Here is a 115343-nt window from a genome sequence, read left to right on the forward strand (position 1 = left end):
TCTGGCTCACCGAGGGCCATCCTAGACGGGCTCAGGTCAGTGAGGAAGGGAGGCAGACTTCTCCTTTTCGGAGTTCCCTTCAAAGGGACGGTACTAGACTATGATGTGAGCGACCTTATGAACAACGAGATATCAGTGATTTCGTCAAACGCCGCGGTTGAGGAGGACACCAGGGAAGCGCTTTCCATGCTTGAGAGGAAAGAGGTAAACGTCGAAAAGCTGGTAACCCACAGGTTTCCCCTAGATCAGTTCGAGGACGCCGTAAGGATATCCAAGGAAGGAAAGACCATAAAGGCAGTAATCTACGCTTAGCATAAAGATCAGGAAAAGAAAGAGGGTGACCCTGAATAGAGTTAAGGCTCTCTTCAAGTCTTCTGGGTTAGGGAGGTCCTTAGCAGGATTTTCAGAGTAAATTCCTCTCTTCTCCAATTTAACGTCAAGCAGCCCCGCAGCACAGGGGATGGGATACCTCGCGTTCAGGCTCTCGATTTTGGAAGAAGAGACCATCCTCATGCATCTGTAGACATTCATCCTCAAAAGAAGTCCTGCTATCATCATGAAGATCGCTGTAATCCTAGCTGGCACGTAGTTCATGAGAGTATCAACTTTGGCGGAGAACCATCCTTCCCTCTCAAGTTCAGGAGTCCTGTAACCCACCATGCTATCCATCGTGTTTGAAAGCCTCTGCAGGAGAGCTCCCGGTATTCCCAGGACAAGGAACCAGAAAAGGGGAGAGACTATTCCGTCTACTGTGCTCTCAAAGAGTGACTCTATAGCCGCTGATATGACGTGGCCCTCATCCTCTTCGGCGAGGTTTCTCCTTACAAGCTGCTGTGCGTTCTCTTTACCTTTCTCACCTACACTCCCCTTCACTAGCCTGTAGAGCATTGTGATCGAGAACGACACTTTCAGTGAGAAGACTGCGAGCACGACTTTCATTAACCAGGGAATATCAAGAGAGTATAGAATTGAAAGGATCAGGAGGATAGGAACTACAGAAACCATCCACAGGAACACACCGTACGCTCTACCTCTGAAAGGTCTAGTGAGCCTTTCAGCTATCCTTCCCGTCCACACAACCGGGTGGACAAGGTAAGGAGGCTCCCCTACAAGGTCGAGAGCAAGAGCGAGAACAGCGACGTAGAACACTTCAGGTCACCTAGGAGGAAGATCGGAAAGGACAGAGTTATCACCGCACCAACAACATCTCCTGAAGAACCGCCTAAGTTTCTTTCTATGCCAAGGGAGACCGCTATCATGAAAATTAGAATTAGAAGAGTATAAAATGAGAGGAAAGGGATCATTGTCAGGATCAGCAGGGGGTAATACCTTCTTAGATATTTTGAGAAGGTTAAGCCCAGGAAGCTTCCCTCTAGAGGGGTAGAGAGTACTAAAGACAGCATCCCAACTCCCCTGCTCAAGACTTCTGCAGACACTAACGGAACCAGGGAGGAGAGGGGTGATCTTAAGTTCGAAACTGCAGTCAAGAATAAAGAAATGTAGACCAAGGTAGCTCCTATTCCCCCTGCACCGACTTGGACGTCCTTGAGAGCCCTCATTTTCTTCTCCTTTCCTATCGCCATCAACGCGTCTCCAGTGTCCAGGAGACCGTCAAGGTGATGGAAACCTCTGAAGAGCTCCACGAAAGCCAAGAGAAGGAAACTCGAAGCTTCACCTAGGAGCGATCGCGTCAAAAGGAGGAAACCGAAGTCTGTTAGCCCTGCAGTTAAGCCCACCAGTAAAGGTGCGATGAAGCTCACTGATGCAACTTCTTCCAGCTGTACGTTTACTCTAACCGGAATTATCGAGAAGAAGGCGTACTGTGCTATTACCGCTTTTATTTTCTGCATCAGGTAATAACAAGTGACTCTTCTAATAGCTTCTACGATGAGCGACTCCGGGAAATCAATGGTAGTGGCCGGGCTATCAAGGGCATTCAAGGCACGCCCAGTGAAGGTTCAAAACATGTCTCTGAACAGCTTCTCCACATACGACGGTGGAGAGATCTCGTTCATTCAAGCCTATCAGGCTATGGGGGCAGGGTTTACCCCGAGCAGAGAGAATAACCCGATATTGTTGAAACCTACAGGGAAAGGTGTGGAAGTCATCTTCATGGGTGAACCCCTTGGAGTGATGAAAGCCGACGAGTATTACTCGTCAATTGAAGATTATTGGCAAAAAATTAAGCAGGGAATAAAAAAAGACGACATAGTTGAGGGAGCTGGAGGGATGGGGGAACCCAACTTTCTAGACCGTGACATAACAGTACACAGGGTGGCCTCGGAACTGAAGGCTAACATAATCTTAGTCCTTGACATAGATAGAGGAGGAGCCTTCGCTTCAGCTTACGGCACTTACCTCATGTCTCCTCCGTCGGTGAGGGAAAGAATGAGGGGGTTCATTATAAACAAGTTCAGGGGAGACGAGAAACTCCTGGATCCTGCGACCTCATGGCTCGAGGAACGCACAAGCATGAAATACCTTGGTGTTATAGACTACGACGATGAATTCTCTATGATGCCTGAAGATTCAATGAACGTTTTCCCTTTCGGCGACGGAGAGCTTGACGTTGGAGTTATCGCATATCCTTACATGAGTAATTTCAATGAAGTCTTTGCACTGGCAAAGTCAAATTCCTCAGTAAGGTTCGTAAGGAAGAGAAGGGAAGTCGAGAAGAGCGACTTGTTAATCCTTCCAGGAACTAGGAACACAGTAGAGTCCCTGAAGTGGCTGAAGGAGAGAGGTCTAGACGATGTGATGAAGAGGAAACCTCTCATAGGGGTCTGCGGAGGATTTCAAATGATGGGACACAAGCTTCTGGACAAGGCTGGGTTAGAAAGCGGTAATCCGGGTGAATATCTAGGTCTGGGGATCTTCGATTTCGATGTAGTTTACGGGGAAAGGAAGGTGGTATCTCAGTCCTTGGCCATGGGAGGTGAACTTTCTGGGTATGAGATAAGGAGGGGAGAAGTAGTTTATGTTAACTCCAAGACCAGACCTCTTTACGTGATAGAGAGGAGGAACAACTTAACCGTTAGTGTGGAGGACGGAGCTTTCGAAGGAGATAAGTTAGGGCTCAGCATCCACGGTTTCATGTTCTCACCCCAGGGAAAGAGAATACTGCGTCAGTTCGGGATTGAGTCTACCTCTGGTAGTCTGGAACAAGAGGTGAAAGAGCAAGTATCCTCAATTGAAAAGAAAATTAGAGAGAAAATCGACTTGGATCAAATAGAGGAGATTTATAAATCCTGATACTTAACTCACTCGATGAGCTTTAACCCTTCATCTTTCCTCGATGAGATTTCTCCTCAACTAAGGGAGAAGGTAGGCAACTCCAAGGTCCTGGTAGCGGTGAGCGGGGGAGTTGATAGTACTACTGCGGCAGCTTTAGCGTACAAGATACTCGGAGAAAATGTAATTCCAGTGATGATAGACACTGGATTCCTGAGGGAGAACGAAGCCGTCTCAGTGAAGGAGATGACCAAAGAAGTGATACCTAACCTCGTCATAGAGGACCAGTCAGAATTCTTCCTCTCCTCTCTGGAAGGTTTGAAGGATGCAGAGGAGAAGAGGAAGAAGTTCAGGGATCTCTTTTACGAGACAATTTCTTCTTTAGCTAGAAAATATGGAACCAACATGATGATCCAAGGTACGATCGCCGCTGACTGGGTTGAGACTCAGGGAGGGATCAAGACCCAACATAACGTGCTAGTGCAGTTGGGGATAAACACAGAGTCGACTTGGGGCTTCACAGTAGTAGAACCATTGGCAGACTTGTACAAGAACGAGGTCAGGGAGCTAGCCAGGTATTTAGGTCTACCTCCAGAAATATCGGAAAGACAACCTTTTCCGGGACCGGGGCTTCTGATAAGAGTGGTAGGAGAGGTCAAGATAGAGAAACTGATGGTTGAGAGAAGGGCTAACACTGTGGTGGAGAAAGCACTGTCAAGGAAAGGTCTCTCTCAATATTTCGCGGTGGTTTTCGACTCGGATTCGGAAGAGGACAAGCAGAAATCTGCAGAAGTAGGAACCAGAGTCAGGGTATATAAGGCAAGAGCTACCGGTGTAAAAGGGGACGTAAGGTCTTACGGTCACATAGCCTCTGTGGAGGGAGATCTGAATTACGACGCCCTCAGACAGGACGTGTCAAAGCTTTCGAAATATGATGTAACTCACGTAATGTATTTAGTGAAACAGAGAGATCAAGGGAAGTACTCAGTTGGGATACGTGCAGTTCACACTGAGGACTTTATGACGGCTGATGTGCCTGAGTTGGGGCTCAGTGAACTGTTCTCTATAGCAGAAGAGATAATGAAAGATCCATTAGTGAAGGAAGTGCTTTTCGATGTTACATCGAAGCCGCCTGCAACGATAGAACTGGAGTGAAGCCTTTCATTTTCTAGGAAGAGATAAATTGGGGACTAGTATTAAAAAAGTAAAATAGAGAGAAGTTGTTTTGAGCTCTAGTTCTTTATTCTTATTATTGTTCGAACATGTTATCTAGTGCTTTCGCTATATCTCTAATAGAGATAATACCTTTCAACGCTCCGTTCTGGTCTACAACAGGAAGATGTCTGATATTATAGGATCTCATGAGGCTTAGGGCTCCAGTTACTGGCGCGTCTTCTCTAACGGTAATTAGGGATGATGTCATTGCCTCTTCAATGGGTGAGTCAATTGGTTTGCCCTTGCCTAAAGACCTCACTATGTCCCTTTCTGTCGTTATCCCTATGGGTTTCCCTGATTCGTCAACAATTATCACAGAACCTACGTTCTTCTCTGTCATTATTCTGGCTACCTCCTTTATAGTAGTTTTTTTCTCAGTTGATACTACACCTTCTTTCATGTACTCTTTTACTAACTCTTCTTCCATATTAGAAAATTAATTGGAAAAAACTTTAAGCTCTCCTATCAATAGTTTACATATGAATCTAACGGTAGTAAGGCTCAAGTTAAGTATGTTGATGGCTAGCATAGGGATAATTCTTCTTGGCTTAGCAGTAGGGTTAGTAGTAGCGAAGCTCGCGTTCGGAGCTTCGATAGGTACATCTCTAATAATAGGAATTCTGAGTTTCATAGTAGTACTCAACGTGATACAGTGGCTTTTCGGTCCTTATCTCATTCAGGCTGCCTATCACGTCCATGAGGTGAGTCCTAACGATCCTCAATATTCATGGCTTTATGGTTTAGTAGCCGAGGCAGCATCTTATAATAAAATAAGCATGCCTAAAGTTTTCATAGCCGACGTTCCTTTCCCCAACGCGTTCGCTTACGGTAGCCCTATAGCGGGAAAGAGGATAGCTTTCACCATGCCTATTTTAAGGCTACTGAATAGAGAAGAGCTCTTAGCTGTAGCAGGACACGAACTGGGTCACCTGAAGCACCGCGACGTGGAAGTCATGTTAGCTGTAGGTCTCATACCAGCCCTCATATTCTATTTAGGATACTGGCTTTTCTGGGGAGGAATGTTCGGTGAAGGAAACGGTAGGAATAACAACGGTGGACTAATTTTACTGCTGGGGCTTGCCATGGTCGTTGTGAGCTACCTCTTCCAGTTCTTAGTCCTATTCATAAATAGAATGCGTGAAGCTTACGCAGATGTGAACTCTGCCTCCACGGTTCCCGGAGGCGCTGAAAACCTTCAAACTGCACTAGCTAAATTGACTCTTTCCACTGATCCGAAAGCTATGGAGAAGTACAAGAAGAAACAAGGCGCAACTGGACAGATAAGCAGTATGTTGTTCTTCAATTCCCCTACAGACGAAGAAGTTCCCACTTACGACGCTAGAGAGCTGGTAGAGATATGGAAGCACACCAAAGTATCTCCTTTCGCAGATTTCTTCATGGATCATCCACATCCGGCTAAGAGAATCCAGCTACTGGAGAAGATGAAATACTCTAGCAACTGATTTTTTTCCTTCAATTAGATAAAGATATTTTACTTTTTGATGTAGGTATAAATATTATTTACTTTAATCTCTTAATTTCGTAAAATATTATGTAAATACTGGGATTACTGTGTTCTTATATCGTGAGTCCAAATGACTAATAACAAGTAAAGACTACGCTCTCAATTTCTATATATTTCCATATAGTAGTATATTGTTTAATTAGCTTATATTTAAATATAGTAATATCACGAGTAGCTTATGATAGACCGAGGATTCGGATTGGTCATTTTACTTGCCATGCTAATTACTATAGTCCCATTTCACGCATCATCAGCAGGAAGTAATTGGTACGTTAGCGTGAATCCCTCTCAGGTGAAGCTGATCGTGGGGCCTGATAACTCCTCTTACATAGAGACATTATTAACTCAAGCCAAGCATGCTGTTTACGTTGAAGCTTACGAGATTACTTGTACTGAGGTTACTAATGATCTTGCTAACCTGGCTAAACATGGAGTTCAGGTCTACCTAGTTCTATCAGGTCATGTCTACGGAGGGATTCCGTCCGACGAGAACGAATGTGTCTCCCGTCTAAACTCCTCTGGAGTTCACGTGAGATTCCAGTACAACTTCACATATGTCCATTCAAAGGTTTTCGTGATTGACAACTCCACGGTGATACTGGGATCCATGAACCCAACTTATTACGGGTTCAACATAGATAAAAGCATAGACTTAGTGGTTCAGAACTCTACCATAGCTAGGGTTTACGCTACGATAATATTGAACGATTATAGGAACATTCCAACTAACTCCGTGAACTATCCTGGTGTCGTAGTATCTCCAATAAACAGTGATAACTACATTTCGACTCTGCTGTCGCAACCCGGGACGCTTTATATAGCGATGGAAGAGCTCTACCCCAGCTCTGACCTGTTTTCCGAGATTTCATCTCACAACACCATCGTGGGAGTAGTGGCCACGTACTCGGAGGACAGCGAGGCAGCATCTCAGTTTGGATTCTCCCAAGTTAAAGACATGGTGGCAAAGGTGATAGTCGTAGGCGATTACGTCTATGTAGGTTCGGTTAATCTAGATTCCACGTCTTTGTCTCAAAATAGGGAGTTAGGAATTATAATAAAAGACCCTCAGTTAGCTTCCCAGCTAGAATCAGTCATAACTAGCTGGGGAGGGCATCCCTATCATCCTTCCTTTTTTGACAAATACAAGGAGTACATCGCAATAAGTGTAGTCGTAATTCTTATAATTTTAGCATTTGCAATCAAGAAATACAGAAAATGATGAGGGCAGGAAGACAGGATAACATAATATATTTTTAGATCTCTTTTTTAAAGAATTCTACAGCAAGGCGTATATGGATACATATATCGATAGCAGGATGTATCTATAGCAGGATGAAAAGCCTCGTCCCAGCTAGAGTCTTAGGACTCCTCCGGTGATTGTAATCATGTGTATATCTATCAAAAATAAAGTAAAATATTAAGAGTTTACCCACATACCCTATTTAACGTGGTACTGATAAATTAGATTCGTTATATATTTCTTTAAAAGAACTGAATTATCAATTGTACGTGAACGGCCTTCTTTGAGTTTTGTTATCTTGTACCAGAATTTAGCGAATTACTTGAGAGGATTTTTAAAGTACCACATAAACCTAATTTTGAATGCCAACTGTCAGGTTACCTTTGGAGTGGTATGAAATCATCGAACATGTTTCTAAAAATAGGAAAGAGAAGTTCGCCGAAACTCTAAACTTCATCGTTAAATCGGAAGAATGCATCGGTTTAGATTACGTTGAACCTACTTCCTTCAAAAAGATAGAGGTCTCAACTCAGATGGACTCTACACTTTTCATGAGAAAAATCGAACATTTCCTCTTTTGCAGGTGAATTTATGGAGAAATCTGATGTAGGGCTAGTGAGGGTAGGGATCTATAATCTGCTAATAAAGCTCGTCATAGCTCCGCTCTCGTTCGCCTTCTCTTTGCTCGTTGTGAAATACCTCTCTAATCCTCCCTATGGTTTAGAAGTATTCGGAACATGGCAATACATTTTCACGTTGATAATAGGGTATTTCACGATCCCTGCGGACATGTTTTCACTCCTCACGTCTAGATATTCCTCAGAAGGAAGACCCGTAGGGGGTCTCCTCATCCTCAACGGCGTATCCGGTCTCATCTCTTCCATGATTTTCCTGCTACTCATACCTTATTTTGTCTATGCGTCTAAATATAATTATCCGGAATATTTTTATATTTCAATCTCTTTAATTCTAATTTACTATATATACAGGATATCTAACGCGATGGTGCTGGGTAGGTCTCCCAGGAGAGTAGGGGAGATCACTGCGGTTTTTCAGGTAGTGAGACTATCTTCAGCAATTGTGCTAATGTTCGTCTTCAATTTGTCCATAACAGCTGCCATTCTGGCATACGATCTAGGTTATATGGCCCAAATACTTCTGAACGTGTTCTCGGTTAGGTCTAATCTAAAGGTAGATTTGAAAATAGCGACTGCAGCTGTGAGGAAGTCCCTTCCAATAGCGGTTTATTACCTTCAAAACATGATTGAGGCAAGCCTGGTTTGGATAGTTGTAGCGATAACCGGAAATACGGTGACAGTGTCATACTTTGAATCCGCTTTCGTTCTAGCTAACGTGATTACATGGTCTCAAGCAACTCAAACTGGGCTCATCAAGAAACTGTCAGAGACTAAGGATCCTAAAGTTTTAGAGACCTCATTGAGACTTTTCTCCATTGCCTCTGGGCTCTTCTTGATCCTGATATTCGCTGAAGGAAAGGACGTCCTTTTTAAACTTAGGCCTGATTACGTTAACTCCGTATTTGCACTTTACGTGATCGCGTTCTCAAATCTTCTGAGAGGAGTATACTCAATATTCTACCAAAGTATACTGATGAAGGACGAAACCTTAGCTTATGGAAGCGAAGGAGAGCTGAAGGGGAAAGTAGCGAAGCTCACAAGGTATAACTTGTTCCTTTCCTTCATTGGGGTGGTCATCTCGGTGTTTCTCATGGAGGTAACTAAAAATGACCCACCTTACATCGTTGCTATAGCTATGTCAGTAGGATTATTAGTGAACTCGCTTTCAATGCTCTTCACTTCATATTCCTCCTCCAGATCTTTGTACAACTTCAAGCTATCACTTGACATGCTAATACCTATAGTGATATCTTTCGTGGGAATACCGTTGAGCTTCTTCATGTTCACCAAGTCTTACGTAGACATGTTCTTGTATGCGATAGTTGTCATTGCAATCTTCACGGCATTGAACATGGCGAACCCATACTTCAGGCTACTTCTGCGGAATGCAAGAGGATTTATAAGATCGCTGAAGTAATGAAACGCATGTCAGGTCTTGAAATCAGGCTGAAAAGACTATTTCAAAATGAGAGGGCATTCGTAGTAGCATTAGATCACGGATTGGTCATGGGTCCTATGAAAGGTTTAGAGTCTCCAGCCGAGGTAGTTCCTAAGCTAAGGAGCGCTGACGCCCTTCAGATGAGCCCTCCTATGGTTAAAATAGTAAAGGAGAACTTCTTCTCTCGCTCTTCTCCTATGTTGATAGCTAGGTTGGACACAGCAAATGTATGGAGGGATAAGTATCTAGAGCACAAGGAGGGATATTACTCGCAACTCTTTACAGTTAAGGATGCTATCAAGGCCGGAGCCGACGCTGTGGTAACTTACCTGGTCGTAGGGTACGACTCTGACCAAGTTGAAGGTTACAACCTAGAGTCCTTAGCTTCGATCAGGGTCGACGCTGAAGATTTCGGGATTCCCTTTATAGTTGAACCTCTTTATGTCGTTAGAGGAAACCCCGATTCAGTTAAGGAAGTTGAAATGGTGAAGTACGTCACCAGACTAGCCTCAGAGCTGGGGGCAGACATACTGAAAGTTGATTACACAGGGAAGAACTTCTCTGAAGTGGTGAAAGTAGCGTTCTCGCCTATCCTCATCAGGGGAGGACCTAAGACGTCTAACGACTCTGAGTTCTTATCGATGTTGAAGGAAGCCTTAAGTGCGGGAGCTAAGGGTATCACTGTAGGAAGGAATTTGTGGCAATCTAAAGACCCCGAGGCCATGGCCAAGTCTATAGCAAGGCTAGTTCATGAGAATGCAGACATTGGACAAATTTTAAAAGAATTGGAGCTATCTTAATACAATGCGTTTTGGGAAAGTCTGCCCTATAAAATTGTTTTCTTATAGCCTACTTGCAATTATAGTTGCGGTATATACTTATTTCACTGTGATGACTTATGCCTTTGTAAATGCCTACATAGGGGACGAAGTTTGGTACCCTACTGCTGCATATAACATTCTCAAGATCATATTCCACGTCACTCCTCCTATGTATTTCCCTTATTCCAATGAGCAGGGAATACAAACATACGTGAACACTTGCCATCCTCCTCTTGCGAAGTACTTCATGGCAACTACTATCATGATGTTCGGATACCAACCTTTCGCTTGGAGGATATGGAGTTGGGTTCTAGGAGACTTAACCTTAGTAGTAGCTTTCTTTCTCGGGAAATATCTACTGGGAAATCAGGGAACAAAGGCGTACCTGGGGGGTATAGTCTCTACGCTTTTAGTTGCGCTAGACCCTAATTTCTGGTTGCTCCATGGGGTAGCTATGCTGGAAGTTTATGTATCGTTCTTTGGGATTCTGTCGCTTTATTTTCTACTGAAAAAGAGGTTGTTGTTGGCTGCGATTTCCCTTGGCCTGGCGATGGCATCGAAAGAGCCGGCTTACCTCTTGGTTATTCCTTTCTTGTATTATGTAGGAGAAATAAAGCGTAGTCCTGTGGATAGGTCAATTTACGGGTTGGGCGTTCCCATCCTCACCTTTGCAACTGCCTCAATACCGATTATTGCGTATTATGGTGGCATAATTAAATGGCTTAAGGGTACATTTCTGGATAGGGCATCATGGGATATCACCAATGGACATATCAGTCTAGCCGACGTCTCTCAGATATCTACCCCCTGGGGATGGTTTCTGAATATACATCCCTTCTGGATGGGGTTTCACTTCTACGCTACAACTAACCCATTCATAATGATATTATGGCCTATTCTAACGGTTTTAGTTATACTCGCTAAGGAGAAGAACCTGATCTTCACTAGCATGTGGGCATGGACGGAGTGGCTTGGTTTCCTCATGGTATATTTCCTGGGAAACCATACCTTGTTCAGCTTTTACGTAACAGACTTCTCCCCTGTCATGGACGTTTTCGTTGCCGTTTCGGTGATCTATTTAGTGGATAGGTTCGTTATCCGTCAGGACAAGACAAAGGTGGAGGAGAACCTTGTATCCGGAGGTGGAACGGAAACGAGTAAAAAGAAGGTAGAGAAACTTTAATACAAGACAAGATAACAGATTCTTCCGTATGTCAAATAAAGAGAGCAGAGAACATCAGCAACAATCCTCTAAGGAGTTGAAAAGGGAAATTGGGTTCAAGGATCTGGTATTCCTTTCCCTTGGAGGTCAGTCGCCTTTCTTAAGCATAATACTATATGGGGCAGAGGCAGTGACACTAGCAGGACTTTTCGGTCCAATAGCTATCATTCTAGGTACAATTTTGGTACTCGCTAACGGTATGGCGGTATATGAGCTTTCAAAGAGGTTCACTAAGGCTGGAGGGTACTATACATATGCATTCTATTCTCTAACTAGAAGGTTAGGTTTTGAAACAGGATGGGTCTATTTGCTATACTCTGTAGGATATGGAGCGGCATACATTCTAGGAGCTGGCTACGTGTTTTCCACAATTCTCGGCATTTCGCCCTGGATAGTTATATTGGCAGTTTTAGGAGTTGGTTCTCTCCTTGTGGTAAGCGGAATAAGGCCTTCTTCTAAGTATGCTATGTTCGCTAGTATAGTGGAGATTTCCCTTATGACAGTCCTAGCTATATTGTTCCTGAAGTCTACCGGTTTCAGGTTCTATAACCCATTTTCTAAGATCCCCTCAGCTGGAGATATAGCTTTAGCAATACTCTTCGGTTCATCAATTCCAACAGGTTACGGTTCAATTACACCAAACTCGGGAGAAGTGAAGGACCCAAAGAAGACAGTGAGTAGGGCAATAGTGACCGTAATTCTTCTAGGCGGACTTCTGGCAGCTTTTGACGTCTATACCATTGCAGACCATATATTTTTCTTTGGCTTAAATCCTAGCAATGTAAATATAGTTGATTTAATTAGAGATAGATTCGGGATTATTACTTTTATTTTTGTACTCTTTGGCGCAATAAATGATTCAGTGTTGGCAACTCTATCTTTCATGATAGCCACGTCCAGAACTATTTTTGCAATGGCATCTACGGGCCTTCTACCCGACAAATTGGGAAAACTACAAGGTTCAAAGCCAACTAATGCAGTCCTCTTGACTATTCTTTTGTATGCTGGAGTTACTCTAATCTCTCTTCTCTCCCTTGTAACTGCGTTCGAAGCGTTCGTAGTAGTGAGCTCTGTAGCTCTACTAGCTAACTTATTTATCCATTTGGCTGCAGACTCGTCACTGTTCAAGATCTCCCTCAAGAGAGCTAATAAGAGGAGGGTAGAAATCTCGTTAGCCATAGGAGGAGCCCTATTCACAATATACGACCTTGTCTTTTCAATAATATATACTTCTTACTCGATAGTATATGTATTCTTTGCATGGATAATAATAGGTTTCCTAATAGCAGAAGTAGAGGATATGGCTAGTCAGGATGTTAATGAAATTGAAGAGAAACATCATAGATGAAAATGTTTCTCACTAGTTCTAACAACAGAGATTCAAGTTACGTTTATGTTAATAAAATTCAATATAGTATAACTATTTTTCTGTATATAAATATAAGTTAAACCCAACATCTTTTATTGGCTGTAAGAAACCTATATTTGTGGAGAGAATAGAAAAGGCCGTAATAACATCTGCTGGAAAAGGAACAAGGATGAAGTATATAACTTCGGTTCTTCCAAAGTGTCTATTACCCTTGCTAGTTAAGGACGGAATTGACGGTAAGAAGGTCGCCAAGCCAGTTATAGATCTAATCATGAAGAGTGTGGAGGAAGTCGGGGTTAGTAAGTTCTGCGTAGTTGTAGGGAAAATGCAAGGAAGGATATTGATGGAATACCTTTTCGATAGAGGTCCGACTTTCGTCTTCCAGAACGAGGCTAAAGGCTTTGGAGACGCAGTGCTGAAGGCTGAAGACTTTGCGGACCAGTCTCCTTTCTTCGTCCACGCCGATGACGGAGTTTTGACATCCGGTTACGATGTCTTATCAAGAGCATTCCTTGAAAAAAACGCAGACGCAGCACTCTTTGTGAGACAAGTGAAGAACCCGTACAGGTACGGGATAATTCAGTTCGAAGAATCGGAAGTAGAAGACTTCATGGGTCACAAACTTTATCACGTGAATGGAGTGGAAGAAAAGCCTAAGGAGCCTAAGTCTAACTTAGCTATTGCAGCAGTTTACATCTTTAGGCCATCAATCTTCTCCGCTCTGAAGGAAGTCAAGGTAAACCAGGATCAAGAACTCGAGCTTACCTTCGGAATAAAGAACATGGTAGAGAAAGGGAAGAAGGTGATCGCTTTGTCTCTAGATAAAGAGAAATGGCTAAACGTTGGTGATCCTGATAGCTACTTTGACTCGTTTACATATGCTTACAAGGAACTTTAAAATATCTTGGTTGTATAATTATATCATATGATCCTCGTAGGTGTAGATGGAGGAGGGACGACTACCGAGGCTATAGCTTACGATACTGAAAGCAATGAGACTGTGTCAGCGGAAGCTGGACCAGGGAACTTTCACAACGTAGGTGTAGCAGAGGCTGTAGCTAACGTTATGACAGCAGTGAAGAAAGCTTCCAGAGGGAGAGTTCCAGACGTGGTTTACATAGGACTGGCAGGAATGGACTCTAGGTATGACTACGACGTCATGAGGGTCGAGTTGAGGAATGCGGGGAAAAGGACTATAATAGACCACGACGGGTTCGTGGCTCTGTACGGTGAAACGAAGGGGAAGCCAGGGATCATAGTGATAGCTGGAACTGGTAGTGTAATAGTAGGTTTCGACGGGCAGAACAAGCTAAGATATGGGGGTCTAGGGTGGCTACTCTCCGACGAAGGCTCAGCATATCAAATAGGTAGAGATTTGCTGAGGACAGTAGTGAAAATGATAGACGGCAGATTACCAAAGACTGCTCTACTTGAAATGACGTTGAAGCAGATCAACGCGAATGACGTCGATGACATAGTTAAATGGAGTTATCATGAAGGTCATAGAGTTAAGGAGATAGCATCACTTGCGGTTGTGGTCCACAATGCTGCTAGGGACGGAGACGAAATAGCCAACACAATACTCAAGAGAAACGCTGAAGAACTCGCAATCAGCTCATCACAGATGAGCAAGCGACTGGGTGTCAATCTGGTCTATCTAAAGGGAGGGATGTTTGAGTCCTGCATCTATTTTAATTATTTTAGAAGTTTCTTGGAGAACTGTAATGTAAGAGCCGTGAAATCTAAGGTAAACGCAGCCTTCGGAGCCTTACTCCTCGCAGCAAAGGAAGTCTCGCTCAAGATAGACATAGACGATGTAAACGATTAGACGGGTAAAGCTATACCTTCTCCGCGTGGGTCTGCGACTCCTATCCTTTTCCCGTCTTTTTTGCTGACTTTCATGGCTTGAACTATCCCGACTTCAGGGGACATGTAGTCGGTCTGTGTTGCAGGAATTCCAAGCCTCTTCTCTGCTATCACTTTGCTTCCTAGATACATAAACCTGGGCGCAGAGACAGCCTCGTCTATCTCCATGTTATAATCTACGTAGTATTCCAGTACTTGAGAGTGTATTTGAGGTCTGAGGTCTCCTCCAGCACAACCTATTAATAGCCTTTCGTTCTCGTTCTCAGCCATAAGTATAGACAGTGTGTGTAGAGGTCTCTTTCTAGGTTGAGGAGCATTGATACCCTCTGTGAATCCAGCTCCCCTATTGTTGAACGTGATGTCGTCTACTACTATACCTGACCCGAAAGGATAGAACAAACTCTGTACTAACCCGACGTCGTTCTCACCATCTGAAGCAACTAGAAATGTAGTGTCGCCTACGTCTCTGACTTTCACGTCTATACCGTATTCAATGAGCTTCCTTGTCAGGTAGTTGTTATCTAAAACTCCATCAGGTAAGGTAAAGAAACGCGGATCAGCGACCAACTTATTTCTATCGTCGTAAGCTAATGCACTCAGCCTGAGGTGTTCGTTTACCCTTCTCACATCGTTGAAGGGCATTGAGTTGATCCCTGCTAGCTCTATCATCTTGAGTAGCTCCAGTGTTGTCAGCCCTTGTGAGTTAGGCGGTATTTCGTATAGGTCATATCCCTTGTAAGGCATCTTTAGTGGTTGGACTACCTCTCCGTGGAATGAAGAGAAGTCCGAGGAGTCCACTGGGACACCCTTTTTAGCGAGCCCATTCGTGATTTCATCTGTTATTCTCCCCTCGTAGAACGACCTAGGTTCCTTGGACACTTCCTTGAGGACTTTGGCCATCCTCCTCAGCTTCAGCTCGTCACCGAACCTTTTCCCGCTATAAATTGAATCCCATTCCTGGCTCATCCTAGATGAAGAGACTATTGCGTGATGTAAGCTCCTGCTTATGAAGAAACCGTTTTCTGCCAATTTTATCGCAGGTTTAAGCAACTCATCCAAAGGCTCCGAAGCGAAATTAGAGAAAGTGAAATCCCATAAGTCAACTAGACCAGGGACCAACACTGAAAAGGGAGACTTATCGCTTGGAACTTTCTCAACTGTGAGTCCTCTCGGTGCTATACTAGAAGCGTTATAAACTATCACACCTTCAGCAGTTTTAGCCATCAAGAACCCATCTCCTCCAAGCCCACTCGTATGTGGCATTACGACAGATAGGACTGCGCTCGCGGCCAACACTGCGTCGAAAGCATTACCACCGTTTTCCAAGACCTTTGATCCTACATGAGAGGCTATGTAATTCTGTGTCGCAATCACTTTTCTACCTACAGCGGAAGGCATACCAATCTTTTTATGCCATGGCAATAAAAAGAGTGTGTGATATAACGATCAAGGTGAAACGAGCATATATTATGTGTCGCTTACCGCGTCTAACTGGATGTCGAGCACGAGAATGGCTATTGACATGAAATACTGTCTTACCAGTATCTGAAATTTCTAATGTAGACAAGGAGAGCCTGATATATAAAGACTATAATTAGGGTTATTTTTATTTAGAAATAAAGAAAGGATAGGTAAAATCTTCGAAATGTGTGATAGAAATGGATATCCCGGAGGACATAAAGAGTAACCTTAAAGAGAGCAGCTGTTTGGCTTTCCGCGATGGAATTGTTTTGTGTAAATCAAACGATTTTCCCTTGAAAAGCGACGCAAGTTCAGTGACGGAGATAGACAGATCGGCACAGGACATTTTAATAAGGCACGTAATTTATGATCATCCAGAATCTCCTCTCACGGTGGAATACACCGCGGATAGGAAATTCATTGAGAAGATCGTAAACAACAAACATGTTAACGTTGTATTTCTGGACGATTCAATGAAGGAGAAATCCCTTGTTAAAGTGCAACTAAGTAAAGAAGAAATAGCGATCATGAAGAAGGAAGCTTCATTAGCGTAAGACTATGTCCTGTAAAAATTTCGGCTAAGAGTGTAGGACTCCACTGATCAAGACCATATGTAGATGATTAAGTTTTAAGCCCTGACCATAAAAGAAGCCTATGGATAAGGATGAGTTTCTGCGCATTCTCTCCTCTTCTATCAAAGACGGAATAGAACGTAATTACAGGAACTTGGTTTTCATTCAGAGGAACGACTCATTTGATGTAGTAAAAGAAATAATAAAACTATATCTGGAAATAAATGAGAATCCCTCTATAATATACGGCTTTCATCCTTGGATAAAGGAAGCTAAGGAAAGGATGAGGAAATTGAGGGAAGATCTAGAGGAGTACCGCTTCGAGGATGCGGATTATTCCAACGCGGAGTGGTTCATGGGCAACTCCTACGATGTAGTGATCATGGACTTAATGGACAATTTTCAGCCCAATAACATAGGTAGAATGGTGGAACTTTGCAGGGGAGGAGGTCTTGTAATACTCTACACTGACGACTTGAAAGGAAATAAGCTGTTCAGGAACACGATTCTCAGAAACGGGAAAGTGTCGTCTCTTTACGAGGATCGTTTCCTGAGGAAGCTGAGGGAACATGAAGGCATATTTCTAGTAGATGGTGATAGTTACTTAGCTCTTCCGTTCAAGGGGAGACTGGACGAAGACCCAGAAAGGAAGGTTGAGGCTAAGAACGCAGCACAGGACATCCACGAGTTATGTAAAACCATTGATCAGGGACTCGCTCTGGAGGGCCTTTACTTCATAATGAGCTCGGGGAAGAGGTCTGTGTCGATAACTGCCCCTCGCGGTAGGGGAAAGAGCGCTGTAGTAGGTCTCTTTCTAGCTTCCTTGGCTTCAGAAGAGAGGAAGAGGAGCTTAAAGGTATTCGTTACCTCTCCAACAATTTACGGGTCGTCCCAAATATTCGAGTTCATGGTGAGAGGGCTTGAGAACCTGGGGATTGAGTACTCACTGAAGAAGAACTCTAACATGATTTCTTCTATCAACACGGAATACATCAAGGTATCCTACATACCCCCCGACGCTGCATATTCTGAGGACGGAGATATCTTGATAGTTGATGAGGCAGCTTCGCTAGGGATTGCCTACATAGACATGATAACGAGGACGTGGAAGAAGACAATTATGATCACTACAGTTCATGGATATGAAGGCTCCAGCAAGGCGTTCTCTAAATATTTAAAGAGGATGGCTGAGAACAGGAACTTGAAACTAAAGAACATAGTCATGGAGCATCCGCTTAGATACGCAAAGGGAGACCCAATAGAGAAATGGTTATACGATTCCCTCCTTCTTGATGCAGAACCGGAAGTCTCTGAGGAAGAGTTTGATTTCCTCTATTACGATGAAATACCTAAGGAAGTCCTATTTGCAGACGACGCAAGGCTAAGGCAGGCCTATGGTATCATGGTTACTGCCCATTATAGGAATAACCCTGACGACCTCATGATAATGGCGGACGGCGTGCATCACAGCTTGAGAGGCCTATCTTCGTCCCGCAACTACGTTTCAGTAGTTCAATTATCAGAAGAAGGTGGACTTGATGAAGAGAAGTTGGATCTAGCCATTAATGGCGGTACTTTCGACGGAGACTTAATACCTGATAGAGTAATAAAACACGTGAGGATAAAGGATTTCGGCAGGCTAAGGGGATGGAGAGTAGTCAGGATAGCTACTGTGCAGGAACTACAGAACAAGGGTCTAGGAAGTGAGATCCTAAGAATGATCGTGAATGAAGCCAAGGACAAAGGACTCGATTGGGTAGGGTCATCCTTCATGGGCGATCCAAAGGTACTGAAATTCTGGATCAAGAACGGTTTCATCCCTGTCCATGTATCTCCGAAGAGGAACGAGAAACTGGGTGACTTCCCTGTAGTAGTGATAAAGCCTATCTCTGAGGAGGCATACAAGCTAGTTGGAATTGCTTCTTACGTCCTGAAGGAGAAGCTCCTGAATACTCTTCACGACGTGTACTTTAACATGAGTCCAGAGATAGCTAGAATCCTGATAACGGGAACGAGAGCGCATCGAGATGTTAACGTAGATCCCATCTATCTGGACAAGGTTTTGGCCTTCATAAAAGGTACAAGTCCGTATGAGTCCTCAGCCGATGGAATTCATATGTTAGTTATGAAATATTTCTGGGACTCCAAGAGACAGTGGTCCGTAATGCCAGACGAGGAAGAGTTTCTAATCGGTAAGGTGATACAAGGTAAACCTTGGGGTAACGTCTCAGCAGTCCTTTCATCAAATAGGTCTCAGGTTACAGAGGGAATATATACTGCGATAGCTGAGATACTCAATAGATATTACCACCTATCGATAGACTCCCCCCTAGGTGTGATGATTTCACAACACGGCGATATTTATGAGCGGATGCACCTCGACTGACGATGGTAAAAAGGATGCTTTAATTTACGTTGGAGGTAGCTTCTCTCTAGAGAAGGAGACCCAAGCTGTTCAGTATTATAGCGACTACTGTGAGAAGAGAGAAGAACTGATGGGTAGCTATTGATGCTCCTGGCTTTGTAGGGCTCCTGTTTATCGACTTGAAGACCCATAACCCAACTATTATTACTCCAAGTGTAGTACCCAAGGTAAACCAGTAGTGAAGTAACACTACTGCTATTACAAATATTACCGCAAGTATTCCGTGTATTCCCCACGCTATCTGCAATCTCTTCAATGTCTTAGAGTCGTCAGGTCTCTTGGCAGGACTGAACTCAGCCTTGGGAGCTACTCTCTTGTGAACCCTCAACACGTCCCCTATCTTTTCCCTCATTCTCCTAGTTCCGGTCACAACTCCTCCCATGAATATTACGAAGTAAAGGAAGTGAGGTGGAACTATAGCCTCTATTAGAAAACTCGTCACGTTTACATTGAAGTATCCTTCTCCGTGTAAGAAAAGCAAGAAGTAAGTTACGAACGTTGTATAAGCTGCTATGTCGTGTATACCCTGAAACACTGAAGGTAATTTCCCGGCGAGGACATAGAGGGTCGCCATCCCTAGTAGGGCTGTAGCCACTATTGAGGCGAAGCCTATCTCAGTGAAAGGTGAAGGGAAAAATATCAGCAAAAAGAGCGATAATAGCCCCACCACAGTGGCCATTATCCTATGAAGAGCTTCGGGATCCTTCTGTGAAGCAACTTCCATCATGTTCCTGGTGTATGGCCACTTAGTTCCTAGTGATAGGCCATAACCATAGCCTTCCACAACTCCTCCTAGAACTATGTTAATTCCCGCAAATATGCTCTCCAAAAGAGCTAGGTAAGGAAGTATCATAAAGTTAATATTTTTCCTATGTCTAAAAAGCTTTGTTCACTAAATGATGAGGAAAAGGAAATCTTGACTTTTCCTTAGTTTACTCCTTGTTCCTTATATAAATAGCAAACCCATTTAGGTAACTCTAGATTGGACGAAATAAAGAACCCTAAGATTACCATTATAACGGTTCATTTTAATTCTAACCTTAAATCTACTTAGGAGGATTAATATTTAATAAGGTAAGATTTTTCCTACTTCATATCTTCTGTGTATGTTGTGAGCCTCACAGGGAAATACATTTCCGCTGTCTATTCTCTCAATCATTCTTTCATCTTCATTGCGTTTCAGTAAGAATATATTTTAATCCTTATCAGTCAATTCTCTCTATACGCTATATAGATAAAGGTTTTAAGTAAAAGATTTCACATGGTAATATAGAAGTGATAGAAGTGAACTACGAAGAACAAACGGAGAAGTTCCTTGCGAACTTCCTGAGAGAGAAAAGGGAGGAGTGCTACAAGTTATACAACAAAGATATATGTAATGCGCTCTACCCAGAAATATAAATCAAAGCCAGATTTTTATTTAGACACCAAAAACACTTTTAAAACAGTTTTCTAATTCTTCAATATGTCATTATCTTCGATGATAAAGGCGGATCAGGAAACTCTTGGAAAGGCTGTGCTGGACGTTTTGAGAAGTCAAGACCCAGCTAGGGACATATATTCTTTTGTAGACTCTCTGATATCTATAAAGAGAGACGATGCTGTATCTGCTCTTGTTAAAGTGCTGAAGTATTTGTCTAAGAACGCAAACGATGAGGAATTCAGGAACTTTTACGGATACGTTCTGACGTCAATATCGGATTCTAGTGAGGATGTGGTCTCTCGTTTCATGGAGATACTCATGGACGCGCAGTCTTACTTGGATCAAGATGCACAGATCAAAGAGAGTAACGCACTGAACAATGCCCTCATGGTCCTTCCAAAAGAGACTTCAAAGAGAATTATGTCTAAGTTACAATGAAGTTTTTAAGGACGAGACTTATTTTTCTATACCAGGAATTAGAAACTATTTATGTTGCTTTAACTTGAAATTAACTTTTGATTTCTCTGCGTATAATTTCCCAGATTTTAACTGTAATTTTACTTTTAGATTTAACCTCACCATGAGAGTCGTAAGTGTGAAATGTGTTTACTGGTTCCGACGAGATCTTAGAACTGTAGATAACAAAGGGCTTTATGAGGCAACTCAACAATGTGACGTCATTTACCCTTTGGTTGTAATAGACAGAAACATAATGGAGAGGGAAGACACGTCACCTAGAAGAGCCTTCTTTTACCTTCAGTCCCTCAACTCCCTCAGGGAGAAGATACCCCTGACTATAAAAGGGGGAGACCCAGTGGAGGAGGTCCCAAAGTTCGTGAGGAACATGGGAGCGTCAGCGGTTTTCTTTAACAGGGATTATGGGTATTACGCTACGAAAAGGGATTCCAATGTGTGTGAAAGAGTCCAGTGTATTACCTTCAAGGATCACGTCCTGGTAGAACCCGGAGAGCTACCCTTATACAAGGTCTTCACCCCCTACTTCAGGAAGTGGTCTGAGGTTCCTAAGGAGAAACCTTACCCTGAGGCGTCCGGGAATTTCGAAGGAAGGAACAATCCTGTGCCAGAAAAGGAGGACTACACTGTACCCTGTTCTAATGAGGAGTGTGCCAGGGAGAGAGTTTTCATGGAAGATAAGGGCACGACCATGCTCTCTCCCTTCATCAAGGTAGGTCTAGTCTCAGAGAGGTTCATCTACTGGAACACGAAGAGTGAGAGAGTGAGGAGACAACTATGTTGGAGGGACTTTTACATTCAGCTTTACACTTCTGACTACAGACTATTAACTAACGGAGTGAGGAAGGAGATTAAATACGATAATGACCCGAAGCTTATAGAGGCATGGAAAGAGGGCGAGACGGGAATACCAATAGTCGACGCTGCGATGAGGGAACTAAACGATACTGGATGGATGGATAACAGATTAAGGCTGGTGACCAGCTTTCTCCTTACTAAGGTAATGTTAGTAGATTGGAGAATAGGAGCGTTACATTTCATGAAGAACCTCCTTGACGGTGAGTTTATAATAAATACAGCAAATTGGCAATGGAGTGCGGGAGTAGGAGTTGATACTAGACCTTTGAGGAGGTATAACATTGTGAAACAGTCCAAAGAGTATGACTCTGAGGGAATTTACATCAAGAAGTGGGTTGACGAGCTAGATGGTGTTCCGGCCGAGTATATACATGAACCTCATAAGATGCCTCTGGAACTGCAGGAGAAGTTGGGTATAAAAATAGGTAAAGACTATCCTTACCCTGTAGTTGACGTCGATGAGGGCTACAGGGAATTTGTGAGGAGATATAAGGAAGTCCATGAGAATGTATTAATGAGGGACTCAACCCCTTAAAGAATTAGAAACACGGGAAAGACTTCTGCTAAAATATAAGAGAGCCTACAAACTTCAAGAGGATAAGTAGCTTGCTCTTTCCTTCAGTATTATAATAGCAATTATTGAAATTATTACCAGGGACTCTAAGGCCAGGAAGGACTCAGCTAACCCGATAAACAAGGATACACCTCCCACGATTATTGGAGTTATTATTGCTACTATAGACATTAAGCTGAAGAACAAACTGTTGGCGGAAGTTATGTTGTCTTTAGAGAACCCTCTGCTCAGAACTGTCAAGGAAACTGGATAGGTAAGTCCGTGGGGTATTCCGAGTATCGCCATTGAGGCTAAGAACTCTGAAAACGTTTGAGAGAAAGATAGAGAAAATAGACCTACACTAGCGATAACAAGGGAGATAAATATTAATGAAAATATCCTTTTCACAGGTTTCAATGCCATGAATAGCCTAGAGAAGAAGGAGGTCGTAAAATAGACCGCGAAAGATACAGCTACTAAACCTGCAGGTATCCCTCTGGAAACCTCTAGGATACCCCCGAAAGATGTTATAGCCGCAAATGGGACGTCATATGAGGTGTTATTTATAACTGCGAGAATGAAAGGTATACTCTTAACTATCTTAGTCGAAACCTTAGTCTGGTTAGAGGACGGTACTTTCAAATAGAATGAGAGTATAGATACCGCTATTCCGAAAGGAGCGAAGACAAGGAAGACGTCCTTCAAAGGATATGCCTTAAGAACTAGATATTCTATGTAGGGACCAACAACCAGGCTAAGGGAGAGAGCTACCGTGTAAAGCGATATAGCCCTTTCCCTGATCCTTCTGTCACCTATCTCAGAGGACATGCTAATCACGTTAGGGAAAATTATTCCCGCTGCGAAGCCCACAACTACAGAAGCTATCCATACAGTAGCTCCGTTTAAAAAAGGGGTGGAAATTAGAGTTACGCTGTAAAGTATTGAGAATACACGTACGAGGAGCTTTCTAATTTGAGGAAGATACGGATTAACAATTCCGCTCGCGAAGAACATGGAACCAGACATGAAAGCTGCAAGTATACCTACTTGCGGAGTCGTAAAGTCAAAGTAATGTTTCACGAAAAGAGGAAACGTAGTAATGACTATGTTGTTAGAACCTCTAAGAAAGAAGGCCAACGAGAACATCAAAGAGATAATGTATAAGTCCCGTGCTAGTCTCATAGACTAACAAGGGAAGTCTTTTTAAAAAAATTAAGTGAAATGTATCAGTAAACTTGGGCTCTTCTTTTGAATTATATACTTCTCTTCTCCCCTCCTTACTTTACCTTAATCTCTCCCTTCCTTGAGCTTTCCTCTACAATTAAGCTAACTAACCTCTTTCTCATTATTATTGTTACTACTATGCCACCCTTAATTTCTATTTCTACCCTATGAGGGGTCACAATAATTGGGCGAGCCCTGAATTCAGGAGGAAGATCTTTAATATCAAAGTTACTATCTATAAGGTAATGTATCAAGTCTTCTACTATCGGCGATGAAACTCCGTAGAACACTTCAATAGACTTGCTGTAACTTCTTTTTTGCATATACTATATCTTCTTTATCATCTTTAATAAAAGTTGTTAAATCATACTTGGTAGTATGGACACATTTGACCTCTAAGTGTATTATTTAAGATGTAGATATTTTATAGTATTAAGTGTACTTCATTAAAATAAAGTAATAGCTGATATAAAAATAAATAATGACGAAATATGAAAAATATTTGAGTCGGGTTCTAACGTGAGCTTGACCTTGGAGGTGAGTCGAGTATTTCCTCGACTTTCTTGAAGAAGATTAAAACTTCGTCTTCTTTCACTTCTTTCAAGATTTGCTCTATCAAGAACTTGTATCTAGCTCTGGTTTCATTCAGAGTGCTAATTCCCTTCTCTGTTATCTTAACGAACACTATCCTCTTGTCTTCTCCTCTGCCTCTTTCAAGGAGTCCTTTGCTCTCCATCTTGTCTATCAACTCCGTAGTTGAAGATTTGCTTATCCCTACCATGTCTGCAATCTCCCCCATTTTCTTCGGACCGTCAATTATCTGGTAAAGGATCTGTACCTCGGTGACGCTGACCCCTACTTGTTCAGCTTCCCTTTGTAGAAGTCTCCTGAGGTCTCTGAATCCTCTTAGTATTAATTCCCAATTTTCCACTTCTACCACCGATTACTGATATTAGACCTGCTAATATCGTAGCAATGAGAGATATTAATATTACTTCATCAAAACCTTGTATGAACGCAGGGGCTATAGCGTTAGCGAAGAAGCTGGGTTGTGACACTTCAGCTGCTAGAGATGGAGGAAGCTTAGACGCGAACGGAGTCAAAGGATCGTAACCTAGGAGCGCCGAAAATAGAGCTACCGCAGCAGGCAAGTTGAAGTTTATTCCCACTCTAGCTAATGAACTGGGCAGAGCTATTGCCATTCCGCTGATTATGATGATGAAGTACATGCTTACGCTTAACGTGGACGCGGTGTTTCCCAGAGCTGCCCTCATTCCCGAGGCTACTCCGCGGTACTGTGGGTTAACAGCCCTCATTATGTCTGCAGTGTTGGGTGAAGTGAATATTCCCATTCCAGCACCTATAATGAAGATAGCTGAAGCGAAGTAGAGGTAATTGAAATCGTAGGGCATGATGTACAACATGAACAGACCTATAGCCGTAGCGAGCATACCTATTCCTTCGAATTTCACCGTGCCGAACCTATCTGAAAGATAACCGCTGAGCGGACCGAATATTGCATACCCAATCAAGTTAGGTATCAGGAATATCCCAGCCCAGAACGGAACTGAAGAGAACGAATATCCGTGTAATGGAAGCCATATCCCCTCAAGCAAGAGAATCAGCATGATAGTTATCCCTTGCCTTACAAGCGACGCTATCATGTTAGATGATACGGACGCAGAGAATAGCCTGGACTTGAAGAGGCTAAGGTTGAACATTGGATTGGGTATTCGTCTCTCCTCATAGAGGAAAGCTCCGAACAGGATCAGAGAGATTGGGAGTCCAGCTATCACTATGGGATTGCTGAACCCGAACTGAGAGCCGCCGTAGGGGACAAGCATGTAGGTCACTGATATCAAGAGAAGAGTGAGGAAACCTCCAAATAACGCGTTATCGAGTACGTGTATTTTCGCTGTATTTTTGGTTCCCACGTCCTTCAGGGTCAAGTAAGACCAGATAGATCCTACTATTCCCACTGGGACGTTCACTAGGAATATGAACCTCCAATCAATTGTGGATAGTACTCCGCCAAGAATTAGTCCTACTATACCTCCTATTAAACCAGCTATTTGGTTCAGTCCCAAAGCTCTCCCGAGCTCGTTCCTGGGGAAGTAGTCCGTGAGAACTGCAGAACTGTTAACCATCAAAAACCCTCCTCCTACGCCCTGAAGAAGCCTAAACGCTATGAGTTCCAGTATACCTTGATTACCCGTGGCTGTTACGGAAGCTAAAAGGGCAGACGCGACGGTAAAGATCACGAAACCCAGAGTATACAGCCTGGCTCTTCCGAAGGTATCGGATATTCTTCCGAAGGTCACAACCAAGGTCGAGGTCACAACCATGTAACCCAGTATCAGCCAGATCAGGTAAGCTATCGCTGAAGGGTTTTCGGGATTGAAGTTCAACCCTGAGAATATTGCAGGTAAAGCGATAATTATCATGTTATAGTTAGCGAATGCCATGAATATTGCTATTGATGTATTAGTTAGAGCTAACCACTTCGATTGCATAGATTGTTCTATACCGAACTAGTTAATAAGCTTTTTAATAGTTAGGTCTCTAACTATCAGCTTAATGATACTGCTCTTCATTTAAAATAGCTAAAAGGAGATGTAAAGAGCTGAACATCCAAACAACTTAGACTTAAAATGAAGAAAACACTATCTTCCTTATTTCGATAGAAATCTGTTCACACAGGTTTATCACGTTTCTTAGTTATATGGAGAGTTATATGGAGATTTCACTTCAGCGTCAATAGGTTTTCCTGATACGTCTAAAGAAATGTAAATTCATATAGGAACGAAGTTCACTGACTTTTTTTACAAAAGTTTGAAAGCCTCGCCTCTTAAGGTGAGGATGAAAGTTTAAATACTCCTTTTTCCTTGAATTTGCTTAACGGCTAGGAGGGGAGAATCAATCAGAGCTACAGTTTCAATGAAGATTGGTTCATCAGACTCCCTCCTAGCACTTGTTAATAACTATGCGAAAGCATTAAGGTATGTCCTATTCTGGTTGAAAGAAAACGTCCCGAACCCAGAAGAGGAGGGAGTGTTGGGGAAAGTCCACGAGGAGTTATACGATAAGATAAGGAGTGAACATAACCTTACTTCAAAAATCGCTGAGGACTGTTATAGAGACGCACTTTCAGTATACAAGGGTTTGGTATAATAACCCCCAAGAAAGGCAGGTCCCCGAGAGTGTACAAACCTACAGTGTGGTTAACACCCAAGTTAAGTTATAACGTGGACATGGAGAGGATAACTGTTAGAGTTGCTGGCGTCCTAGGAACCTCAAGGAATACGTGAACTTTACGATTAAGGAGGCTAGGCTCGTCGTAAAGGACGGTAAGGCTTTTCTCAAGGTCGTTTTCGAGAGAGGCCCACAACACGTTGAACCTAAGTCGAGTGTTGCTGTTGACGTGAATATGAACGAAATAGTAGTAGGTAAGGACGACAAACACTACGTTAGGATCCCAACAAGGCTACACGAAACCCACCATCAAAAGTCTTTAGCTGAAAACCTTCAGAAGAAGTACCAGATGTGGAGGGAGAACAGAAGGATCCTTCATAGGATTCGTTCCTTCCACCAGAAGGCTAGGAGGATCATGGAGGATTAACCAAGGAAGGTAGGGAAGTGGGTCGTGGAAGTTGCAAACTATTTCAATTCTAATGTTATAAAGCTAGAGAAATTGACCAACATGATAAGGAACGTGAACAGACTCCCTAAGGAGTACCGCGACAAGCTGTGCCTCATGCAGTACAGTCGTGTCCAGTACTGGATTGAATGGCAGGCTAAGAAGCACGGATTGATTGTCGAGTACGTTAACCCCAGGTACTCCTCAACGTCCTGTCCTAAGTGCGGACAGAAGATGGTAGAGACTGGACACAGGTGGTTCTCATGTCCATGTGGTTACGAGGACGACCGTGACGTTATTGCTATCATGAACCTCAATGGGAGGGGTTCTCTGACCCTCTCGTCTGCCCCTCAAATGAGGGATGTAAACCCGAACCGATGAGGGGAACCCTCGCCTTCAGGGCGGGGAGAAATCAGAGTTGCATTATACACTTTCGTCTAGTTAGTCTTAGTTTGGTATAATAATGTAATTTATCCAAAAATTTACATATTACAGTAATTTCAATAAAATCATGCACAACGTCATGGAACGTTATAGGATCCGCGTTCTTACAACAGTCAGTCTATTTAGAGAACTTCATGGTATGCCAAGGTCTCCTACCTTTCTTCTTGTTTCTCAACGTCTTTCCTTTCTTGTCTGCTGTCATGAACTTCACATGTGTTCTTATCTACATCTGTGATAAATCCTCTCCTCTTAAGTTCCTCATAGGAGTCCATTCCGTACTTCCTGATTATTTCTCTCCTCGGAACTACCTTTCCTCTGTATTCTTCGACACATCTCATCATATCATAAACTATCTGGAACTCGCCGTAAACTTTCTTGCATACGTCTGAGTATCCCTTACTGATCATCATCCCCCTGAAGGAGGGCGACCCCATCATGATGCATACGTCAATTTCATCTTCGCATTTAGACTTCTTAATCAACTCTGTGGCCGTGCCTCTATCAACTCCGAGTTTAGAGATACCCCTATATTCGTAGGGAAAGCCGTTCTTCAAGGAAACGTGGAACCTCCACGCCTCTTCGTACTTAGGGTTGTCCAACGCTTTCAGAAGTCTGAAATATGCGAACGAAATCCACCTCGCGTTTGAGATCACTTCCTCCAGATCCTTGGAGCTCAGTTTCGGGCAGAGGTTATCTATGTTCTCTCCAGAAGCCCAGTTCCTTAGGAACGTCTCGCCTTCCTTGCAACCTCTGAGAGACGCTACGACGTCAGGAGCGTTGGTTACTGTCTTCACTATTTCCTCCTTTCCTTCAAGGTCTAGCCCCCTGATTGAGTCTACGTCTATGTAACTCATGGAGACAGCTACTCCCAGCTCGCTCAATGCTATCTCTTTATCCTTCTTTATCAACCCAAGGTCGTTGAGCTTCTTTAAGTATTCCTCCAGTTTTGTAGTTTCATCTCTAAACTTGAGTGTACCCTCAAGTGTTTTCTTGAGGTTTTCCTCTGTTATTCTTCCAGCCCATGAAATTATTCCAAGGATAAGGTTCTCAGTCTTGCCCCTCTTATCTCCGTCCTTCATCTTAGAGAGGAAGAACTTCTCCCAAAACCTCTCAGCTTTCACTACCGTGTCCGTGACTATCACTGCTATTCCTTCCTTGTCGTAGGAAGGCCTCCCAGCTCTCCCAGCGATCTGCCTGAACTCCATAGGGTCTAGGTCACGCCAACCCGTGAAGTTTCCCTTATCGTCTGTAGTTGGTAACACCGTATCATAAAATATTGTAGAGAATACGGGCAAGTTAACTCCTTGGCCTAAAGCAGTCGTAGAGATCAGGACGTTCAGTCTCCCTCCTTTGAAGTCCTCAACGATCCTCTTTTTTACGTCGTAGGCTAACCCGCTGTGGTAAGCCTCGGCGTGAACTCCGAACTTCATCAGAGTGTTCTTCAGCTGTTCCGTTGAAGCTCTGCTCTTCACGAATACCAGACAGTTCTTGTTCAAGGCCCCCGTGACGTATGTCACCACGCCCAGGAGTACTGCTAGCTTGGAGTTACTCAGGTTAGGTACGTCCAGCTCCGTGTCGAAACCGTTATCGAAGCACCTCAGGACGTATGGGTAAGCAACGCATTCATGAAGAGGGACGCTCCTCTTCTTTACCTCGATTAACTTGGCGTTAAGCCACTTGGCGTACTTCTCGACATTAGGAAGCGTTGCGCTCAGGGCGACAATGGGGACCATGTTAGCCTTTGCCCAGGCTACGATGCTCTCTATCGGTATACCTCTGTCCCCTTCAACGTTGTGAACCTCATCTATGATAACCATGCTCACGTCCTTTAACCACTTGTACCTATGCCTTATTGCGCTGTCGAACTTCTCGTAAGTGGCCAATAGGACTTCCCCGTTAAAAGTCCTCAAGTCGTTCTCATAGACTTCTGAGTCAGCATATATGACCCCTTGTCTCTTGTTCATCACGTCGAGGTATACTTCTCTTGATAACGCCTTTAATGGAGAGACGTATACCACAACCTTGCTTCTGGTTACCAAGAGGCTCTTGGCTAGATGAGTCTTTCCTGACCCAGTTGGTGCTGTGATCAGGAAACTCTCGTTTGAGGCTTCGTCATATTTTTCATAGAAAAGCGAAAGTAAATCCTTCACTGAAGTGAATTTCTCTCCACGTTTAAAAGAGTTTTTTCGCTGAAGAAAGCTCAAACTGACTTCCTCCCCGCCACGGCGAGGGTTCCCCTCATCGATTCGGGTTTACATCCCTCATTTGAGGGGCAGACGAGAGGGTCAGAGACCCCTATTTAGGTTTATGATCGCAATAACGTCACGGTCGTTCTCGTAACCGCATGAAGGACAGCGGAAAAATACCTATGAGAGATCTCCTCCATCCTTTTCCTACTTTTAGGGCATGAAACGGAAGAGTAACTGGGATTCACGAATTCTACGACCGCCACGCTTCTCAGCTTGCCACTCAACCCAATATTGAATCCTACGATATTGCATCAAATACAACCTATCCCCGATCAAGTGGTAGTTTGTTAACACGTTTAATCAGGTTCTTGAGGTTCTCTCTAACTTGATAACGTTGGCACCGAAATCCTCAGCAACCTCAACAACCCACTTTCCCACTTTTCTAGCATCCTCCGTAATCCTCTTAGCCTTTTGATGAAGAGAACGAATCCTGTGAAGAATCCTCTCGTTCTCCCTCCACCTCTTTGGGTTAATTCTTTTGAAGGTTTTCAGCTGAAGACTTCCACTGGTGAACCTCGTGAAGGCGAGTCGGAATCCTGACGTAGTGTGTATCGTCCTTGCCAACAACTATTTCGTTCATATTGATATCAACAGCAACGCTTGATTTAGCTTCGACTTCCTCTTTCGGTCTCTCAAAAACGACCTTGAGGAAAGCCTTATCATGGTTAACCACTAGCCTAGCCTCCTTCATCCTCCAACTCATGTAGTCCTTGAGGTTCCTGGGATAACCCAGTGGTAGTTTTCACCAACACTCGCTATCCTAACAGTCATGTTATATCCTAACAGTCATGTTATCGAAGTCCACGCTATAGCTCGCTCTAGGGTAGCCACACTGTAGGTTTGTACACTCTCGGGAAACGTCCTCTTCTCGGGTTATTGTACCAACCCTTGTATATCGCGAGAGCATCCCTATAACAGTCCTCAGCAACCTTTGATGGTAGGTCGTATTCCTCTCTTAACTTCGTGTATAACTCCTCGTGGACTTTTCCTAACACTCCCTTCTCTTCCGGATTTCTCACGTTCTCCTTCAACCAAAATAACGAAAAACGTATTGCTTTCACGTAGTCGTTCACGAGGGCTAGGAGGGGTTCAGAGAGAGCGATCTTCATTGAAACAGTAGCTCTGATCGCTTTAACCCTCCTAGCCATCAATAGAATTTCGAAAAAAAACTAATATTTAAACAAAGGGGACTATCCATCCCCGCCTCAGAGAGGCGAGGCTTTCCGCCCCCTTAACCCCTTTTTCTGTAAGAACGAGTAGAGTAAACCTTCCCTAAATAGAGAAAAAGGAAACCTTACTAGGTTAGTCTACAGATTAGCTCTGCTTTTTGTTAAACGTTAGCTTTTGGAAAGTTTTCCTACACGTTAGCCTTCAAATCTCCTTTAGATTACCTTTATTACATATTGTTTTCTTCTCTTTACTTGCAGTGAGCAAAGAGGAAATTTCCGTACCAGAAGCCATTGCCGTAGGCTTAGGTGCAATAATAGGAGCTGGAATATTTGTACTTTCAGGGGCTGCTATCTCTCTGGCTGGGTCGTACTCAATTTTGGCATTCCTGTTCATTGGAGCACTGAGCGTTCTTGTAGCTATGTCTCTAGGAGAACTCACCACAATTTTCCCCCACGAAAAAGGTTCAACATATTCTTACGTGTTCAAAGCATTTGGACATGAATTGGGACTCTTGACTGGGATCATGGTATACTTCAGTTTTTCTACTTCTATTTCTGCGGTGGCAGAGGGATTCGGATCTTATCTCTCCTCAGCTCTTCATGAACCCTCTCTCTCACTGATTTTTGCTGCTATTTTAGTAGTTGTGCTGACCTTAGTTAATTTGTCAGGAGTTCAGAAGGCAGCCAAGACTGACCTTGTACTCGTTGCAATCAAGTTGAGCGTTCTATCCGTATTCATAATATTTTCATTCTCTTTCGCTTTTCTCCACTTCTCTCTCTCACTTCGCCTCAACGCCTTCTCAGACCGAAGTGCTCCCTTTCTTCTCCTCTAGCATTGCAATATTTTTCGCGTATACCGGGTTTCAGGTCATAACGTCTTTTGCTGACGACGTTACGGGAGGACCTAGAAACGCTGCTAAGTCCGTGATCTATTCAGTATTGATAAGCATGGTCTTTTACGTTCTAGTCGTGATCTCAATGATATTCTTAGTTCCTGTGAGCCAGTTTAAGATCGATGCTGATCCCCTCTCGTATGCCTTGGCTTACTCTCACGCCCCTTCTTGGCTCCATGTTTTAGTTGACGTAGGAGGAATGATCGCTACGGCTTCAGCTACTCTGGCCAAGGTGTTAGCTTCTGGTAGGACTCTCTATCAGATCTCAGTCGACATGAACTTACCGAAGTTCCTTGCAAAGTACGATAGCTCCAAGGACGTGGCTCCTGTAGCAACCATCGTTTCTTCAATTATAGCATTTATTACTTTCTTTGCAGGAAATATATATGTAATAGCAGCAATAAGTAACTTCGGTCTCATGTTTTCCTTTATCATGAGTAATCTAGCTTTGTTTCACTTCAGGAAAAGGGGTATACGCGGAACATATACTATGCCGTTTTTCCCAGTCACAGTAATAATCTCTACCTTGATGTTGCTTTCCCTGATGTTGGGATTTCCAAGAGAAGCTCTTGTAATAAACATGGTAATTATAATTATCATACTATTGATTTCCTATATACTAAAGGATTTAAAGGAAATCAATCATTTTTTCAAAAGCAAAGTAGAATCAAAAACTTCAGCTCCTATCTTTTTTAAAAAAGCGACTATTATAAACTCTAGAAAATAATATTCGATATTAGATAGAAAGATTTAAAGGTTTTGTTTTCTCGTGTAAGCATAGGTGCATGAGTTGGAAGAACGATACTGAAAACGGTGAAGCTGGGCTTCATATACGAGAATCAATACAAGGTATTCCAGAATATAAACATTGATGTGCCTGAAAGGAAGTTCGTTTCTATTACAGGTCCTTCAGGCGTTGGCAAGTCTACCCTGCTTAGAAACCTTGGTGGTTTCATCACTCCTTCTGAGGGCGAAGTTCTACTTTTGGGAAAGAAAGTTGTGAAACCTACACCTAAGATTTCTCTAATTCATCAGTCCATAGTTACATTTCCGTGGATGACCGCTCTCGAGAATGTAGCCCTATCAGTGAAGAGCGTAAAGAAAGTCAGCCAAGCTGAGGCTGAGAAAGTCGCAAGGAAGATGCTGGAGCTAGTCGGTTTGAGGGGATTTGAGGATTTCTACCCCAAGGAAATGAGCGGTGGAATGAGGCAAAGGGTAGCCATAGCTAGAGCCTTGGCTGTAGACCCCATAGTCCTACTTATGGACGAGCCGTTCAGTCACCTAGACGAGCTTACCGCTGAAGGTCTCAGGAACGAGGTTTACAATATTCTCTTTAACGAGGAAAATAGCCTGAGTAGCGTGGTCATGGTATCGCATAACTTGAAGGAGATAGTGGAGCTTTCTGACATAGTTTACGTGATGAACGGGAGACCGGCGGAGATAGTCGGAGAGATCTACATTGACATTCCGAGACCTAGGAAAATGGATGATCCTAAGTTTGAGGAATACATGGACAAACTGTTCTCAATGCTTACTCCGATACCGGTGAAGGGTGAGAGGAAATGAACCCCGTGGTTCTAGCAACTCTAGGTACCATGGCAACCACGGGTAGAGTCTTAGGTCTGATCCTGTTTTCGATAGTGAGCGGTTGGCTTTTAGCTTACGCCAGCGTGAAAAGTAAACCCTTTGAGAACATCTACATACCTCTTATAGAGGTGTTAGAGTCCGTCCCAGTGTTTTCCTTCTTTCCTATAGTTCTCCTATTCTTCGTAACAGACATAGGAGGGCCGTTAGGCGTGGAATTAGCTGCTGACTTCCTCGTTTTCACCGCTGTAGTGTGGAACATATGGATGGGCGCTTATCAGGCATTCAAGACTGTACCGAATGAGATGCTTGAGGTGGCTGAGAACTATAAGATGGGTTTACTGGCTAGGTTGAAGAACGTTTATATACCTTTCTCCATTCCCAGGATAGCGACTAACCTGCTCCCCAGCTTCTCAGACGGTATGTTCTACATCACGGTGAGTGAGGTCTTCTCTGTGGGAGTTCACATCTATCAAACTTTCGGGATAGGAGCAGTCATCACGGACTTCATGAATGAGGGGAACTATAACTTGGTCGGGCTATCTCTCCTGGTACTGGGCATATTTACGACGGGGATAGTCCTGTTACTGAGGGAGTACTCAAATTACGCAGTGGCGAAGTACGGACTGGACAGCAACCTGCCTGTCTCTAGGAGAGGGAGAATACATTTCGGAAACTCTGCAAGGCTCATAAACACTCTTTCTAGCGCAAAGAGGTTATCAATATATACTAACAAGATACCATACCGTTCTGTCAAGGAAAAAGAGGACGAGTATTACATGGAAGAGAAGGGAAGGAAGTGGTTGAATTACGTCGGAGCTATGATAGGGCTTGTCCTCCTATTAGCCATAGTGTACGGGGCGTTCTCCGTGATCACTTCGGTTAGCGGTAGTACATGGTCGTATCTCTTATCTCAAGTCCCGTCAATTTTGGTAGGACTCGGATACGACTATTTGAGGGTAACCTTCATCACCGTGTTAGCGTTCCTACTCTCCATAACTTTAGGATACTACTTAGCTATTCACAATACTCTAGACAGGATATTCATACCTCTGATTCAAGCTTTCAGCGCTTTCCCTGCTCCTGCTTATTTCCCATTCCTGTTCGGCTTCCTTTACGGTTACACCAACGTGTTTGGTCCTTTCAAAGACGAGTTCTTCATAATACTCTTGGGTTTCATAAGCACGTTCTACTACGTGTTCTTCAGTTTCTGGATGGGAGTTAAGGCTTTACCCTCTGAGTACTGGGAGGTAATGCAGAATTACAACATGGGCTATTGGACCAAAATGAGGAAGATCATATTACCCGGTACTATGCCTTACCTTGTGGCAGGTATATCGTCTACAGTGAACAGCGCTTGGGGAGGACTTGCTATAGGGGAATACTGGCCTCAAATATACAACAATTACAACTTAATTGCCACGCACGGAGTTATGGCTATAATCGATAACGCTACCGCTACGGGGAATCTAGCGTTAGGATCATGGGCATCATTTATATTTGCAGTAGTGGTAGTGATATATGCTCTTCTCTTCACACGCAACCTCATGGAGATCGCTAGAAAGAAGTATATAGCTGAAGAAGGCATATATGCAGCCTAATCACTTGAATATGTAGGCAAATCCTCTATTACAGTTTCTAACTCTAAAATTAACCTCTCCATTTTTAACCTTCTCCTCTCTAACCATGATAACGTTGCCATCGAGCATTACGTTCGGTAATATATACATGCTTATTTTCTTGCCTTCTTCGTCTCTTATCCTGACCTGCACGGATTTGTCGAGTTCACAGAAGTAACATACCCTGTCATCAAGGTTTTTGAATTTCATTAGAACCTTCGCTACCGACCCCCCTTTGATCCTGGTATCAGTTCTCACTCTCCATTCCCTTACTCCCTTAACTACTTCCTTCACATTTTTTAATTGGTCTTTAACTTTAATCTTTGTAAGCACGTTTTCAGTGTTACTGCATATAGGGATAATGAACGAATCTGTATCATAAAGGACACATTTGATTGAGCTCATAACTAGGGTATCCTTCTCATGATCCATAACTATTTTAGTAGAGAAATTTAATACGTTCACCTTGTTTTCTATTAATATAAAGATATTATTTCTTCTTTTTATTACTCTATTGATTTCTAGAAAATTCAGCATATCTCTTTGTAGATCGTTACTATTCAAGCTTTTGTTCGCATAGATCTCGGCTAACTTCAAGCAGATGTGATCCATCTCTCTTTCATATTTACTAGCAACCTTTTTATATATTATTACCTCTTTTTTTTAAAAAGATAATATACTTAGTGAAAACTAAATACAGAAATAATTTTTTAATTTAACAGACTACCATATTTATGAATGTCGAAAGAGTGTAGGGAGATTAGGAAATGCGTTGAGGCCCTTTCGTCAGGTCAGAGATGCTCTGCAATAGGAATGAAGTTACTTAGGGATTTAGGAGTTGTGAAGGATAATCAACTATTTTCTGCTTACGAACTAGTCTTTTGTGAAACCGATCTCACAGTGCAAATAAACTCAGAAGGGGATACGACAAGGACATTCACCACTGTTGCAATACCTCTAAGAAGGATAGAGACAAGAGAACGTTCCTTCCATTACGTTAAGTTCTCGGAGGACGTCATAAAGAATGTAATTGACTCAATCAATATTCAAATCAAATCAAGAATAAGAAAAAATTATACAGTAGAAAGAAAAATTCTAAATCTAAAAGATGAAAGCGTTCTCATAAAATTAAACTTCAGATATTCTCCCCCACTAGAAGCAGGGGATGTGGAAGAATACCTTTACACTAAGACCGATATTCATCTACATCGGGTTTTCAGGGATGATGACGAAGAGGATACAGAAGAGGTTGAGGCTATAAGGATCTCTTATCCTACATGGTACGCTAGGATTCACATCAGATTTCCTCCCACGTATCCTTTAAATCCTTCTCCTCATGTAAAAGGTTCGTTTTCCTCTTCTTCGACTATGAATCTTGCGGACAACTATATAGACATGGACATACCCGTGAAGGTGGATAAGAGTCCGGATTACGTTGCCCTAACTTCGGAGATTTATAAACCACATTTCCCTGCTTCATATGCGATCACTTGGCTCATTCCGTCCAGGGATCAATTCTATAATTCAATGAAAAGAGGGACGTGATCGAAATATTACGTTAAATTAAAGAAAATTTTTTAATAAAAAATCATATATCTTAGAGCATGGCTAAGGTATTATTTCTTATATATTCTAAGGAGATGTTGGAAAGCGCTATTACAATAGCGCTGAACTCTTTCAAGAACAAGAGGTATGAAGATGTGAAAGTTATCTTTTTAGGGAATTCAGTAAGGAACTTGATATCCCTTGACGAGGAGTCATCAGTAAACTTGGAGGAACTGTCTAAAGTGGGAGTAGTCGATTCAGCCTGTTTTTACTCTGCTGATAAGGCAGGGGTAAAGGATGACATATTGGATAAGGGGATCACTTTAGCTCCAGTAGGAGAGAGGATAGCGAAATATGTGAACTCTGGATATGTCGTGATAACTTTCTAGAAAAAGTTAATGTTTTTCCCTCCTAAATGATCTATACTTAACTATTATAGACATCCAAGAGAATTTATCAAAAACTTAATAAGGCTAGAAGATATTAATAAAGTATGCTAGAGTACGTTCCTGATGTCGAAGACTGCGTGCAAGAGATGCTTGGGCTCCTGGGAGTAGAAAAGAAAACTGAAATTAATTTAGATTTTGTAGATAGTGTAGAAAAATATGTAGATCACTTCCTAAAGCTCAATTCTAAAGTTATTGCAATAGTTGTACATTCTACTAGGAAGGAAATAGCTGAAATAATAAAGAAAGAACTAAAAAGAATTAATCCTAAATCAGAGATATATGAATTCTATTCAATTAAAGTTGATCCTAAGAAAATGATAATACTATATAGTTAGTACTTGTAAAGACTTAGAGATCTAATAAATATTGTACATACGCGGGTTTCCTGGTTACCCTCTATACTTTTCTATATTGACTAGACTTCTTCATTTTCACTAGCAAGTCTAATTAGAGATGCATATTGCATATATGGAGAATGAAGGATTGTGATAGGAGGTGAAGTTAACATACTCTTAATTCATTGATAGCACGTTAATTTTAAACGTTATTAAGTTCACTTTACCATCTCAAAAGGGTCAACATGAAACAAGATGACGTGAAAGAAGGCGAGGCAGAGTCTATGATAGGTAAAGCCTTGGAACTCATTCACCAGGGTAAGACTAAGGAAGGTATAGAGATACTGATCCAAATATATAAGGCTAGAAAAGACGAGGACGCTCTTAGCCTCATCATGCAGTATTCTCCTGAGATGGTAAGAAATGCCGTTGGAGACGACGAGGCCGTATCAATTGCGCTTTATTTCGCTGACAACAAAAGGTACAATCTCTGTATGAAGATATTAGAGGAAATGGACAACGATCTGGGAACTGAGGCCAGGGTGAATTGCTTCCTTAAGGCGAACGAGATCAACTTAGCATGGAACGAAGTTCAGAAGTTCAGAGACCCTTCCATGAGGAAGGTAGGAGAAGGAATAATAAATTCCTGGTTAGGGAGAAGAGAAGAGGCCCAGAAGCTGTTCCAGGAGGCCCTCTCACTTGACGGAAGGAACCAGGAGGCGTTACTTAACTTGGCTATGCTTGCCATAGAGAAGGGGGACTACTTTGAATCAGTGAAGTACGTGGAGAGACTGGATGTCTTACCAGACGAGATAGCAACAGAGCTCTGTGAAAAGTTGAGCGACGGTAATTCTCTTCTTCGCGTTGCCGAGAAGTGGGCTAAAAATGAGCCAAATAGGGTCGAAGTTTCCCTGTGCTTGTCTAAGGCTTACGATTTACAAGGGAATTCCGAGAATGCAATAGAAATCCTTGAAGGAATAAAAGACTGGAGAGCTTCACTTTTCAAAGGGATTCTATTAGAGAAGCAAGGAAAACTGCAGGAATCATTGGACTCGCTCATGGCCGCAGATTCTCAATGCAAACATTCTCAGTCTGAGATAATTTTTGAGATCGCATTAGTTTCGTTCAAGCTAGGGGCCAAACACGCATTAGATAAGGCAAACGAGGCCCTTGAAATGGCAAGGAATTCTAAGAACGGAGTAATACAGGCCCTTGCGTGTGGACTAATTTACGTGATGACGGGAGAGTTGAGGTGCAGTAAAGGACTACTCTGCGCCAATAAGGACGTTGTAAAAAGGAAACTACCATCTTTGGATCTGGAATGTTAAGTGTAAAGGAACCTTATTTAAAAATGAGACATGATTTTTACTTAATTTATAGGCTAAATATAATATCTGTATGTGACTATTTTCCCTTCTCCTGCGTTAGTCATTCAACTCATATGTCTCGTCACCAAAGACTCACTCAACGTGGCATGGAACGATATCATTTTGTGATTATATATCTGTATTTAGATATAGATACAAGAATATGCATCCACGTCAAATTTTTACTATACAAATGAATGTTTGATCACGAGCACCTCTATTTAATCCATGTCTTACTTCAAGATGATTAATTGAAAGTAATATTTTTATTGTATCACTACACTGTTTTACTATGACAGACTATGATGTGATAGTCCTAGGAGCAGGCGGTGCGGGTTATACTGCGGCATTTGAAACCTCTAGAGCAGGGATGAAAGTGCTGATGTTAGACCCAAAATTCGTTCTGGGTGGAAACTGCCTATATGAGGGTTGCATACCATCTAAAACGTACTGGCTGGGAGCATCTCTCGCGAGGAGAGAGGAGAAGTTACCTTTCGTTCAGACAAAGGTCTCATTTGAGAAACTGGTAGACTGGAAAGACAGCGTTCAAGAACAGAGGTTCGTCCAGCACTCTCAAGAAGTCAAAGAACACGAAAACGTCACGTTCATGGGAGAGGCAGGAACTCTCCTTGATCAAAACCACGTTAAAGTGAAAGATAGGGTATTCAGCACTAAATACGTGGTCGTGGCTACAGGAGCGGAACCTTTAGTGCCTGATGGGTTCCAAGACGGAATCACCACGCATGATTTGTTGATGCCAAAAACTAAGGTGAGGAGCTTACCGGAAAGCTTGGCTATAGTTGGTGGAGGTTACATTGGACTGGAGATGTCATCTATCTTCTCGAAGCTCGGATCCAAGGTAACACTTTACGCCTCTCATCTGCTCAACGTATCTGTGGAGGTTCAAGACTTATTGGAGAAGAGACTGAAGGAGAACGGAGTTGAGATAGTGAAGGAAAGGGCGAAGCAGGTTAAGAAGGCTGACGGGGTGAAGTACGTCATCACAGAGAAGGGAGAGAGGAAGTACGAGGAAGTTTTGGTGGCGACCGGGAGAAGACCTAATGTGAAGGGGATAAACTTACCCTTGGGTAAGAGAGGAGAAATAGAGGTAACCCACGGGATGAGGTCCAAGGTAGATAACATATTCGCTCCAGGAGACATTAACGGTAAGTTCATGTTGTTCCACGTGGCTGTACTAGAGGGATGGGTGGCATCGCAGAACATAATTGAGGGAGGCAGGGAAGTAGTAGAGATGGACTACCACGCTGTTCCTTTTGCAGTGTACAGTGACCCGCAAGTGGCGTGGTCTGGGATGTGGAAAGAGGACGCGGTGAAGGCGGGTTATGAAGTTGAGGTCAGGAGGTTCGATCTGAGCAAGGACGCAAGGGCACAAATAGAAGGCGATGCTGAAGGATGGATAGACGTGGTTGTGGAAAAAGGAAGCCAGAGGATCCTCGGGGCACAAGTTGTCGGAAAGGACGCAGACCTCCTCATAGGGGAATTGTCTCTCGCTATAGGCCTGAGGATGACTACATACGAGATGGGAAGATTCAGTCAACCACATCCAACTCAGCTGGAGAACATTACTTCGCTTATGAGGAAGGCTATGTCTAGATGAGACTATAGCCTGATATCTCCTCATTATAAGCTATGTCTAGTTTATCTTCATAGGGGGTTCAAAGGGGGCGGAAGACCCCTTCCGTCAGGGAGGGGATGGATAGCCCCCTCATATTTAAATATCGGCCCTTCAAAAACCTCCTAATGCCTGACGTAGGATTCAGGTTTCGAGCTTACACAAATTCGCAAACGTTGAGGGCGTTAAAGGCCCAGTTGAGGGTGGCGTGTGAGGTGTAAAACACCCTGCGTTGGGCAGACTCCTATTTCTATCAAAGAGATGGGAAAGGTCTGAACCAAACCCAGTTGAGGCAACTCGCCTTGGACCTGAGGAAGCAGGACGGGGAGTATCAACAAATGCACTCTCATGCTCAGAACGTTGCGGATCGTTTCTACGAGGCTAGGGAGAGGTTCTTCAATGGATTAGCGCGTTTCCCCAAGGAGAAGCCCCACAGATGGTACTCCCTGGTCTATCAGAGCGGGTGGAAGGTGCTGAGCGTGAAGATAATCAGGAAGAATAGTAAAGAAGCGAGAACCACCCCAAGGAGTTGATGAAGTTGAGCCTCTCCCACCTGGGAGTCTTCAAGGTCCTCGTGCACAGGGACTCCCCCTCGATAAGGTAAAGAGGGTAATCGTGAAGTTGACCCCTCCGAGAGGGTCTACATCTCCTTCGCGGTCGATTACGAGTTCCCCAAGCTACCTAAGGTTAACAAGGTCATGGCACTGGACGTGGGCATCAAGACCCTCATCATGACGTCCGATGGGGAGTACTTCCCCAACATGAAGCCTTACGAGAAGGCGTTGTGGAAGGTGAGGCACCTACACCGAATCCTGTCCAGGAAGGTTTTCCTATCCAAGAACTGGTTCAAGGCGAAGGTCAAGTTAGCCGAGGCATACGAACACCTCAGGAACCTGAGGAAAGACACATCTACATGAGGCTGGGCAAACACTTCGCGAGGAACTACGACGTCGTGATGGAGGACATACAAGTCAAGGAGCTCGTGGACAAGTCCCCCAGGAAGTTGAGGCTCAGGCTCCACGACGTCGCCTTCCGCGAGTTGAAGAACACCTTGAAGTACCAGATGGAGAAGCACGGTAAGGCACTCCTCCTTGTGGACCCACCCTACACTTCCAAAACCTGCGCCAAATGCGGTTACGTGAGGGAAGACCTAACCCTCCGATAGGATCTTTTCCTGTCCACGATGCGGTTGGGTGACTGACCGTGATTACAACGCCTCCCTGAACATCTTGCGTAGATCGGGATCGGTGCGACCCTTAGATGTGGAGTTCCGCCCTCTACCGGTATCGGTACTGGCAAGGTGGAGCCGTGAATCAGGAAGCCCCGTCCGTAAGGGCGGGGTGAGTTCACTTAAAAGTCTTACAAGGGGCATATAAGTTATGTTATAATGGTTCCGAATAATATGAACAACTTTTTGATAAAAAATTCTATTATTGTCGTTGTTAATTTCATTGAGAAGAAATTAGATATGAGAAGAGGGAAACATTCCATTACTTTCAAGGGACATGTCTAGTTCTTTTTTAGATATTGAAGCACAGGAATAAGAAAAAGAGACTGACGGTTATGTAGAACTTCAAGTTCTAGGATCTTTTTAGAAAAACTTTCATGTTTACACGATCATCCTTGGCCTGCTCTTCAGCTTCTTGTAAACCAGTATCATTAAGGAAGGAGCTAAGTACCTCCATAGGAGGGTAGTCTCTAGGATTGCTGCTACAGCCAAAGCGAAACCTATCTCCTGAAGTATGGCAGCATGGACTAGCATCAGGGAGCCCAGAGTGCCTGCGAATATGAGGCCTAGGAAAGCTATGGTAGTCCCTATCCTCTTCACTGCAGTTTGCACAGCTTCTTCCATCCCCTCCCCTTTCTCAAGCTCCTCATGTATCCTGGCTGCTAAGAAGATGTTATAGTCCATTCCTATTCCTATTATGATTGCAACCAAGATCAGCGGTATTACAGCGAAGACCCCTGATGTCATGAAGACTATCCTCTCCACTCCTAGCGTTAGTGCAACTGCGGAGAGTATTGTGAATAGTATTATCCCGGCGATTGCGAACGACCGAGTTATCACAACTAAAATGATGTACATCGTGATCGATATGAGAGCTACTATCGTGAAGAAGTCCGACTTCACGAAGTTGAGTATGTTGTAAGAGTCAACAGGTCCTCCACCGACGTAACCGCTCTTTCCTATCTTCTCTATCACGTCGTGTACAACCTGGAAAGCCTGGTTAGAGAACGGAGGGTATTTCTGGTTAACTACGAAGAGCATGTAACCGTGGGATATGTATTGAGTGTAGTTATAGTCTTTCAAATTGCTCTGGTTAACCAGATATCCCTCAGGCGATACCGGGCTCTGGACTGCAGTGACCCCGGGTATTGAGGACAAGTTATGATAGATCTGATATGCACTCTGATAACTGAAGTTCCCGGGCACAACTACGCATATGGGGAACACGTTAGAGGTGGTGAGGGTCTGGCTCAGCAAGTTTATCCCTTCAGTTGCTTGGGATGGTGGTAAGAGACCCAGTATGTTGAAGGTCAACGGAGTGCCGATTGCTAACACTGCAGAGATAGCTACTAACCCTATCACTATTCCAGCCTTGACTCCAGCCTTGGAGTATTTACCCTTTACTTCTTTCTCTTTCTTCTCCACAATCTTCCTAGGGAAGAACAATTTGTCTCCCACCGCAGCTAAGACAGAAGGGAAGAGAGTGATCGAGGCGACCCATATGACCAGCACAGCCAACATTTCAGCTATCGCAGTGTCAGAGAAGAAAGGAACGTTATACACGTAGATGAAGAGGAAGGACAGCGCTACTACAAAGGCAGTTATGGTCACAGCTTTCCCTCCCCATTTCACCATCTCTATCACAGACTCCTTCTTGTCCAACCCTTTCTCTCTCTCCTCGATATACCTGCTAGCCATGAAGACTACGTAGTCAGTCCCGAGCCCCAAGGCCAGGAGCAGGACTTGGCTCGGGGTTAGGAAGTCCACAGTGATCCCCAGTATCTTGATGACCACTGCGTAGATGAGGTCTGACGCAGCCACATATGCAGCCATGTAAACCGTCAGTGGAACGAAGGCCGCTACTATACTCCTGAAATATACCCCGGTCAATATGATGGCGAGCGCTATTCCGACAGGTATAGCTATCGCGAATGCTGAGGATCCAATACCTCCTATTACGTGGGACACGGGCTTCCCTCCCGTGAGGTAGACCTTGCCGGTGAAAGACGGCATGTGGGACTCAACGTACTGCTGTATCTGCTGTGTTTCCTTGTAAGTGACGTTACCTCCTATTATCACTAAGAGGTAAGATCCATTGTAGAGCTGGTCTCTCAGTCTCTCTATCGGTTGGACCGGGAACTTACCTGAGGAGATAGACATCAACGCCAACTTCTCAGGTGAGATGTTATCTTTCACTCCCTGGAATAGATAATCCTGTAAAATCGTGGTGTTGACCGAAATGGTGGGAGACGAGTTCAAGAAAGAGTTAGCGACTAATTGGGAAGCCAGCTCCTCTGCATTTACACCTTGAGCTAACTCCTCTGCAAGTCCCTTAGGTGTAATGTTAGACTTCTCCAGAATTCCAGACAGCTTAGTGAGATGGGTCGACACGAGATAGGAGGTCAGGTTTTGAACGTTGTCGTTCTCTATGAGCGATACGTAAACCCAGGAGGGTATACCGTTCTTGTTCGACGCTTGTGACGCAAGGTATTGGATCAGCTGAGTGGAGTTGCTTGTCATTACTCTTTCGATTAGTGAAGGGGAAACGTTAGCAACTTTAGACAAGTAGTTCACTGCGAATTGACTAGGAGAGGAATTCAAGTCCTTATAGACCTCGTTGATGAAGGGGATTGCAGAAGAGTTGGCTTTCTCTTCAATTATCTGCGTTGCGATTCCGGTGAAGTTATCATCAGTTAAAGCCTCTTCCACGACAGATGAAGGTAGCCCGCTCTTCTCCTGAATTACGTGAATTGTCACGTTCAAAGGACTCTCGAATAAGAGAGCTTGCGCTATCTCCAAAGGAACATGGAATGTCTGATTAACGTAATTCGCGGTGAACTGCTGTATTAAAGTGGAGTTCTGGAAATTCTGCAGAGAGAACTCAGTGGCCAGGGAATACGAAAGTCCGTATTCCTTCGTCCCGTAGAAAGTCTCGTTAGTAGCTTTGGGGATCAGCCCGCTCGCGACGTACTCTGGGTTCCCTCCCTTGTAGCTTGAGTTCCACAGGAGGTCGAAGTTCCTAAAGTAGACCGACGCAGTACCGTTCAGTTTATAGTAAATTTCCTTGAAGGCTATGCCGTTGCTTACGGTCAAGTCGTGTGTCTGGTTAAATGCCTTCCCCCACACTTCAAGGAACTCGGCCACAGTCCCGAACTCTAACAGATTCAGTTTTGTAGCTGTAGAATTGATTAAAGTCTCATTTCCCTTCAGGTAAGTGAAACTGGTGTTCAGCTTCTCTCCCTCCTGATGGATCTGTTCGACTTTGTCAGAGGTGTTATAGATCACCGAGGAGAGGTTGACGAATTTGCCCTCTATCACAGGGATGGATTCGTTTAGTTTTTCTAGACTCTCCAACCCGTTCGTTAGGTTAGTGTACGCTGAATTCAGTTTTCCCTCTATCTTGACTTCACTGTTAGATATGTTCTGAAGGGCGAACTCTAAACTCCTGGTCCCGTTAATTCCCTTGTAGAAGGAGGAATTCAGTATCCCCTTTTCTATGGTGAAGAAATCTGATATACTAGCGTTCCCGTATTTAGTGAAATTAGCAAAGAACGTAGAATAGGCGCTCGTGTTGCCCTGAATGAAGAGGAGGGCTGAGGCGGAAGACGCTCCTCCTATGTGAAAGTACTTGGAGGTTATCTCTTGCGCTTGCTGGGCAGTGCTACCAGGAATTGAGATTGTGATCTGGTTTGAAACTGAGTTAAAGAAAAGGGAGGTGAAAGGTGCAGCTAGGATTACTACAACAATCCAAACCGCAATAACTACGTACCATTTGGAAGCCTCAAACTTTCCGAGTTTATCAAACATACTATGGGTGTATTATCCTGTTGGATAAAAGCGTTACCATAAGATATATCTTTATTTCTTGATAAACTTAGGTCATTGATAACTTTGTCCATAGATAAAAGATAAAAAGTTGAATAAAAGCTTTTCACGAATAGTCATCTGGAGCTGAATGCTATTTCTCTCAAGAAGATTTCCTGAAAAGAATAGAAAATAAAAAATAGTTCAAGGTCTTAAAACAGATTACTTTTGCTTCATTTCTTTTACATTTTCCTTGCTTATTTGTACGTCCTTTTCTAGGAACCAGATTACTAGAGTTGACGCCGCGAGGATTACGTCGAGTATCAGGGACGCATCTACGTAACCGTTGAATGGTAGTACCTTACCCACGAAAGGTGCTGGAAACAACCTAGACTCGGCAAGCAGTGCGAAGTCTATCACATAAAACGCAGTGATCAGTGGATACGTGTATCTCATTCCCAGGATCAGTAGAGCTGAAGCTAAGATCGCGAGTGAAGCCGTGAAACCGAAGAAAGTTTCATATATCATAGTGGCTGTGGGGTTCGGGAGTACTGCGTGGGTAAGGACTAGGTGAATTCCTGCCCATAGAGATGAGAGTATTGCCAAAACCCATCTAATTGCTATTGTGTTCATAATATCACACTTTCATCACTTCTATTTTCATGTATAAAGTGTCTTTTCCCAAATTGTCTGTTTAATATAACTGAAGAGGAACAGAGTTCAGACGTGATGAAAATTACTTGGGATTTAGTTTTAAACATATTTTCAGAAAATGAAGGTATTACTCGTTTCAAAAATTTTGTCTAGTTTGTGAAGATAAAGAAAAAAGCTGTCTAACTATGGTCTGATTTTATAGAATTTTAATTTTTAATTAAGAATATAATTAATTTCCTCACCCTTCATTCAGCTAACGTTTCTCCCTCATTCACATCATCTTGAATGTAGTCCTTAGGAAGTTAGCTATAGCTACCAGAAAGATTACGAACATGATGAAGAACATGGATAGCCCTGTCAGGAACTCTTGGGGTTCACTGAAGGGAGAGAAGGGATATACGAGGTTGGAATAGGGTGGCCACCCAGCTAACAGTATGATTGCCAACACGCTGTCTGCACCCATCCAAGCTATCAACAAGGAGAGCCTGATTCCGTTGTTTAAGGCATGGAGCGACCCTCCGGCGAGAATCCCTCCGATAATGAGGGTAGTGTCGTTCAACGCCCTGAAAACAGGGAAGGCGCCAGCAAGGGCGAAGAAGTAAGGCACATGCCAGAAGACGGCTAGAAATGCGCCACCCAGGATCGCATAAGAGGGAAGTTTCAGGATCTTATACGCCAGGAGGAACCCACCTATGAAGAGCGCATAGTGGCTCAGCATGAACACGAACTCCTGGTGGAACTCAACCGTCTCTGTGAAGGGGTTAACTGCTAATCCTATCAGAACTACTGGGGCTATGAAGTTTGAAATCTTCATTTGATCCCGATTCAGGACTTTCATAAGAATGATTAAGCCTTATGTGACTATAATAGTTTGCTAACCTCTAACAATTGGATAAGACAAGATTAATTAAATTAAATACGATAACTTGAATATCAAATTAATTAAAAATCATAAATACATTCTGAGTGATAAGTTGTTATATACTTTCGACATAGAGAAATTAACTGGCGTAAGTAAGTCAGGTTAAAACGATTAAGCCTTTTAAGATCTTCTAAATATACGTTATATTCTAGGAAATTTAGTTTCCTAGACTAAGCTAGTACTATAGAGAAGATTTCGTATTTCAAAAAGGAAATGAACATATAAGGACTTCTTTTTATGGGATCTAATGGATCGATTCTATCTAAAAATAGGTTCTAAAATCGAGGATAATATGAAAATACGGTGGGAAATAAGAAATGTAGATATGAAAAATGGGGAAAAGCCTCTCTTTAAAAATAAGGATCTTAGCTGGATCCTCCTGAGCTGGGTATTTGGAATTGTACCGGAGCGAATGGAATAGTCTGCTTCTGTTCTGGTGGAAGAGTACCAATCTTCTGTATGTTTACCCAAGACCACTTGACCATCTGGTTAGCAGTTACGGGGTCTACAGTGACTGTGGTAGTCTGGTTCGCACCTGGTTTGATCTCATAAGCCATTGCAATGAATAGCTGTCCTTGAGGGACTGTGTTAGAAATCCACACTACTCCGTCCACAGACCCAAAGTCGTTGTAAGCTTGTATTATATCTCCGTTTTCTAGACCCTCTTTCGAAGCGTCTTGAGCGTTCATCATGATGATAGGCTGTGGGACTCTCCTCAAGATGTCGGGGATTTGATAGTCCACCCATCCTGACTGGAAGATTATGTTCCACCTCCCGTTGTTTGCCCAGTAGTTGTACTTGCTTTGCAAAGACGCTGCGTATCCGAACACACCCACGTAAGGAGTCGGGAAGACGTTGAAGCCGTTAATCACGTATGGAGCTAAGTCTGATAAGGTATACCCGAACATGGATTGAAGGTCGCTGCTGTCTAGGTATTTCACTTCACGGGTGATCAGAGGTATCTGGGTGTTTCCAACAGTTACGCTCTTGGACGGGTCTATTGTGACGGCCTCAGCTCTAAGTTTGCCAGCTATTAGAGGTTCCGCGTAGTTCACCAGACCCCAGAGAGTGACGCTGCCATTGCTGTTAGTAGTCTTTCCGAGTATCGGAAGCTGAACGCCCACTGTCCTTGCCATCTTTAAGTCGTTGAGATCTATTGAAGACCAATAAGGAGTCCAGTGTGGAACCACGTATCCGTACGGCCAGCTCTTGAAGTTTGTAGGTCCATTAGCGACGTAGTAGTTCCAAAGGTCGTTGTATATACTGAACCAGTCGTAGTCGTAGTAGTCTTCTGAGTAGCTGGAGAGGGATGACAGGGAAAGGGGAGCCGAGTTAGAAGTCATGTGTTTGCTTAAGCTTGTCCATATAGGGTTGAAGGCGTTGTATAACCTCTGTGCTTGAGGAGAGTTCTGGTTCCCTTCAGAGACATACATTTGGTAAATGTCAAGTGCTATCATGGCGTAGATCCATACGTCTGGCATCGACATCCCAAGCGGTGAATGGTATATGTCGTCAAGCCTCAGCCTCCTGTCGTGGCCGTTCCACCTTATCTCATATGTTTCACCGTGGTTAGACGCTGACGGCAGTATCAGGTGGGCTGCGTGTTTTAGTAGGTCGTTTTGTTCCAGGAATATGTCGTTTCCAACCACGAACAAAGCTCCTGAAGTGCTTCCGAGACATGATGTCACTGTACTAGCGTACTGGTCTGAGGTGGGGAATTGAGGGATTGTGGCGCCTACAGCGGAAGTGTCGTAGTTGGGTGAGGTACCTGCATTAGAGGATGAGGACGGGATTCCCAAGGAGGAGGTGTTCTCAACGCATTCCTGCAGTAAGCGGGACCTATTGTCCAAAACTTGGCTCAACTTCTCTCCGCTCATTGTCTGTTTGTATGGGTTAGCGGTGAACATCCACAGCATCTTCCCGTATCCGCTGTATATCAGGTAGTCTATTATGGGGTTGTACTGGTATATCTGAGGGACTAGTGATGAAGTATACTGGTTGTAGAAGTTCTTGATGTACTCCGCTATGGTAGTGCCTGATACTGTCTGGCCTGAGGCTTTCAACTGCTGCGGTACGTAAGTGTGCATCTGAATGAAGAACTGTCTCCCTTCACTCAAATTGCTCTGCCATGGCGGAGGTGGAGGTATGGGGAACGCAGCTCCCCTCTGGTGTCCGAAACCTGTGGATACACCGCATCCCGGTCTACCTGAGAGTGCACCAGTGATTATACCGAGGTTAGCTACAGCATATATTGGAGTGTAGTTAGCGGACCATATTATTCCCTTCTCGAACTCCATGAGGACTCTGTTGTAGAAAGTGGAGCCGTTGGCGCTCTTGGGCTTGGCTAGCATGTCTCCCATTTTCTGAATTACGTTCTGTGGTACTCCAGTGATGGAGGAAGCCTCAGATAACCAATCGCTCAGTGATTTAGACTGTAGGTACTGGATGTAGTAGTTGTATGTGTCCTGGTTGAAAGCGAAACCGTTGGAGCTTGCAGACTGGTAAAGCTGGACGAAGTGGTTCACCACGTCGGGATATGTGTAGTAGATGTATGCAGCTACAGCGTTCGCCAGCTCGCTGTCTGTTCCCGGGTTGACCTGAACGAACAGGAACTGGTCGCTGTTTCCGTTCATCGCGTCCTGTATACTGACTCCTAGTTTAGCAGCTACAGCGTGGACTGTCTCCGAAGGTCTGGCTTCAACTATGATGATGTTCCCTGCAGCGGCTGGCTCTCCTGGGTCAAACCAAGTCTGCTTTCTACTGATGGTTGATCCATCTATGTTATCGAAGATGTGTTGTATCAAGTTAACAGTAGACGTAGAATACTCGTTAATTCCCCATAAAACTAAGACATCCGCTATGCTTATATCTAGCATGCTGGCTGTGTCAGTTCCGTTGCCGTTAGTGGCCTCCTCCAGAGCGTCCTGAGTGAAGGAGAATGCGACTTCGTAGTGGAACCTCACGAAAGGCGTAGCTAACCCCATGTGTAGGAAAAGGCCTGGCATCAGGTTACTGAAAACTCCTCCTCCTTGTCCTCCTCCATGATCAGCCCTTATTGCCATGACTTGTGTAGCAGCAGGTCCCACTGGACTTGGGTAGGTTGTGGTCTCATTGTCCATATAGTACTTTGCAACTCTGGCCGCTACGTCTATAGCGTAGCTCCATCCTACTGGCTGTAGGCTTCCGTTCCACCTTATGAGGGGGGTCTGTATCCTGGTAGAGAAGACCTTGAAGCCGGGAGCGTTGTCGTTGAACGGGCTCCAGTTTCTCAGTGCGTTCTTGCCTCCACGTGTGGAGTAATTCCCCTCGTTTACTGGACATTCGGAGCTGGGGACCTCTAGAATGTAGACTGGTTCCCAGTTACCAGTGTTCGTATTGTACTTTAGTGTTGTTGTTACCATGGACTCTCCAATCCACGGGGTCCCATAATTGGCGCCGAGCGGTATGACAGGTGAAGTGTAATCAGCTTGGTAGTTCACTAGATTTCTATTAAATACTTGGTCATTCATGTTGTACACTACAGCGTTCTGCCCTTTAGCAGGCCCTCCGCTCTTGTAGATGGGGAACACGAATATATCGTAACCGCATCCGACGTTGCAGAACCTACAAGTAGCGTGATATATCTCGGCGTCAGGTGGTGGCAGAGGAATACTGGTGTTCTTCACGGACGAAGTAGTTGAGGAACTTGTGGTAGAACTTGAACTAGATGACATACTTTCCTCAAGTTATTTAACATGCTTTACTCTTTTAAAAAGCTTACTATATATGTTAAATATATTTAAAAAACCTGATTATTTTTAATTTTTTAAAAAAAGTAAGAAAGTACTAAAAAATCATTGCGTTCTGCATTATTTTGATTATGGTATATATAAGTACTATATTCATGACTACAAACATGGTTATACCAACGATCGGAAGAGATGAAGGTCCCCAGGAGAGGTAGCTGTAGTCTACGTTTGAGTACTGGGGGTATCCTAGGATAAAGAAAATGCTGAGTAATGAGTCCCCTAACATGTAAAGGCCAAGTGAAGTTACCTTAATTCCTAAAGACATGGAGTTGATATATGAACCGGCTAGGATCCCGCCTAGGAAGAGGGTTAACTCGCAAAGGACTCTGTACTGTATGAACGATGCACCTAAAGCGAAGAAAAGGGGGATATGCCAGAAAACTGCGGGGATTATTCCGATCAGAAAGGAAATTGGAGAGCCCTTGAAGAAGAGGTACCCTATTATCGCACCAGCTGCGTACAGAGCATAATGGTCTAACATGTAAGCTACGGGATTGTAGAACTGAAGTCTTTCCACGAAAGGGTTCACGAAGGCTATTACGAACGCAGAGGGAAGGGCTAAGTTCTTCACTGAAAACTTTCTTCCGTTATACTCCAGCATATTCACTTTTAAGTTAAAAATATTTAAAAAGTTTTCTTACTATAAACATTAACTCGAGCCCGCTAATGAAGATATATCATCAAGAGGAGTCTTTTTGGAAAAAAGAAAAAGAAAGAAAAAATGAGTAGCGTAAATTTATCTTGTTATACTAGGTATAAAATAATGGCTTTAGTTTAACGTGGGTCTGTCTTTCTTTGAGGCTTCTGCTGGACTAGAGTTTATCTCGTTCATTGTATTTTCCATTGTATTTTCTTCTGTTGAAGCCATAGTGGGTGAAGGAGATGACCCTCCTGGCATACTCACGTTAGAGACTCCAGAAAGCCCAGATGTCTGCCAGAACAGAGACGTCTTAACTCCTAACAACGTGAATAGCACTGGCAGTCCGTACATTACGAAGCTTGCTCCCATGATTATTGCGAAGAAAGTCATCGCGTCCATGTATGGAACGAACTTTATCGGGTAAGCTACCCATCTTCTGATTAAACCCTCGTACCCGGCATAGCTCATTGTGTATCCTAATAGGAACGCTCCTATAGTCCACATAATTATCCCTCCGCTTACCATACCGCTGCTGAGGCTTGTGAGCGTAGCTCCGTTCATCTTGCTGGTCAACATGTCGAGGAGTACTGCTACGTATCCTACTACTATTATAGTCCAGATCATTAGGTGGAAGTGCCCGACGACGTAGTATGTGTTGTGCACTATAACGTTCAATGGGTTTAGAGGTAGTATCAGTGCCTGAAGTCCAGCCAGGATAAACCCTATTAGTGCTACGAGAGCCGATAACCCAACGGGGTTCTTCCATTGGTACCCTTTCCCTGTAGCTATGGTTAACCCCAAGTTCAGCACTGTAAGACCTGACCCTGCAGCCAAGATCAAGGTAGTGGGCGTTATGAATGCCCTCAGTACGACTGGTAGAGGCCACGTCTGCAAGTGGTGCACCCATGCTAGCATGCTGAAGGTGAAGAGTAGTATGATGTTATACCTTGCCCATTTCTCGCTGTAAAGGGGCCTTCCGGCGAACTTAGGAATGAGGTAATACAGTCCTCCAAACACTGTGAAGGGAGCGTAATAGACAACCGGATGTCCCCAGAACCAGAAGAGTACAACCCAGGTCAGTGGGTTCACGGGCACCGAAGCCCAGAAGTAAAGTACATACCATAGCTCTGCTGCAGCTAATGCAAATTCAGTCACAAATAACAGGGCTCCTCCGAAAGCCATTCCGTAGGCAGCGAAAACTGGGATCTTCCCTTCTCTAGGTCTAGTCTTGTAAGCATCGAGGAACATCGTTATTGAAGCTATAATGACCCCTATCGCATTCAGGAACATCATGAAATATGCCAGACCTATCAACTTATCAGCTAATGAGGGCGCGAAAGTCCCGAAATAAATCCAACTCCCTAATTGCAACGACAGGGGAGGGTACATATACCAGCCGGTGCTAGGTCCTCCTATGAACTCTATTATCATAGGTACGTTGATCAGCCAGAATGCAGCTGCTAGTATTTTGTTGTGGATCGTTCCCATTCCGCTCTTATACAATGAATATGCGAAAACGGAAAGGGCTATGTCCTCTACTATCATCATCATCGCTGCTTGCCCGTGGAAGGTCACCAGGAAGTAGTAGAGGGGTGCTATAGCATAGCCTGCCTTTACGTTAACGTGAGGACTCAGGAGAATCGTTCTGAACCACATTGCAGCAATTCCCATTGCTGCTAACCATACTAAACCACCTGCAGTATATAGTAACGCAATTCCCAAGGTCGATTTAGGATAGAGCTTCGCCATTTCACATCACCTCTAGGTAACCATACATGTAAGAGTGTCCTACTCCGCAATACTCAGCGCAATGGAAGGTATAGTTCCCTGCTGTAGAAGGTGCGAAGAAGAACGAATAGCTATCTATCCCTGGAACTACGTTCACATTCTGTGGTCCGTGAGGAAGCCTTAGGTAAAACGCATGAACCACGTTGTTGCTGTAAAGTATCATCTCTACGGGTTGGTGGGGAAGTACCTTAATGTATGGGTAACCGTTAGCAAATGATATCACGTTTGCAGTAACGCTTATGTTCATCTGAGTTCCATTTGGTGAATAAACTATCTCAGTCGCGTTCATAGGTACCCAAGCCCATTGTACACCTTCCATGTAGATTACTACTGTACCGTTAGGTAGAGGTTTAGGAACTCCGCTTGCTAAAGGAAGCCCGTCCCTGTATGTAGCTGTGTCTCCTGACATTACAGAAACGTATGACCAAGCTACAAAAATTACAACGATGACGAGCATTACTCCGAACCATATTTTTTCCCAGTCACGATGAGACTCCACTTTAGGTCAAATGTATAAATACATAATAAAGTTTAAAAGCTTTTCTTAGTTAAACATAATTAAATATAAAGAAATTAAAATCAAAAAAAGTTTTGAATGATTAGACGGCATTCTTTCTTGTTAAAAAGAAGAAGGCTATCCCAGCTACTATGGCTATGCCTGCAAGGAAAAATCCGAAGAAGTCCTCGAATCCTACGCTTCCAGAAGACGCGTATGTTGATGCCGCTTCCACGACTAACATTTCACTCTCCAAACTTACAGAGTAATCATCATTTAAAAAATTTGTTAATATTTTTAACTACTTCTTTGAAATTTAGATTTAACTTTCTGTCTCTTGCTTCAAAATAAGAGGAAAGAGATTTATTTATTAGAAGAAACTTTTTACTTTATAAATACTTTAGTCTCATAAAAATATGAGGATATATCTTAGATTTTTCTCTTCTCTTTATCCAGTGTAGTAAGGTGTTGTCACTGAGGAAGACGACACTATTACTCCCCACATACCTGCAGCAGCATGTCCTTCGATACCGCAGCAGAACCAGTATATCCCAGCGGGTAGAGACACCGAACCGGTAGCGCTAGCTCCGCCGTTTATTCCGTTATCTAGGTATGTTGAAGGAGTTGTTCCCACGTACAGCTTTATAGTACCGTCTTGCCCTACGTCGTCTCCAGGGGTGGCTGTGTTGTTACTGACTATGAGGAAGTTGTGAGAAAGTCCCTCTTGGTTGGTATAGGTCACCAGTACGGTCCACCCTGCAGGGATGTACACGTGGAGCTGGCCGTTACTCGTCCCGTTGAAGTTGAAGGGAGTTGCAGAGCTCAGCGAGACAATATCAAGGAAGACCGTCTTATTTGAGCTATCGTAAGGAAGCATGTCTTTAGTAGGTGAGGTAGTAGGAGCAGTAGTGGAAGTTGAAGTTGTAGTAGTGATGAACTCTGCCTTATTGTGAGCGGGAACTGGGTATGTTACCATTGAGAAGTTAGCTGCTAAAAACCCTATCATGAATGCTGTTCCCGCGAATATTAATACTAAGATCGCTATTCCTATCCTGCTCATTTTACATCAATAAAAATTAAAAAAACCTACTATATATATTTAACCTATAAAAACTAAGAAGAGATAACCAAGGATTAAAATTCTCAATGTTAAATATTGCAATTAAACCAAGAAAAGTAAAAACAAAAAAGTAAAAAATAAAAATTTCCCCTTCTCTTTATCCAGTGTAGTAAGGTGTTGTCACTGAGGAAGACGACACTATTACTCCCCACATACCTGCAGCAGCATGTCCTTCGATACCGCAGCAGAACCAGTATATCCCAGCGGGTAGAGACACCGAACCGGTAGCGCTAGCTCCGCCGTTTATTCCGTTATCTAGGTATGTTGAAGGAGTTGTTCCCACGTACAGCTTTATAGTACCGTCTTGCCCTACGTCGTCTCCAGGGGTGGCTGTGTTGTTACTGACTATGAGGAAGTTGTGAGAAAGTCCCTCTTGGTTGGTATAGGTCACCAGTACGGTCCACCCTGCAGGGATGTACACGTGGAGCTGGCCGTTACTCGTCCCGTTGAAGTTGAAGGGAGTTGCAGAGCTCAGCGAGACAATATCAAGGAAGACCGTCTTATTTGAGCTATCGTAAGGAAGCATTGTTGCTCCAGATGGTAAAGATGTAGTAGAAGACGATGTGCTTGGTGATGTAGTCGAAGTCGAAACGCTTGTTGATGTGGTCGGTGCAAGGGATGTAGTTATAGCTGGTGCTGTGGACGTAGATGAACTAACCCCTAAGTTAATTGGAGTACTCCTGACCGCTATATAATAGCCAGCCACTGCTACGAGAACTATAGCTATTACGATTACAGTTACCTCTAATGTGCTTACTTTTGCCATTTTAAGGCAGTTAGTTAAAATGGTAAAAAAAGTTTTCCATAATATTAAAGGATTCTTTACAAATAATAGCAAAAAATGTTTATATCTCGTATAACTTATGAAAAACTTTTAAACGATTTAGCCAAAACATATAAAATCATGAGGAAGAGGCTTCTTAGAATTTCGTTAGCGTTAGCCTTGATGGTTCTGTCTCTAATTTTCTACTTTACTGTGCATGATGGGGACTTGTTGCTAATTTCGTTCCTTTCAGCATTGTCGTTGTGGACAGGGATCGCCGTGATTATTCCCGATAGGTTCTACACGGTGATATGGAAGAATGTAAGGAAGACAAAGGCTTATTGGATATCTTTCTCGCTTTATCTATTCTTTCATGTTACCTTGTATGGTATATTCTACAACATTGTACTAGGAGGCTTCAACTTCTTCCTCTACTTTGGATACGGTGTAGGTGCAGCAGTTCCGCCTCCTCCTTATCTTTTCCTTTACTGGGTCAGTACAAGTCCAGCCTTCTTCACCTTCATCGGACCTTACGAAAGTGATGTAACGCCATACACGGTCTTCATCGGATTGATACTAGCAGCGTTGATAGGAGCGAACGTAGAGAAAATTTTCGAACTGAGAAGGCTCTTACAAGAGAGAAAGAGAGCCCTCTCCATGTTGGTCGCAGTTCCATCTCTAGGGGTCGTTTCAGGCACTTCTTGTTGTCTGTCACTTCCATCGATCCTCATCTATATAGCCGCAGTATCAACAGGTACCTTCTCCTCAGTAGTGGCAATACTTTCTTCGCCTATTTACTTCTCCTTGACTTACTTCGGCCTTCCAATAGCTTCTTTGGCCCTCCTAGTTTTGAACCTCAGGGACATGAACAAGATCATTGCGAGGCTCAGAGGATTGTCTTCTCAAGGGAAGGCTAGGCTATCCTGAACTCCTCGGACTTTTTGTTGTTTTTTTAGTTAAAACAAGTTTAATAAATATGTAGGATAGAACATATATATTAACACTTTTTTAAGAAAGATAACTAATAATCATTGATAATTATGTCAAAGGGGAATGACAAGGACAAAGTCGATCCCAATAGGAGGGCAATAGTAGTTGGGGGTGCTGCAGCCGTTGCAGGAATAGCTGCAGGCATAGTAATAGGAGGCAATGTGTTTCCTAAGCTCGAGAAGCAGACTGTAACAGTGAAACAGCCTATAGTCGAGAAACAGACTGTAACAACTACAACGCCAACCCCAACTGTTACTCAAGTGCAGGCTTATCAGAAACAGAAAGTTGCTAATTACAACTCTTTAACAGTAGGATCCCCAGTATCAGTAACCTACATGGGTTATCCTGCATATGTTGTGAGGACCGGTAAGGCTTCTATAGGAGGAGTAGGCCCCAACGGAGATGTAGTAGGTTATAGTGCTGTGTGTGCACACATGGGAGGTCCAGTGCAGTATGATCCCAACACAAACTGCGGTGTATGTCCTTACCATTATTCACAGTACGATCTCACGAAAGACGGTATACCGGTTATAGGGCATCCAAACCAGTATCTAGCCATGCTAGTTCTAGAATACGATAGTTCCACAGGTGATATCTACGCTTTAGGTTTCAACAGGCTAGTCTACGGTGTCTACAATAACGTAGGGCAGGCTTCAAGTTCCTCTTCTTCATCGTAAAGGTTAAAGCTGTAACTAATGATTAATAGAAATATCTACTTATAATATATTTAAAGGGTTTAAACTTTTTAATTTTTTTAATAAGTTTGATTCTGTGTACGTTTAATAAGACATGAAAGCAGAATTTAAAAAGACAGGAGGTAAATTGTAGGTGAAGATGAAGTTAATTTACCCGACGATAGGTATCCTGTTGGGAATCGTCCTGCTTTGGATCTCTCCGGTCTCCCCGTCTTATTTCGCTTACGTTGTTGCAGGTAACGTGGTTTTCTGGTCGTCTGTGCTGCTTCTATCCTTTAACTTCATGAAACAGGAAATATCCTTGATCAAGGGCAGGATGAGCAAGTTCGTGGCATCAATATTTCTGATCTATCTTTCAATTCACTATTTTGTTTACAGCATAGCTCTAGAGAAGCTTCTAGATGGTATATTTGGGGTTCTATTCCAGGTCTCCTCACCCTTCATCACCCTTACATATTCTCCTTTCTTCCCTCCTTCCCTGCTCACATTGCTGTATAATACCTTGTTTAACCCTGCAATAGTTGGAGGTTTTCCACCTAATTTCTATTTCGAGCTGTCTTCTTATGCAATAGTTATGGGTCTGGTAATTGCGACATTGGTAACAGCGAACATAGTGAGAGTTATGCAGTATGCGAGTTACCTCAAGAGGACCAAGGTAATCATTTTAGCCCCTCTCTTGGGAGTAATAGGAGGGGGAAGTTGTTGCATTTCAGTTCCTATTCTTTTAGCAGAGGCCATACCTGCTGCTAACTTTATACTCTTTTCTCCGTTGGGGGATACTGCACTATTCCTTGCGTACGTACTACTTCCTCCATTAACTGCAATAGGTCTCAAGCTAAATTTTGATGCGATGAGACCGAAAGCCCCAAAGAACTTAAGGATTAACTATACCGAGCTAAGTAAGAAAAACGAAAAGAAAACTTCATGAAATAGGAAGAAGATGACGTGTTACATATAGAGGAGTTCTCATGCTATATTTATCCTAATGGGGGTTTAAGGGGGCAGAAGACCCTCGTCAGGGTGGGGATGGATAGCCCTTTATGGCAAAGGGTAAATGCGACAAGTATCACGTACATTTCAACGACAGTCACAGACGTGGCACGCATCACCGAGACGCCTCTAAGCAAGAGTCTTGTGTATGCCCCTACTGCAATCAGTAGTCCTATAGTCTGGGACAATCGGTGACATTCATAGGCCAGGGTAAGAACGACCAGTGTGGGGCTCTGCCCTCTACACGTGACTTGGTTACGGGGATGGTAGAGCTATGAAGCAGGAAGTCCCTAGGAGGGCGGGGGTAGTTCACCAATGCAAAAGTAAGAACTTGTAAAGCGGTACCATTTTTATTTCCTTTCCTTTAATTTTCTCAATCCCATCAATGTCATAAGTTACTATTATCCTCTCCTTAGCTTTAACTACTTCATCCGCCTTTAGTATCCCCTTTATTTCTCTCTCCTCCACCTTGTCTGAAGCATAAGTGACTTGAATTAAGCGTGAGTTTAACTCGTCATAAAAATCTACCTCAAAGTCACCCCCCTTAATGTAATACATACCTTTCAACTGGTTTTCTCTAGCTAACTTGAGGAAAACTGTATTCTCCATGACTCTCCCTTTATCCTTAGCCTTTATTGCCACTCTGGATATAATACCGGGATCTATCACGTATACCTTCTTGCTGAAAGTTAGCCTCTCCCTCGGTCTTTCCCCATATCTAGGTAAAAAATATGTAAGGTAAGCGTTTTCTAGACCATATGCCCACTGGTCTACGGTCTTTTTGTCCACGGAAATCGTCTTAGCTAACTTACTAAGTGAGACCTCTGTAGAATAATAAGAGACCAAGCTCTTTGTAAAGTCCTTAAACTTACCCATCTCTCTTACCTTATATCTGAAGATTATGTCCTTAAACAACACGTCATTATATATTATGTCGACTTGGTCTTTACCTATGATAAGAGCTTCAGGAAAACCTCCATCTTCAAGGTATTTCTCAAGTTCCGTCTTGACCTCTGCCGTCCTCTTGGTTGAGATGGGCACTTCTTCACTTTCTCCTTTAAAACGTAAGTACTCTCTAAAAGAAAAGGGAAACAGGACTACGTCGGAATGCCTGCCGGTGAGTGTCGTAGCTAACTCTCCGGAAAGCATCTTAGAATTACTACCCGTTACTATGACTCTTTTAGTTTCCCTCAATCTAGACGTGAACAGCTCCCAACCTTTGACGTTGTGGACTTCGTCTAAGACAAGATAATTTACATTACCACCGTAGACTTCATATACTCCCTGTTCAAGGTTCCTCAAGTCCTTCGCAGTAATTCCGTAAAGACTTTCGTCGTCAAAGTTTAAGTAAGCGAAGTTCACCCTCATTCTTTTCATGAGTAATAAGGAAAGAGTTGACTTACCAGACCTCCTTACGCCTAGTATCGCTAGAACATTAGGGACGCTAAGGTATATGGACAAGTCGCTAGGTATGTCCCTCTCTACGTAGTTCGATGACATCTTCTCTTGTATAAGATCCTTTTGGTCCGCCACTATCCTTTTTGCCTCTTCGACGTTCATATATGGTGGAATATACTCCTCCAATCCTAAATAAAGTTGGTAGAGTGTATTCCTATATTACTGGTGCTAACAAGGAGAGAGGTTCTCGCAGAGGATTTCGCTATTAAGGTAAACTGAACCAGTAAATGGACGCATGAGCTCCTCGTTGACTAAGTATTACATGTAAAAGTACATGCCAGATAAGTTACGCAACAGTTTCAATTTGTATCAAGGCTAGTGTAGTGCTCTTTTTTAGCTTAACAGTTATATACTCGCTCAGACTACATCGGGAAACAAAATTGTGTAATACGCTTTTGAGCTCATAACTCGTAGATATAGCCGGCTCAGCTTTTAAGGCTTGAGGAAGTATAATTTAGAATTTGATGAAAGTCGTGGGTGACTTAACACCTGAAGAAGCTTAAGCACATAAAGCACCAGAAAAGGAAAACACTTAATTTGCTTTATTCTCTCACTATCTCTAGTGTGATGAGAGCGACCGTAAAGGACCGATGAACTTATTCCTTTAAGCTGAAGTTAACGTTAAGAACCCTATCATTACGAAGTAGAATAAAATGAGAGAGATCCCCTCGCGTATACCTAACTTCCTGTCCCTCATAAGCAAGGTCGCTACTACAGTGACGAGTATGACCCCTAAAAACTCAGGTCTATCGTTTTCTATCGAGACTCCGCCGTAGGAGAATATGCCTATAATACCTGTCAGGACTGACATGTTCTCTATCTTGCTCCCCACGAAACTCATGACCGCGGTAGTGACGTTACTAGGAGACCCCACGATTAACCTTATCGCGGATATCTTTTCTTCAAGTTCGCCAGCTATAGGCATGAGGATCATTGAGACCAGGATAGGTGGCACGTTCACGTAGATCGCTAGGTTCTCTATGCTACTTACGAAGAGGTCCGAGATTATTACGAGCGGTATTCCGCCAGCAAGGAGAAACGATATCCCCTTCAAGATGTTTCCTCCCTCGTGGTGATCCGAGGACATGTAAGCTCTATACCTTGAGGTGACGTAGTATACGTACGGTACGAGAGAGAGAACCCCGGTGAAGACGTTAAGTTCTCCGTAAAGGGTAACGAGCATAAAAACCGCGATTGAGATCGCTAGTGATCTAATCTCCAGGGAGAAGTCCTTCTCCAGCTTCACAGTGCTTGCCTTGTACTTAAGGAAATAAGTTACGGACACTATTCCCATACCAACCGTGAACAGTATCATGTTGCCTCCTATGGCTGATCCCAAGGCGACCTGGTAGAAGTGGTCTAAGATGGCGAAGATCACGAAAACCGTTTCAGGGAACGCGGTCATGATCCCCAGGATCACCCCTCCGGCCATCCCTTTGTCAAGCCTCTTCTCCAGCTCTTCCGTGCCTATGGCGAGCATCTCGGAACAGACTCCTGTTAGGATCATCAACACTGCAGTCTCCAGTATCAAAATGTAGACATTCACTGAATTTTTTTAATCCCTCTTTCCCTTTAAGCTTTGGCATGAAATTGAGTACTTTATCTGATTGGCTTCACGGCGCGGAAGACCCACGTGAGGATGGCTTAGCCCCTTTGTAGTGAAAGTCAAATACAAAAAGTTGTATGCGTATTTTAATGAAATTCACAGAACGGGGGCAAGCGTCACAGAGACTCCACCAAACGAGGGTCTGTGGTACGCCTCTCCTCATTAGTAGTCTTCAAGACACGTGGGATGTTCACTCAAGGTCAAGTCGGAACGACCCGTAGAGCTCCGCCCTCCACAAGTCCTTGGCAAGGTAGAGTCACGAATCAAGAAGCCACTCGTGAGGGCAGGGTAGTTTACTTCCATATCATTCCCTCTGAAAAGGTTAACATCATGTTTTGACTTGATAGGAAATAATTTAGTGAAAAAACTACTGATAAGTAATGAAAAGAAAGGATAAGAAAACGGAATTAACGTAACTCGTCACATTATAGCTGGACGTCGCTTTCACAGCCTGTAGCTCAGCTCGCTTTTAGACGCTACTAGTAAGCTTATGCCGACAACCAGAGCGGCGATGGAGAAGTAAAGCCTAGCATTAAGTGAGAACCAAGTGAAAATCCCAGTGAAGACTCCAGTTACCATTATTCCGAGCGCTAGAATTGTGACCAGTATCCCCAACACCAGCAAACCCTTGGAATACACGTAACCTAAGAAGACGTCCTGCCAGCTCACTTCCTTGGTGCTGGCCACGACAGCCTTCCCTTTCATGAAAGCTATGCTCCTCTCAGAACCTATCATAGCAAACCCGTGAATTGCAGAGAAACCCAGATCTCTAGCCTCCTGCATCCCTTTCTCAATGTTACCCTGGACTATCTTAGCTATCTCTTCCGGGTTCCTCACATCCCCTTGAGTCCCCTTGACGGAACCGTTCTCCACTTGTACCTCTCCTAGTATTCCCTTCCCTTTCATACTTGAGTCACCTCTTTCATGGTCGAGGATATGACCTGGTCCCAGTTCACCTTCATGGGATCCGTTATTACTAAATAATTGTTAACGAAAACTATCCCTACGTCATCCAGTATCATAGCGAAACCGAGAAAGGATCCCATGTCCAGTTTGGGAGCTTGAGACGAGCCTATCTCCATGTTTTCCCTGAGATAGGCGAGTAACTTATCTTTGTCAACTTTGAGGTCATCCCCCCACAATTTCACCAGGGACCTTCCGTCCGTCCTATAAACGGACAGAACTCCCTTCACGTTTTCGAGCATTTTTCATCTAAATTAAATTAGATGAGAAACTTAAAAAACTTTTCTTTATTTTGAGCATTAGAAGACATTGATTTTTAATCTTATAGAGGATGTTAGCATGATCTCGTGTTAGAAGTTATAGACGTCAACGTACATCTGGGGTTAAAGCTCTTCCCTGCTGAGAGTCCTCCAGTAAGTTTCATCCTCAACCCTTCTTACAAGTTTGCATGTAAGTGTTGCGTAGATGGTTTTTACCAACAGTACCTACTTTATCCAGAAAAACCTAGGCTAGGCATATATAACCCTGCATGTAGAGTCCCTCCGGAGGTAGAGGTCTCGAGGCAGATGGAGAGGGGAATTGTAGGTTTCGTGCTCAACCCTATCAACCACGACTACAACTTGAGGGACATATCCCCTTTAGTAAGAGTCCTAGAGAAATACGACTTACCTCTCATGGTCTACACCGGGAAAGGTAAGGGAAATCCTTTGCATTTAACTGAGCATCTGTCCAGAGTCCCCCTACTGATCCTGATCCACTCGGGATATCCGGACTACGTTACTGAAGCAGAGGTACTACTTAGGGAAGAAAAAGTACTCTTTGAGACTTCCTTGGTTCCTCCTGAGGTGTCCCTTAGGTTTAGAGGTAGGAGAATGTTCGGATCATGCTATCCGTTCCACAGGATAAACTTCGAGGACAGAATATCGTCCCTCATGCTAGACGAAAAAGAGAGGAAAGGATATGCCGAAGCCCTGATTAAGGGAATCTCATGACGTTTTCCTGTGACTCTAGTGGAGAGGTCATTTGGTCTTCACTATCCTTATCCTGTAGGAAGTCCCTTCCTTGCTTATATTGCAGGTGTATCCCCTGGACTCACAGATTGAAGGAATCCCATACTCGGTAGGCTCTTCGTCACTTACTACCTCTAGCACTTCTCCTACCTTCATGCTGTTTAACCTTTTCACGACCTCTATTTGAGGTTCGGGACAAGGTTCTCCTCTCAAGTCCAGGACTTTTCCAGAATTTACTTTACTTTCATCCATAAGAAAATCTAAATACTGCACTTAATAAATTAATCAGGTTTTTAAGCTTTGAAAAATATTTAGCTGAAATAATTGTAAAAAAAGCTTAGTACTTCTCATGTATGCGGAGCCTACATGTATTTCCAGACGTTCCTCCCCTTGTAGTTGTAGACTATCGTCTTCATTGCAGTCACGTATTCTATGGTGTAACCTATCCCTTCTCTGCCTACGCCAGAGTCCTTTCTTCCTCCGAACGGGAAGTAGCCTATTCCGTGTTTGGGTGCGTCGTTAACGTAGACCGCGCCCACTTCGAGTTTTCTGATGAGTTCCCTGATCCTGTTGATGTCGTTTCCGAAGACTGAAGCGTCAAGACCGTATCTCCTTGAGTTAGCCAAGTTTAAGGCCTCGTTCGCATCGTCTACTTTCACCAGTATAGCAACTGATGCAAAGACTTCCTTGTTGAATAGGTAAAGGTCCCTTAACTTGCTCTTATTAACCTCAATTAGTGCTGGCTCTATATACGTGGGACCTAACCTCTTCCCTCCCACGAGTATGTTCGCTCCCTTCTTTTTAGCGTCGTCTATTGCGTTCTCCCATTCGTCTGCTGTCTTCTCGTCTATTATAGGTCCTGCAGTGGTCGCGCCGTCTCTAGGGTCGCCTACCTTAACCTTGCTTATCTCCTGGACTAGTTGGACCTTGAGGGTTTCATACACCTCAGGCTCAGCGAAGATCAACTTCACCGAGTCGCATCTCTGACCGGTGTAGCTGGTAATACCTGTAGCTATCCTCTGTGCGGTGAGGGGGAACGTAGCGTCCTTCAGCACTATCACTGGGTCTCCCCCTCCAAGTTCCATGAGGTATTGTCTTATCCCTCCCACCCTTATCACGTGTTCCCCTGTCTCCGTGCTACCCGTGAGGGAGATCACTTGGAACCTCTTGTCCTTAACGATCTCGTCCATGTCTCTTCCCGGTACCGTGATTATGGAGAAAGACGTCGGAGGCAACCCTGCAAGCTCAAATAGCCTCGCCAGCATGAGTAAGGGTAACGGGGTAGATGAAGGTGACTTGACTACTACAGCGTTACCTATCACGGTAGAGTAAACTATCTTGTTCACGGTGTCGAAGAGGGGATAGTTGAACGGGACTATGGCAAGTACCAGCCCTAAGGGCTCCCTGGTTACGATGGCCTCAGTTTCTAGACTCTCGCTGCTCCAGTCCCCTGGCACGAAGTCTCCGTATATTTTCTTCGCGTCCAGGTCTGCCCTTATTAACCTCTCTATAGAAGCGTCGACCTCACCGTTAGCTGCAGCCCTTATTTTCCCGTTGTTCATGATGAGCGCGTTCACGAAGTCTTCCCTGGTCTTCTCGAGGAGGTCGGCGACCCTGTGATATACCTTGAGTCTCTTCTCACCGGGTAAGTTCCTTATGTCCCATCTCCCTTTCTCGTAGTTAACGTCCAACGCTTCATTGACCTCGTTCAAGGACAGTCTTGGAACCTTAGCTATCGTAGACCAGTCTATGGGGCTTTTGACGTCAATGTATTCCTTTGAAGAGACCCACTTCCCTGCAAGAAATGTCTTAAAAAGTGGTGTTTCTCCTTGTTCAAGAATAGGCTTCAATTCGTTAGAAGTTATTTCTAGAGAGATTTTGCTACTTTTCGTTTTTTCCATATATACATTAGCATTTTTTCACTTAAATTCCTTGAGGAATTTCTCTGCTGACTCCTCGTCAGGTATTATCTCGTTGTCCCCCCTTGTAGTTACAACCAAGGTAGCAGACGCTACAGCGTGTGATAGAGCGTAATCCACACTCTTTCTCTTGAGTAGGAGAGAGATGAACGTCCCCGACAGGGAATCACCAGCACCAGTGGGGTCCTCCACTTGGACGTGATAACCCCTCTGGACGAACTTTTCCCCCTCGTGGTAGACATAGGTACCTTCTATCCCAGTCTTATAGACTAACGTGGACACTCCCATCTTGGAGAAGAAGGAGAAAGCCTCGTCTGGCTCGCTTACGTTCCCTATTATCCTCGCGTCGTCTGGGTCCGTGACCAGTATGTCGACTTCCGGAATGACCTTCAGGAGGGTCTCCCTAGCTTTCTCAGGAGACCAAAGCTTCAACCTGATGTTGGTGTCGAGGCTGGACTTCCTGGAGTTCCTCAACCCCTCCATTGCTGCCTCCTTCGCTGAGTCGCTTATAGCCAGAGTTATGCCGGTGGTGTGAACGAGGTCAGCTTCCCTTATTTTACTCACGTCGATATCAGAGGGCGAAAGGGAACTTCCTGCACTTCCCTTCCTGTAGTAGAAGGAGATACTTCTCATAGGCACGGGGTACCCTCTCTGGATGAAGAAAACCGCAGTTGGGAGTTTAGGATCCACTTTCACCATTGATGTATCTACCCCCTTTCCCCTGGCGTACTCTATCACGTTGTAACCGAACTCGTCATCCCCGACCTTAGCTATGAGCGAGCAATCGACTCCATTTACTTTAGCTGCTATGCAGAAGTTAAGTTCGGCACCGGCGACGTGTTTCTCGAAGTAAGTCACATCTCTGAGTTTTCCTACTGTCATAGCGTTAAGTTCTATCATAGGTTCTCCTATTGCTACTATTTTCACCATACTTTCAATTAGTTACGACTTGATATAAGAGTTTTCCTTGACGTGCCAATTCGGAAAAAGGGAAGGGGGTTCCCGATGACTTCGGAATCCAAGGGCTGAGAAGGACACAAATCCATGAAAATTTAATGAAGCCTAAACCCGTCAAGCGGACTACCACGCCCTCACTCAGAACTTTCGCTCCCTTAACCTCCAAAAAGTTAAGAACGCCTAAAAATAATTTGTAGCATAGAACAAGATATTTAGAACTACTGTATAACCTAAATTATTATATTAAAAATGATTTAATGATATTATTGAGCTTCATATCTGCTGAAAATTCCTTAAGACCATGGAAGACATCACGTTCATCACCGTTAGATCTGCGTCTTTCGAAAGTTCTAGTGCGAATGCCTTCACATGCGAATTATATATACACGACAAAGGCTATCAGTTGGGAAGGTTATGGAACCTAACCTGAGAGGAAACTACGAGCGTTTAATAATGATGTTATCAATAGTTACATATGAAGATCTCGGAAATTGAACCAATAGTTTTATCCTCGAAGGAGAAAGGTGCGGCAACGTGGGCTTCTTCCATGATATTGGTGAAGGTAGTTACTAACAACGGACTCGTAGGATACGGTGAGGCAGTCCCTACCCTGAGAGTAATATCTGTGTTTAACGCGATAAAACAAGTCTCCAAGGCCTATGTAGGAAAGGAGGTAGAGGACGTGGAAAAGAACTACCACGAGTGGTACAAACAGGACTTCTATCTTTCCAGGTCTTTCGAGTCAGCTACGTCGGTGAGCGCTATAGATATAGCTTCATGGGACATCCTGGGAAAGGAGTTCGGAGCCCCTCTATATAAACTCCTGGGAGGTAAGGTCAGGGACAGGGTTCCGGTCTACGCTAATGGGTGGTACAGCGATTGCGTGACTCCGTTGGACTTCGCCGAGAGGTCGAAGGAGGTACACGCTCGTGGGTACAACGCGATGAAGTTTGATCCTTTCGGGAACTACTTCAACTGGATAGACGAGAAGGGCTTGAGGGAAAGCGAGGAGAGGGTGAAGGCAGTAAGAGAGGCATTGGGTGAGGACGCTGGAGTCCTCATCGAGCACCACGGTAGGTTCAACTCTAAGTCCTCTCAGCTGATAGCGAAAAGGTTAGAGAAGTATAACCCCCTTTTCATGGAGGAACCCGTACACCACGAGGACGTGGATGGACTGAGGGAATATAGATCAAGGACTAAAGTGAGGGTTGCCCTAGGAGAGAGGCTGGTGAGCCTGAAGGAGGCTTACTTCTACGTTAGTGAAGGGCTGGTTGACGTGCTTCAGCCTGACATAACTAACATAGGTGGGGTTACCGTAGCTAAGAAGGTAGTAGATGTGGCGGAAGCTAGAGACGTGGAGATAGCTTTCCATAACGCCTTCGGGCCTGTACAGAACGCTGTGTCTGTCCAGCTCTCATCTACCGTGAATAACTTACTCTCCCTCGAGAACTTCTACGACTGGTTCCCGCAGTGGAAGAGGGACCTAGTGTACAACGCTACCCCCGTGGAAGGAGGGCATGTAAAGGTGCCGGAGAAACCTGGGATAGGCGTGGAGGTTAACGAGAAGCTCGTTGACGAACTGAAGACGAGTCCTGAAGCCCTCGAGGTCAAGGAAGAACCAGTCTGGGTAGTAGGCGGGACATGGAAGGGATACCTGAAGTGATGAAAATGGCGGAGATCATTGTGCCCGTCCTTACACCTTTCAATGACGGGAAGATAAACATCGAACTACTAAAGGAGCACACTTCCTCCCTATTGAAGGCTGGAGTTGACAGGATCTTCGTGAACGGGACTACAGGCATGGGCCCTGCCCTATCTCCTGGGGAAAAGGAGACCAACCTTAAGGCAGTGTTGGAGGTCACAGACAAGGTAATCTTCCAAGTCGGAAGTCTCAATATGGGCGAGGTGAAGTCGCTTGCAAGGGAGGGAAAAGAGTTGGGAGTCAAGACGATAGCGTCTTATGCGCCCTACTATTTCACCGGTCTACCCAAGTCCTTGATAGTGAGGTACTTCAAAGAGATATGCGGGGAGCATGATGAGGTCTACCTTTATAATTACCCCTCAGCAGTTGGGAAGGATGTGGACGCGGAGACCGTGAAGGAGATTGGATGCCTCAAGGGGGTTAAGGACACTAACGATTCAATAAACCACAGCCTCCAGTATAAGAGGGTGAACCCTGGGATGAAGGTGTTCAACGGTGCTGACACTTTAGTGATGACCTCGATAGCGACCGGACTGGATGGTACCGTATCCGCAGCGGCAAACTTCGTTCCAGAGGTCTTGGTAGAGATCAGGAGGAAGGTATCTGAAGGTAAAGTAGGCGAGGCAATGAAATTGCAGTTCATGGTAGACGAGCTGGTCTCCTTAGCAAAGGGATATGGGTACATACCGTCGATTTACGTTCTAGTCAAGGGAATTAGAGGCTACGACGTGGGTAACCCTAGGCCGCCATTGTTCCCTCTGGGAGATGTTGAGAGGAAGGAGCTCTTGGATAAGGCTATCAAGATAATGGAGAAGTACAACAAAAATGAAGCTTGATGAAAATACGGTGCATATCTCATCTAGTCAAGTAGATCACTGTTCTGCTTAATTTCTGCATGGAAATACAGATGCAAATATCTATAATAACTGAAAATTTTTTAAATTGCAATATATAGTAAATTTTATCTAGATGAGAGTAAGGAAACGGAAGGGTCAGCGTCATGGTAAGACAAGTTTGTATTTCCTCCTAAGAGATAATTGACATTTCTTGAATGGCAGTTTACGGGAATTCCTGCGGTCTAAATGTTTTTACCTAGAGCGTTATAAAAAATTTTATCTATTCTGTGGTGAGGAGATTTAGAAACTACAGCTAATTATTTAATCTATATCACGTCACTATTAAATTATTTTTAAGGTCACGTAACTCTGGAAGGGTTTTCCGATAAAAGCTACTCGGATTATGATAGGAAAAAAGACTAGGGCTGAACCTCGATCATCACGTCGATGAACTTCTTGTACCAAATTTCATATTCTTTACTAGAAATTACATGTATTTCAAAAAAGTTGTTCTTGATTTTCTCCATTATTTCCTCGATAGTTTCTACCTTGCTTTCGGTACTATTGCCTAAGATATCTGATATAACTAGCACATCTATGTCGCTATCAGGCTTGAAGTTACCACGTGCAACGCTACCGAAAAGGAAAACCCTAGCTCCCCTGTCCATGGACGTGGCTATTTCTTTTATTCGGCTCAAGTACTCGTTCAGTCTCGAGAACGCCTCTTCCCTTTCCTTTGCCCTCCTGATCAGGTAATCAGACATCTCCCGATATCTCTGAAAAGCTCAGCTACGTTTATAGACCTTTCTGCGTCCTCTTTACTGAACTGAGTTCCGAAATACCTGCCTTGTGTATATGAAAAGTAGATGACGTATAGGAAATCTCTATTCTTATTTATAAAATCCTTTATGTCACACCTATCTCCGTATAAGAGTTGAACGTTCTTCAACAAGTCTAGGATATTGTGCGTCTTAGGGTAGTCCCCTGATTTCAGGTAAAGGATATACTTAGCATATAGTTGGATGAACTGCTCAACGTTAAACAAGGTGAGGTTATAGTATCCCTTGCTAAGGTCGTATCTAGCGTTGTCAAGGAACTCCTCCGCCCTGTCCTTGAGGAAGCTCATGTGAGATGTAAATTCGCACTATTTAAAAACCTTCAGCTTACCCCACTCAAGGGGTTTCCTGTGTCTGTGTTAAAATCATTGATGATAGCGTAATATTCCATTTTTTAATTAAAGAGTATATCAACGAATAACATTCTCTGCATAAACGCCTAGACTCAAACGACTTTCCTGACCAAAAAAGGAAATCGAGCATCACACTGTAGAACCTCATGAACCTTTTTAATTCTATTACTCACTTTAGTAATACCAGACCATGAAAGTATGGCGAGTCAAAGGGATGTCAAACAGCTACATCACAGATGATGGCTTCGTTATAGATGCCGGTGCAGATCAGTCTTCGATTTTGAAAGTTGCGTATGAGAACAGTATTAGTGTGAAATACATCATGCTTACTCACTCACACGTAGATCACGTGAAATACCTGAGAAGTATAAAGGATACCTTTGGTTGTAGAGTAGTAGCTCCCGAACTTGAAATTACTTCTATTGAAGGTAGAAAAGAAGGTAAAATGAAAGTAAAGGAGTCCTTAATTCCATCAATAGCGAGAACCATAATGAAGGGTCAGACAGCGAAAGTGGACGTAGCGGTCTCAGAAGGAGAATTTGAAGGCTTCACTGTAATTCACCTCCCGGGTCATACCCCTGGAAGTATTGCATATCTTAGGGACGGAGTCCTTTTCTCTGGAGACGCATTGATAGAGAAAAGCGGTGAGCTTTCTCTTCCACCATCTGTTTTCACTGTGAACATGGATCAGGCTAGGGCTAGTGTCATGAAGCTAGAGAGATACAAAATAAAGGAAATCTACCCTGGTCATGGAAACCAAGTGGAAGGAGAAAAGTTACCCGAGTTTCTTGAGACAATTAGAGAAAAGAAATAGACAGAGGGAAAAATATCTTTTTCCTCCTTCTCTCAATACCTTTTACCTTTTAATTGAAAAAAGAAGAAATTATTCCTTGAAGATAGTAGAAAGGTTATGAATATCTTCTCAATGTCTAGTCATTGAAAGAGTGAAGTCATCCGGTTATCCGCACCATAGTAAAGCGAAATACTTCTCTTGCTTCGCAAGAAAGGAGAATTGGAAAAATTCCTTCCTCTCTTCACTGGGCCTTGGGTTTTCTCTTAATAAATACTGCTACGAGTAAGGCTATCGCGAGGACGACTATCGCTACCACGATCCCTACGTTTACGTAGTTCAGGGAGGTCACGGAGTTTTCAGTGATTGGTTGGTCTACCTTCAATGTAGCTCCATTGGGCTCGTGGTAAGTCCCGTTCCATGTCACCGTCTGGAAGAAGCCTTGAGGTGCGTTAAGTGTTAACGTACTCCCTGCAGGGTACCATGTGGAGTTTCCGTTCACTTTCACTAGGTATTCCACTACATAAGGCAACTTCACACTCTCGCTCTCGTTCATCACGAAGGACTTCCCGGTGACGTTGTATCTCTCTACGTTGCTAATGTAAATGTACTGTTGCGGGACCTTCACCGATGTGCTTGCGTTGACCCAGAGCGTTGTACCGGTGTATTTCTCACCGTTAAGATAGAAGGTCATATTGAAGGGCAGTGAGAGGTAATACTGCTTCGTGTATGTCACTTTCACGTAGACAGGAGAGGTCAGCGTCAAGGAAGACACGTTACTGTTTATCACTAACCTCTCTCCTGAGTTCACGTAGTAAACTTTGAAGACCTTGAGTTCAGTCCCGTTCATGTAGTATCCGCTGGTAACTGTTGAGTTCACACCGTTTAACTGGGCGGGGACCGAAGAGGTCACACTTAAGTAGTAATAAACCTTGTATGAAGGCGTGTAGTTCAATGGCCCTTTGACCTGGAAGGAGAAAGGACTCACGTTATACATTACCCCGGGTTTTATGTAAACTTGTTGCGGGCTAGATACTACGACGGAGGAGCCGTTTATCCATGCGTTAGAGAACTTCATCACTGTCCCATTCACTGAGACAGAGAGGTTGAACGGGAACTTCACCAAGTACTGGATCGCATAGACAGGAGTGAAGTTTATGGGGCTCGTGACCTCAAACTTTGAGGAATCTACAGCGTATCTTTCCTCTTCTGTAACGTAATGTATCTGTGATGGAATAATCAGGGACGAACCTCTGTCAACCCATGTGGAGTTAAGGAAGTAGCTAGAATTACCCACATAGAAAGTGAGGTTGAACGGGAACTTGACAAGGTACTGTTCCTCGTAGTGTAATGAAACGTTTATCGGGGTATATGCTGTGAAGTTTATCGGAGAGACTATAGCCCTAGTTCCAGGAGCGATGTAGTCTATCTGTGACGGCACAACGATGGAGGAGTTAGCGTCAACCCAACCGTTCTTGAAGTTTTCCATTTCTCCGTTGGACGTCAGCGAGACGTTAAAAGGAAATCCAACCTCGTATTGGAGGACATAGGTGGTAGAGATCGTGTAAACTCCTGGAGTAGTGATGTTCACCACATCCCCTTCTCTATTCCCATTTACAGTAGAGTAAAGTAAGAAGAGCCTCTCTCCGTTAGATATTGGGTACGATGTAGGGAAGGAAATCGTAGATGGTAAAGACACATAGATAGTACTGTTCGATGGTTCACTTAGTCCATTCTCGTAGAAGTAAGGTACTACGGATCTAACGGTTACCGAAGCGTCGTCAACGGTAGAGAAGGACGACTGAGCTGAGTAAATCACGGATGACCCTGCATCAAGTTGGAAAGTGGCAATGAAGTATCCTTGGGGTAGTGTCTCACTGAACGACTCATATGATCCGTTCACAGGAGATGAGAAGACTGTAGCTCCTGTCTGAGCGTTCTTTATCTCGACGCTCCACTGTGAGTCCCCCGGCGTTACTGTGGTTATCACGTGACCGTTAGAATACCTAACCCCCACAGATACGTTCCAAAGGAAACCGTGTGACAACTCGCCAGCGGTCTGCTCCACCACGTTACCTGAGTTGTTCCATACTTCGGAGATGCCTTTAACTGAACTTACGTTACCTGTAATTCCAAATGAGTTTGAGAGTGCTGAGGGCACGGTGTAATATTCGTTGTTGTACTTATACCCCAACCACATGGAAGCGTTCCAGCTGTTAACGGTGAGGGTTGAGAAGTCGTTAGATGCTGAAGCAACCATCTCGAAGCCGTTCAGTCCGCTAGGATTGGTCCCTCCAGCTATGAAGAGAGGTGCTTGAGTCATACCGTAGAGAGTGACGTTGTCGAATTCACCTATGGCGATATTAGTTGAGTTTATCAGTTCGTAATAGAAGAGCACATACGCGTTTCCTCCATCGTCACTCAAGGCTGTGAAAAGCTCCAGCGTGAAAGGAACGTGGGTCAAGAAAGATCTGCTTTCAGTGTATTGGTAAACTGTCGTTCCGTGAGTGTAAGAAACCGTTCCTTGTCCTACTACTTGGTTCGACATGAACGAATGAGCGCTGGTCACGTTCCATATCATGTCAGAGAGCTGTATCGAAAATACATTGTTACCTAAGTTCTCCACGACGGGCTTGTTCTGTATCCAGTAATACTGGCTCCCCTCCTGCATAACTCCGTCAAGCTGGAACGATGCTTCTGGGGAATAGGACGTTCCGTTGAAGGTGTAAAAATCTCCTCCGTAGAAGTTTACTAATCCAGCTATTGTAGGGGCGTAAAAGACGTACGAGATGTTCCCACTCTGTGTGTTGAGAACCCCTACGTCAGATATGCCTATCGCGTTACCTATGGAGAGACTGGACGTGGACGAGGCAGAGGAAGGCATCACGAAGAACAACACGGGAATTAAGAAGATCAATAAAAGGGGTAGGACTACTTTCATACATATATGTCGGTACTATCTTATAAAAAGTCAAAGTATTTCACGTACTATTCGATCAGATATAAACATGGAATGTTAAAAGGAGGGAAATCTATTTTAAACTAGAAAGGGTTTTAGGTGATAGAAGTCTCTTTAATCACGATATATTGGAAAGGATCTTCTATAAAATAAAAGATATGGTATTAATGATTCTATTTTCTTTATTAGAGTTCCTGGGTCAACGTGTCATAGAGAAGAAGTAAATAACTTGGTTAACAGGAGATCCATGCGGAACCCCGAACTCCGTTGAGTCCCATAGAAAAGACTCGATGTAACTATTTGAGGTATAAGATCTGTGCTTAGCAAAAGCTGACAAAAGCTTTTTAATTATATCAAATGATTTATACTATGGTAATAGCCTGCACTAGAGACTGTTACGACACGTGCGTTTTCGACTCCTCGCATAAGGTTCTACCCACGTTTCCTTTTGAAGGCTTCACTTGCTCTAGGGGAATCGCTGACATGAAGAGGAACTCCGTGAACAGAGTGAAGGACTTCATGATTGACGGTTCGATAGCGACAATGGATGAGGCAGTGAGGAAAGTAGTCAAGGAGATTAAGGCGAGGAAGCCAACTGAGATAATTCACGTTGACTATGACGGAAATCAGGGCCTATTAACTTGGTACTTTCCAGCCAGGTTCTGGAACGCAATACATTCTGCAATCACTGACTACTCGATCTGTAGCTCCGAAGGTCATCTAGCGATCTCTAAAGTCTACGGTTCCTCTTTCGGTGCTACACCAGAGGACTTCTCGAAAGCTGACTCCTTCGTGATCTGGGGTTCAGACCCAAAGACCAGCTTCATTCATGGCTGGAAACTCATGAAGGGGAAATATAAGGTAACCGTGGATGTGAGGCTTTCTCCAACGGCGAAGGAGAGCGATAGAGCAATCATCATAAAGCCCTCATCCGACGCCTTTCTGGCCCTCGGAGTCCTGAAGTCGCTTCATGAAATGGGATACAGCGACGAGATACCCACTCCCTGGGAAGTCATAGAGGAAGAGACAGGGGTAAGGAGACGTGAAGTAGAAGAGTTAGCTTCAGTCTACGAGGAGAGGAAACCCCTTACGGTCATAGGCTTCGCGTTGGGAAGGACGTTCCAAGGAGGAAAGGCAATTTCCATGATATCCGCCATTCCTTCGTTGCTGGGCATCAAGAGGGGTTTTTATTACTCCAACTCTAGTTACGGGATAAATTTCTCTTACCTCAGAGGTACGTCAAAGGCTTCCAGAGTTGTCGGTATGGCCGACGTATATAAGGAAGTTGAGAAAGGGAACATTACCTTCATGTTCGTGTGGAACTCCAATCCTTTACATTCCCTTCCTGGATCGGATAGGATAGCAGAGGCTGTTGAGGAAGGGAGGCTCTTCCTAGTAGTCCATGACCCTTTCATGAACGAGACCGCAAAGATAGCTAACGTGGTGATTCCTGCACCGACTTATCTCGAGAAGGAAGACGTGGTATACAGCTACTGGCATAGGTACTTGGTTTACAATAAACCGATCCTTCCGAAGTCAGGAGTCGACGAGATAACTCTCATGAGAGCCCTCGCAAGGGAAATGGAAGTTACCGACGAGTCAGTATGGGAAGACCCTTGGGTAGCAGTGGAGAAAGCTACGGGAGTAAACATACAGGAATTGAAATTTAAGGGTGTGATGAAGCTTCCTGAACCCGAGTTTAGGAAGCCTCGCTTGGAGATACCAGCTCTCGAGAGGGTACCAAAGGGGAAAGTGTTAGTCTTCGGATCACATCCAAATTTCACTAACTCTCAGTTCAAGGAGATATATGGAAGGAAGGAACCAGTTGCTTTCAACTCCAGTTTAGAGGGGATAGGGTACCTTAGAAGTAAATGGGGGAAAATTAGGGTGAAGTTCGTGAAGGTAGATGACGTCCCTGACGGGGTCATATTCATGTTCAAGAGCAATCTCTTTGACTTAGACGGTAAACCGGTGAATTCGATAATAGGAAACGAAAAGGGAGAATCGGGAACTCCTTTACTGAACTTCACTTTAGTTCAAACGGAAATAGAGAAAGAGCATGAGGAACAGGTCAAGGAAGAGGTCAATTGTTGCTGACATTCGATATCCTTTTCTTTCTTATGTACTCCTCTCTCCCCCTTCGCTTTTCCCCACGAGGTTTAGATAAGGTTAGGCCTTCAACTCTCTCGTAGTCCCTCACCATTTACTACTTCTCTATGCATTCGCATGTGTACATTATATAGAACGTACCAGCTTTAATTTTTAATATTTTCAGGTTTTCTTATGTAAATTGAGTTCTATCTCCTCAGGTTACCTCTCGCCTCCCTTAGAAGTTTCCAGTGTCTTGTAAAATAGAAGACCAGCGTGATACCCTATAGCCCTGCAGTTAACAGTAGCTATTCTCCTCATGTCTTCGCTCTCTACGTCGTAGTAACTTATCTTCACTTTCGGGTAAACGGTAATGTCGTCTGAATGGGCAGTGAAAGCCAAAGTCAACGTAAGTGCGTTATTGGTCTTGTTGAAACTTTCGCTCACATTTAACAGGAACTCCTTTCCCATCCTCTCGATTTCTGTTTTTTCTTCCTCCGCGCTTTTAGAGAGAGTTGCTATTACCTCGTCCTTTTTGTCCTTGAGGGCCATCCGAGCCAATCCCCTCATGAGCTCCTTCTTACCTAAAGAGAACGACTTGATCGTCCCTATCCTTTGAGTCCACGGGTCACACACCTTACTACAGACCTCACCGTAGCACAGACTGCAGTATTTCCCAAGGAGGGCCTTCGACAATATTTCTCCTGTTTTCTCTACATCGTAATAGTAAAAGACGTCTCCCCCTCTGATGGCTCTATCTAAGTAGTCCGAGAACTCGCCAATTTCCTTCACCTTGCTCTTGGAGGTTAAGAACTCGTAGAATAGAGCGTTCTTATCGCTAGTCTTCTTGTCCCCCGTCCTCATCATATATTCTTCCAGTGATATATCTTTCCCGTGAGTGACTTCCAGGAAGGATATCTCCCCATCGGACTTCTCGATTATGTCCACGACCCTAGCAACAGGACCTTTGCCTCCCTTTTTCTCTACGATATAGCTAACGTCAACGCCTTCGTTGAATAAGTTCCTCATTGCTTCGTCAAGGTTGTCGTATTCTGGAGTCTTCGGAGTCAAGGTAACTACGAGGTACTTGATTCCTCCTTCTCCGTCCTCTCCCTTCCTAATGAGTCTCCCTAACCTCTGATAGAAACGGAGGGGACTTTGAGGTACATCCGTCATGACTAAGAGCTTCGCCTCCGGTATGTCCACGCCCTCTTCTCCTACTATAGTTGAGACTATTACGTCTACGTCTCCCCTCTTAGCCTCGTCGACTATCTCCTTCCTCTCCTCCTTGCTGGCGTCCCCTGTCAACACCTTGACCCTCCCTCCCATGGAGACCAGAGTAGTTTCGAATTCGCTCGCCGTCGCTTTCCTGGAGGTGAAGATGAGGACGGGACTGAAGTCTTCCACTTTATAAGTAGAGAGGACTTGTTTCAGTGCTCTTGCCTTATGGCTCATCCCTTCGCTGTTACACAGGCCCTGAAGGGCAGGGTGTTCTCCTACCTTATTTCCAAGCCTTTCCAGACTGTCGCAGAAAGCCCTCTTCCCGTAGCTGTAAAGGGTAGTCTCCAGGAACTTCACGGTGTCCTTGTTTCCCTTTACTTTACCCATCATCATTGCCTCGTACGCCACATCCTCCAGCCCGTCCATCTCGGAATCGAAGAGGTCAGCTATTGCCTTAGGTGGCTTAAAGGAAGGGTCTATCTCGGCTAGAGTCTTGAAGTCGTAGGTGAGGACTACAGGGGACCCGAACTTGCTGTAGACCTTTGTATCTAACTTGTATCTCCTGCTATTGGGGAGCAAGGCAGTGAACCCGACCAGAAACTTTGGGTTCATTTCTACAATTGCGTCCGAATATCTAGGATCCCCAAAAGCGTGGTGTACCTCGTCTACTACTAGGGAATCTACCTTCGGAGAACATTTAGCTGAAGTGAACGGAGTTGAGACCACGACTGACTTGTTCTGGTTGAAGCTTGTGCATTCGCCCTCGTACTCGACTCCGACGTTGTCGAACACCTTGCTCCAGAAATTGTGGTACATCTGGTCACAGAGAAGCCTGGTCGGCTCTAACGCTATCACGTTCCTATGACCCTTGGTGGTGAGGTAATACGCTATAGCCAGTTCGACCACTGTTTTCCCAGACCCTGTAGGCATGGAAATTACGACGAACCTGGACTTGTTCAATGCGTCAATTACGTCCTGGGTTACCCTTTCTTGATAAGGATACATTGAAAATCCAAGAGTTTTCTCTAGGACGTCTTTGAACCCTTCAACCCAATCCATGCGTATAACGTGTAGAGTCAAGTAAAATCCTTATCTCCTCCCTTCATGTCTTCCCAATTCGTCTTGCGGAGTAGGGGATGAAGGTTGTATATGTGCATGATGGACGGGAATTATTGAAAACGAGTAGCTTTTTTTATTGAAAAATCCCTACAGAGTTACTGAGTGTTAAAAACAATTTAATGGCAATAGGATAGAGATTAGATAGTTAGCTATAAGTTTGAAAATGTTCTCACTGTAAAATGAATAAAATTTATTTTATGAGGCTACAGGACGAAAATATTTAGATAATAGGAATTCCCGTTAAAAACTACTAAACGAGCATTTGTATCTCTAAGACACTTTGTTAGTTCACGGTTACAAGGCGATATGAGTCATAGGTATACATTAAAGGGAGAACTGCATGTTACTATTCTGCCTATTAACGTTAGTTAACACACCAACGACGTTGCGTTCAACCTCTAGGGTATGAGTGTCTTCAGAGCCTAGTCTAGGTAAAGTGAATGAAGCAGAAACTCAGGGAGGTGGTTAGCCTAGTTCAAGATATGAACTTCCAATATATTTTAAAAACTTGTAGCATTGTCCTAATTTATGTATACAAATTATACGTATCAGCAGTCGGAACTTTTTTATGGAATAATCATAGCTCTGCTCATAACTTTCTCTTCCCTGAGGTCTCTGAGGGGAAGGAAGGTGAAACCGTTTAACCTCTTTACAAGACCATTAATCTACGTTATCTTGGGACTCCTCATTCTCCTTACCGATATTTCCCCATTAGTCTTAGTCGCGGTTATACTAGGTTCGATCCTTGGAATCCTCCTAGGCGATAGATTCGGTAAAGGTTCACAAGTTTTCCTAGACCAGGGGGAAATTTTTTACAAAAGATCTCCAATTATACTAGCTATCTGGTTAAGCTCTTATATTGCAAGAGTCCTCATGTATCCCTACTTGGGCTCTAGCTTACTATATGTTGTTAGTATAGCGTTGGACTTTCTCCTTTTCATGTCAGGGTTCATGTTGTTGGGTGAATCCATATATGTGTTCAGGGAGTATTCCAAACTGAAGCGCGCTTACAGTTAGGAGTAGAATCTTTTCCCATTAATTACATGCTGAAACTAATTCGGATTGAAGAACAGCTCCATAACCAGGATATAGGCAACGCTTTCCTTATCTCGAGCTAGCACGGTGTATCTATATGTTATTTTTACTTTAGCTTTGTTGAGGGAAGGAAAGTCTCTCTTTTTCGGAGAAGGAGAACTCGGTTAGCTTTTATCGGGAAATCCTTACAGAATCACGTGACCTTAAAAATAATTTAATAGCGATTAGGAGATAGACTAAACAATTAATTATAAGTTCTAAAATCTTCTCACTATAAAATGGATAAAATTAATTTTATTACACTACAAGATGAAAACATTTAGACAGCAGGAATTCCCCTAAACTGCTACTCGGCTTACAAAAAATCTATATCACTTTTATTGATAATATATATCCTAACCTATCAAAGTTCATTATTAACTTTATGCCCTTTTTAAAGAAAGTTTTTTATTCTTTGAAAATTATATTATTTAATGGGTGAAAGTGATGGATATAAGGGTGATGAATAGGGCAGTTACAATTTCATCATCCGTAATTTATTCCGTTAACATCATATTGTCAGTTGCGCTTTATTCCGTACTATCTTACGTAGGACTTCCAGTAACTAACATAGTGGAGAGACAGGTCTTGATAAGCGTCCCTCTAATGTCTGCCTTATTTAATGCGTTAATCTTAGCTATGATAACGATGAGCTTGAAATATGCTGAGTATTACGGGATATTTAAATCGGGTTTAGCGATAGCTATATACTCTGGTTACATAGCGGCGTTCTCTCCTCCTACTTACCTAGTGTTATTCATGGGTTCTATAATGGCTTTGTGTGTTATTCAAATATTATTACTTTACTACTACGCTATGCTTCAAAAGCTCATGTTCGGGTGATCCCTTTGTTACTGAAAATTACGCCAAAAGGGAAGAAATTTTTTAAATCAGAAGTGAAGGGCTATGCGTCTTTCATTAAGAACGCTATTCTTTTGGTTAGGAATCAGAGTAGGGTTCTCTTCGTCGATTATTTAGACGATAAGGTGAATTTAGGAGGTTACAGAGTCCCTCCCTTCCTAGAGGGTCAACTTTACTTCTACGAAGTCATAGACGTCCCTGAAGACTACGTCCCTTATCTTCCGTGTATAGCTAAGGCAGTTGAGGACAAGGTAATCCCACTGTATAAAAACAGGAGATTATCGTGTAACAAAGAACTAGTGGTAGTGATAGAGAATGATCGATCCTCTTAATTGCGACGTCTTCAAGCGGTTGACCGACGGTAGGCTCATGATAGAAGTTCAGGGAATCAGGATATTCCTCAAAGAAGAACAAACTTTTGGAATGGTGCGTGATTTAACCTTGAAGTCTACAAACTACAACCTGATGTGTAGAATAGTTTTCGACGAGAGGAAAGAGAAGGTAATCATAGTCTCTTGTAAGGGTTTCAAAAGCGACATAGTTAAGGCTATGATCGAGGAATCTATGAAAAGGTCTGGCCTACTTTACGTGTCTTAACAAAGTTAAGGCTTTTTTTCATGAGTTTTATCTAGCTTAGAAAAGTTTTTTTATTAACAATGCGAAGAGGTACCTATGTTCGGTAGGAAGAAGAAGGATAATAAAGACGATAAGAAAGACGATGCAGTTCAGCCAAGTGATCCTTTCATGGATATGTTCGAGAAGATGATCAAGGATCAGGAAGAGATCATAAGGTCCATGTTCGGAGACATTGACAACAATTTCTCTCATTCCGTCGTAACTAGGGTCAGCGTCGGTCCGGACGGAAAACCCAAGGTAGAGAAGTTCGTAAACGGAGTCCCTGTTACACAGGAGGAAAGTGAGGACGTGGAGCCCGAAATTGTGGAGTCAGGTGATAAGGTCGTATTTACAATGGAGCTACCCGGGGTCAGTAAGGACAAGCTGTCCGTGAGGCTCAAGAACAAAGTAAAGCTCATTGTGAGCACTGAAGACGGCTTTAGAAGGGAGGTCAGTTTACCCGGTTCAGTATCGTTAATTTCAGCTAGGTTCAAGAACGGGGTCCTTTCCTGCACTTTCCACAAAGAATACGTGGAAAGTGAAGAGGAAATACACTTAGATTGAGGAACTCCAATTGTATCGCCTGTTTTTCCACTTACTGCCAATGTTTTAAAGGAAGAGCTGAGATGAAATAATAAATGGATTTGACTAAGCTGACGTCAAGACTTGTTGAGTTACCCTCAATTTCAAATAGCGCCTCTTTGAGGGACACGGCTGAGTTTATAGCAGAGTGGTTGCACGGCGAGGGAACCAATGCTGAAATATTAGAGCTTGACAGGGGATATCCCATTGTGGTATCGAAGAGCATGAAGACCAACAGTAGGACTATCATGTTGAACGGTCACTTTGACGTGGTACCCCCAGGAGATTTGAAAGCGTGGAAATACCCCCCGTTCTCTCCTACTTTGGTTGACGGTAAAATGTTCGGGAGAGGTACGGCAGACATGAAGGCAGGACTGGCAGTCTTCATGCAACTCTACGTTGATCTGGTAGACAAACTGGACTATAACCTCATATTTACAGCAGTCCCCGACGAAGAGACTGGAGGAGAACACGGTAGCAAGAGGCTCTCCGAGATATATAAGCCCGACTTGGTCCTTATATCCGAACCTACGGGGAAGGAAAAGATAGTTTTAGGGGAAAAGGGGATGATCACCCTTAAGCTAAAGGCCAGGGGTAGAAGTTCACACGGCAGTATCCCTTCACATGGAGAGAACGCAATTGTGAAGATAGTGAACGACATAGGGCGTCTTTGCTCCCTTGATATTGTGGAGAGGTCCTTCATCATGGATTCAGAGCCTGAGTTCCAAGAGGACATGGGGCGTGTGACAGTGAATGTCGGTACGGTGAAGGGAGGGATCAAATCTAACGTGGTCCCAGACTACTGTGAGGCAGAGGTCGACGTAAGGGTCCCATTGACCATGAACCTTGAAGACATGATGGAGAAAATAAAGGGAACAGTGAAGGAGAGCGAGGTCGAGGTAGTTAACTCTTCTCCTCCAAATTTCACGCATCCCTCTACCCCACACATACAAGTGTTAGAGAAAGCAATATCAGAGGTGACAGGGAACCCCCCTGTGAAAGTAGCCGTACCGTATAGTACTGATGGAAAACACTTCAGGAGGAACGGGACTTCAGTCATAGTTTACGGTCCGGGGGACATAAGGAACGCTCACTCAGTGGACGAGTTCGTAGATATGGACGAAGTTAATACCATGTATAAGGTTTATTCTAACTTTTTAAGAAACATTCGCTTCTAGATTCTGTTTTTAATTGTTTTTAGTATAGAAAAGTTTTTATTTCCTTCATGCAAAAGAGGAAGGAATGGAGCGGAGGCAAAGGTTCATTGTCATAGGACTCATCACAATGCTCTTCAACTCCCTTTACCAGTACTCGTGGAACGCACTAGAACCTCTGTTCAGGTCAGGCTTTCAGGTATCCTTAGTGCAGGTCGAAGTAGCGTTCACTCTGTTCACGATTTTCTCCACGGGTTTCCAGACAGTGGGAGGCCACTTTGCGGACAAACAAGGTCCTAGGAAGATTGGTATAATCTCAGCAATATTTGCGGCGGTAGGATTCCTCGGCACGTCGTTCTCCACTTCCATCTATGAGTTCTACGTTTGGTGGTCGCTAGGGAGTGTGGGAGAGGGAATACTCTACGGGATAGCTTCCAACCTAGCCGTGAAGTGGTATGCAGACAGGAGAGGTCTAGCCACGGGTCTAGTTTCATTAGGCTTCGGTGTGGGAGCTTCCGCTATAAATCCCCTGATAGAGACTTTCTCTTCCTTCAGGGAACCCACTCTCTTAATAGGCATCTCGGAGATAATAGCTGTCCCAATCCTCATGTGGTTCGCTGAGTATCCTAAGAAGCAGAACCCCGGTAGGACACCCAGTGAACTCCTCAAGACGTGGGGGTGGTGGTCCCTTTACTTGTCATTCGTGATGGCTGCAGTCCCCTTGACTGTCATGTCCTCTTCTCTAGCTTACCTTGCTAAGGACTTCTCCCCTGAGTACCTAGCGTTGTTGATAAGCGTGTTTCCATTTATGAGCGGAGTAAGTAGACCCATCATAGGACACCTCTCCGACAAGATAGGACGAGCCAAGTCTGTAGCTATGACCGACTTGATGATGTTCCTTGGGTCAGTCCTCCTTTTGGTCGGCTTCCTGCCTATCTCAGCTGTGATCATAGGTTTCTTCGGGGGGTCCACAATAACCCTGTATTTCTCCCTCGTTGGAGACCTTTTCGGGTCAAAGTTCTCTACCTCAAATAACGCTATACTCTACACGGGGAAAGCCGTTGCAGGAGTTTTAGGCGGAGTTGTGTTCAGCTACCTCTTCTTGGTCTCACATCTAGGGTCTTTCATATACGTGTCCGTGTCCAGCATAGCGGGACTACTGTTTCTCATAGTATCAGTGAAGGCTGTAAGGTCGGAGAACAAGAAGAAAGGAAACTCTTTCGTCATATCTTAGTTGTCATAGACCAGTGAGACGGTTTAACTTGTGTCTAGATCGAGACGACTTCAGCTGTGGAACTAACCCCTATCTTTTGTAAGGAGAGGTAATGAGTTACGAAAGTGGAGAGATGAGGCTGGGTAGTAAGGTCTAAGATGAAAAGATTAATATATGTACATATTGAAAAAAGAAAATAAGAACAAAGATAAAATTCTTGAAATATAATATATTTAGATAATTTGAAATGATATGATCTAAATAATTTGAAGAAAATAAAGAATTTTGAATCTTAGTGAATTTTAAGCATATTATGAAACGTTTCTAACGGTCTTTTCATATGCTTGAAGTAAATTATCTATTGGTAGGACTCCAATATACTTCTCACCATCGACTACACAGACCCACCTGCTTCTAAGCCTAGCCATTATTTCCCAACAGTCTTCAAAGGACGAGTCTAGCTTAACGTAAGGCACTCCTTTGATTACATATCTTGCTACAGTGTCTTTTCTGTCTGCCTTTTCCAGATCCCTTAAAAACACTGCTCCTACAAAGTTATCATTATCGTCAGTTACAGGTAGACTCATAAAGTTGTTCTCTGTCATCTTTGAAAGTGCAGTCTCTACCTTATCGTGTATTTTAACCCTTATATCCAATAACTTTGCGTCTTTAACTTTCAGTACCTTCATTACTGGGGTTTCATATTCCATCTTGTGTGCTGGCGAATCCCTCCTTGTGGGAACTTGAGCCCGATAAATTGTATAATTGCCAGATACTAGATATGAAATAGCTACAGCTATCATAGCCCCAGGTAAAATCTGAAGGCTCCCGGTCATCTCAGTAACCATAACTATTACAGATAATGGAACTTTTCCCGCGGCTCCGAAAAAAGCAGCCATACCTATTATTACGAAGGGAGCAATTGCAGGTGCTACTTGTGGGAATAAATAGTGGAAGAGCAGTCCTATGTCAGCCCCTAAAGTCGCCCCTATGACAAGTCCAGGCGCGTAAACTCCTCCGCTTCCTCCTGAGCCGATGGAGAAGGAAGTAGCAAGGATCTTCAAAAACGGGAGTGAAACTAACAGAACTATTAGGGGAAGTACGGGTGAATAAAAGGCATTAAATTTAGCATACTCAGTCAAATTTATCCATCCGTAACCTGTGCCTATTACTTCTGGGGCTACTAATGCTATAGCCCCCATTATTAGTCCACCTATTACGGGTTTAAAGTAGTTACTTATTTTAAGCCTCTTGAAGACGTACTGGACTCCGTAGAACGACTTTACGTAAAGTATAGCCATCACCCCGCTTACTAAGCCTAATACTGCGTACATTGGTAAACGGAACGGGCTGAATGTACCGAGGTAGTAGCCAAAGACCGGTGTGAAGCCGAAAAAGGAGCCGAAGATTACGTAACCTATTGCAGAGGCGACTAACCCTGGATAAATCAGTTCTGGTTCGAGATCTCTTCTATAGAGTATTTCTGCAGCTAGTAGGGCTCCGCCAATTGGAGTCTTGAATATCGTACCTATCCCAGCTCCAATTCCTATAGCAACCATCCTCCTCCTATCTTCTGGGGAGAGCTTAAAGAGATCTCCCAATAACGACCCTATGCCTGCAGAAAACTGCGCTGTAGGGCCTTCTCTCCCTGCACTACCTCCAGACCCTATAGTCACGGCAGAAGCAATCACCTTTACTGGAACTACTACCCACCTCATCTTACCTTGATAATCATGATATGCCCTTATTGCAGCATCGGTGCCGTGTCCCTCAGCTTCTGGGGCGAATGTATAAACAATGAATCCAGAAATTGCACCACCTATAGCGATAGAAAAGGGAATTAAGTAATAGTGTCCCTTATTGAAGACGAAGGAAAGGGTTCCTCCTTCTCCTAAAGGCCTAGGGTAAGACATTCCAATAAATTTGAAAAGGAAGATAAACTCCATTAAGTGTAACAACTCATAGAACGTTGTAGCAGCAAGACCAGCAACTACGCCTACAATTGCACCAAGAATAAACCATTTTTCGAAGTAATGAAGGCGATCGAAAATACTCATTTCAAACCTTATATGACCTCTTGACTATTTAAGTTTGTATTTCGATAATTTTATCTCGATGTAAACTTAATAAAATGTATTTAGGTTGAATTTAAATATACTGCTAGCTAAATCTGTTATTCATGGTATCTCAGTTCATGTGATGGTGAAGAGAATACATTTTAGTTTATCAAGTCTGTTATTATATTATATCATCTCAATTTCTTATTAATATGGTTCGCAAAGTTTCATTTTTAACTTACTAGTTGTGGGGAGAAGAAGTCCCTTCAGTGAGGATATACCCCCTTATAGTACTTCGTAGAACACTACAATTCCTTTTGATATTAAGTCTGCTAATTTACACTAAATTCTAAATCTAGCATTTAGCTAAAAGAGTGTTTCTTCCGCGTCTTTGGACGAATTGAAGAAGTCTACAAAACACCCTTATGAAAAATCTTCTTACGTTAGTCAAAAATGGATGTGAATATGCGATACAAGATAGTAGGGAGATGTCATTAGTTCACGCTCTTTACTATCACTATGTCATAATTCATCAGGCTTTAAAGGTGAAGTGAACTTCATTCAATATTGACGTCTAAGGCTTACCGCACCTCCTCAAGAAACGTTAGGTCATTTGCCCCCACGGATACGTAGTGTAGGAACCTCCCCACGTTTCACGTTAATGTCTGGAACTACGTGTGAATCTGAAATATAAACCTTGTCTTTTAAGGTATGACGAAGTATAACTTCTCCGAGTCTGTAAGCTACTTCTCCTATAACGATGATAGAGATAGTAGGACAGTAATGAAAATGGATCTAAAGAATTCCAAGAGGTGTACTAAATATAGACATGCTAAGGAGGATCTGACTTTGTAATCCTGTATTTGTCTGTTCTTATTGTGTTGATTGTTGATCGTAACTACAACGCTTCTCTAGAACTTGGAGATTTGTAGTCAGTGTCATTTTACACTTATTCTCTAGATATTAAGCGAAGCGGTACTAACTATTCCATTTCTTAGTACGTCCATAGAGCGATGAAGTAAATACTTGAGTCCTTTGAGGCTTTAGCCTCACCGACATCTCTAGAGAGACGGATAACAAAAGTGAAGAGAGACTTGAGACGTAGAGATGAAAATAATTTTACCTTGATGGAGTTAAGGGGTCGAGGACACACGTGGGGATGGATAGCCTCTTTGAAGTGAAAGCTAAATACAAAAAAGCCGTATGCATATTAAATGGCAACCATCGACGGAGTAGGCGTCACCGAGACGCCTCTAAGCGAGGGTCTTTGTGGTACGCTTCTGTTCATTAGTAGTCTTCAAGGCACGTGGAATGTTCACTCAAGGTCGGGATCGGAACGACCGGTGTGGAGCTCCGCCCTCTAACAGTTAACTGCTGGCAAGGTGGAGCTGGGAAGCAGAAAGCCACGTCAGTAAGGGCGTGGTAGTCCACGCTCTCTCAAAGGTAGGAGATATATAATAATCCTGATTATTTCAGTCTGTATAATAAACGTGAACAAATAGGTAGTTAAGTAGTAATGTAGAAGAAAAATAAAATAGGAACCTTAATTCAATCGCAGTGTGGAATAGAAAGTCAGGTATAGTTCAATTATAAATCTAATACATGATTCCGTAATGTTAAGTTAAGAGTTAGTAAAATAAAATAAAAGCTACCTCGAATCTATCCTTTGAACCTCAGAATATCAACTTCCTCAAGAAGTTGCCTAAGACCACAGCTATTATACCAGACATGAAAACCCACATGGCAACAGCCGTGGTAACTTCTTGGGAAGGTGTGAAAGGAGAGAAAGGAAATGCGACGTTGGAGTAAGCCGGGACTTGGAGGAGAAGTACTATAGAGAAGAAGGTATCAGCTGACATCCAAGTTACGAACAAGGTCAACCATGTGAGGGTCGACATGGAAGATGAAGATATTCCTATGAGAATACCGGAAGCTATCATCGACACGTCGCAGGCCAGTCGAAAAGCTAGGTCGCTTCCCGCCAAAGCGTAAAACAGAGGGACGTGCCAAAACACCAGGAGAGAGGTAGCAGGAACGATGAATAGCAAGCTCCCCTTCAACCACCTGAAAGCCATGAGGAACCCTGCTATGACCAAAACGTAGTGACTGGCCATGAATAGCCATTCGTGGACCGTCTCCATGCCCTCTGTGAGGGGATTCATGGTCAGGGCTATCAGTGATAGTGCTACCAAATTAAAAGTTGTTCTATTCTTGTTATTGTGTGTTACTTCCTTCATTATATCTCTATAACGTTTTGATGCTTAAAAATTTTTCTTTTTGCAAAATAAAAGAAAAAATAGTGACTTTAGTTAGTAAAATCTAAAAATTCCTCAAAAAGTATAAAGATATAAATGGAAAAAACAGGTTACCTTGAGTAGACTACACGGTGGTACAAGTTGATCGCGTATCCCCACAAGAAGACTATGACTCCTAAGTCTATTCCGGCTAAGGAGGATGCTACCCCCACGCTGGGCAATGTAGTCATCAGGAAAAGCAGGAATACCGTCACTATAAATATTACAGGGATAGCGTAAAAGCTGATCTCCCTAGATACTCTAGCGTAAGACGGAGAGCCGAAAGCCTTAATCATCCTGGACGTGAAGTGGTAAGCGAAGATTCCCGCCAAGGGTATCAAGAGCAGACCAGCCATTGAAGGTTTGAGAAGGAAATCTCCGAACGCACCGGCGAGGAACAGGATACTCACAGATGTGCCCAGAACTGAGGTGGGTCCAATGAGAGGGGCTTTAACTGTTGGGCTTTCCAGTGTCTTTCCCTTCTTCCTTCCGGAAACGTAGATTATCGCGGCTATTAGGACTGCAGGTACTCCCAATATTTCGAGCTGTTGCGTGAATGGCGCGGGAACACCAGGAGCTAGGTACCCCCAGATTGATAGCGCAACCAGGGAATAGGCGAACATCGACATTACCCACGTCCAGAACTTCCTGCTACTTATGAACATCAGCTGGCTGTTCTCGAAGAAAGGTATCAACATTATTACGACCAGTCCTACTACCATGACTGAGATGACCATAGAGGGGAGTAAAGGTAAACCGTTAGGTAATAGGAAGTCCACAAATTTGTATAGGAACAGGAAGAACCATGGGGGATAAGGTGCGGTGTTCGTGGCTGCAGCAGTGAACGCTTGAGGTGCGGGGAACGGATTGATAACCAACGGCAGAGAGACTTTGATTCCGAAGAACGTCCCTTCGTTCAAGTTAACTAGTACGTTAGGTACAATTAGGATTATCCCCCATGTCATAAGTAATATGGAGAGCATGTAAACGAAGTTCCTAGGCCACCAAGCATTAAACCTCTGTTGCTCTTCCTTGGTGTAGTAAGCTGGAACTTTGGGCTTATCCTTCACAGAAGGAGTCATACCATATCTTTCGGATAGCATCAGGTGGACTACAAAAAGCAATCCTATTAACGCTACCATGATGATGTGCCATCCGAGTATTCTATCGAAGAACTCGCTCCTGACAACTGGGTTCGACGACTGCACAGCGTCAATTCCTGGACCGAAGAGCCAGCCTACTATGGTAGTAGCCCCGGGGAAACCCGTACCGATTAGGAGAGAAGCACCTATGTCGACAGCGTCTATACCCAACACGTCCCCTACCATACTGTAGCCGAAGAAGGAGGCACCTAGAGTAAGGGCTAAGAGGAGGATCCCTGTGATCCACTGAAGTTCTCTGGGTTTCTTATATGCTCCTTTGAAATAATTTCTAAACATGTGGATGTAAACTAGGACTATCATGATATACGATCCGTAGAGGTGGCTGAAGAGAAGCACCGACCCATAAGGAATCGTGTTTATGATGGCTTCAGTTTGGCCGTACGCGTTTGCGGGTTCATAAAGGAGGAGGAGTATAAGCCCGGTTATCACAGTATAGAAGAAGCTAGCTGCCACCATTGCCCCTAGCCAGTAAGAAACGTTATACATGTAATCTGGAGTCCTGAACAGGGGAGCTTCGTCTATTCCAACCCTATCTAGAAGTTCTCCAAATAATCCCCTCCTTTTTTGTCTTTCTTCTCCTTTCTCCTCCATGTTTCCTTCCTCCTTATCTCTTTTATTTTCACTTTTTTCCTTTTCATTTTCAGGATTTTCCAATCTTATCACCTGTGTTTAACCTGAAGTTAACTTTCCTTCCCATGTTAATCCCCCCTTTATTTCCCTCGATCATGAAGGAGGGAGGTTGGGAAGGAGAGAAAGACGTGACTTTACTTATGACAGGAGTCCCCGCCTTTACGTATTCGGCTATGGCAGTGGAGATGGTCAGGACTAGTCCGGGTATCCCGATCTCAGCCAGGAAGGACATCAACTGCATATAGTCCGTGAACATCGGAGGATACGCTATGACCCTTCTGAGGAGTCCCAGATATCCTGCAACCGTCATTGTATACCCTACACCGACGAACGGAATAGTCCAGAGGAGAATCCCTGCCAACATGAGGTTCCTCGACTTTCTTCCGTATTCCAAGTTTGGCCTGGATGCCTTCAACAAGTCCAGGAATACCCCGGTGAAGCCGACGAGGATGAGAGTCCATATCACCAGATGGAAGTGGCCCACGACGTAATAGGTATTGTGAACTACACCGTTGATCAAGTTTATTGGAAGCGGGAGGGCTTGAACTCCTCCTATTATGAACCCTATTAACGCTATGAGGAATGTCATTCCTAAGGGATCCTTGTAATTATATCCATTTCCAGTTAGAATGGTGAGGCCCAGGTTGAGAACAGTGAGCCCAGATCCTGAGGCCAATACCAAGGTGGACACGGTTATCCATGCCCTCAAGTCGGTAGGAAGCGGGAATGTCTGCAAGTGGTGTACCCATATCAACATGGATCCGATGGCAAGGAGGAATATGTTGAGCCTCGCCCACTTCTCACTGAATAGTGGTCTGCGGGCATAGATCGGGATATAATAATACAGTGCTCCAAATAACGGGAAGGGTACGTAGTATACTACCGGGTGCCCGTAGAACCAGAAGAGTATTACCCAGAGTAGAGGGTTCACCTTCACAATGGAGGGTAACCACACTGCAAGTACGTACCAGAGCTCTGCGGCAGTAAGTGCAGGAAGCGTCACACCTATTACAAGCGCGAAGGCGACACCGTAAGCAGCGAAGATGTTGATCTTCTGATCCTTCTTCTTCGTCAGGTAAGAGTCGACCACAAGGATCAGTGATGCAGCTGCCCCTGCAGCGCTGTTGAACGCTAGGAAGAGGTAAGCTAACCCCATCACTGCTCCGTGGTAAAGTCTGAATGCCTGAAACGCAGCGTTGTCAGTTATAGCTAAGGGCGGATACATGTACCAGCCCATGTCTGGACCGCCGAACAAGGCTAGAGCTAGAGAAATGTTGGCTATCCAGAACAGCGATGTCACGGCGCGGACGTGAACCACGGATAGATCAGACTTATACATGGAGTAGAGTATCACAGCTAACGCAGCGTCTGGTACTAGACCCAACATGGCGGACCAGCCGTGTATAGTCAGCGCGGTGTAGTAAACCGGTCCGACTGCAGGGGAATTGGAGTTGTACACTAAGTAAGTCCTCATGTTCATTGCAGCGGTCCCCAGAGTGATTAGCCAAGCTATGGAACCGAGCATGTAGAGCCACGTTAACCCTAAGGTGTCTTTTGGTCTAGCTACTCCTTTAGCCTTAAGGAGGAATCCCTTAACTGCTTCTTGAGTAGCTCTTATTCCTATTTTAACATAAGACAAGAACAACTGATTTCTTTCCATTTATTTCACCTCTAATGTCCCAGTCCAATAGGAGAAATTGTATCCGGCGTACTCAGGGTCACGCCATGTGAAGTTACCCGGCGAGGAAGGCGTCACGAAGTAAATGTAGCTAGTGTAACCGGGGACGGCGTTGACGTTAACAACACCGTCAGGAAACCTCATGAAGAAGCCGGTTACTACTTGTGGGGAATGAAGGATTATGACTACAGGCTCGCTCGTGTTGGCTACGATCACGTTAGGGCTAAATCCCTTGAACCCGACAGACATGTTGACAACTAGTACCCCGTTTACTACTTCCTGGTCGCCGTCTGAATGTGCCTGAAAGTAGTTCACGGCGTTCTGCGCGTTCATTGGCATTCCGCTCTTCAGAGGCAACCCGTACCTATAGCTAGTGCTAGACCCGTTAGTAACCCCGACTATGTTCCATGCTACAAACACGCCCACAAGAATTAACATTACGACAAACCAAGCTACCTCAGCGTGTTCCTTTATCTTCTCTGAGAAACTCATTTTCCTCAAACGAAAATCTTACCAATAGCTTAAAAAACCTTTTTTTAATAAGTTAAGATGTTTTCAATAGTTTCATCAATATGTAAACTATGTTACGTTTCATAACTCATAAAATTTAATAAAAATATTAAACATTTTTGCCTATTAATCTTCTAAAATTTATACATCGTAAAATATATTTTTAGAAAAACTAATCGATAGTTCAAATAGTTAATATTAAATAATATTGTAAATTGTAATAGAAAAGTTTTTATGAAACGTTCTTCACAGATCGTATTGATGAACCTTGAGAAAGGTAATCATTAGTAGGGACGATTTAGCGTTCGCGTGGAAGTTAGTGTGGAAGATGAGGCACGGAAAGGAGAAGTTCGACCAAGAGAAATTCATGAAGGCAGGAAGAGGCTACCTGTACAATTACGCCGAACAAAACGTGGGCCCGCTGAGCCCTGGGAGGAGGGCCTTCCTGAAGGGAGTCCTCATAGGAATAGGCGTGGTCACAGTTGCGTCTGCTCTTCCCCTGGTCTCCGTGTTGAATCCTCAGGAAGTAACGTTAAAGAGCTTCCCGTGGATTGTGATAGTCGACTCCAACGGGAACCCAATAAAGGCGTCCACTTTCCCCGTGAACGAACCTACAATCATGTTGTTTCAGTACCCTATGCTGGGGGACATAACTTTCCTGTTAAACATGGGAGACGAGAACGACAAACCCGTGGCTATACCCCCGACTAAGGTGACCATACCACAGAACGGAGCTACATATGATTTCCCAGGTGGAGTCGGACCGAACAAGTCTATAGTAGCTTACAGCGCTATATGCCAGCACCTAGGCTGTGCTCCACCAGAGATACACTTCTACCCTCCTAAGTATTTCTCACCAGGAGGGAATGTTCCAAACTTCCTTCCATCCAGTGCATACCAAGCAGCAGTAGCAGCTGGAGCGAAGAGTATAATCCACTGTGACTGTCACGGATCGACTTACGATCCTTGGCATGGGGCAGCAGTAGTTACCGGTCCCACAGTCCGTCCCCTCCCTTACGTACAACTCTACTGGGACCAGGATACGGACTTCCTTTACGCTGTTTCCATGAACACTAAGGCTCCCCCGATCATGGATCATACGTCCGATCTAGAGGGTGCAGCTTATTTGGACTCTTACGATTCGAAGACGCAGTGCGGGAAACTGATTTTGGGCCAAAACCAGAAGCCTTCAAACTGTTATACTGAACTTCAGAGCGACGGTAACACTTTCTCAGGTGGTTCATGATGAACAAGCTAGGAATTTTAATCCTAGGGCTGATTTTCGGTGCCACCGCAGCTTTCGCCAGTTTCATAGCCTACACGATTCTGTGGAACTCATCTCCGGTGGACTTACTGTCCTTTGTGAAGGCCTTAGAAATGCTTATAAAGTAATCCTTTCTTTTTGAAAATGTGAGGTGATTATCATGTTAGGAAAAGCAAATCTGAACTTCATGATAGGGGTTGCGTTATTCTTTATTATTCTCTCTATTCCTTTAAATTTCCTATTAGCCTCTACAATAGGTGTTGCACCTACTACGATAATCGACGCTGCGCTCTACATCATCCTAGCGTCAGCTGCGTTCATGATGGTTTTTTATAAAGAATTTTACTAATTACAAAAGTTTTGAAAATAAGATTTTAAAACTCTTTTTTCTCTACATTTTCTTGATACATATGAGCAAGTCAGTAATGGAAATATATGATCAAGTTAACTCTGTAATGTCAAAGAACGAGTACGTCCCTGCGATCTCGGCACTGGAACTGGCGTCCCTTCTCTTCACTTACGTCGCGGGGATGGGAATAGCAGTATATAAGCTCCCTCTCCTAGGGGTCCCAATCACCGTTCACATATACGCTGCCGCGGCAGACGTAATTTTAGCGATCTTCCTTTATGGTGCTGCAGCAAGGAGCGGTAGACTGGGGCTGAAGGTCGTGTCCATAATAGACGTTCTGTGCATCCTAGGTGCAGCTTTCTCAGGGCTTTTCTACTTCGGAGGCTTCTCAGTCCCTATGTACGCTCTGGGTATGGGGACCGGTTTCGTCTTGGGAGTAGCAGTGACTTCCTTCCTGTTGTTTTACTCCATGAGAAGGTAACGTTTAAAAATAAAGAGAAATATTTATTTACTGCATTTTTCAACATTATCTTGATTAGTCATGACAGAAAATCTGACCAGGAATAAACCCGTCTTGATAGCCTCCTCCGTGGAGACGTTACTCTTGATAGGTGCCTTTCTCGCGGGTACAACGACCCTCCTGAACGATCAGTTCCCTTTAACCCAGACGTGGATGGCCGCACTTCTCTCGTCTCACCTCAGCCTCGCTATACTTAGCGGGTTGGGCGCAGTGCTTCTTTTCGCCCTGACCTACCTGAGCGATAGGAAGGACTTATTCTACATGGGGTTGGCTACTGTGCTCGCTGTGGGCCTAGCTGCCGCGGGTGGTCTGGCTTTCTACAGCACGTATAACTATGACTTCTCGTACCTCATGGCATTGTCTTTCGTTGTAGCTATAATACCTTCTTCAGGCTGTGTGGCGTTGTCAATTTGAGATGAAGGGAGTTGGTTCCTATAGCGTTCGCATTGAACGTAATACATGGTTTCTTTGGACTGATTTACTACGGTACTACCACACTCTTCGGCGTCATGATAGTACCCAAGCTAGGCAAGATCTCAGCGGAGTCCGTGAGGGAGTTGAGGAATTTCCTACCGGGGATTGTGACATTAATTCAATCCTCCGGTATAATTACGATAGTGTTCGGAGCGGGACAGTTCCTTCATTATATGATAGGGTATTACAAAGGGGGCGGAATGGGTGAAGTATATGCTATCCTGTTCGGATCAGGCTGGGGGCTCAGTGTGTTGGTAGGAGGGGTCTTCGGGTTCATCGGCTTGCTGATAGGCGGGCTCGTGAAGAGGGACATGGACAGGATGATGAGTTTGTACAGGAACATACTCCCTGATGACGAGATGTTGATGCAAGCTAGGAAGTCCCTTCAGAGGAGCTCCATGATTGGAACGGTTTTCCTGACTATTTCGGTGATCTTCATGCTGGTGGCTGTGACTTTTCTCCCGCTCCCAAGTTAGTGCTTCCTTTGAGACTCATGTCTGCGTTCAAGAGTAAGGGGGAGGGGGAAACAAGCGTTAGTCACAGCCCACCTCTCTGATCTCTCCTCTCCTTGCTTTCTCATATGCTACTCTGGTGAGAGAGTCAGCTTCCTTGTTCATCTCACGGGGTACCCAGACGAAGGTCGCATTTATCTCCGAAGCTATCTCGAGCGCTCTTTCGTAAAGGGATCTTATCCTCTCACTCTTCACCTTGTACTCCCCGTTGAGTTGCCTGATGACTAGCTGACTGTCTCCCCTTATCTCAGGGCTTTCAGCGTTGATTCTCTTCATCTCCGTGAGGAGACATAGTACCCCTGTGTATTCTGCTACATTGTTGGTGGAAGAAGGTGAGAAAGGCTCCGCTGCTAAACCGTATCCCTCCTTGACCTTCACGTTACCTTCATAGATAACGTATCCGTATGTAGCTATTCCTCCTGGGTTCTTAGGTTCGCAAAGCCCGTCAAAGTATCCGATCATGAAGAGGGAGTATATAAAAAGAAATAAAAAACGCTTGCTCATGATTCTAGAAGGTTTCTCTCTATTCACGTGGTTTCGCTTCAGTAACGTCAAGGTTTAATGTCTCTGAGAAGAATGGTTATCTCATGGACAGAAAGATAGAATATCTCATACAAGGTAGACATACCATGGACGGGGCCGGAGTGAAGTTATACCGAGTATTCGGAGGGCCCAATACGGTGGAGTTGACAGACCCTTTCCTCCTTCTCGACTTCTTCGGCTCTGATAGGAAGTCTGACTACATTAACGGTTTCCCATGGCACCCTCACAGGGGGATTGAGACCGTAACGTACCAGATAGAGGGTTCAACGGAGCATGAAGACAGTGAAGGAAACAAGGGGATAATACATCATGGAGACCTTCAATGGATGACTGCGGGGAGCGGGATATTCCACCAGGAGATGCCCCGTCCTGAAGGGAAGAGCGAGAGGGTGATGGGCTTTCAACTTTGGATAAACTTACCTGCCTCCGAAAAGATGACATATCCTGTTTATAGGGACGTGAAAAAGAGAGAATCGGAGGAAAAGGACCACTGGGGGAAATTCAGGGTAATAGCAGGTGAATTCATGGGTATCCTTGGCCCAGTGAGGGCAGGGAGGAAGGTGGATCCTCTTTACGTAGACATGGAGATAGAGCCGGAAAACGAGGTGGTCTTCAACCCGGGGAGTCAAAGAAACGTTCTCGCTTACGTTATGAAAGGGAAAGTGAGAATAGGAGACAGCCCAGAATTGGAGGAGGGACAGCTGGCCGTAATGAGTCAAGGAGACTTGTTAAAGGTCTCGTCCGGAGAGGGCGGAGCTAGAGTCCTCGTCCTAGGAGGGAAACCCCTGAAGGAGCCAGTAGCCTGGTATGGGCCTATAGTGATGAACACGGACGAAGAAATTCATCAAGCATTGAAGGAACTCAGAGATGGAACATTCGTGAAGGAGAAGAGACCTAGAGTGGAATGACCTCGAGAAGGGAGTTTTCCCTTTTCCCCTTATCTTGTAAATTGCAGCAGACTTATGTACATACTTATAGAGCAGTTTACAGGAATTCCTTCGATTTAAATATTTTCATTTTTTAGTGTTACGAAATAAATTTTATCCATTTTACACTGAGGAGATCTTCGAACCTATAGCTAATTATTTAACTTCTGTCATATCAATACTAAATTTTTTTTAATGTCTCGTAACTCTGCAAGGTTTTCCGATCAAAGCTAAACGCATACAGTGAACCGTAGAGGCTTAGGATTGTATTCCGTCTTTTGCATTAATATGAGCTAAAAATGTTGAATTTTTTGTTTTCTATTACCTTCACTAAAAGGACTAGTCGAGAGTCGCTCTTATTCGATAGGAGAGTGTAAGGCGTGGTCTGTGCGTATTAGTAACTATATACCAAAAACTCCTAAACACGTAGACTCTGCAATTTTGTCTACTCAAGATGAGTTAATCCTAATCGAATTAAGTGAGGACACAGAACGTAGAGAAGTTAGCTAAAGAATTGTTAGAAAAACTTCAGGGGACTTTCTTCGTCCTAACCGATTTAAATATTATTCCTAAAGTTAATAAAATAACATATACTGTAGTAGTTGGTAACAAAAGCACGGTAAGCGAAGTACAGAAGAGGCTTAATAATGCTGTAACTAACACGTACCCACTAATGATAAGGAGAAACCTCGGCACCGCTTTTCAGATGGGGGAACCTTCAACTAACCATTAAAGTTGAACCGTGTGTAGACAAGTAGTAAACGCTGTTAGAGCATATTAACGAAATAAATACTTTTAATTTGCTAATACTAAACGCGGTTGTGAAACACAAAGGCTCGCTAATATGACCCCTATTAAAAATCTTCCTAATATTTGCAAGTATCTTCCTCCTTCTATGGCTTCTCGGGCAAATTATGTTATCGGTAAGTTAAATAGCTTATCAGCAAGGCTTACGAGGCTGTGCTTACATCTATATAATTCGTACGTGGGAGAAGTGATACTAAGAACACTCTATCGTAAACAGACTCTAACCATTACTCCAAATGTCCTCAATTCCAACGTTTAAGTTCTGGGACAAGAACTTCACAAACTCGTCCTCCTTAACCCAGCTTGGGACAGAGGGAAAATACGTTACGTCTGAATCCCTAGATAAGTAATAGTATATTTCAGATAATCCTTCATCTATTACAGAACTCTTGACACCTGCAGATAAAGGCCTAGAAATCGGGAAAGACTTAAACCACTGTATTGGTAACCCGGCACTGGAAAGCCCGTTATAAACCCATCCTTAATCTCAGTAGCGGGAATAATGAGGTACTCTGCGTTAGTAGTCCTAACTATATTCTCCTGCGTTTGCATGCCCAACGCTAGTGAAATTATGCTAGTCCTTACCAGAGGAATTAGGTAAGATAACCATTGTAAATAAAGGGATATACCGGTACCGGAGTTCTTCTTCATGAAAGCATGAGTCATGGTAAATGCAGTGTACTCACATTAGGACTCGTCTTCCTGTGTATAATTAAAACCACCTTTAGAAGTCCTCAAATCCTCTATGACGTGGTGTGTGAACCCGTGGAGGAATATTAGAGAAAAGTAGAGGTGACCTATTACGTCGTTATTGTACATAGACTTAAGTGCGTTTATATCCTTTCTATTTCGTCCTTTACTAGGTAAATCCCCCACTTTTCCCTGTCAAGTGAGTAAGATATATAGTAGGCTATAAGTATTCTACTACCGCTACCGTTGCCTGCCTCTTTCTTATACTCAACTATGCCTTTGTCTTTTTCGTATGAGCTCTCCCAAACTCACTTGCCCTCACCCTTTTTAAGGGGTGGAACCCACTTACTCCCTGGAGAAAAGCTTAGCGTCATAACAACTTATAGTTAAGAGAAATTATTAGTTTTTAGGAATATTCAAGAGTGAATAACGATCAAGGTTTTTTCTTAGAGTAGTTTGACAAACACCTTCGCAATAACGATTAACTAAGATTTTCTTTAAGCTCCCTTTCAGCAATTTTATAATGCTCCTCAATTTCCTCACCCCAATAATCCCTGAAGAGGTCCTTTACGACTCTCATTATCTCCTTAGAAAGGTAAAGAATATCCCTTATTGCCTCACTCCTATCAGCATAATCACTTGCCCCCTTATAAAGCCCGTTATAAGAATATCTATGCAACTCCAATGCAGTAGAAGTGAGGTGGTTTACCTTGTATCCAAGTTCATCAAGTCTCTGAGAGATTCCCTTCAGCCCGGTTGTAGGGGCAAGGAAGCCAGTCTTATAATACCACTCTTTTTCCTTCTCATCCCTAGGCATCTTATCAAGGTTTATAACTGTTAATGCACTTATAAAAGCCTTCCAGGATAGGAAGACCTTGTTTGCGGAATTCCTACTGAAACCCTCTTTAAGTAATTTTAACCCTAACGTCAACTCATCTAAACTTTCAATTATCCTTATTTTAACGTAAGCGCCCTTGTGCTTCTCGATGGTAGGTATTTTGGATTCCATATTTAATCATTAAACTAACTAGGTAAAAAGAAATATAGAAGTACGTTAATGACCCTCATACAACGGCAGTGCTTTTAGCAGATTTGGCACTTCATATGTGCCCAGGCTTTTCCCATAAAAGCTATAAGAATACCGTTGCACTCTGTTCAAGTATCGTCATCCCCGCCTCACTTGTGGTGACATCATAGGGCCTCTGTGTGATGAACAATAGTCCTTGTATTATATTTCCTGGCCCTTCTGGCTAGATTTTCCAACAATGACATTGTGATTGGGTATTTGACGAATAACCACGCTTCGTCGATGAATACATATCCTTTCTCTCTATCACCGAAACCCTCCTTCTGTTAGATTAGGGTTAATAAAGTTGTAACAATCGCTTTAAGCCTAGTCGCTCCAGACCCGCTTATTTCCTTCAGTCCGAATATGATATTTTCTACTCTTTCTGGCGGTGTACCGTCATAGATGTATTTATCTGGAGGTGCTTCTACTGTCTTTAGATAATTGTATAATTTAGTGTCATTTTTTATATTTTCTAGAAATTTAAAAATCAAATAGGAATCTGCATAGTCAGAGACGTATGCCCTGAGTCTATTCCTTAATGCAATATTATCTGGAAGAACGAGGCCAGGATAGAGAACGACAGAGTTCTCCGATCAAAGCTAAACGCATACAGTGAACCGTAGAGGCTTAGGATTGTATTCCGTCTTTTGCATTAATATGAGCTAAAAATGTTGAATTTTTTGTTTTCTATTACTATTTCTGACTATATGTTTGAACCTTTTCTCTTTTACTCTCCCTCACTTCCTTACCTCTAAGCGCTGACAACACGAGTGCCACTGAGAGTATCCCCGCGGAAACCAACAAGTCTGTCCTTACCCCCGTCATGAAGGCAGACGAAACGCCTCCAAGCAGGTTGGCGGTACCCAGGAACACCTCAAACGCAACTTGTCTTGGAACTGCTATCGAAGCTACAGCTATGGTCATTACATAACTCGAGAGCGTCCCCATGTTAGCCAACGTCCTCAAAAGCCCACTAACTCCGCCGTAATCTCCCACGGAAGCGTTAGCCATGACGGAACTGTTGTTTGCAGGGTAGAACATGGAAGACCCTATACCTCCCAGCACTGACGCTGCGATTACAGTGTAGTAGGAGGACGAAGGCGTTAAAGTGAAGTAAACTCCGACAGCACTCATCATCATCAGTATCCCCAACGTGGCAGGGACCCTCCCTCCTACCCTGTCGGAAAGTATACCCATGAATGGGCCGAGCGAGCTAGCAATTACGTACCCTGGAATGAGGAGCAATGACGAGTCTAACGGACTGAGTCCCCTTATTCCTTGAAGGTACATTATCACTATGAACACTACCGCTAAGTAACCCATGCTCTGGAAGAACGAGGCCAAGATAGAGAACGACAGAGTTCTGTTCTTGAAAGCCTTCATGTTAACGATAGGGAAAGAGATCTTTCTTTCCTGGTTCAGAGTCATGGCTAGAACTACGATTCCTGCCCCCACGGTCAGGAGATCCAGCAGGTTCACTCCTAGGGCAGCTATCTCAGACCCAGATAGGCTGACCATGACTAAGCCTATTCCCAGCCCGAGAGTGCCTATAACGTCAAGGGGTTTCTTCTCCTTCTTTCCTTCGTAGTTGATGTACTTCAATCCTAAGGTGAACGCTACAGCACCTATGGGGAGGTTTATGAAGAAGATGTACCTCCACCCTACCAAGGTAGTGAGCACTCCTCCTATTACTATCCCGAGCGTTGCCCCCACGTTCCACCCGATAGAGGTGAAGCCGTAAGCCTTCCCCCTCCTGTTAGGGGAGAACATGTCAGCTATTATCGCGCCTGAGTTAGCTTGGATCATGGAAGCTCCTACAGCTTGGAGGACTCTCGATCCTATGAGGAAGAAGATAGACGGGGACATACCGCAAAGTAGTGAGCCTACAGTGAATAGAAGGAAACCGGTGTTGTATATCCTGGCCCTACCTATGCTGTCCCCTAACCTCCCTAACTGTGTCGTCATAACTGCTATGACTAGGAGGTAAGAAAGTATGGTCCATATGGTGAGCGTGAGTGTGGTATGCAAGTCCTGTGTTATTGTAGGCAAGGCGAGTATTACCACAGTAGAGTCCACAGCAGACATCATAGTGCCCAGAACTAAGACTAGAAGTATCAGTCTCTCTCTCATAATGAATAATTAGGAACCTAAATTTTTAAAGTTTATTATTATTCAAGAGAAATAAAATAAAAACATGGTTTGTGGCGAATAAGGGAGAGAGGTTCACAGGGAGCTTCAAATCCTTCAACTTCTTGGCTTAGATTTGTCGTCTCTTATTGCCTTAAGTGCCTCCTCCGGGTGCCTAGCAGGGTTTATTTGCGAATTGTAAACGTGGATTACCTTTCCTTCAGGCGATATCACGAAAGTGACCCTAGAGGGAGCTATGAACCCCTTTGCGCCGTAAAGTTCCCTTATCTTCCCGTCGTCGCTGACCAGGATGAAAGGCAATGAGAGCTTTTCCCTGAACCCCTTGTGAGATGAAGGTGGATCCGAGCTCACCCCTATTACAACAGCCCCTTCCTTCTCCAGTTCATCGTGTCTGTCCTTGAATGAGATGGCTTCCCTTGTACACCCCGGTGTGTTGTCCTTAGGATAGAAATAGAGCACAACATACCTTCCCCTGAACTGAGAAAGTGAGATCTCCCTGCCGTCATCGGTGGGAGCCGTGAAGTCTGGAGCAATGTCTCCTACGTTGACTTTCATAATAAATTGCATTGATACGTTATTAAAAATACTTGTTCAAATAATCTGGGCGGCTTGGCTTTCTCACTTATGGGACAAAAAGAGAAAAAACTCTTCTCTTTTCCTCCCCCATCTAATTAAGGTCTTACCTGCTTCATGATCTTCCTGAACATGAAGACAACTACAAGTGCTGGGATTAAGGTTGATAGGAATATAACAGGGTAGAATGTTTCAAAATTGAAACCGCTGTTTGAACTGTCGCTTTCTAACGATCGAATTGAAGTATTTAATAACGACAATGGTCTCATGCATAAACTGTCGTTGTAGAGGAATATAGCGTAATCTCCCGAGAATCCAAGAGGAGGCATTGAAGCCTTGAACACTCTCATGTCCTGCAAATCCACCACGGTATAGTTTCCCTTATCACACAGAATCAACACGTTTAAATCTTGATTGATGTATACCCGGGTGAATGAAGCCCTCACTAGCGGTCTCTCAAATGTGAACACTCCGTCGCTGTTCAATATAAGAGGTTCCTCGTTATCTACGATAATCCCTTCGTGTACCTTTCCGTCCACAAAGAACTTATAGGATGATAAGGCTGACGAAGTCAAGTTTGCCTGATCGTAAATGTAATTATTTGAGGAGCCCCGTAGCTGGTAAATACAGATCGGAGGTAGAGGCAAAATAATAGAGCCATTCTGTCTACCAGCAGGAAGATAACTACTTGAAGGATTATACGCAGATGAAGAGGACTCTAGGCAAATAGGTTCATCGAATGTAATATGCCCAACAAACGTGAGAAAACTTATATATAATTGATGATTATAAAATATTACATTGTATAAATCATTTCCAATAAAAAATGGTAGTCCTGGAAGTGGGTTATGTTTAAAAATAGGTGTTAAGTTCAAGTTCTCTGTTACAGTCTCGTTCATGTAGGACCATTGAATCCAAGAGGAATTATAAGCTACAAGTCCGTTATCAAGGAAACATACCGTTTTATTATAAAAAGTGTAAATTTTTGTAAGATTCTCTTTCACTACATTGAATATCAAAACTCTTGTTTCTTCACCTACCTGCTCCTTTAAGTAGAGTAGCCCTTTTTCGAATCCGAGCCAACTAAAGACTGTCTGATTGTTTTCAGCTGTCTGCTCTCCTAAATCTAATATCGGCTCTCCTAAACCGGCTAAACTTATTAAAGTAGACGGAGGACTCAAGGAAATGTTGTAGTCATTGATCTGGTCTGAAGTCACATTGAAGACGTTTATTCCAATTCCATATACTTTTAGATAAGGGTTAAAATTTACAGAATTAAATTGATTTATAATATTACATTTAATAGAACTATTATCTGTAATTAAATTAAATTCAATAATTAAATCCTTCCATGCATAGACGGGTAAGTTGTACATGAATAAGTTGGTAGAGTTAGAGAGGAAGGTGAAGCTTCTTGGAGAAATTATATAATTTTCACATATGTGTCCTCCCTTAAGTACTACTGCATGGACTAACGGAAATTCGTCCAGTTCAGAGACGTTTATCGTTCCAGAAACTCCCCTTCCCTCTTCATAAACTACTTTTAATTCATGTAAAAATTTCTCAACAGTGTTAGGATATGAGTATTGAAAAAACGGTAAAGCGGACGATATGAAAGTGTCATAATAAAGTATGTAGTTTCCGTTGTAAAGACATAAGAAAGGTTGAAGAGAGAGATGGAAGTGAGGTAGATACCTTGAAATATTTCTGTCGTGTTCCACCGTTGAATTTATTGAAAGATGACAGAGAGGGATATAGTCTTGTTTAGTCCCGTTTATTAAAACGATTCCGATAGAATAATTTGAGACAAGGAAGGTATAGCCTATTGCGTCGTGCGCATTTATGATTATGACAGAAGAAGGTTCCGACGCTGAAACCTTGATGACAGGGATAATACTAATAACCATGAGAATTAAAATTAGCAGGACTTTATTAGAATTAATCACAGTAATTAAGATTAAAATGACTCTTATTTAAAAACTATCCAACGTTTTCATGATGTGTAATGGTTATCCATTTACAAGAATGAGGGCTAAATGTAAAGGAAAGTTTAGCCATTTACAGTAGACCAGAAACCACTTAATCAAAATATAACGATTGATGAAGTCCTCATATGAAGGCATCAATGTATCTTAAAAAAGCAGAAATTAACGTGAAATAAGGTGATTCTAACCGGCAGGGATAAGTTAGTTATCTCTTTGATAATTTTCGCTAGAAATGAAAAACCTTAAACGGATTTAGAGGAATTACGGATGAATCAGGAGAAGTGAATCCTTACTAGACATATAATGAGCTGTCAAGGGGTAAACTCAACAGCGTCCTCATCGTGTTCTCTTATGTAAATCTTCGAGAATTAGATCTCTATTGAGAGATGATGAGAGCGAGAATAGTAGGGGAGAAAGACGAGGGAAGTTCCTTGTCTTTGGTTTTCATGTTCATGTGGTTATGAGAATGACCTTAACGTAATCTCAGTCCTAAACGTGGTCTCTGACTCTATCTATCCCGCATGAGATATATTCCTGAATCGATAAGGGATCCCTCTCCATGAACCGTGAGGAGAAAGTCACATCTCTGCTTTTCAGTCTAGAAACTTATCGAATGATATATCTCATCTTCAATCTCGATGTTAGCATAATGATGTATTACCATCCTCTTTATAAGACGACGTGCGTTAAAATACAATGTGCAGAATAAAATAACCATCACCTCTGACTTCAATACGTTTTACTCTATCTCTCCACTGCCTTCTAGGCTCAACCTCCTAAAGAAATCTAAACATCCTCCTTACGGCATTAGGAAAGTAGAGGCATCTCTGCTGAAGAAAGGTTTCGCGGTTAGCGTGAGTCCTCCAGGGAAGATTGAGGGAGACTTCGTAGGGGTTTACGTAAACGACCCGTTTGGAATGACCCCTGTATCTAAGGCAGTTCAAGAGGTATTCGGCGAGCCTCCGTCTCAGGTGATGTCCTTCTCCGAATTCTCGACGTGGATTTCAGGAGAGAAGGAGAGAAGAGGAAACCTGAGGGTCATAGCAGGAGGGCCGGGGGCATGGGAGGTTTTAATGAAAGAAGTCCCTTGGATAGACACGGTAGTCTTGGGAGGTGTAGAGACCTTGTCTTTTGAAGACATATTCCACGGTCCGAAGGTAGTCGAGACCAAGGAGATGTCTTTCGTGCCTATAATCTCACCTTCTTCTAACGCCGAGGTAGAAGTTACGAGAAAGGGAACCAAGGTCCCACTCCAAGTCATAAGGGAGGAGATTAAAGTTCAATCCCGATTTCACCGTTACGTGAACCTCATAACCGAGGATATCTTAACCTGGGGAGATGACCTGAGGGATCTACTTAGGGTCGCAAAAACTGCAGGTAAGGTAAAGTTCTCTCAGATCTCTCCCAGCCACTTCTCAGAGGAATACGTTTCCGTGATAAAGGACGAGTTAGGCCTGAACCAGACTAACTGGATCTCACCCGTTTTATCGTCAGGAGGATGTGTCATAGATAGGGCTCCAGACGTAGTTAGGACGCTTAACGACAATTTCATCTATCCAACCATGTTCGTGAAGGAAGAAGCGGCTGGGGAAGCATCCCGATATAAAGCTATCGTCATACCAATCCCTTCATCAGAGAGGTATTTTGAGGTGCTTTATAACGTCTGGAGGAATGAGAAGTCCCTCCTTAAGTTACCCTTCTCTAATTTAATTGAAACTGTACTTTACAAGGCGAAAGAAACGAATGGCGAATATCTCAGAAAATTGAAAGTCAAGGGCTTACTAGGAGCGTTCAACCTTGTACGGCTGTTACTGGAAACGTATTTGTTCTCATGAGATGTGCCTGCTAGAGCAACAAGACGAAATAGGCGTGTAGTATCAGATACTTAAACAGTTACCTGAATTTCAGGCCCGCTGCAAGGAGTCACCGCAGTAACCTTGGACATCAAAAAATAATTGCTTGGAACAAAATTAAAAGGATAAAAAGACATCCTTAAATGATGATAGTCGAAGCTAAGGATTTGACTAAGAGGTACGGCGACTACGAGGCTCTACACTCCCTCTCTTTTGAGGTTCAGGAAGGAAGCATAGTTGCTATAGTTGGTCCTAACGGAGCGGGGAAATCGACACTCATCAGGTTGATCGCCGGAATGTTGAAGAGAACTAGCGGGATCATCCGTGTGTTCGGGAAAGACCCGTGGAGCGACTACGAGGCTCAAAGGAGGATATCCCTAGTTCTGGATAGGACTTATCTCCCCCAATTCTTGACGGTAGAGGAAGTCCTAAGGGACATGGCTTCCAAGTTCGGGAAAACCATGTCGGACGTCGTCCCACTCTTAGAGGAGTTTAGCGCTTCCGTGTTTCTGAAAAGTAAAATAAAGGACCTCTCCACTGGGACTAAGCAGAAAATTCAAATAATCTTCTCGCTTATCAAGGACCCGAGTTTAGTTCTCGCTGACGAACCCACGGCTAACTTGGACATAGCTTCTAGGTTTGAAGTATACAACACTTTCCTGGAACTGAAGGAGCGAGGTGTTACCGTCATAATTTCATCCCATCTCGCATCTGAATTGTTATCAATTTCAACTCATTTACTGGGAATCAATGGGGGGACCCTGAAGTACATGAACTCCGTCTCTACCTTGATCAGGGATGACTTGATGGAGGAGTTTTACGTGGTAGTAGATAACGTAAAGAAGGCGATTAACGCGTCGGCGGGTTTCAAGATAAAGGTTAAGGGAAACGAGATCAAGGTTAAGGGTGATCTTGCAGATTTCGTGAGGGCGCTGACGTCCAGGGGAGTCAGGATACTCTACATCAGAAACTCCATACTGGAGAAGAGCGTCATGGGAGAACTGGGATGGAAATGAGTTCTTGCAGGATAGAAATGAGAGCTTGTAGAGAGTGAACTCCGTGGGTACATTATCTCTCATGTCAAAACACAAATATGGCTCTGCAGGAACGCTTACACTTGTGGAGATCTCGTTCATATTAGCTTCATCGCTAGTGATAGCGTTCAACTTGGACTTCCCTTACACCAGGGAAGTGATGGGAGGGAAGGAGGTCTCATTCATGAACTTCATGATAACCTTCGTAACTGCAATGTTCTCCATAATACCGGTGAGGAATGCTTCCTTCGGAATGTCACAAGACATTTCAGATGGAACGTTTATGACTTTCGTTCAGATGGAGGGCAAGTTCAAAGCTTTCATTTACGCGTATCTCATGGACGTGCTGTACCCGATATCTATATTCCTGGTGGTCGGGACTCTAGTTCTTACTTTAGCAACGTTGAACTACCTGTGGTGGGCCGTAGAGAGCTTAACAGGTTATATGTTCGTGGCTAACTTGTCTTACACTTCGTCCTTGGTTCTCAGGAAGACGTTCAGAACTTTCATAGGTTCCGTTCTGTCGATTTTCATTTACTTAGCTATAATCTTTCTAGATCTAGGATCAATAGCCCTCTTAGCTGTGATAGACGTCCTCCTTCTGTCTTTCCTTTTGTACAAGTTCAGGTGCATCGAGATATGATAGGCTATACTTTAGCTTCTTTAGGACTTCTGATTCTGGCTTTCTCCTTCATAGCCTTACCTCTAAGCTCCTCCTACGTCACCACTTGGAACTTCACTTCTCCTCCATGGTTCACGAGGTCGGTAATACACGTCCATAACGGAAGTTTCGTTTTCACCAACTCTACGACTACTTTACTTCTGAATTCAAGCTTTAAGTTGAAGACATCAGGAACGTTCTCCCTTAAGGGTGAAGGAAACGCCTCCATAATTTTCCACGGCGTGAGATTGTTTTACGGATTCTATCCAAGGCTAGTTGGGTATTTGCTAACTGGGATAGGAGCCTTCATAGAGGCGTACCTTTTAGCTAAGAGGATGAAATGGGTGAGATTTAGCATGAAGGAAATAATCCTAAAGAAAGTAGGAAGAGAAAGAAGAAAAAAGGAAGGAAAGAAAACCATGAAGAAAGGAAAGCAGAAAAAGAAGAGAACGATATGATTCTTAAAAACGAAACAATTGAAGGCAGTCCTAATATAGCGAACAGCCTTTTTTTGTCAGTTAACTTGTACAAATTATATGTAGTGAATTTTTATTAGCCGTTTAACCTTAAATAACATGATCCCCTTGTTGTCAGCCCTTCACGTCTCTAAGAAATACTTCTCCGAAGTCCTTCACGACATCACATTCAAAGTGGACAAAGAAAGAGTAGGTGTGATAGGGCTTCATTCCTCAGGAAAGAGCGTCCTTCTATCCATTCTCTCTGGGATCGAGAAACCCACCTCAGGTAAGGTTCTACTCGACGAGAGACCTCTGAACCCGTCCCTAGTAGCCTACATACCTCAGGCCCCACTTTTCGACCCGCTGATGAAAGTTAAGGAGGTATGCAAGGGCTCTGACGTTGAAGGCGAGAGAAGGCTTGGTTCCTTGTCTTTGCTGGAAAAGAAGAAGGTTGCGTTCTGCATGACACCTGAGGCTGAGTATCTGGTATATGACGATTTCGACGAATCTCTCACAGACCTGGTGAAGGGCTTCAAGGGAGGTGTCGTTCTGTCAAGTGTAAGCCCTTCCAAGGTATGGAATGTGATAGACAAAGTGATAGTCCTCTCTAGAGGTAGAGTCGTCTTCTCGGGAAACAAGGAGAGTCTTAACTTCAAGGTAATAAGATTTAGGGACGGAAAGCAAATCAGGGAGACATGGGAGAGATCTGACAGCTTTGACGTCGAGAAAAGGCTCAACTCCTCTGGAGTTAAGTACGACGTAATTGAGGCTAGTCCAGACGAGGCATTCTGGATGATCCTTTCAAGTAAGGGTGAGGAAAGGGAACTAGGGTAATGGTCTAGTCCTCACTGCCCTCCATATGCCAACTCCTAATACTGTGATAGAGATCAAGACAGCTAAAAGGAGCTCGATTTCCTCTTCATGGTAAAATATTCCAGCTAACATGTAGCTCAGGATCAAAGGGGAGTACTTCACCCCCCTTCTTCCGGCTATGAGAACGACCCCCGTGAATGTGAGGAAAAACGAGAGGGAGAATACTACAAAGGGCAACACGTCCCACACAACTAACCCTAGCGAGTTGCTGAGCGTAATGAAGGACACGGCTGACGAAAAAGCCATTAACAAAGTAGTGTAAAATAGCCTTCTAGTCAAGATCGTCATACCCTTCCCTATTCTCTTCAATAAGTCCATCTGCCCCCTAGGAAAAGGAATAAATTGAAAGAACGATATTACTCCTCCTACCGTCAACGTACACGCAAGGAGAAAGTAGACTGGCAAAGCGAAGTCGGTTAATCCGTTCACGTGGGACTCATGGTTCTTTATGGTGAAGACTCCCTCCTGCTCATCTCCACGAACAGTCGAGAGAGATGCGGAGATGTTCTCTCCCCTGATGAGGACATAAGATAAATCCCTCGACTGATAATGTCCTGCAGACATTGGCGATATAGCAAAGGTATACGTTCCAAGAGAACTGAGGTTGAATCTTTCCTTCGTCCCCTGGGCAAATACAGTGACGTTGATGTTAAGCGGAGGTACGGTTGTTTCATTATACATAAAGACTACGCTACCATTATCCGTGGAGACGGTTTCGTTGAACGAGGAGGAAGAGAACCTCACATACCCATTGAACGGTTCACCGTCATAGTTTACCAAGAACATCGATACCTTCAGGGAAAAAGCTCCTTCTTCCACAACTCCAACTCCGTCAATTCCTGGGGGGTCGTAGAGATATGTCAGGCTAGAGGACAGGATCAAGACGCTGAAGAGAAGAGCTACAATGATGACTCTCTCGATTTCGCTTTTCATCAAAAAAGGGACGCTATACATAATTAAATAAATGTTCACCATAAAGGGACGAAAGTTTCTCCTTCTTAGATTTCAATATTTTCCGGTCTCCATGCGACTTAACAGTGTTCAGACGTTTGGTATGATTCGTGAACTTAACTTTTTTTCTCTATCTAGAGTATCAAGGATTTGACGTAAAGCTTCCCTTGTTTTTCATCATTCTATATCTAGGAAATATTAAAATATTTATAGAAAGGAGGATTTTGTAATGAAAAAGAGAAAATGCTAATTGTATACAGACTAGATATTTTACGTAATACCCCTCCTAACTTTATGTCAGAGATATAATCCGTCTGTCCTAAAAAGTCTTTTAACTATCATAAGAGTATCATGTAATTAGAGCTAAAATGGCAGGCAAGAAGGACAAGGCTCAGAAGAAAGACCAAGCAGCTCAAGGTCAGAAGAAACAGTAAGACGTGAAGTCTTACCAAGGGCTTAAAAGTTAAGGTTGTTTTTTGTTAGGGGTTTTCCCCCTTTTCTTTTTGTTTTCAATACTTTTAAAGTTGAAGTGAGGTTTGAGGGAAAGAAACGCATAGGGACGAAGACGTTTACAGAAAAAGGGGGTTAAGGGGGCGGAAAGCCTCGCCTCTCTGAGGCGGGAATGGATAGCCCCCTTTGTTTAAATACTTCTTTGTGAAATATCTTTCAGTGATGCTAATGACGCTCCTCCCCAGCTTGACCGAGGGCTTAGGACTGTGGGAGGAGCAATTAATATCTCTCCTTTCCTTTAAGGGACTAGAGCTTTGCGATGAAAGTCCCCTCTTTTCAAGTGGGGGGCTCTCTGGCTACCCCGACTGCCCACCAAATGAGAGATGTAATCCCGAATAGATGGTGGGAACGATGAGCCACTCTGGAAGGGAACCCTCGCCGTGGCGGGGAGGAAGTCAGACATACATTCATCTTCCCTCAGTGACGACTTGTACAACTGAGGTCCTTCCCATCAAGGTCTCTCTCTTTGCTTCGCGTAAAGCGTCTCCCACCTCACTTGGATCCTCAACTAGCCTGAAGAACCCGTTGAACGACCTTACGGTCTCCCCTATTCTGAAGCGTTTGTATCTAGTCCCTTGAATAGGAAGTCTATCCATGACTGCGTCCACGTTCTCTTCCACAGCAAGGTAACCCGCGTTGTCGAATATCACTACCGTGACATGGGCCCTTGACGCTAAGGCGTAAAAAGCCTCCGGGACGCCGAGGATGAATGCGCCGTCTCCGATAGCTACCACTGAGAACCCTCTTGACTCCATGGTACCTCCAACTGCTGCACCCAGAGTCCACCCTAAATGGTTAGACGACAAGTCGGAGAAGTAAGAGGAGAACTTCTCGGGCATGGCGAAGTTGGGGTCTAGTACGTACTCGTTGTATATAGTGTCTGGACTCAGCTTCCCTATCTCCCAGGACAAGTATCTTGGACTTATGGGAGACTTAGTGGAGAGCTTCTCTGCCTCCTCTCTCACCTCTTCTCTCCAGTTCCTCAGCTTTGTTTCTCTTCTCCTTTTTAACTGGAGGTTATCCAGGAAGTCGGAGACGTTACTCTGCACGCACAAGTCGCATGGGAAACCGTAAGTAGGAAGGTAAGAATAGAGCGGATCTACATCTACCTTGATCACTTTTCCTCTCACCTTGTCGGGAGGAGACCAGGGGACTTCGCTCTCTAGTACTAATACCAGGTCGTGCTTTTCTAGATCCGTCGAGCGGAGCGCCATAGGGCCTGAGGACGGATAGTTCAAGACCTCTCCTGCGAAATTGAGAACCGGTATACCTGACCTATCGGCGAAACCTCTTAGGGAATTGAACCACATCTCTTTCCTCCCTGCTCTCCACGTTACTATCACGGGGTTCTCGCTCTCCTCTATCATCTTCACTGCAGCCTCTAAATCGCTCCTTCTCACTCCGGGCTCGTGGAGGGACGGTTTGACTCCGAGGAACTTACCTTCCTTCAACGTGACTTCTCTAGAGAACGTCACGTAAACCGGACCCCTGGGCTCGCTCATCGCGACTGAATACGCTCTCACTATCGTTTGCTCTACCATGGAAGGGTCCTTTATCTCTATGTCTAGTTTCGTAATCTGTCTCACTATCTCACGTTGGTCTTTCACCTCTTGAGTCCAATGAGTCCTGAGGGTTTTCCCTGTCCCTCCTTCCGTGATAGGTGGTAGGCCGGAAAGTACAATGAGCGGTATCCTTGACGTGTACGCGTTCATGATAGCTCCGAGCGCGTTTCCGGTACCGGGCACGGTGTGGAGCAGGGCACACCCTATTCCCCCTTTCAGGGAAACTCCTATGGCTGCTGATACTGCTTCTAGTTCATGTCTGGTAAGGACTAGTTCAGGGAACTCTTCAGCTAGAAGGGTCACGTGGTCAGTCCCAGTTGTGGAGAAGACCCACTTTACTCCTAACTCCCTGAGAGTCCTTATCAACACTTGAGCTGAGTTCACACTTCCTTCTAAATCAAGAAGCATTAAACTTTGGCGGGAGAGTGGACAAAAGCGACGACATAGCCTTCTTTAATTCTTTCCACCTCAAGGTTGTGGACTCTATGACTCCTTTTTTGGACTTTACAGCGAATGGGAAGAGCTCAATGAAAATGAGGTAATCCCCGACGACTATGGGCTCTGTCTCTCCCTCCACAAAGTTCTCCTTGCTGGACATGCAAAAGTTCACCACGACGTCATCGGGTAAGAGCTTTAGGGTCATTTCGTCCATAGGAGAAATTAGCGTTTTTAGGTTAAAAATCAATTTTAAAATAATTAGAACATAACAGTAGTTTTATTAATACAAAATTTGTGTTTTTGTATGATGTCGATCCTCCCTTCAACCCCATTAAGATAAAAACGACATTAATCTCATCTTTCTTATGAAAGTGGTTGTTCTGGGTTTAGGTACGATGGGGTGGAGGATAGCAAAGAACTTCGCCAAGGAAGGCGTCCTTGTAGGAGTGTGGAACAGGACGGAGGAAAAGGCTAAACGCTTCTCTTCTGAGTTCGGAGTCCCACCCCTTTCTCTAAGCGAGTTAGAGGACGTTGAATATGTCCTGCTTTCCCTTTCAGACGATGAAGCGGTTTCATCAGTTATGAGAAAGTTTGAAGTCAGGGGGAAAGTAGTTGTTGATACGTCAACGATCTCTCCACGCACGTCGATCTCCCTTGCAGAGGAGGTGAAGAAACGTGGTGGAGTAATGTACGACGCGCCAATCACGGGGTCTACTGGAATAGAGCAGAGAAAGGCTACAGTCATGGTAGGGGGCCCTGAAGAGAGGAAGAACGACGTGATCTCCCTGCTCAGGATGACCGCTGACAAGGTGATATACGTCGGGAGGAACGGTATGGGATTATACCTTAAGCTGGTCAACAACCTAATAGCTGGGTCTTACATGTTAGCCCTAGCTGAGGGCTTCACACTAGCTGAGAGGGCAGGGCTTGACTTGGACGTAGTGACCAGTTTCTTGTCAGGGGGGTCGATCGTGAGCTCTCCCCTTTCGTCCATGAAGTCCCCAATGATGAGGGATGGGAAGTATGAGACTCAATTCAGGCTTTCCTTAATGGCGAAAGACCTAAGGATAATAGAGGAAGAGTGTAGAGCTCTCGGAGTCGCGAACTTCCTATCTTCACTGGCTTCCAAGATGTTTGACTCCGCCTCGAGGTCAGATTTAGGAGACAAAGACATGGCCTCCATCCAAGAGTTAGTTAGAAAGCTTTCAGGGGTTCGGACTTCATAGGATTTCATAATATTTCATATCAATCCTCAGCCCTTGGGCTTCACCAGAGTCACGGGGCAGTGCACCGCTCACCCTCTCCGCCTCTTTAGCGGCGTTTCTAAAGCCTGATGTAAGTGGAATTATGGACAGAGAACGGGAAAAATGTAGGTGATGGGTACGTTAGATGTTTTTCTTTAAAAAAGAAAAAAGAAAGAACTAATCTCTTTTTTGAGAGAAAAGGGGAAGAGGTCGAGAGAAAAGGACATGTATATCTTTCCACACAGAAAAAAAGTTCAATTCTCATGTTTACACGTTCTAAGCTTTAACCTCAGTTTCTTCCAGAGGTTGGAGTATCTTGTGTGAGGGAACTCCTTCTAAAATGGATTTCCCATAGTCAACGGTTTCTCTATATCCTTCACTCTTCATGAAGTCCCTGAATGCTTCCAGAGACTCCCACTCAGTGTAGATCATGTATTCTTGAGGGTTCATCACGTTCCTGTAAAGCTTTGCGGATGTCATTCCCTTCACATTTGTGGACACCACGTCCCAGAACTTCTCCTCAAACTCCCTTTCATGACCTTTCTTTACGGTGTAGTAAAAACCTATGTTTATCATTCATTTCACCATGTTTAACTCTCACTCAGGGGAAATACGTGTTACTCGTAGGACTCATTTGGTTTCTTGTAGGCTACGTAATGGTATAGTGATATGGATTCTCCGAGGAGAATGAAGAGTAATCCTAGATCTACTCCGAACATGTTAGATTCATATCCTGTAGGAGGTATTGTCCACATTGTTACGGCTATGATTGCGCTAAACACTAAGAGTATCCCTATTATCACGGTAGCCATGTTCTTCTTCTTTTCCAACTTCAGGTCTATCGTTTCCTCTGATGAGGCAGTTCCGCCTTGTGGGATCGCCTTTATCGCAACAGGAGATAGGGATTTAGCGTAGAAGGCGAAGATCGCAAGCAAAGGTAGGAAGAGCGAAGCGCTAACCGGTGAGGGGGATGAGACAAAAGCAACAGCTGATCCCATGGTCATCATGGCAATTACCATGAAGAGTAGGACAGCTATAGGGCTGCTCATCTGAGCTTTCTTGAATAGCGGTATCCTAACCGACTTCTTCTCTCCTTCTCTATAGGGTAAGAAGAACATTCCCGCTCCTACTATGATAGCCGGAGGTAGGTAAACCATTACTTGTTCTGTCACGCTGTCAGGTATTCCCGGTTGTATATCTCCCCATATTGTGGTTTGTACTAGGTAAGTCAGCATCAGTATTCCGAACCCCGTGAACACTCTTCTTTTTAGGGGATGTAGCTCGTTGTTCCTATCCAAAAAGGGTACTAGCAAGAGGTATACTAAGGGTATTATAACGCCTATGAGCAGGAACAGAACCACGTCTGTAGTGAAGTCTGCGATCTTGTAGACGAACAGGAAGAACCATGGAGGATAAGTCGTCACTTGGGCTGCCAGAGGGCTTGTAGGCGGTGGTGCAGGTTTGGGATCCAGGAACGGATCTAGTCCTTGCGGTAGTCCGTTCAGGTAAGCTAATGCGTTTGGTATCGCAATGATGAACCCCCATGTGAGGAATATTAACGATAACATGTAAACGAAGTTCCTTGGCCACCAAGCGTTGAACTTCTTCTGCTCTTCTGCGGTATACACTGCAGGTGCCTTTGGCTTTGCCTTCCTTGACGGCATCATTCCATATCTTTCAGCCATAAGCAAGTGGAAGACAAACAGTACTCCTATCAGCGCAACTAGAATTATGTGCCATGCTAACACCCTTCCGAAGTTTCCGCTATCGTAGTTACCAAACAAGATAGGCAACAGGAAAGACAACTGAGGAACAGACGAGATGATCCCTGCTCCGACGTCCACAGCGCTTGTAGCCAGCACGTCTCCTATTAAACTATAACCCAGGAAGGAGG

The 115343-nt window shown here is 43.8% G+C and carries 104 protein-coding genes and 3 pseudogenes (2 of these 107 running past the window's edge); 57 read left to right on the plus strand and 50 right to left on the minus strand.

Going from position 1 to position 115343, the window contains the following annotated elements; all coding sequences use genetic code 11:
* A protein-coding gene (locus tag IC007_RS09540; protein ID WP_149528667.1) for a zinc-dependent dehydrogenase crosses the window boundary here: on the plus strand, positions 1 to 312 show its 3' end. It extends 702 nt beyond the left edge of the window; only the last 312 of its 1014 coding nucleotides appear in the window; its start codon lies beyond the left edge, outside the window; it ends in the stop codon at positions 310 to 312.
* Here IC007_RS09540 and IC007_RS09545 read toward each other — a convergent pair.
* Both IC007_RS09545 and IC007_RS09550 read right to left on the minus strand, forming a co-directional pair.
* Complete coding sequence (locus IC007_RS09545; protein WP_054845990.1) at positions 241 to 1149, minus strand: cobalamin biosynthesis protein; 909 nt, start codon at positions 1147 to 1149, stop codon at positions 241 to 243. The genes IC007_RS09540 and IC007_RS09545 overlap by 72 nt on opposite strands.
* Entirely contained in the window at positions 1107 to 1850 is a 744-nt protein-coding gene (locus IC007_RS09550) for an adenosylcobinamide-GDP ribazoletransferase (protein ID WP_054845991.1), read from the minus strand. The genes IC007_RS09545 and IC007_RS09550 overlap by 43 nt, the downstream gene beginning before the upstream one ends.
* A gap of 13 nt (positions 1851 to 1863) precedes the next feature.
* On the opposite strand from IC007_RS09550, the gene IC007_RS09555 reads away from it, so the two are divergent.
* Both IC007_RS09555 and IC007_RS09560 read left to right on the plus strand, forming a co-directional pair.
* Entirely contained in the window at positions 1864 to 3252 is a 1389-nt protein-coding gene (locus IC007_RS09555; RefSeq protein ID WP_149528668.1) for a cobyric acid synthase, read from the plus strand.
* A gap of 15 nt (positions 3253 to 3267) precedes the next feature.
* Positions 3268 to 4386, plus strand: coding sequence for a GMP synthase (glutamine-hydrolyzing) (locus IC007_RS09560; protein WP_149528669.1), 1119 nt, complete (start codon positions 3268 to 3270; stop codon positions 4384 to 4386).
* A 94-nt stretch (positions 4387 to 4480) separates the two neighbouring features.
* On the opposite strand, the gene IC007_RS09565 is transcribed toward IC007_RS09560, so the two are convergent.
* Positions 4481 to 4873, minus strand: coding sequence for a CBS domain-containing protein (locus IC007_RS09565; protein WP_054845992.1), 393 nt, complete (start codon positions 4871 to 4873; stop codon positions 4481 to 4483).
* Between the two features lie 52 nt (positions 4874 to 4925).
* Between IC007_RS09565 and htpX the strand changes: the two genes are divergently transcribed.
* The 9 genes from htpX (at position 4926) to IC007_RS09610 (ending at position 14527) form a co-directional block, all read left to right on the plus strand.
* On the plus strand, positions 4926 to 5909 hold the full coding sequence (gene htpX, locus IC007_RS09570; RefSeq protein ID WP_149528670.1) for a zinc metalloprotease HtpX: 984 nt from the start codon (positions 4926 to 4928) through the stop codon (positions 5907 to 5909).
* Positions 5910 to 6149: 240 nt separating this feature from the next.
* Positions 6150 to 7190: a phospholipase D-like domain-containing protein gene (locus IC007_RS09575; protein ID WP_149528671.1), complete on the plus strand. Its 1041-nt coding sequence runs from the start codon at positions 6150 to 6152 to the stop codon at positions 7188 to 7190.
* Positions 7191 to 7573: 383 nt separating this feature from the next.
* Complete coding sequence (locus tag IC007_RS09580; protein WP_054845995.1) at positions 7574 to 7798, plus strand: hypothetical protein; 225 nt, start codon at positions 7574 to 7576, stop codon at positions 7796 to 7798.
* 4 nt (positions 7799 to 7802) lie between these two features.
* Positions 7803 to 9266 (plus strand): MATE family efflux transporter, encoded by a 1464-nt coding sequence (locus tag IC007_RS09585; RefSeq protein ID WP_054845996.1) that lies wholly within the window; start codon positions 7803 to 7805, stop codon positions 9264 to 9266.
* Positions 9267 to 9274: 8 nt separating this feature from the next.
* Entirely contained in the window at positions 9275 to 10087 is an 813-nt protein-coding gene (locus tag IC007_RS09590) for a class I fructose-bisphosphate aldolase (protein ID WP_149528672.1), read from the plus strand.
* A gap of 4 nt (positions 10088 to 10091) precedes the next feature.
* Positions 10092 to 11291, plus strand: coding sequence for a glycosyltransferase family 39 protein (locus tag IC007_RS09595; protein WP_149528673.1), 1200 nt, complete (start codon positions 10092 to 10094; stop codon positions 11289 to 11291).
* A gap of 28 nt (positions 11292 to 11319) precedes the next feature.
* Positions 11320 to 12678, plus strand: coding sequence for an APC family permease (locus IC007_RS09600; protein ID WP_149528674.1), 1359 nt, complete (start codon positions 11320 to 11322; stop codon positions 12676 to 12678).
* A 139-nt stretch (positions 12679 to 12817) separates the two neighbouring features.
* On the plus strand, positions 12818 to 13597 hold the full coding sequence (locus IC007_RS09605) for a nucleotidyltransferase family protein (protein ID WP_256202589.1): 780 nt from the start codon (positions 12818 to 12820) through the stop codon (positions 13595 to 13597).
* A gap of 27 nt (positions 13598 to 13624) precedes the next feature.
* The gene (locus tag IC007_RS09610; protein ID WP_054845997.1) at positions 13625 to 14527 is read left to right on the plus strand and encodes a BadF/BadG/BcrA/BcrD ATPase family protein; all 903 of its coding nucleotides are present in this window, start codon (positions 13625 to 13627) and stop codon (positions 14525 to 14527) included.
* Here IC007_RS09610 and IC007_RS09615 read toward each other — a convergent pair.
* Positions 14524 to 15963 carry a gamma-glutamyltransferase family protein gene (locus IC007_RS09615; RefSeq protein ID WP_054845998.1) on the minus strand — a complete coding sequence of 480 codons (1440 nt, stop codon included), beginning with the start codon at positions 15961 to 15963 and terminating at the stop codon, positions 14524 to 14526. The genes IC007_RS09610 and IC007_RS09615 overlap by 4 nt on opposite strands.
* A 251-nt stretch (positions 15964 to 16214) precedes the next feature.
* Here IC007_RS09615 and IC007_RS09620 point away from each other — a divergent pair, with 251 nt between their 5' ends.
* On the plus strand, positions 16215 to 16580 hold the full coding sequence (locus IC007_RS09620) for a hypothetical protein (RefSeq protein ID WP_054845999.1): 366 nt from the start codon (positions 16215 to 16217) through the stop codon (positions 16578 to 16580).
* Positions 16581 to 16680: 100 nt separating this feature from the next.
* The gene (locus IC007_RS09625) at positions 16681 to 18984 is read left to right on the plus strand and encodes a tRNA(Met) cytidine acetyltransferase TmcA (RefSeq protein ID WP_149528675.1); all 2304 of its coding nucleotides are present in this window, start codon (positions 16681 to 16683) and stop codon (positions 18982 to 18984) included.
* 46 nt (positions 18985 to 19030) lie between these two features.
* Here IC007_RS09625 and IC007_RS09630 read toward each other — a convergent pair whose 3' ends face one another.
* Complete coding sequence (locus IC007_RS09630; RefSeq protein WP_054846001.1) at positions 19031 to 19876, minus strand: hypothetical protein; 846 nt, start codon at positions 19874 to 19876, stop codon at positions 19031 to 19033.
* A gap of 612 nt (positions 19877 to 20488) precedes the next feature.
* On the opposite strand from IC007_RS09630, the gene IC007_RS09635 reads away from it, so the two are divergent.
* The gene (locus IC007_RS09635; RefSeq protein WP_054846002.1) at positions 20489 to 20884 is read left to right on the plus strand and encodes a hypothetical protein; all 396 of its coding nucleotides are present in this window, start codon (positions 20489 to 20491) and stop codon (positions 20882 to 20884) included.
* 142 nt (positions 20885 to 21026) lie between these two features.
* Complete coding sequence (locus IC007_RS09640) at positions 21027 to 22313, plus strand: cryptochrome/photolyase family protein (protein WP_162204987.1); 1287 nt, start codon at positions 21027 to 21029, stop codon at positions 22311 to 22313.
* A gap of 54 nt (positions 22314 to 22367) precedes the next feature.
* On the opposite strand, the gene IC007_RS09645 is transcribed toward IC007_RS09640, so the two are convergent.
* From IC007_RS09645 to IC007_RS09660, 4 genes are all read right to left on the minus strand, one after another.
* Positions 22368 to 23513, minus strand: coding sequence for an MFS transporter (locus IC007_RS09645; RefSeq protein WP_084739758.1), 1146 nt, complete (start codon positions 23511 to 23513; stop codon positions 22368 to 22370).
* 95 nt (positions 23514 to 23608) lie between these two features.
* Complete coding sequence (locus IC007_RS09650; RefSeq protein ID WP_149528676.1) at positions 23609 to 23878, minus strand: hypothetical protein; 270 nt, start codon at positions 23876 to 23878, stop codon at positions 23609 to 23611.
* Positions 23879 to 24069: 191 nt separating this feature from the next.
* Positions 24070 to 24486 carry a MarR family winged helix-turn-helix transcriptional regulator gene (locus IC007_RS09655; RefSeq protein WP_162204988.1) on the minus strand — a complete coding sequence of 139 codons (417 nt, stop codon included), beginning with the start codon at positions 24484 to 24486 and terminating at the stop codon, positions 24070 to 24072.
* Positions 24419 to 26068, minus strand: a complete 1650-nt coding sequence (locus IC007_RS09660; protein ID WP_054846006.1) for an MFS transporter — start codon at positions 26066 to 26068, stop codon at positions 24419 to 24421. Before IC007_RS09660 ends, IC007_RS09655 begins: the two co-directional genes overlap by 68 nt.
* A 424-nt stretch (positions 26069 to 26492) precedes the next feature.
* On the opposite strand from IC007_RS09660, the pseudogene IC007_RS13855 reads away from it, so the two are divergent.
* Positions 26493 to 27573, plus strand: a pseudogene (locus tag IC007_RS13855) (RNA-guided endonuclease TnpB family protein).
* A 215-nt stretch (positions 27574 to 27788) separates the two neighbouring features.
* Here the strand turns inward: IC007_RS13855 and IC007_RS09675 are convergent.
* Both IC007_RS09675 and IC007_RS13860 read right to left on the minus strand, forming a co-directional pair.
* On the minus strand, positions 27789 to 29786 hold the full coding sequence (locus IC007_RS09675; RefSeq protein WP_149528677.1) for a DEAD/DEAH box helicase: 1998 nt from the start codon (positions 29784 to 29786) through the stop codon (positions 27789 to 27791).
* A gap of 88 nt (positions 29787 to 29874) precedes the next feature.
* Positions 29875 to 31033 (minus strand): annotated as a pseudogene (locus tag IC007_RS13860) (RNA-guided endonuclease TnpB family protein).
* A 278-nt stretch (positions 31034 to 31311) separates the two neighbouring features.
* On the opposite strand from IC007_RS13860, the gene IC007_RS14225 reads away from it, so the two are divergent.
* The 4 genes from IC007_RS14225 to IC007_RS09705 all read left to right on the plus strand — a co-directional run bounded on the left by IC007_RS14225 (position 31312) and on the right by IC007_RS09705 (position 35132).
* Positions 31312 to 31887, plus strand: coding sequence for an APC family permease (locus tag IC007_RS14225; protein ID WP_054846835.1), 576 nt, complete (start codon positions 31312 to 31314; stop codon positions 31885 to 31887).
* Positions 31865 to 32674: an APC family permease gene (locus IC007_RS14230; protein WP_054846836.1), complete on the plus strand. Its 810-nt coding sequence runs from the start codon at positions 31865 to 31867 to the stop codon at positions 32672 to 32674. Before IC007_RS14225 ends, IC007_RS14230 begins: the two co-directional genes overlap by 23 nt.
* A gap of 140 nt (positions 32675 to 32814) precedes the next feature.
* A complete protein-coding gene (locus tag IC007_RS09700; protein ID WP_197736436.1) occupies positions 32815 to 33513 on the plus strand; it encodes an ABC transporter ATP-binding protein in 699 nt (232 codons plus the stop codon).
* Positions 33510 to 35132, plus strand: coding sequence for an ABC transporter permease subunit (locus IC007_RS09705; protein ID WP_054846838.1), 1623 nt, complete (start codon positions 33510 to 33512; stop codon positions 35130 to 35132). The genes IC007_RS09700 and IC007_RS09705 overlap by 4 nt, the downstream gene beginning before the upstream one ends.
* On the opposite strand, the gene IC007_RS09710 is transcribed toward IC007_RS09705, so the two are convergent.
* Complete coding sequence (locus IC007_RS09710) at positions 35133 to 35444, minus strand: hypothetical protein (protein ID WP_156303868.1); 312 nt, start codon at positions 35442 to 35444, stop codon at positions 35133 to 35135.
* 444 nt (positions 35445 to 35888) lie between these two features.
* On the opposite strand from IC007_RS09710, the gene IC007_RS09715 reads away from it, so the two are divergent.
* The 6 genes and pseudogenes from IC007_RS09715 (at position 35889) to IC007_RS09740 (ending at position 41855) form a co-directional block, all read left to right on the plus strand.
* The gene (locus tag IC007_RS09715) at positions 35889 to 36695 is read left to right on the plus strand and encodes a hypothetical protein (RefSeq protein ID WP_054846840.1); all 807 of its coding nucleotides are present in this window, start codon (positions 35889 to 35891) and stop codon (positions 36693 to 36695) included.
* Between the two features lie 59 nt (positions 36696 to 36754).
* Positions 36755 to 37084 (plus strand): DsrE family protein, encoded by a 330-nt coding sequence (locus tag IC007_RS09720; protein WP_054846841.1) that lies wholly within the window; start codon positions 36755 to 36757, stop codon positions 37082 to 37084.
* A gap of 104 nt (positions 37085 to 37188) precedes the next feature.
* On the plus strand, positions 37189 to 37479 hold the full coding sequence (locus IC007_RS09725; protein ID WP_054846842.1) for a hypothetical protein: 291 nt from the start codon (positions 37189 to 37191) through the stop codon (positions 37477 to 37479).
* 245 nt (positions 37480 to 37724) lie between these two features.
* Complete coding sequence (locus tag IC007_RS09730) at positions 37725 to 38807, plus strand: tetratricopeptide repeat protein (RefSeq protein ID WP_149528680.1); 1083 nt, start codon at positions 37725 to 37727, stop codon at positions 38805 to 38807.
* A gap of 331 nt (positions 38808 to 39138) precedes the next feature.
* Positions 39139 to 40464 carry a dihydrolipoyl dehydrogenase gene (locus tag IC007_RS09735; protein WP_149528681.1) on the plus strand — a complete coding sequence of 442 codons (1326 nt, stop codon included), beginning with the start codon at positions 39139 to 39141 and terminating at the stop codon, positions 40462 to 40464.
* A 143-nt stretch (positions 40465 to 40607) separates the two neighbouring features.
* Positions 40608 to 41855, plus strand: a pseudogene (locus IC007_RS09740) (RNA-guided endonuclease InsQ/TnpB family protein).
* 233 nt (positions 41856 to 42088) lie between these two features.
* Here IC007_RS09740 and IC007_RS09745 read toward each other — a convergent pair.
* From IC007_RS09745 to IC007_RS09790, 10 genes are all read right to left on the minus strand, one after another.
* The gene (locus tag IC007_RS09745) at positions 42089 to 45514 is read right to left on the minus strand and encodes an MMPL family transporter (RefSeq protein WP_149528682.1); all 3426 of its coding nucleotides are present in this window, start codon (positions 45512 to 45514) and stop codon (positions 42089 to 42091) included.
* Between the two features lie 219 nt (positions 45515 to 45733).
* On the minus strand, positions 45734 to 46144 hold the full coding sequence (locus IC007_RS09750; protein WP_054846765.1) for a hypothetical protein: 411 nt from the start codon (positions 46142 to 46144) through the stop codon (positions 45734 to 45736).
* A 292-nt stretch (positions 46145 to 46436) separates the two neighbouring features.
* Positions 46437 to 47003, minus strand: coding sequence for a DUF1404 domain-containing protein (locus tag IC007_RS09755; protein WP_232048889.1), 567 nt, complete (start codon positions 47001 to 47003; stop codon positions 46437 to 46439).
* A gap of 449 nt (positions 47004 to 47452) precedes the next feature.
* Positions 47453 to 50800 carry a molybdopterin dinucleotide binding domain-containing protein gene (locus IC007_RS09760; RefSeq protein WP_149528683.1) on the minus strand — a complete coding sequence of 1116 codons (3348 nt, stop codon included), beginning with the start codon at positions 50798 to 50800 and terminating at the stop codon, positions 47453 to 47455.
* Positions 50801 to 50912: 112 nt separating this feature from the next.
* A complete protein-coding gene (locus IC007_RS09765; RefSeq protein ID WP_054846764.1) occupies positions 50913 to 51476 on the minus strand; it encodes a DUF1404 domain-containing protein in 564 nt (187 codons plus the stop codon).
* Between the two features lie 168 nt (positions 51477 to 51644).
* The gene (soxB, locus tag IC007_RS09770) at positions 51645 to 53264 is read right to left on the minus strand and encodes a proton pump complex quinol oxidase subunit SoxB (RefSeq protein WP_149528684.1); all 1620 of its coding nucleotides are present in this window, start codon (positions 53262 to 53264) and stop codon (positions 51645 to 51647) included.
* Between the two features lies 1 nt (position 53265).
* Positions 53266 to 53802 carry a proton pump complex quinol oxidase subunit SoxA gene (soxA, locus tag IC007_RS09775; RefSeq protein WP_232048890.1) on the minus strand — a complete coding sequence of 179 codons (537 nt, stop codon included), beginning with the start codon at positions 53800 to 53802 and terminating at the stop codon, positions 53266 to 53268.
* 100 nt (positions 53803 to 53902) lie between these two features.
* Entirely contained in the window at positions 53903 to 54043 is a 141-nt protein-coding gene (locus tag IC007_RS09780) for an LPXTG cell wall anchor domain-containing protein (protein WP_149528685.1), read from the minus strand.
* 204 nt (positions 54044 to 54247) lie between these two features.
* A complete protein-coding gene (locus IC007_RS09785; protein ID WP_149528686.1) occupies positions 54248 to 54859 on the minus strand; it encodes a sulfocyanin in 612 nt (203 codons plus the stop codon).
* Positions 54860 to 55016: 157 nt separating this feature from the next.
* Entirely contained in the window at positions 55017 to 55685 is a 669-nt protein-coding gene (locus tag IC007_RS09790; RefSeq protein WP_149528687.1) for a sulfocyanin-like copper-binding protein, read from the minus strand.
* 138 nt (positions 55686 to 55823) lie between these two features.
* Between IC007_RS09790 and IC007_RS09795 the strand changes: the two genes are divergently transcribed.
* From IC007_RS09795 to IC007_RS09805, 3 genes are all read left to right on the plus strand, one after another.
* Entirely contained in the window at positions 55824 to 56609 is a 786-nt protein-coding gene (locus tag IC007_RS09795) for a hypothetical protein (protein ID WP_054846213.1), read from the plus strand.
* A 113-nt stretch (positions 56610 to 56722) separates the two neighbouring features.
* Positions 56723 to 57349 carry an arsenate reductase (azurin) small subunit gene (locus IC007_RS09800; RefSeq protein ID WP_054846214.1) on the plus strand — a complete coding sequence of 209 codons (627 nt, stop codon included), beginning with the start codon at positions 56723 to 56725 and terminating at the stop codon, positions 57347 to 57349.
* A gap of 157 nt (positions 57350 to 57506) precedes the next feature.
* A complete protein-coding gene (locus IC007_RS09805) occupies positions 57507 to 58295 on the plus strand; it encodes a hypothetical protein (protein WP_054846256.1) in 789 nt (262 codons plus the stop codon).
* A 371-nt stretch (positions 58296 to 58666) separates the two neighbouring features.
* Here IC007_RS09805 and IC007_RS09810 read toward each other — a convergent pair whose 3' ends face one another.
* The 4 genes from IC007_RS09810 to IC007_RS09825 all read right to left on the minus strand — a co-directional run bounded on the left by IC007_RS09810 (position 58667) and on the right by IC007_RS09825 (position 62626).
* Entirely contained in the window at positions 58667 to 59917 is a 1251-nt protein-coding gene (locus tag IC007_RS09810; RefSeq protein ID WP_054846215.1) for an ATP-binding protein, read from the minus strand.
* A 502-nt stretch (positions 59918 to 60419) separates the two neighbouring features.
* Positions 60420 to 61361, minus strand: a complete 942-nt coding sequence (locus IC007_RS09815; protein WP_054846216.1) for a sodium:calcium antiporter — start codon at positions 61359 to 61361, stop codon at positions 60420 to 60422.
* A gap of 504 nt (positions 61362 to 61865) precedes the next feature.
* Positions 61866 to 62327, minus strand: a complete 462-nt coding sequence (locus IC007_RS09820; RefSeq protein WP_054846217.1) for a hypothetical protein — start codon at positions 62325 to 62327, stop codon at positions 61866 to 61868.
* Entirely contained in the window at positions 62324 to 62626 is a 303-nt protein-coding gene (locus IC007_RS09825) for a hypothetical protein (RefSeq protein WP_054846218.1), read from the minus strand. Before IC007_RS09825 ends, IC007_RS09820 begins: the two co-directional genes overlap by 4 nt.
* 105 nt (positions 62627 to 62731) lie before the next feature.
* Here IC007_RS09825 and IC007_RS09830 point away from each other — a divergent pair, with 105 nt between their 5' ends.
* Complete coding sequence (locus tag IC007_RS09830; protein ID WP_054846219.1) at positions 62732 to 63376, plus strand: amidohydrolase family protein; 645 nt, start codon at positions 62732 to 62734, stop codon at positions 63374 to 63376.
* 27 nt (positions 63377 to 63403) lie between these two features.
* On the opposite strand, the gene IC007_RS09835 is transcribed toward IC007_RS09830, so the two are convergent.
* From IC007_RS09835 to kdgK, 3 genes are all read right to left on the minus strand, one after another.
* A complete protein-coding gene (locus IC007_RS09835; protein ID WP_054846220.1) occupies positions 63404 to 63646 on the minus strand; it encodes a sulfurtransferase TusA family protein in 243 nt (80 codons plus the stop codon).
* A 110-nt stretch (positions 63647 to 63756) separates the two neighbouring features.
* On the minus strand, positions 63757 to 65295 hold the full coding sequence (gapN, locus tag IC007_RS09840) for an NADP-dependent glyceraldehyde-3-phosphate dehydrogenase (RefSeq protein ID WP_149528688.1): 1539 nt from the start codon (positions 65293 to 65295) through the stop codon (positions 63757 to 63759).
* Positions 65296 to 65313: 18 nt separating this feature from the next.
* Entirely contained in the window at positions 65314 to 66243 is a 930-nt protein-coding gene (kdgK, locus tag IC007_RS09845) for a bifunctional 2-dehydro-3-deoxygluconokinase/2-dehydro-3-deoxygalactonokinase (RefSeq protein ID WP_054846221.1), read from the minus strand.
* Between the two features lie 502 nt (positions 66244 to 66745).
* Here kdgK and IC007_RS09850 point away from each other — a divergent pair.
* Both IC007_RS09850 and IC007_RS09855 read left to right on the plus strand, forming a co-directional pair.
* A complete protein-coding gene (locus tag IC007_RS09850) occupies positions 66746 to 67933 on the plus strand; it encodes a mandelate racemase/muconate lactonizing enzyme family protein (protein ID WP_054846222.1) in 1188 nt (395 codons plus the stop codon).
* Positions 67912 to 68808, plus strand: a complete 897-nt coding sequence (locus IC007_RS09855) for a bifunctional 2-dehydro-3-deoxy-phosphogluconate/2-dehydro-3-deoxy-6-phosphogalactonate aldolase (protein ID WP_232048891.1) — start codon at positions 67912 to 67914, stop codon at positions 68806 to 68808. Before IC007_RS09850 ends, IC007_RS09855 begins: the two co-directional genes overlap by 22 nt.
* Positions 68809 to 69227: 419 nt before the next feature.
* Here the strand turns inward: IC007_RS09855 and IC007_RS09860 are convergent, their stop codons facing one another.
* Entirely contained in the window at positions 69228 to 69572 is a 345-nt protein-coding gene (locus tag IC007_RS09860; protein WP_054846223.1) for a nucleotidyltransferase domain-containing protein, read from the minus strand.
* A complete protein-coding gene (locus IC007_RS09865; RefSeq protein WP_054846224.1) occupies positions 69557 to 69934 on the minus strand; it encodes a HEPN domain-containing protein in 378 nt (125 codons plus the stop codon). The genes IC007_RS09860 and IC007_RS09865 overlap by 16 nt, the downstream gene beginning before the upstream one ends.
* 253 nt (positions 69935 to 70187) lie before the next feature.
* Between IC007_RS09865 and IC007_RS09870 the strand changes: the two genes are divergently transcribed.
* Positions 70188 to 70811 (plus strand): MBL fold metallo-hydrolase, encoded by a 624-nt coding sequence (locus tag IC007_RS09870; RefSeq protein WP_054846225.1) that lies wholly within the window; start codon positions 70188 to 70190, stop codon positions 70809 to 70811.
* Positions 70812 to 71031: 220 nt separating this feature from the next.
* Here the strand turns inward: IC007_RS09870 and IC007_RS09875 are convergent, their stop codons facing one another.
* A complete protein-coding gene (locus IC007_RS09875) occupies positions 71032 to 73728 on the minus strand; it encodes a thermopsin family protease (protein WP_054846226.1) in 2697 nt (898 codons plus the stop codon).
* Positions 73729 to 74115: 387 nt separating this feature from the next.
* On the opposite strand from IC007_RS09875, the gene IC007_RS09880 reads away from it, so the two are divergent.
* Positions 74116 to 75843: a molybdopterin-dependent oxidoreductase gene (locus IC007_RS09880; protein WP_149528690.1), complete on the plus strand. Its 1728-nt coding sequence runs from the start codon at positions 74116 to 74118 to the stop codon at positions 75841 to 75843.
* A gap of 213 nt (positions 75844 to 76056) precedes the next feature.
* Here the strand turns inward: IC007_RS09880 and IC007_RS09885 are convergent, their stop codons facing one another.
* Entirely contained in the window at positions 76057 to 78114 is a 2058-nt protein-coding gene (locus tag IC007_RS09885) for a DEAD/DEAH box helicase (RefSeq protein WP_149528691.1), read from the minus strand.
* 588 nt (positions 78115 to 78702) lie between these two features.
* On the opposite strand from IC007_RS09885, the gene IC007_RS09890 reads away from it, so the two are divergent.
* The 7 genes from IC007_RS09890 (at position 78703) to IC007_RS09920 (ending at position 83694) form a co-directional block, all read left to right on the plus strand.
* Positions 78703 to 79191 (plus strand): CcdC protein domain-containing protein, encoded by a 489-nt coding sequence (locus tag IC007_RS09890; protein WP_149528692.1) that lies wholly within the window; start codon positions 78703 to 78705, stop codon positions 79189 to 79191.
* 504 nt (positions 79192 to 79695) lie between these two features.
* The gene (locus IC007_RS09895; protein WP_149528693.1) at positions 79696 to 80091 is read left to right on the plus strand and encodes a hypothetical protein; all 396 of its coding nucleotides are present in this window, start codon (positions 79696 to 79698) and stop codon (positions 80089 to 80091) included.
* Between the two features lie 5 nt (positions 80092 to 80096).
* Positions 80097 to 80441 (plus strand): hypothetical protein, encoded by a 345-nt coding sequence (locus tag IC007_RS09900; protein ID WP_149528694.1) that lies wholly within the window; start codon positions 80097 to 80099, stop codon positions 80439 to 80441.
* Positions 80425 to 80706: a hypothetical protein gene (locus IC007_RS09905; RefSeq protein WP_149528695.1), complete on the plus strand. Its 282-nt coding sequence runs from the start codon at positions 80425 to 80427 to the stop codon at positions 80704 to 80706. The genes IC007_RS09900 and IC007_RS09905 overlap by 17 nt, the downstream gene beginning before the upstream one ends.
* A 75-nt stretch (positions 80707 to 80781) precedes the next feature.
* Positions 80782 to 81288 (plus strand): Hsp20/alpha crystallin family protein, encoded by a 507-nt coding sequence (locus tag IC007_RS09910; protein WP_054846231.1) that lies wholly within the window; start codon positions 80782 to 80784, stop codon positions 81286 to 81288.
* 74 nt (positions 81289 to 81362) lie between these two features.
* Positions 81363 to 82484 carry a M20 family metallopeptidase gene (locus IC007_RS09915; RefSeq protein ID WP_054846232.1) on the plus strand — a complete coding sequence of 374 codons (1122 nt, stop codon included), beginning with the start codon at positions 81363 to 81365 and terminating at the stop codon, positions 82482 to 82484.
* A 64-nt stretch (positions 82485 to 82548) separates the two neighbouring features.
* A complete protein-coding gene (locus IC007_RS09920; protein ID WP_054846233.1) occupies positions 82549 to 83694 on the plus strand; it encodes an OFA family MFS transporter in 1146 nt (381 codons plus the stop codon).
* 290 nt (positions 83695 to 83984) lie between these two features.
* On the opposite strand, the gene IC007_RS09925 is transcribed toward IC007_RS09920, so the two are convergent.
* From IC007_RS09925 to soxA (IC007_RS09945), 5 genes are all read right to left on the minus strand, one after another.
* Positions 83985 to 85730 carry a chloride channel protein gene (locus tag IC007_RS09925; protein WP_054846234.1) on the minus strand — a complete coding sequence of 582 codons (1746 nt, stop codon included), beginning with the start codon at positions 85728 to 85730 and terminating at the stop codon, positions 83985 to 83987.
* A gap of 1673 nt (positions 85731 to 87403) precedes the next feature.
* Positions 87404 to 87967, minus strand: a complete 564-nt coding sequence (locus tag IC007_RS09930) for a DUF1404 domain-containing protein (protein ID WP_054846235.1) — start codon at positions 87965 to 87967, stop codon at positions 87404 to 87406.
* Positions 87968 to 88095: 128 nt separating this feature from the next.
* Positions 88096 to 89778, minus strand: a complete 1683-nt coding sequence (gene soxC / locus IC007_RS09935; RefSeq protein WP_149528933.1) for a proton pump complex cytochrome B SoxC — start codon at positions 89776 to 89778, stop codon at positions 88096 to 88098.
* A 49-nt stretch (positions 89779 to 89827) separates the two neighbouring features.
* The gene (soxB, locus tag IC007_RS09940) at positions 89828 to 91342 is read right to left on the minus strand and encodes a proton pump complex quinol oxidase subunit SoxB (RefSeq protein ID WP_232049054.1); all 1515 of its coding nucleotides are present in this window, start codon (positions 91340 to 91342) and stop codon (positions 89828 to 89830) included.
* A 135-nt stretch (positions 91343 to 91477) separates the two neighbouring features.
* Positions 91478 to 91987: a proton pump complex quinol oxidase subunit SoxA gene (gene soxA, locus IC007_RS09945; RefSeq protein WP_054846257.1), complete on the minus strand. Its 510-nt coding sequence runs from the start codon at positions 91985 to 91987 to the stop codon at positions 91478 to 91480.
* Between the two features lie 346 nt (positions 91988 to 92333).
* Between soxA (IC007_RS09945) and IC007_RS09950 the strand changes: the two genes are divergently transcribed.
* The 6 genes from IC007_RS09950 (at position 92334) to IC007_RS09970 (ending at position 95088) form a co-directional block, all read left to right on the plus strand.
* Positions 92334 to 93251 carry a Rieske 2Fe-2S domain-containing protein gene (locus tag IC007_RS09950; protein WP_149528934.1) on the plus strand — a complete coding sequence of 306 codons (918 nt, stop codon included), beginning with the start codon at positions 92334 to 92336 and terminating at the stop codon, positions 93249 to 93251.
* Positions 93248 to 93397, plus strand: a complete 150-nt coding sequence (locus tag IC007_RS13355; RefSeq protein WP_156303794.1) for a hypothetical protein — start codon at positions 93248 to 93250, stop codon at positions 93395 to 93397. The genes IC007_RS09950 and IC007_RS13355 overlap by 4 nt, the downstream gene beginning before the upstream one ends.
* Before the next feature lie 32 nt (positions 93398 to 93429).
* Positions 93430 to 93618, plus strand: coding sequence for a hypothetical protein (locus tag IC007_RS09955; protein ID WP_054846236.1), 189 nt, complete (start codon positions 93430 to 93432; stop codon positions 93616 to 93618).
* A gap of 61 nt (positions 93619 to 93679) precedes the next feature.
* Positions 93680 to 94099, plus strand: coding sequence for a hypothetical protein (locus IC007_RS09960; RefSeq protein WP_054846237.1), 420 nt, complete (start codon positions 93680 to 93682; stop codon positions 94097 to 94099).
* A gap of 60 nt (positions 94100 to 94159) precedes the next feature.
* Positions 94160 to 94552, plus strand: a complete 393-nt coding sequence (locus IC007_RS09965; RefSeq protein WP_054846238.1) for a hypothetical protein — start codon at positions 94160 to 94162, stop codon at positions 94550 to 94552.
* 11 nt (positions 94553 to 94563) lie between these two features.
* Positions 94564 to 95088: a hypothetical protein gene (locus IC007_RS09970; protein WP_149528697.1), complete on the plus strand. Its 525-nt coding sequence runs from the start codon at positions 94564 to 94566 to the stop codon at positions 95086 to 95088.
* 57 nt (positions 95089 to 95145) lie between these two features.
* Here the strand turns inward: IC007_RS09970 and rnhA are convergent, their stop codons facing one another.
* On the minus strand, positions 95146 to 95586 hold the full coding sequence (rnhA, locus tag IC007_RS09975) for a ribonuclease HI (protein ID WP_054846240.1): 441 nt from the start codon (positions 95584 to 95586) through the stop codon (positions 95146 to 95148).
* Positions 95587 to 95711: 125 nt separating this feature from the next.
* Here rnhA and IC007_RS09980 point away from each other — a divergent pair, with 125 nt between their 5' ends.
* Positions 95712 to 96575 carry a pirin family protein gene (locus IC007_RS09980; RefSeq protein ID WP_149528698.1) on the plus strand — a complete coding sequence of 288 codons (864 nt, stop codon included), beginning with the start codon at positions 95712 to 95714 and terminating at the stop codon, positions 96573 to 96575.
* A 496-nt stretch (positions 96576 to 97071) separates the two neighbouring features.
* On the plus strand, positions 97072 to 97326 hold the full coding sequence (locus IC007_RS09985; protein ID WP_054846241.1) for a hypothetical protein: 255 nt from the start codon (positions 97072 to 97074) through the stop codon (positions 97324 to 97326).
* Between the two features lie 452 nt (positions 97327 to 97778).
* Here IC007_RS09985 and IC007_RS09990 read toward each other — a convergent pair whose 3' ends face one another.
* From IC007_RS09990 to IC007_RS10010, 6 genes are all read right to left on the minus strand, one after another.
* Positions 97779 to 98051, minus strand: coding sequence for a hypothetical protein (locus tag IC007_RS09990; RefSeq protein ID WP_054846242.1), 273 nt, complete (start codon positions 98049 to 98051; stop codon positions 97779 to 97781).
* A gap of 36 nt (positions 98052 to 98087) precedes the next feature.
* Positions 98088 to 98219, minus strand: coding sequence for a hypothetical protein (locus IC007_RS14085; RefSeq protein ID WP_269472322.1), 132 nt, complete (start codon positions 98217 to 98219; stop codon positions 98088 to 98090).
* Positions 98220 to 98571: 352 nt separating this feature from the next.
* Positions 98572 to 99099 (minus strand): PaREP1 family protein, encoded by a 528-nt coding sequence (locus tag IC007_RS09995; RefSeq protein WP_149528699.1) that lies wholly within the window; start codon positions 99097 to 99099, stop codon positions 98572 to 98574.
* 753 nt (positions 99100 to 99852) lie between these two features.
* A complete protein-coding gene (locus IC007_RS10000; protein ID WP_149528700.1) occupies positions 99853 to 101289 on the minus strand; it encodes an MFS transporter in 1437 nt (478 codons plus the stop codon).
* A gap of 114 nt (positions 101290 to 101403) precedes the next feature.
* Positions 101404 to 101862 (minus strand): peroxiredoxin, encoded by a 459-nt coding sequence (locus IC007_RS10005; protein ID WP_054846243.1) that lies wholly within the window; start codon positions 101860 to 101862, stop codon positions 101404 to 101406.
* A 116-nt stretch (positions 101863 to 101978) separates the two neighbouring features.
* Positions 101979 to 103787 carry a hypothetical protein gene (locus tag IC007_RS10010; protein ID WP_054846244.1) on the minus strand — a complete coding sequence of 603 codons (1809 nt, stop codon included), beginning with the start codon at positions 103785 to 103787 and terminating at the stop codon, positions 101979 to 101981.
* Positions 103788 to 104563: 776 nt separating this feature from the next.
* Between IC007_RS10010 and IC007_RS10015 the strand changes: the two genes are divergently transcribed.
* From IC007_RS10015 to IC007_RS10035, 5 genes are all read left to right on the plus strand, one after another.
* The gene (locus IC007_RS10015) at positions 104564 to 105700 is read left to right on the plus strand and encodes a radical SAM protein (protein ID WP_054846245.1); all 1137 of its coding nucleotides are present in this window, start codon (positions 104564 to 104566) and stop codon (positions 105698 to 105700) included.
* A 161-nt stretch (positions 105701 to 105861) separates the two neighbouring features.
* Positions 105862 to 106734: an ABC transporter ATP-binding protein gene (locus IC007_RS10020; RefSeq protein WP_054846246.1), complete on the plus strand. Its 873-nt coding sequence runs from the start codon at positions 105862 to 105864 to the stop codon at positions 106732 to 106734.
* A gap of 43 nt (positions 106735 to 106777) precedes the next feature.
* On the plus strand, positions 106778 to 107395 hold the full coding sequence (locus tag IC007_RS10025; RefSeq protein ID WP_149528701.1) for a hypothetical protein: 618 nt from the start codon (positions 106778 to 106780) through the stop codon (positions 107393 to 107395).
* Positions 107392 to 107871, plus strand: coding sequence for a hypothetical protein (locus tag IC007_RS10030; protein WP_149528702.1), 480 nt, complete (start codon positions 107392 to 107394; stop codon positions 107869 to 107871). Before IC007_RS10025 ends, IC007_RS10030 begins: the two co-directional genes overlap by 4 nt.
* Positions 107872 to 108000: 129 nt before the next feature.
* A complete protein-coding gene (locus IC007_RS10035) occupies positions 108001 to 108705 on the plus strand; it encodes an ATP-binding cassette domain-containing protein (RefSeq protein ID WP_162302177.1) in 705 nt (234 codons plus the stop codon).
* Here IC007_RS10035 and IC007_RS10040 read toward each other — a convergent pair.
* Positions 108697 to 109677 (minus strand): hypothetical protein, encoded by a 981-nt coding sequence (locus tag IC007_RS10040; protein ID WP_149528704.1) that lies wholly within the window; start codon positions 109675 to 109677, stop codon positions 108697 to 108699. The two genes, IC007_RS10035 and IC007_RS10040, sit on opposite strands and share 9 nt — an antisense overlap.
* Before the next feature lie 690 nt (positions 109678 to 110367).
* Here IC007_RS10040 and IC007_RS13870 point away from each other — a divergent pair.
* On the plus strand, positions 110368 to 110544 hold the full coding sequence (locus IC007_RS13870; RefSeq protein WP_167747988.1) for a hypothetical protein: 177 nt from the start codon (positions 110368 to 110370) through the stop codon (positions 110542 to 110544).
* Between the two features lie 68 nt (positions 110545 to 110612).
* Here the strand turns inward: IC007_RS13870 and IC007_RS10045 are convergent, their stop codons facing one another.
* Positions 110613 to 112151, minus strand: coding sequence for a thiamine pyrophosphate-binding protein (locus IC007_RS10045; RefSeq protein WP_232048892.1), 1539 nt, complete (start codon positions 112149 to 112151; stop codon positions 110613 to 110615).
* 13 nt (positions 112152 to 112164) lie between these two features.
* Positions 112165 to 112419: a hypothetical protein gene (locus tag IC007_RS10050; protein WP_054846253.1), complete on the minus strand. Its 255-nt coding sequence runs from the start codon at positions 112417 to 112419 to the stop codon at positions 112165 to 112167.
* A 151-nt stretch (positions 112420 to 112570) separates the two neighbouring features.
* On the opposite strand from IC007_RS10050, the gene IC007_RS10055 reads away from it, so the two are divergent.
* Positions 112571 to 113431: an NAD(P)-dependent oxidoreductase gene (locus IC007_RS10055; protein WP_149528705.1), complete on the plus strand. Its 861-nt coding sequence runs from the start codon at positions 112571 to 112573 to the stop codon at positions 113429 to 113431.
* A gap of 294 nt (positions 113432 to 113725) precedes the next feature.
* Here IC007_RS10055 and IC007_RS10060 read toward each other — a convergent pair whose 3' ends face one another.
* Complete coding sequence (locus IC007_RS10060; RefSeq protein ID WP_054846343.1) at positions 113726 to 114025, minus strand: antibiotic biosynthesis monooxygenase family protein; 300 nt, start codon at positions 114023 to 114025, stop codon at positions 113726 to 113728.
* A 41-nt stretch (positions 114026 to 114066) separates the two neighbouring features.
* Positions 114067 to 115343, minus strand: the 3' portion of a protein-coding gene (gene soxC, locus IC007_RS10065) for a proton pump complex cytochrome B SoxC (protein WP_054846373.1). Its footprint extends 391 nt past the window's final position; 1277 of the gene's 1668 nt are visible here — the last part of the coding sequence; its start codon lies beyond the right edge, outside the window; the stop codon is at positions 114067 to 114069.

Source organism: Sulfuracidifex tepidarius (assembly GCF_008326425.1).
Lineage (GTDB): Archaea > Thermoproteota > Thermoprotei_A > Sulfolobales > Sulfolobaceae > Sulfuracidifex > Sulfuracidifex tepidarius.

What these genes read in the sequence shown, in the direction of transcription:
- IC007_RS09550 (WP_054845991.1), bottom strand. Translation starts at nt 1,850, where the DNA reads ATGCAGAAAATAAAAGCGGTAATAGCACAGTACGCCTTCTTCTCGATA.
- IC007_RS09560 (WP_149528669.1), top strand. Translation starts at nt 3,268, where the DNA reads ATGAGCTTTAACCCTTCATCTTTCCTCGATGAGATTTCTCCTCAACTA.
- IC007_RS09565 (WP_054845992.1), bottom strand. Translation starts at nt 4,873, where the DNA reads ATGGAAGAAGAGTTAGTAAAAGAGTACATGAAAGAAGGTGTAGTATCA.
- htpX (WP_149528670.1), top strand. Translation starts at nt 4,926, where the DNA reads ATGAATCTAACGGTAGTAAGGCTCAAGTTAAGTATGTTGATGGCTAGC.
- IC007_RS09575 (WP_149528671.1), top strand. Translation starts at nt 6,150, where the DNA reads ATGATAGACCGAGGATTCGGATTGGTCATTTTACTTGCCATGCTAATT.
- IC007_RS09580 (WP_054845995.1), top strand. Translation starts at nt 7,574, where the DNA reads ATGCCAACTGTCAGGTTACCTTTGGAGTGGTATGAAATCATCGAACAT.
- IC007_RS09585 (WP_054845996.1), top strand. Translation starts at nt 7,803, where the DNA reads ATGGAGAAATCTGATGTAGGGCTAGTGAGGGTAGGGATCTATAATCTG.
- IC007_RS09590 (WP_149528672.1), top strand. Translation starts at nt 9,275, where the DNA reads ATGTCAGGTCTTGAAATCAGGCTGAAAAGACTATTTCAAAATGAGAGG.
- IC007_RS09595 (WP_149528673.1), top strand. Translation starts at nt 10,092, where the DNA reads ATGCGTTTTGGGAAAGTCTGCCCTATAAAATTGTTTTCTTATAGCCTA.
- IC007_RS09600 (WP_149528674.1), top strand. Translation starts at nt 11,320, where the DNA reads ATGTCAAATAAAGAGAGCAGAGAACATCAGCAACAATCCTCTAAGGAG.
- IC007_RS09610 (WP_054845997.1), top strand. Translation starts at nt 13,625, where the DNA reads ATGATCCTCGTAGGTGTAGATGGAGGAGGGACGACTACCGAGGCTATA.
- IC007_RS09615 (WP_054845998.1), bottom strand. Translation starts at nt 15,963, where the DNA reads ATGCCTTCCGCTGTAGGTAGAAAAGTGATTGCGACACAGAATTACATA.
- IC007_RS09625 (WP_149528675.1), top strand. Translation starts at nt 16,681, where the DNA reads ATGGATAAGGATGAGTTTCTGCGCATTCTCTCCTCTTCTATCAAAGAC.
- IC007_RS09630 (WP_054846001.1), bottom strand. Translation starts at nt 19,876, where the DNA reads ATGATACTTCCTTACCTAGCTCTTTTGGAGAGCATATTTGCGGGAATT.
- IC007_RS09635 (WP_054846002.1), top strand. Translation starts at nt 20,489, where the DNA reads ATGTCATTATCTTCGATGATAAAGGCGGATCAGGAAACTCTTGGAAAG.
- IC007_RS09640 (WP_162204987.1), top strand. Translation starts at nt 21,027, where the DNA reads ATGAGAGTCGTAAGTGTGAAATGTGTTTACTGGTTCCGACGAGATCTT.
- IC007_RS09645 (WP_084739758.1), bottom strand. Translation starts at nt 23,513, where the DNA reads ATGAGACTAGCACGGGACTTATACATTATCTCTTTGATGTTCTCGTTG.
- IC007_RS09650 (WP_149528676.1), bottom strand. Translation starts at nt 23,878, where the DNA reads ATGCAAAAAAGAAGTTACAGCAAGTCTATTGAAGTGTTCTACGGAGTT.
- IC007_RS09660 (WP_054846006.1), bottom strand. Translation starts at nt 26,068, where the DNA reads ATGCAATCGAAGTGGTTAGCTCTAACTAATACATCAATAGCAATATTC.
- IC007_RS09705 (WP_054846838.1), top strand. Translation starts at nt 33,510, where the DNA reads ATGAACCCCGTGGTTCTAGCAACTCTAGGTACCATGGCAACCACGGGT.
- IC007_RS09715 (WP_054846840.1), top strand. Translation starts at nt 35,889, where the DNA reads ATGTCGAAAGAGTGTAGGGAGATTAGGAAATGCGTTGAGGCCCTTTCG.
- IC007_RS09720 (WP_054846841.1), top strand. Translation starts at nt 36,755, where the DNA reads ATGGCTAAGGTATTATTTCTTATATATTCTAAGGAGATGTTGGAAAGC.
- IC007_RS09725 (WP_054846842.1), top strand. Translation starts at nt 37,189, where the DNA reads ATGCTAGAGTACGTTCCTGATGTCGAAGACTGCGTGCAAGAGATGCTT.
- IC007_RS09730 (WP_149528680.1), top strand. Translation starts at nt 37,725, where the DNA reads ATGAAACAAGATGACGTGAAAGAAGGCGAGGCAGAGTCTATGATAGGT.
- IC007_RS09735 (WP_149528681.1), top strand. Translation starts at nt 39,139, where the DNA reads ATGACAGACTATGATGTGATAGTCCTAGGAGCAGGCGGTGCGGGTTAT.
- IC007_RS09745 (WP_149528682.1), bottom strand. Translation starts at nt 45,514, where the DNA reads ATGTTTGATAAACTCGGAAAGTTTGAGGCTTCCAAATGGTACGTAGTT.
- IC007_RS09750 (WP_054846765.1), bottom strand. Translation starts at nt 46,144, where the DNA reads ATGAACACAATAGCAATTAGATGGGTTTTGGCAATACTCTCATCTCTA.
- IC007_RS09755 (WP_232048889.1), bottom strand. Translation starts at nt 47,003, where the DNA reads ATGAAAGTCCTGAATCGGGATCAAATGAAGATTTCAAACTTCATAGCC.
- IC007_RS09760 (WP_149528683.1), bottom strand. Translation starts at nt 50,800, where the DNA reads ATGTCATCTAGTTCAAGTTCTACCACAAGTTCCTCAACTACTTCGTCC.
- IC007_RS09765 (WP_054846764.1), bottom strand. Translation starts at nt 51,476, where the DNA reads ATGCTGGAGTATAACGGAAGAAAGTTTTCAGTGAAGAACTTAGCCCTT.
- soxB (WP_149528684.1), bottom strand. Translation starts at nt 53,264, where the DNA reads ATGGCGAAGCTCTATCCTAAATCGACCTTGGGAATTGCGTTACTATAT.
- IC007_RS09780 (WP_149528685.1), bottom strand. Translation starts at nt 54,043, where the DNA reads ATGTTAGTCGTGGAAGCGGCATCAACATACGCGTCTTCTGGAAGCGTA.
- IC007_RS09785 (WP_149528686.1), bottom strand. Translation starts at nt 54,859, where the DNA reads ATGAGCAGGATAGGAATAGCGATCTTAGTATTAATATTCGCGGGAACA.
- IC007_RS09790 (WP_149528687.1), bottom strand. Translation starts at nt 55,685, where the DNA reads ATGGCAAAAGTAAGCACATTAGAGGTAACTGTAATCGTAATAGCTATA.
- IC007_RS09795 (WP_054846213.1), top strand. Translation starts at nt 55,824, where the DNA reads ATGAGGAAGAGGCTTCTTAGAATTTCGTTAGCGTTAGCCTTGATGGTT.
- IC007_RS09800 (WP_054846214.1), top strand. Translation starts at nt 56,723, where the DNA reads ATGTCAAAGGGGAATGACAAGGACAAAGTCGATCCCAATAGGAGGGCA.
- IC007_RS09805 (WP_054846256.1), top strand. Translation starts at nt 57,507, where the DNA reads ATGAAGTTAATTTACCCGACGATAGGTATCCTGTTGGGAATCGTCCTG.
- IC007_RS09810 (WP_054846215.1), bottom strand. Translation starts at nt 59,917, where the DNA reads ATGAACGTCGAAGAGGCAAAAAGGATAGTGGCGGACCAAAAGGATCTT.
- IC007_RS09820 (WP_054846217.1), bottom strand. Translation starts at nt 62,327, where the DNA reads ATGAAAGGGAAGGGAATACTAGGAGAGGTACAAGTGGAGAACGGTTCC.
- IC007_RS09825 (WP_054846218.1), bottom strand. Translation starts at nt 62,626, where the DNA reads ATGCTCGAAAACGTGAAGGGAGTTCTGTCCGTTTATAGGACGGACGGA.
- IC007_RS09835 (WP_054846220.1), bottom strand. Translation starts at nt 63,646, where the DNA reads ATGGATGAAAGTAAAGTAAATTCTGGAAAAGTCCTGGACTTGAGAGGA.
- gapN (WP_149528688.1), bottom strand. Translation starts at nt 65,295, where the DNA reads ATGGAAAAAACGAAAAGTAGCAAAATCTCTCTAGAAATAACTTCTAAC.
- kdgK (WP_054846221.1), bottom strand. Translation starts at nt 66,243, where the DNA reads ATGGTGAAAATAGTAGCAATAGGAGAACCTATGATAGAACTTAACGCT.
- IC007_RS09850 (WP_054846222.1), top strand. Translation starts at nt 66,746, where the DNA reads ATGAAGATCTCGGAAATTGAACCAATAGTTTTATCCTCGAAGGAGAAA.
- IC007_RS09855 (WP_232048891.1), top strand. Translation starts at nt 67,912, where the DNA reads ATGGAAGGGATACCTGAAGTGATGAAAATGGCGGAGATCATTGTGCCC.
- IC007_RS09860 (WP_054846223.1), bottom strand. Translation starts at nt 69,572, where the DNA reads ATGTCTGATTACCTGATCAGGAGGGCAAAGGAAAGGGAAGAGGCGTTC.
- IC007_RS09865 (WP_054846224.1), bottom strand. Translation starts at nt 69,934, where the DNA reads ATGAGCTTCCTCAAGGACAGGGCGGAGGAGTTCCTTGACAACGCTAGA.
- IC007_RS09870 (WP_054846225.1), top strand. Translation starts at nt 70,188, where the DNA reads ATGAAAGTATGGCGAGTCAAAGGGATGTCAAACAGCTACATCACAGAT.
- IC007_RS09875 (WP_054846226.1), bottom strand. Translation starts at nt 73,728, where the DNA reads ATGAAAGTAGTCCTACCCCTTTTATTGATCTTCTTAATTCCCGTGTTG.
- IC007_RS09880 (WP_149528690.1), top strand. Translation starts at nt 74,116, where the DNA reads ATGGTAATAGCCTGCACTAGAGACTGTTACGACACGTGCGTTTTCGAC.
- IC007_RS09885 (WP_149528691.1), bottom strand. Translation starts at nt 78,114, where the DNA reads ATGGATTGGGTTGAAGGGTTCAAAGACGTCCTAGAGAAAACTCTTGGA.
- IC007_RS09890 (WP_149528692.1), top strand. Translation starts at nt 78,703, where the DNA reads ATGTATACAAATTATACGTATCAGCAGTCGGAACTTTTTTATGGAATA.
- IC007_RS09895 (WP_149528693.1), top strand. Translation starts at nt 79,696, where the DNA reads ATGGATATAAGGGTGATGAATAGGGCAGTTACAATTTCATCATCCGTA.
- IC007_RS09905 (WP_149528695.1), top strand. Translation starts at nt 80,425, where the DNA reads ATGATCGATCCTCTTAATTGCGACGTCTTCAAGCGGTTGACCGACGGT.
- IC007_RS09910 (WP_054846231.1), top strand. Translation starts at nt 80,782, where the DNA reads ATGTTCGGTAGGAAGAAGAAGGATAATAAAGACGATAAGAAAGACGAT.
- IC007_RS09915 (WP_054846232.1), top strand. Translation starts at nt 81,363, where the DNA reads ATGGATTTGACTAAGCTGACGTCAAGACTTGTTGAGTTACCCTCAATT.
- IC007_RS09920 (WP_054846233.1), top strand. Translation starts at nt 82,549, where the DNA reads ATGGAGCGGAGGCAAAGGTTCATTGTCATAGGACTCATCACAATGCTC.
- IC007_RS09925 (WP_054846234.1), bottom strand. Translation starts at nt 85,730, where the DNA reads ATGAGTATTTTCGATCGCCTTCATTACTTCGAAAAATGGTTTATTCTT.
- IC007_RS09930 (WP_054846235.1), bottom strand. Translation starts at nt 87,967, where the DNA reads ATGAAGGAAGTAACACACAATAACAAGAATAGAACAACTTTTAATTTG.
- soxC (WP_149528933.1), bottom strand. Translation starts at nt 89,778, where the DNA reads ATGGAGGAGAAAGGAGAAGAAAGACAAAAAAGGAGGGGATTATTTGGA.
- soxB (WP_232049054.1), bottom strand. Translation starts at nt 91,342, where the DNA reads ATGCTCGGTTCCATAGCTTGGCTAATCACTCTGGGGACCGCTGCAATG.
- soxA (WP_054846257.1), bottom strand. Translation starts at nt 91,987, where the DNA reads ATGAGTTTCTCAGAGAAGATAAAGGAACACGCTGAGGTAGCTTGGTTT.
- IC007_RS09950 (WP_149528934.1), top strand. Translation starts at nt 92,334, where the DNA reads ATGAGGCACGGAAAGGAGAAGTTCGACCAAGAGAAATTCATGAAGGCA.
- IC007_RS13355 (WP_156303794.1), top strand. Translation starts at nt 93,248, where the DNA reads ATGATGAACAAGCTAGGAATTTTAATCCTAGGGCTGATTTTCGGTGCC.
- IC007_RS09955 (WP_054846236.1), top strand. Translation starts at nt 93,430, where the DNA reads ATGTTAGGAAAAGCAAATCTGAACTTCATGATAGGGGTTGCGTTATTC.
- IC007_RS09960 (WP_054846237.1), top strand. Translation starts at nt 93,680, where the DNA reads ATGAGCAAGTCAGTAATGGAAATATATGATCAAGTTAACTCTGTAATG.
- IC007_RS09965 (WP_054846238.1), top strand. Translation starts at nt 94,160, where the DNA reads ATGACAGAAAATCTGACCAGGAATAAACCCGTCTTGATAGCCTCCTCC.
- rnhA (WP_054846240.1), bottom strand. Translation starts at nt 95,586, where the DNA reads ATGATCGGATACTTTGACGGGCTTTGCGAACCTAAGAACCCAGGAGGA.
- IC007_RS09980 (WP_149528698.1), top strand. Translation starts at nt 95,712, where the DNA reads ATGGACAGAAAGATAGAATATCTCATACAAGGTAGACATACCATGGAC.
- IC007_RS09990 (WP_054846242.1), bottom strand. Translation starts at nt 98,051, where the DNA reads ATGAAGAAGAACTCCGGTACCGGTATATCCCTTTATTTACAATGGTTA.
- IC007_RS14085 (WP_269472322.1), bottom strand. Translation starts at nt 98,219, where the DNA reads ATGTACAATAACGACGTAATAGGTCACCTCTACTTTTCTCTAATATTC.
- IC007_RS09995 (WP_149528699.1), bottom strand. Translation starts at nt 99,099, where the DNA reads ATGGAATCCAAAATACCTACCATCGAGAAGCACAAGGGCGCTTACGTT.
- IC007_RS10000 (WP_149528700.1), bottom strand. Translation starts at nt 101,289, where the DNA reads ATGAGAGAGAGACTGATACTTCTAGTCTTAGTTCTGGGCACTATGATG.
- IC007_RS10005 (WP_054846243.1), bottom strand. Translation starts at nt 101,862, where the DNA reads ATGAAAGTCAACGTAGGAGACATTGCTCCAGACTTCACGGCTCCCACC.
- IC007_RS10010 (WP_054846244.1), bottom strand. Translation starts at nt 103,787, where the DNA reads ATGGTTATTAGTATTATCCCTGTCATCAAGGTTTCAGCGTCGGAACCT.
- IC007_RS10020 (WP_054846246.1), top strand. Translation starts at nt 105,862, where the DNA reads ATGATGATAGTCGAAGCTAAGGATTTGACTAAGAGGTACGGCGACTAC.
- IC007_RS10030 (WP_149528702.1), top strand. Translation starts at nt 107,392, where the DNA reads ATGATAGGCTATACTTTAGCTTCTTTAGGACTTCTGATTCTGGCTTTC.
- IC007_RS10040 (WP_149528704.1), bottom strand. Translation starts at nt 109,677, where the DNA reads ATGAAAAGCGAAATCGAGAGAGTCATCATTGTAGCTCTTCTCTTCAGC.
- IC007_RS13870 (WP_167747988.1), top strand. Translation starts at nt 110,368, where the DNA reads ATGCTAATGACGCTCCTCCCCAGCTTGACCGAGGGCTTAGGACTGTGG.
- IC007_RS10050 (WP_054846253.1), bottom strand. Translation starts at nt 112,419, where the DNA reads ATGGACGAAATGACCCTAAAGCTCTTACCCGATGACGTCGTGGTGAAC.
- IC007_RS10055 (WP_149528705.1), top strand. Translation starts at nt 112,571, where the DNA reads ATGAAAGTGGTTGTTCTGGGTTTAGGTACGATGGGGTGGAGGATAGCA.
- IC007_RS10060 (WP_054846343.1), bottom strand. Translation starts at nt 114,025, where the DNA reads ATGATAAACATAGGTTTTTACTACACCGTAAAGAAAGGTCATGAAAGG.